Here is a 115,343-nt window from a genome sequence, read left to right on the forward strand (position 1 = left end):
AGGTACAATTCTGAGTATTCTAATTATTCGTACTCACCTGCAACTGCACAGTTTTATATTGGCAGCGACCGCATGTATAAATCGGAACCAGTTGTTGATGTTTACATTAAAGCGAACCTAAAACGTGCTAACTTATTTGTCAAATACGATTATGTTAACCAGGGATTATTTTCTCCGGGATACTATACCGTAAACCGTTACCCAATGCAGGATGCTTTAATAAAGTTCGGAGTAAGCTGGAATTTCTACGATTAATAAATGTTTTGGACATAAAAAAAGCGTCTTGATTTTAAAATCAAGACGCTTTTTGCTTAATGGTATTGCTTAGAAGGAATAACCTACAGAGAAACCTAACACACGGTTAGTTAATTTACCGTCACCAGATCTTGAATCTTTTGGTACCAGGTTAGATAAACCCAAACCATAATTTGCACCTACTAAAAAGCCAGAGTTGGTACGATACGCTAAACCAAAGTTAGCACCAAAGTCTGTTGAGCTATAGTCTTTATCTGTGCTGCTACCAAATTTTAAATCATCTTCATTTGTAACAGTTCCTGCAGCGTTACCGCCAGTAGTTACTGTTTCGTACTTATTTTTTCCAGAAATGTTGAATCCAACATATGGACCAGCTGAAATTTGGATGGCACCAGCATCACCTGTAGGGATTCTGAATACCGCATTAATTGGCACTTCAATAGCCATCAAATTTGCTTTACTTGAGGTGGTATTGGTAACGCCTGCAACAGTGGTTGTTTGCTCAAATTTAGCTCCCTTATTTTGAAGCGATACACCCGGCTGGATAAAGAAGTTATTTCCTACACCAAAATCTGCAAATGCTGTAACGTTAAATCCAACGTTGTTTTGCACATTATCGTTAAATTCTGAGCTACCGTTAAAATCGCTTGCACGGAATTTAGATAAGTTAACACCTGCTTTCAAACCAAATCTTGCGTCAGAACCAGTCATTGTTGATTGTGCGAATGCGCCTGTTGCTAATAATGCTATTGAGGCACTGAATAATAATTTTTTCATGATATTTTTTCTTTAGGTAAAGAATCTTGTTTAATGTTAATTACAAGCCCTGTTTCCAAAAGCTGTGCCAAAGTATCATGCCTGTTACAAAGAAGTGAGTTAAAGTATTGGTTTGCAGGGAGTTTTTAATGTTTTTGATAGCCTGTGGTTGTAACAAAAGACAATTTGAAAATTGGTTTGATGCTGTATAGATAACAGGAATATTCGCTTTTTGCCGACAGGTTTGCTTAAAAGATAATAGTAACGATTACGTTTTCTGTGGTTTCTTTTTTGCTGCCGGAAACAAGACATTGTTTAGTATTAATCTATAACCTGCAGAATTTGGATGCAGGTTTAAATCTGTTGGTGGATCACCAACCGCATGTTGATAATCTTCAGGATCATGACCGCCATAAAAAGTAAACTGGCCTTTACCAATTTCACCGTGTAGATAACGCACTTCTGCCGCCCCTTTATTTTCGCCTAAAACAGTAACGCTCGGTTTTACCACAGCTTTTTTGAACGCAGTTGTTTGCCCCATGAAACCTTTAATCACCTTATCGTGGTTTTGGGTAAGCATAGAGGGTACCAAATCCCATTTTGCTGAGAAATCGAACAAGGTAAAATAATCGTTCGATTGGTTGAGGTTTCGGGTTTGCGTGGCGTCGATGTCTGAGAACTCATAATTCATTGGGTTGTTATCCAATTTAAAGTTCTGGAAAGCCAGGCTTTTATTAAAGTCGAGTTTTGATTGGGCATTAGGATCGGCAGCATCCCCATCAAACATTTGCGCACAGATATCAACACCTTCCGCTGCCAAAGCAATATCGAAACTATCCGTTCCAGAACACATGGCAAACATAAAACCACCACCAGCACAATACTCTTTAATGTGTTTGGCTACTGATAACTTCATTTCGGAAACTTTCTTAAATCCAAGCCTTTTAGCAAGCGTTTCCTGGTTCTTCACGTCTTCCTGGTACCAGGTAGCATACCTAAAAGATGACCAGAAACGACCATACTGTCCGGTGAAATCTTCATGATGCAGGTGTAGCCAATCGTATTTGGTTAATTTATCCTGCAGAATGTCATCATCATAAATCACATCATAAGGAATTTCGGCATAAGTTAAAACCAGCGTAACGGCATCATCCCAGGGCAATTTGCTTTTAGGTGAGTAGACGGCAATTTTAGGCGTTTTCTCGAGTTTTACCATTTCCATATTCACCGATGGATCACTGATTTCATTAAGTAAGCTCACCACTTTTCCGTCAGCCATCACTTCATACGAAACTCCTCTTATTTTCAGTTCATCTTCGACTGTTTTATTGTATTTGATTAAAAAGCTGCCACCACGGTAATTTAATAACCAATCTACTTCTACCTGTTTGCTAATGGTCCAATAAGCAATTCCATAAGCCTTGAGGTGGTTTTTCTGGTCTTCATCCATGTAAATTAATAGGGAAGAGGCTTTTGCGCAAATGCTCGCGAACAAGCAAACAACCAAAATGAAATATTTTTTTTGAAGGACCATCATGAGATAAAACACTAAAATAACTTATTTAATACGTTAATGAAAATTTTAATGTTTTATGTGGTTAACAGGGCTAATGTTGATGGCAAAATCATCCTAAATAACTTAATTGAAATGAAAACGAATGGTTATCATGAGCATAGTTGAAGGACAACTGATTTTTCTTCGACTACCCTGCAATTGACGTTTTGTCATTCTGAACATCGTGAAGAATCTGCAAGCGATTAACAACTGCCTTCAAATACCCCCCCCCTTTTACAGTAAGATGCATAGTAAGTGATGGTGCTAATCGGCTAGAGATCCTTCGTTCCTCAGGATGACAACTACCTACGAATGTCATGCATAATGACTTTTATGAACTAAACTAACCCACAGATTGACAACATTTATGGTTTAGTTAATATAATTGCCTCCAAACCTTTTCTCGTAGATAAGGAGGAGCGAGGACAATAAACCCATCTAAGAATTACTGCAGACGTTTTTTAAACCCGACAGCAGCGGCAGCCCCCGATTTTTTCTATCGGGGCTATAGCGAATGGCGGGGCTGCAGGCCGCCAAGAATAACATGACCAATCATTTACTAAATATAAAAGATGTTGTATTAATACAAATTTGCTATTTTTGCCCTCTACTTTTAAAACATGAAGTTTTTTAAGTGATTAAAAATTAAATAAGTACCCACATTTGATATGAGTAAAGCAATAATAAAAACCGAAAAAGGTAATATGACTGTTGAGTTCTTTGAACAAGATGCTCCGAAAGCAGTTGCAAACTTTAAAAAATTAGCGAACGAAGGTTTCTACGATGGTGTAACTTTTCACCGCGTAATTCCTGATTTTATGGTTCAAACTGGTTGCCCAAATTCAAAAGATGGTGCAACAGGAATGCCAGGTACTGGTGGTCCGGGTTACAAAATTGACTGCGAGTTAACTGGTGAAAACCAATATCACGATCGTGGCGTTTTATCAATGGCACATGCAGGCCGTAACACTGGTGGTTCTCAGTTTTTTATCTGTCACAGCAGAACTAATACTGCTCACTTAGATCGTAACCACACAGTTTTTGGTAAAGCAGTTGAGAATGTTGATCTTGTGGATGATATCCGCCAGGGCGATAAAATTTTAGGAATTGAAATTATTGAAGGTTAAATTGCGTTGAGCGTTTGGCGATAGGCGAACTAAAGCTAACTCCAACCGCTAACCGCTTAACAAATACATTATGAATTTAAGAGGAATTGTTGCCGTATCTGGCAGACCAGGTTTATTTAAACTGGTTGGACAAAATAAAGTAGGTTACATTTTGGAGGGTTTAGATGCTCAAAAAACCAAAGTTGTAGCCAATATCACCAATACTAAACTGGCTTCGTTAGAAGATATTACGGTTTATGGTGAAGAGGAAGAAATTAAATTAGCAGACATTTTTGCTAAAATTTCGGAAAAAGGATCTACACCAGATTTGAAAAGTGATTTGCGTCCGTTTTTTTTAGAAGTGGCGCCAGGTCATGATCAGGAAAAAGTGTATGCTTCTGATATGAAGAAAATTGTTACCTGGTATAACCTGTTAAAAGATTTGCCTTTATTTACTGAAGAAACTCCTGAAACGCCAGGTTCTCCGGCTGAGGTTAAATTGGCAGAAGAAAAAGTTGCTGCTGATAAGAAAACAAAATCTACAGCTACAAAAGCAGCTGGAAGTGCTAAAGCCACAACTAAAACTTCAGCTCCTGCTAAAAAAGCAAACATGACAAGTAAAAAAGGCGTTTAAGCTTTTTACCATATTTCAAAAACACCAGGTTTATCGCCTGGTGTTTTTTTTATGCCTTTAAAAAAAGTAGTAAAGAATAGCTACAATAACTAAAGAAATGATGATGCTTATCCAAAGCATTTTATTATTGCCACTTTGGTTGCTTCTGTAACGGTATTGACGTTTATATTTATCTAACATGTTTTTTTATTTTATGATGATTTTGGAAAGCTAATTCCATATTGTTTTTTCGTATCCATCTTCCCTAATCCCTCTTCCGTACTAGCCGTGATGATAGGGTTCGCCTTTCAAAATACTAAATCCGCGGTACAACTGCTCTACAAAAAATAGCCTGATCATTTGATGTGAAAAGGTCATATCTGAGAGGGAAATTAATCCATTAGCTCTTTTATATATCGTTTCATCAAAGCCATAAGGGCCGCCAATAATAAAAATTAAATGTTGCACACTGCCAACCATTTGTTTGTTTAAATAATTGGAAAACTCAACAGATGAATATTTCTTCCCCTTTTCATCTAACAAAATAACAACATCGCCATTATTAATTTGTTTGTGCAGCAGTTCGGCCTCTTTTGCTTTCTGTTGTGCCTCACTTAAGTTTTTTACATTTTTTACATCAGGCAAAGGCAAAAAACTAAAGTTTATATAATGCTTTAACCTGTTGATGTATTTTTCTATACCTTCAATTAAATACTTATCCTCCGTTTTCCCGATGGCTATTAAAGTAATCTTCATTTAATATTTTCCTATCTTTAGAATTTTCCGCGAATCAAAGATAATGTTAAAAATACAAGCACAAATAATATCTGGCTACAGCCAAAAAATTAACGAGGTTACCAGTTTAATCAATCAAACCAAAAAATTGGTCGATCAGCTTTCTTTAGTGCGGATAGGACTGTTTTTAGCTGAGATTTTGTTTTTTGTGTTGCTGTTGAATTCAGCTGATGATAACAGTAGAACATTGATTCAGATTTTATTAATGATACCTGTGATTGGATTTGTATTTGTAGTGCGAAAACAAGCTAAACTTGATCGTGCAATCGAATATCAAAAACAATTACTTTGGGTTTACCAGAACGAGTGGAATCAACTGAACGCTCAGCCAAATGGTTACGATGATGGAAACCAGTTTGAATCAGAATCTCATCCTTACGCTTCTGATCTTGATATTTTCGGCAGGGCTTCATTGTTTGCGTTAATTAACAGGTGTTACACAAAAACAGGTAAAAAGCTGCTCGCAAATCGATTAGCAAACAAGTTAACTAAAGATGAAATTTTAGAACGGCAAGAGGCTGTTAAAGAAATACAGGGAAAAATTGCAGAAACATATGATTTTAGGGCCAACCTACACGGCCACGACATTGAAAAAATTGAACAAATAAAAACCCAGTTATACGGAAGCCTTGGTCAGCAACTTTTATTTGTACGTGGGCAATTTTTACGTTTTTACGTAGCCACTGCACCTTACCTAACTTTTGCATTGGTTCTGGCCGCAATTTTTATTGGTGGTTTGTTTAGTAATTTGCTAGGGCTTTTTGTGTTTATCCACCTGGGGATGAACATATTCCTCAATTCAAAAATTAATTTGGTTTTTTATAGCTTTGGTGGCGGCTCAGGTTTGTTAAACAGTTATAGCAGAGCCATAAAATGGACGGAAAACCATCAGTGGAAAAGCAGCTATATTCGCCGGTTGTTCACTTCAGAAATTCCTGTAAGTAAAGAAATCAGAACTTTATCCAAAGTGATTCAAAAATTCGATGCCAGGTTGAATTTAATCGTAGGCGGATTTTTAAACGGCTTGTTTCTGTGGGATTTGCAGTGTTGCATCAGCCTCGATAAATGGTATCAATCATCATCAAAAGATGTTATTACCGCACTAGATCATCTGGGTGATTTCGAAGAGCTTATTTCCTTCGCTACGTTAGCGCACAATTATCCCGAGTGGGTATTTCCGGAAATGGAAGATTTATTTAGTCTTAAAGGAACAGAAATAGGACATCCTTTAATTGCTGCTGATAAAAGAGTGAATAATGATTTTTACTTGGAACAGTCTCCTACGGTTGATATTGTTACCGGATCAAACATGGCCGGGAAAAGTACGTTTTTACGCACCCTTGGCATTAATATGGTTCTGGCCTATGCCGGAGCTCCAGTGAACGCAAAATCATTGCAACTCTCTGTTTTCTCGATTAATAGTTATATGAGAATTAAAGATTCACTGAACGAAAGTACTTCAACATTTAAGGCAGAGCTTGATCGTTTAAAAATGATTTTGAACAATATTGAGGAAGATAAAAATACTTTTGTATTGATAGATGAAATGTTACGCGGAACCAACAGCAGGGATAAATATTTAGGCTCTAAAGTTTTTGTAGAAAAACTGATTGCCGAAAAAACGCCGGCTTTGTTTGCTACACACGATTTGCAGTTGGCAGATCTCCAGCAAGATCATCCGCAAACTGTTCGCAATTTTCATTTTGATATTCAATTTACCAATGGTGAAATGAAATTTGATTATAAACTGAAACAGGGACCTTGCTCAACCTTTAATGCAGCAATTTTGTTGAAACAAATTGGTTTGAGTTTAACGTAATTTAGCGTAACAGGGTTACCGAACCGGTGTATTTTACTGTAGTATTATTTAAATGTGTACCAAAAATCACATAATAATATACGCCGGTTGGCAAATCGTTATTTTTAAAAGTTCCTTTCCAGTTGTCGAAAATGTTATCTGTAAAAAACACCTGGCTTCCATAGCGGTTGTAAATCTGAATTCTGTAGCGTTTTAAATTGGTAATGCCAACAACAAACTCATCATTTACGCCATCGCCATTTGGCGAAAATGCATTGGGTGTAAAAATGGAGGCTTCTTTTCTGATGATTAAATCGCCTTGCGTAATTGAATTTGAGCAGCCATTGTTTGAAAATGCAGTTAAAGTGATTTGAAATGTACCATCTGTTTGATACGTATGTATGGGGTTTTTTTCTGATGAAAGGGTTCCATCGCCAAAATTCCATTCGAAGTAATCGCCGTATTTAGAAGTATTAACGAAACTAACCGGAGCAGGTACCGAAAATTTAACATTGAATGATGGTTCAGTATAGAAACTTGCAATTGGAACATTCGCAATCGGAGGAATGGTGATCGTGGCAGGAGCTGAACTGCAGGTGCCTGAAGTGAGCACGATACGATATTCTCCTGCCTGATTAAAATTCGTAACTGGAATTTCGATACTGCTGGTTGTCGCGGTAAAATTATTTGGACCACTCCAGGCATAACTCATATTTCGTTGTTCTGGTACCGATAGCTTCATTACATCATTCAGGCAAAATGCAGGCTGGTTAATGGTGATTTCAGGGATTTCTGGTTTTATTTCGACTAAAATATCTTGTGTAAAAACTGAAGTACAACCATTATTGGTTTCGATGGTTAAGGTTACGGTTTTTAATCCGGGCGTTTCAAAAGTGATAAGCTTGCTGTCGTTTGCCGCGTCGAAATTCGCTTTTACTGATGGGCCAAAATCCCAGTTTATTTTGGTGTAGTTTTTTGATTCATTAACGAAAGAAAAACTTTGATTGGCTTCACATTTATTATTAATCACAACTGAAAAACCTGCCTCTGGTTTTAAGTCAACCGATAAAATGGCTAAAGAATTTTCCTGGCTAATACAATCGCCAACCTGAACAAATAATTTATAAATGCCAACATGCTCCGGACCAACATTTGGTATGGAAGGGTTCTGTTCAGCAGATGTAAAACCATTTGGGCCGCTCCAATGGTAGGTGGCCAGATTTAAGAAAGGTGTCGAAAATTGCAGAATATCTCCCTGGCAAAGGGTAACATCTGTGGCTGTTATTGCGGGTTTTTCTGGTGTTTTGGCTACGATAAAACTTTGGGTGGTAATTACACTGCAACCGTTTGTTGCCGTTGCTTCTAAAACCACCACTTTTTCGCCAGGTGTGCTGTACGTTATGGTGTAAGGACCAATTCCGTTAGCACTTGCTAAACTAGCGCCCTCACCAAACGACCATTTCAGTTCAGCATAATTGGCGGCAATAGCGTTGAATTCATAGGCCTGGCTATCTGTACAGGGATTTAATTTCTGTACAGCAATTTCAGCACTTGGACCAGCTAAATCTGCATCTCCGCCAAACTCTAAAGTAAACCCATTGTTTCCGCTGGAAAAGTTATCGATTAGGATCGCATAGGTATGGTTTTCTTCCAAATCTACATATTTCACAAAACCGTTCTGCCCGGCAGGGCAACCAGAAGCTTCGGTTAAATCCGTTTCGGTCATACTCAAACCGGTTTTGTAATAACTGGGTGTACAGGTAACGCCACTGCCTGCAGCACACCTGATTGCGTTTGATGCATTTACCATGCTGCAATTACCGTTTATGCCTAAATCATAAAATATCCAATCGATATCATTTGTGATAACCGTTGGGGTGATTACAAACGTAAAGGATCCGGCTTTGGATGCTTTGAACATATACCAGGCCGAATTTGATTCAGTACCTAAACAAGTGCCTGCCGATTCATTTCTGCTCGATCCGGTGCCCGTAACATTTAATTGCGTAAATGTTTCTTTTGAGCATAGAATGGAAACGGTACCACAATCTTGCCCAGGTTGCATGGGAGGGAAATAATTATCGAGGCATAATTTAAAAGTTCCGGTGTTATCATTTGCAGCACTTACCCGAACATAATAAACTTGTCCGGGCACCAAGGCGCCTTTGTAGAATGAGGTAACGTTACTCGAAGTTGTAGATGAACCAATCATCTCGCCGATGCCGGTTGCGCCTGGTTCAAAGGTATAAAGTGCTATTAGAGGATTAATTAATGTATTCGTGCTACTGGCATTCACCTGGCCGCTAACCGAAATATTAACATCATACTTGGTGGCCGTAAATTTAAACCAAACATCTTTCCCCGTCGCCATCCAACTCATAGGTTTGTTATACATATTGCTAGAAGTAGCTTCCGCATTGCTGTAGGCGGCATCTCCGCTGCAAAATGCAGTAGTGTTTGATATGTTAATTGCGTCAGCTAATTCATCGTTAACAGGAGCCGCAAAATTGGCCCAAAGTTTTGAGCAGAAAACGATGATTATCAAGAGAGTTAACGGTAAGCGCATAGGGTAAAACTATTAAAAAATGTTTTCATTTTAATCACTATATATTTAATGTTTTGTTAATATTAAAGTTGCAACTTAAGCCTCAGCAAAATTAATTATGATTAAAGCCAGCGATTTTGGACCTGAATTCCTTTGGGGTATTGCCACAGCCGCTCCACAAATTGAAGGGGCAGCAGATTTGTATGGGAAAGGTCCTTCTATTTGGGATACCTTTACAAATCGCAAAGGAAAAATTAAGAATAATCATAAACTTAACGTTGCTTGCGATTTTTACCATCGTTACCAGGAAGATATCGCATTGGTTAAAATCCTTGGCTTCAAGGTATTTCGGTTTTCTATATCCTGGTCGAGAATTTTGCCTTCAGGAAGGGGAGAAGTTAATCAGGAGGGAGTCCGGTTTTATCATCATATAATTGATGAATGTTTAACACAAGGTATTACTCCCTATATTACACTTTACCATTGGGATTTGCCGCAAGCTTTAGAGGATGAAGGCGGTTGGACAAGTTTTAGCATCAATGCGGCATTCAATTCCTTCGTAAGTATTTGTGCATTGGAATATGGCGATAAAGTTAAAAACTGGATTATATTAAACGAACCTTTTGGCTACACCTCTTTAGGTTATATGCTTGGTGTTCATGCACCCGGAAAAACCGGATTAAGCAATTTTTTTCCAGCTGTTTTACATACCGCTTTGGCCCAGGCTGAGGGGGGAAAAATTCTTCGTGCAGAAGTTAGCCAGGCCAATATCGGAACAACCTATTCCTGCTCAGAAATTATTCCTTATACACAAAGTGATAATGATATTTTAGCCGCTAAACGGGTTGATAGTTTAATGAATCGGTTATTTGTCGAGCCCGCCCAGGGTTTGGGTTTTCCGACAGCAGATTGGGATGTGCTGGAGAAATTTCAAATCGAATACGGAACCTGGCGATTAAATGAACGGATGAAGTTTGATTTTGACTTTATTGGGCTGCAAAACTATTTTCCGCTAACGGTTAAATTTAATGCCTTCATTCCGGTAATACAGGCCTGGGAAGTGAAAGCGAAAAGCAGAAAAAAACCACATACATCAATGGGTTGGGAAATTAATGCCAATAGCTTTTATAATATCATTAAACAATTTGCTGCTTATCCAAATGTTAAAAATATCATGATAACAGAAAATGGCGCTGCTTACCACGATAAACTGGTGAATGGAAGTGTTGTCGATGCAGAACGGATTGAATATTTCGAGCTGTATCTGGCTGCTTTATTGAAGGCAAAAAACGATGGTTTAAATATTACTGGCTACATGGCTTGGACGTTAATGGATAATTTTGAATGGGCAGAAGGTTTCAATGCCAGGTTCGGGTTGGTGCATACTGATTTTAAAACGCTGAAACGTACCATTAAATATTCTGGTTACTGGTGGCAGGAGTTTTTAAAGAATTAGGTTGTCTTTCCGCAGATTTTAGGGGATTGAATTTTTTTTTTTTTTAAGCATTTGCAATAGTTTGTCGCTTTTAAATATTTCCCGCAGATTTTCGCTGATCAGGTTCGCAGATTTAAGGGATTGAAGTTTTTGTTTTTTTAAGCATCTGGAATAGTTATCGCTTTTAATATTTCCCGCAAATTTTCGCTGATCAGGTTCGCAGATTTAAGGGAATTGAAGTTTTTATTCTTTTGAAAGGCATCTGCGAAGATCTGCGGTAATTATCATTTTAAATCTGCGGGAAATAATAAACAAAAAAAAACGTCTTGATAAAAACGTGATTTTGGACTTTTTATGTCATTAATTTGATTCATACTTATCTTCCATTATGTTTTTATAGTCGGCTTTGTTCCAGATTATGAAAATGTAACGGGAAACATTCGATCCTGAATTTGAGCCAACCCCAATTCTAATAGCATAATTTACTCCAGCATAATCGTTAAACGAATAACCATCCATTAAACCATAACTTATTTTTTTCATTCCATAACTAATAATTTTCGCTTTAATATTTTGGTAAAGTAATTTACTAAATGCTTGAAGCGTCACTCTATTATGAACAGTCTCACTATAATCTATATTTAGCCACGCAGTTGCTTTATCAGATTCAAATTGATCAACCCCTTTAGCCCAATTCATTTTTCCGTAATCATCATCCGTTTCTTGCTTGGACTCAATTAACTGCCAATTTTTGTCGATTAAGAGACTAGTAATAGTTCCAACGTCAGATTTCTGGATCTTCAATAAATCATCAAGGCTAATTTGAGCTAAAGATAATTTTGATGAGAGTATAAAACATAAAATGAGAATGTTGCGATACATTGGCAATTCTTAATTTTATAGAGGTTATATAATATAAAACAGAATAGATTTCTTTTAGTACAGAAACCTATTCTGCTAACGCAAATCTATTTTTTTGTTACGTTATTTAGTGGGACATAAAAACTAGTTGTAGATGGTGTATAGATCCCAAGAGTTATAAATCTTAATAACCCATCGACAAAAGTTATTTGACTCTTTGTAATGTAATCAGGAGTATCGCCTATAAATTTTTTAGCTTCATATCCATTATTTAACGGTACGAGACCTTCTATTAAGGCATGATTTTTTTTGCTATTGACTTTTACTACAGGTGAATCTGTTGTTAATGAGCCGTGAGCAATTTTTGCTGTATAGCAAGAGGATAGTAGTAGTGTTGCTGTAATACAGCTTAGTACGAAAATTTTTCTCATTTAAATTGTTTGCTTGATTAATAATCTGCGAAACTAAATAAACTGAAATATTTTTTTTTACGGGAACCCGTAGTTTTGTTTTATTTAGGACAAGCAACAAAAAATCCCGCCTTGATTTTACTCAAAACGGGATTTTTAATATGTAGAATCTAGACTTCCGACTAGAAACTCAAGACTAATTAAACTCCAGCTTTCGCAGCGGCTTCAGCTCTAATGATGTTTAACGCACCACCAGCTTTAAACCAGTCGATTTGCTGAGCATTGTAACTGTGGTTAACCGGGAATTGCTCTTGAGTACCATCCAAATGATGTAATACCAGTGTTAACGGTTTATCTGGAGCAAATTCTGTTAGGCCTAAAATATCAATGGTATCGCCTTCTAAAATCTTATCGTAATCATCTTTATCAGCAAAGGTTAAGCCCAACATACCTTGTTTTTTAAGGTTAGTTTCATGAATACGGGCAAAAGATTTCACCAATACCGCACGAACGCCTAGGTGACGAGGTTCCATCGCTGCGTGTTCACGAGATGAACCTTCACCGTAATTTTCGTCGCCGATCACGATTGAACCAAAACCAGCCGCTTTGTAATCACGTTGTGTTGCTGGAACAGGGCCGTATTCACCAGTCAGTTCATTCTTAACATTATCTGTTTTATCGTTGAAGTAATTTACTGCACCAATTAACATGTTGTTTGAAATGTTATCCAGGTGGCCACGGAATTTTAACCATGGGCCTGCCATAGAAATATGATCCGTTGTACATTTACCTTTCGCCTTTATTAAAAGTTTTAAGCCTTTTAAATCAGTGCCTTCCCAAGGTGTAAACGGGTCAAGAAGTTGCAAGCGGTGCGAGGTTGGAGAAACGAGAACTTCTACGTTCGAACCATCTTCTGCCGGTGCCTGATAACCTGCATCTTCTACAGCGAACCCTTTTGTAGGTAATTCGAAACCAGTTGGCGGATCTAACTTGATCTGCTCACCTTTATCGTTGGTTAACGTATCTGTTAATGGATTGAAACCTAAATCACCAGCAATGGCAATAGCTGCAACCATTTCCGGCGAAGCTACAAATGCAAAAGTATTGGGGTTACCGTCGGCACGTTTTGCAAAGTTCCTGTTAAAAGAGTGAACGATGGTATTTTTCTCTGCTTTTTCTGCGCCTGTTCTATCCCACATTCCAATACACGGTCCGCAGGCGTTTGTAAAGATGGTCGCATTTAAATCTTCAAAAGTTTTTAAATAACCATCACGATCTGCAGTGTAACGTACTTGTTCAGAGCCTGGGTTTATCCCAAATTCTGCTTTCGTTACCAAACCTTTCGAGATCGCCTGGTTTGCAATTGAAGCTGCTCTGGATAAATCTTCGTAAGAAGAGTTGGTACAAGAGCCAATTAAACCCCATTCAACTTTTAAAGGCCAGCCATTTTTCTCTGCTTCGACTTTCATTTGTGAAACCGGAGTAGCCAAATCTGGCGTAAAAGGACCATTTAAGTATGGTTCTAAGGTATCTAAATCAATTTCAATAACCTGATCGAAATAATTTTCTGGATCAGCATACACCTCAGCATCGCCAGTTAAATATTCTTTGATTTTATTGGCTTCATCAGCAACATCATTACGTCCTGTAGAACGTAAATAACGTTCCATGCTTTCGTCGTAACCAAATGTAGATGTTGTAGCACCGATTTCGGCACCCATATTACAAATGGTACCTTTCCCTGTACAGCTCAAATTAATTGCACCATCGCCAAAATATTCTACAATAGCACCAGTACCACCTTTTACGGTTAAAATACCGGCTACTTTTAAAATCACATCTTTAGCAGCAGTCCAGCCGTTTAACTTACCGGTTAATTTAACACCAATCAGTTTCGGGAATTTAAGTTCCCAAGGCAAACCTGCCATTACATCACAGGCATCAGCACCACCAACACCAATAGCAACCATACCCAAACCACCAGCATTCACGGTATGTGAATCGGTTCCAATCATTAATCCGCCAGGGAAAGCATAATTCTCTAAAACCACCTGGTGAATAATACCTGCTCCTGGTTTCCAGAAACCAATACCATATTTATTTGATACAGATGATAAGAAATCGAAAACCTCAGCGCTTTCTGTTTTAGCGTGAGGCAAATCTATTGAAGCGCCTTCTTTAGCTGTAATTAAGTGATCGCAATGTACAGTTGAAGGCACGGCCACCTGCGGGCGACCGGCCTGCATAAATTGCAAGAGTGCCATTTGAGCGGTTGCATCCTGCATTGCCACTCTATCTGGTGCGAAATCAACATAATCAGTTCCACGAGAGAACGATTTTTTAGGATCGCCATCCCATAAATGGGCGTATAATATTTTTTCCGATAATGTCAAAGGTCTACCAACAATTTTGCGGGCCGCATCTACACGCGGGCCGAAATTTGCGTAAACCTTTTTAATCATGTCTATGTCAAAAGCCATATTTTATATTTTAAATTATTGTCAACAACTATATGTTCTAAATTAAACAATTTTTAATACACTTATTTTCGAGATTTGTCAAATTGTGTTATTTAAAAACATTCTATGCAGTTTTGCATAACAAAAAAGCTACCTGGTTTTTCAGATAGCCTTTAGCTTTATTAACAATTTTTATGCTTTTTTGTTCTTATTGTTTTGTAGAAATTGGCGTAAACTTGGTTAAATTAATGCCTTCTACAGCCATTTTATATTCTTCAATATTTGGAATACGACCTAAGATGGCAGATAAAACAACAACTGGTGTAGAAGCCAGTAATGATTCTCCTTTTTTACCGTCTCTGTCTTCTACTACACGTCCCTGAAACAAGCGGGTAGAGGTTGCCATTACCGTATCTCCTTTAGCTGCTTTTTCCTGGTTACCCATACATAGGTTACATCCCGGACGCTCTAAATACATAATATTTTCATACTCTGTACGAGCAGTGCTTTTTGGTAATGCATCGCTAAATTCAAATCCAGAATATTTTTGTAAATATTCCCAGTCTCCTTCGGCCTTTAATTCATCAATGATGTTATAAGTTGGAGCAGCGACCACCAATGGTGCTTTAAATTCTACTTTACCAGTTTGATTCTCTATGTTTTTTAGCATCTGAGAAACAATTTTCAAATCATCTTTATGCACCATGCAAGAACCAACGAAACTTAGGTCTACTTTTTTATCACCACCATAGAAAGTTAAATCTCTGATCGTGTCATGTGTGTAACGTTTAGAAACGTCCACGTTGTTTACATCCGGATCGGCAATCATTGGCTCATTGATGATATCCAAGTCAATTATTACCTCAGCATAGTACTTAGCGTTCGTATCTGGCATTAAAGCTGGTTTGATACCCGTTTTAATTTCCTCAATACGTTTATTTGCTTTATTAATTAATCCCTGCAACACCTGGTTATGGTTGTCCATGCCCTTATCAATCATGATCTGGATACGACTTTTTGCAATTTCTAAAGACTCAATTAAGGTGTCATCCTGAGAAATACAAATAGATGCTTTTGCTTTCATCTCAGCAGTCCAGTCGGTAAAAGTAAAAGCTTGATCGGCTAATAGCGTACCAATGTGTACCTCAATGATCCGACCCTGGAATACGTTTTCGCCATCAAATTGTTGCAGCATTTGCAACTGTGTGGCATGTACCACATCACGGAAATCCATGTGCGGCTTCATTTCACCTTTAAAAGTTACTTTAACTGATTCAGGAATTGGCATCGCCGCCTCACCAGTTGCCAATGCCAAGGCAACCGTACCAGAATCTGCACCGAATGCTACACCTTTCGACATGCGTGTATGTGAGTCACCACCGATGATGATGGCCCATTCGTCGATGGTAATGTCGTTCAGCACTTTGTGAATTACATCCGTCATGGCGTGGTATTCTCCTTTAGGATCACGGGCTGTAATTACACCGAATTCATTCATAAACTTCATCAATTTAGGAATGTTGGCTTGCGCTTTTTTATCCCAAACAGATGCGGTATGGCAACCCGATTGATAAGCACCATCTACAATCGGAGAAATTACGGTCGCTGCCATGGCTTCTAATTCCTGCGCAGTCATTAAACCCGTGGTATCCTGAGAGCCTACAATGTTAACTTCTACGCGAACGTCAGAGCCGGCATGCAAAACTTTTCCTTGTGTTAAACCTACTGCATTTCTATTGAATATTTTTTCTGCAGCAGTAAGTCCTTGCCCTTCGATATATACTTCTTTAGCCGGAGCAAAAACGGTTGGTGCTTCTATATTTAAAATTTTAGCAGCAAATGTTTGAATTTTTTTACCAAACACAATGGCATAAGAACCGCCTGCTTTGATAAATTCCATTTTTTGCGGAGTCAGGGCTTTCGAAATATTAATCAGCTCCTGATCGCCATTGTATAATTTTTTAGTTCTGGTATTGATGGTTAATACCGTTCCTGTTGCTACCGAAAATACTTCTTCTAAAATAGGCTCATCGTTTTCATTACGGATTACATTTCCATTTTCATCAGTTTTCTTTACCCAGTTTTGAAGATCGATACCAATACCGCCAGTTACATCAACTGTTGTTAAAAAAATTGGAGAAATTCCATTTGTGCCACCAACAATAGGGGCGATATTCACAAAAGGAATATAGGGGCTGGATCTTTTTCCTGTCCATAAAGCAACGTTATTTACCCCCGACATGCGTGAAGAGCCTACACCCATCGTTCCTTTTTCAGCAACCAACATTACACTTTTATCTGGATGTTGTGCCTGTAAAGCTTTAATTTCCTCCTGAGCTTGTGGCGTGATCATACATTTACCATGCAATTCACGATCTGAGCGAGAGTGCGCCTGGTTACCTGGTGATAATAAATCCGTAGAAATATCGCCAATACCGGCTATATAGGTTACTACCTTAATTTCTTCCGCCACTTCAGGTAGCTTGGTAAAGAATTCGGCATTAGCGTAACTTTCTAAAATTTGTGTGGCAATTTCATTTCCATTATGGTAAGCTTCTTTCAAACGATCTGTATCCGCGTCGTATAAAAAAACCTGCGTTTTAAGAACTTCCGCTGCTTTTTTAGCTTTATCGCCGTTGTCAGCCAAAGCAATATCTAGCAACACTTTGATAGAAGGTCCACCCTTCATGTGTGATAACAATTCAAAAGCAAAATCAGGCGTAATTTCTGCTACTACAGCTTCGCCTAAAATAATCTCCTTTAAAAATTGTGCTTTTACAACTGCCGCACCTGTGGTACCTGGCAAGGTATTGTATATGAAAAAATTAACAGCTTCTTCTCTGTTAAAATTATTTACACTTTTAATTTGACTGATAATTTCGCTCGTTAATTCAGCTCCATCAATAGGTTTAGGGTGAAGACCTTGAGTTTTTCTGTCTTCAATCTCCAGGATATAATCGTTATAAATACTCATCTTAGCTATTTTACCCTCTTCATCATGAGCTTAGGTAATAAATACACATGCTTTTATGAAAAGAGTATGGTTTTGTACATTAATTTGTTTCAACTGGATAGGTAAAAACCCAGTTTTTTGGCTAAAGCAAAAATAGCAAAAAACAACCCTTAAAACCAATTTAGGCAGCCGATTACATAATTTAGAATTATTCTAAATTGTTAAAAAATGATTGCAACACCCTGTTTTAATATTTTGAATTCAGCAGATGCAAGAAAAAATCTTTACAGCAAAATTTAAACTTAATCTGCACATGTACCACTATCAATATTATAATAAAAGCCCAGGCTTTTAGCGCTGTAATTTCCTAAAGAATCAATACTAACTTTAAAAGGTTCGGTTTTAATGATGCATTTATGGTACTTTGCCAAATAGAAATCATAACCATTTTTAACTTTTTTATAGGAACTACCGATAGGGCGGCTGTAATCAACATTTAGGTCTTTTATATCCGCAATAAGTAATGCCTCTTCTAGTGAATTGATATTTCCGATGAATTTGATCAATTCTGTTTCGTTTGTGGCCAGTTTCAGACTATCATTTTCTAAATAGGCAATGTAATAATATCCCGTCCACATTTTGGTTTTGAAGCCAGATGATGGTTCATTAAACTTGTAATTTATTAGTTTTTCACGATCGCCCTTATCGGTGATGATTTCAGTTTTTCCATTAATTTTTCCTTGAAAATCTTTGCGGAAACACACCCAAAAATCATACTTCTTAGATGGATCGATTGCACATATTAAATCTTCTGTGTCAGACATTCCGCGTGGAATATGCTCAAAACTTTTATCCGGCTTTGTTTGACAGGATATGAAGCAAATTGAAATTAATAATAGCTGAAGTGATGTATTAATATATCCCATGAAATATTTTAATCAGGATGCAAGATGAGTTACTTTTTCATAACTGTTCGTAAACGAACAACATTGTTCAATTATGAACGATATAAATACGACCGGTTCCTGGAATACTGGTTAATTAGCTTGCCATGAGATATATTTTAATTGGCATAGCAATCGCTGAAATTAGAGCGATGAAAAAGTGAAACCCTTATCTGAAAAATATTTTAGAGCCCGCGGTAGTGCATATTCCAGTCGATCGAAGGCTTTCAGGCTATCATGAAAAACTACAATTGAACCATTTTCCGTATGTTTTATTACGTTTTGGTAGCATTTTTCTGGGGAAAGATTAATGTCGAAATCGCCGCTGAGCACATCCCACATCACGATCTGAAGTCCACAGTCGGGAGTAGGAAGTTTGGAGTCGCTTTGATTTAAGACTAAAGACTTAAGACTGCGTACTTGGGACTTTTTTATCCTCCCATAAGGTGGCCTGAAAAGATTAGTGCGTGTAAGTTGCTGGCACATTAAGGTATTTTTTATATAAGTCTCATCGTCGGTTTTCCATCCTTTTAGATGGTTAAAAGTATGGTTGCCGACCGCATGCCCATCGTTTAGCACGTTTGCGTAGACTTCGGGATGTTTTACAATATTATCGCCAATACAGAAAAAAGTGGCTTTTGCATTAAAGGCTTTTAAAGTTTTTAAAACAAAATCTGTAACATTGGGTATAGGTCCATCGTCAAAGGTCAAATAAATAACTTTTTCGATGCGGGATTTATTCCACAAAAGTGATGGATAATACCATTTTAGCAGAAGCGGCGATTTGATCAGGTACATTTACCACCAAAGTTAGTAAATGCCTGTACAGATTGAAATTATTAAAGTTGTTTATATAGATTTGAAACAAATTATGAAAATGTTTACCAAAAATAAGTTTATTACCGGATCTGCATTATTATTGGCATTGAACTTTAGCCAGAACATTAAGGCGCAAGAAGTGATTACCATCGAACAGGCTGTTGAAAATACTTTAAAGAATAATTTAAATATTAAACAGGCTGCATTTAGCGCCTCCATCAGTGAAGAAGATTTAAGACAATCAAAAAACGCTTTATTGCCAACCCTAAATGGAAGTATCAATCAATCTATGCAGTGGGGAAGGAGTCAACAAGTTTCTGGTTTATTCGAAAACACACAGAATTATAATTTAAATCCAAACCTGAATGCTAATGTGTTACTATTCGGTGGGGGAACAAGGGTAAACCAGATCAGACAGAATAAATTTTTGTTAGATGCAGGAAAGACCAATGTAGATAAAGTAAAAAATGATTTGATCCTTCAGGTGGTTACTGCTTATCTTCAGGTACTTAATAACCAAGATCAGGTAAAAGCGACACAGCAACAGTTAGAAGTTGCGAATTCGACTTTGAAACGTGAACAGGCATTGCTGGATGTTGGCAACAAAACACTGGCAGATATTTCGCAGGCAAAATCGCAGGCCGCAACTGCAGAGCTAAACTTAACTGATGCACAAAACCAGTTAACCATTTCCTATCTAACACTCGGTCAGTTGATGGAAATACAGCCACCAATGACATTTAAAGTTCAGCCACCTTTAGTAAACGAAATCGAAAATTTAAAAACAACATACGTTCCGAATGATATTTACAAGCAGGCTATGGAAGCATTTCCAGACATTAAATTGGCCTGGAATTACACCAAAGCCGCTGAAAAGGCAGTTGATGTAGCCAGAGGTAGTTATTTTCCGCAAATTACTTTCGGTGGTGGTTTAGGCTCTGCATATTATTACCAGTTTAATGCAAGTTCGCTTCGACCTAACGCTGCATTTGGTAATCAGTTAACAGATAACTTTGGACAATTTGTAAGTATGGGTATCCAGATTCCGATTTTTAACGGCTTTTCTACCAGATCAAACGTTAGAAGGGCAAAAATTACCTTATTACAACGCAAAACGGATGAGGCTTTAGCTAAAAACAATTTAATTAAAGTCATCAATCAAGCTGTAGCAGATTTAAATGCAGCAAAAAGCCGGTATAGTTCTACCCAAAATGCCTTTCAGGCACAGAAAGATGCTTTTTATGTGATCGATCAGCGTTATAATGTGGGGTTGGTAAACTCATTAGATTATAGCACCGCACAAACCAATAGAAACAGAGCGGAAATCGATTTTATTTTAGCCAAATACGATTTGATTTTCAGAGCGAAAGTAATTGACTACTACCTGGGGAAACAGATCACTTTTTAACATATCAGATAAGCGGAGAAAGAATTAACATTTCAACCGTCGAACATTACACTTAATACAAACAAACGAAATACATTAAACAATTATGAAACTGAAGCACATATTAATTACCATTGGTGTTATCGTCGCGATTTTAGTGGTACTAAAATTAACCGGAGTTATTGGTGGTGATAAAACCGAAAAAGTAACTACAGAAAAAGCATCAGATAAAACTGTTGTTGAAACAGTAACGGCAAGTGGTAAAATTCAGCCAGAAACCGAAGTTAAATTAAGTTCAGAAGTATCGGGTGAGGTTGTAGAATTGAAAGTAAAAGAAGGTGATATTGTTAAAGCCGGACAGTTGCTTTGTAAAGTTCGCCCTGATATCTTACAATCTGGTTACGAACGGTCGGTAGCAACCTACAACGCTCAAAAAGCAAGTGTAGCTTCGGCGCAACAGCAGCTGGTACAAAACCAGGCTAACTTTGTAAATGCAGATGCCACTTATAAACGTAACGTTGAGCTTTTTAACAAAAAAGTAATTTCTGCTTCAGAATTTGATGCTGCAAAAGCGGCATTTTTAACAGCCAAAGCAAATTTAGCCAGTGCAAAAGAAAATGTTACAGGTGCTAAATTTACCTTAGAGCAAACTGGTGCAAATGTTAAAGAGGCGGGTGCCAACTTAGCCAGAACAACCATTTACGCCCCTGCTGATGGTGTGGTTTCGAAATTATCAATCGAATTGGGCGACCGTATTTTAGGTACTTCGCAAATGGCTGGTACAGAAATTATGCGTATTTCTAATTTGGCCTCAATGGAAGTAAATGTTGATGTAAATGAAAACGATATTACCCGTGTAAAGGTTGGTGATAAAGCATCTATTGAAGTTGATGCTTTCTCTGATAAGAAATTTAGAGGTGTGGTAACCGAAATTGCAAGTTCTTCAACCGCTGTTGGAACAACAACCACCAGCTCTGTTGATCAGGTAACCAACTTCTCGGTAAAAATTAGAATTTCAGAAGAAATTGAGGGTAAACAGCAGTCTATCTTCCGCCCGGGTATGTCGGCAACTGTCGATATTGAAAGTGAAACAGTTAAAGGTTTGGCTGTTCCTATTCAGGCAGTATTTACCGAAAGTGGCAAAAGCGGCGATGCAGATAAAAACCAGGGGAATGAAGAAAATGCCAGCAAACAGAAATCGAAATTAACAGATAAAAAAGTTAAACAGTTTGTCTACAGCTTTGATGATAAAACCAAAAAAGTAAAGAAAGTTGAAGTAACAACAGGCATTCAAAATGATCAGTTTATTATTGTCAAATCTGGCGTAAAAGCTGGCCAGGAAATAGTAACAGGGCCATATTCTGCAATACAAAACAAGTTAAAAGATGGCATGATTGTAGAAAAAACGGCTAAAGACCAGTTATTTAGCAAAGACGGTAAAAAGTAGGTAGCAATTAAATCGCAAGAAATAGTAACTTGCGTAATGTTTTAGGGTGTAAGGTTTAGGTTTTATGGCAAATTGTCAAAACCCTAAACCTTACACCTTTTACCTTAAACCCTTTTTGATCAACATGGTACCTAAAATAGCAATGATAGGGGGCGGAAGCTGGGCGACTGCCATAATAAAAATGCTTTCAGATAATTTATCTGAAAAGGAAATTTTTTGGTGGATGCGCAATGAGGTAGCTATCGAACATATTAAGAAGTTTAAGCATAATCCACACTATTTAAGTTCAGTTGAAATAAAATTTACGGAAAAGAATATTTCTTCAGATATCAACGCTATTGTTAAAGAAGCCGATTTTATCATTTTAAACGTGCCGGCTGCTTTTTTAAAAGGTACCCTTTCCTCTATTACCAGTGCAGATTTGAAAGGTAAAAAAATCGTTTCTGCCATTAAAGGTATCGTTCCGGAAGATAATCTAATTATCGGAGAGTTTTTGCATGAAAAATACGCCATTCCTTACGAGGATATCTTGGTGGTTAGCGGCCCTTGCCATGCCGAAGAGGTGGCGCTAGAGAAACTATCTTATCTCACAATCGCTTGTACCAATATTAAAGCAGCAAATGTTTTCGCCTCTTTCTTAAATACCAGGTACATTAAAACCAACGTATCGGATGATATTTTTGGAACGGAATATGCTGCGGTGCTCAAAAATATTTATGCAGTAGCCAGCGGCATTTGCCATGGCATTGGCTATGGCGATAATTTTCAGGCCGTTTTAATCAGTAACGCCATTCGCGAAATCAAACGATTTGTAGATGCTGTTCATCCCATCAATCGCGATATTATGGAATCAGCATACCTGGGCGATTTATTGGTAACGGCCTACTCACAATTCAGTCGTAACCGTACTTTCGGAAACATGGTAGGCAAGGGTTATACCGTAAAATCAGCACAATTGGAAATGAATATGATTGCTGAAGGATATTATGCTGCGAAATGTATGCATATTAAGAACTCAGCTTATAACGTAGATATGCCCATCAGCAAGGCCGTTCATAATATTTTGTATGAAAACCGGTCGCCACAAATTGAGATGAAATTACTTGCAGAGCGGTTAAATTAATATTCGAAAAGCAATTTCAGTGTTTATCGGTTAATACAGTCCTTCTTTTCGCTAAATCCCCGATGAAAAATCGGGGGATACCGCTACAATAAGGTTTATTTAACAAGTTGCTGTACTGCTATTTAAAACAAATTGCCCAGGCAACTGTTGTTGATTAAAATAAAAGTATAGCTGTCATGAAAAAGAAATTTGCAATAGGTTTATTAACGCTCGCATTGTTTGGCGGTGTAACCTTAAGTGTTAATGCACAAGAGAAAAAAACAGAAGTTGGTAAAGCATTAGATCAAACTGGTAAAGCCATCGGTAAAGGCGCTAAATCAGTTGGTAATAAAACGGCTGAAGTTGCTGTAAAAGGAGGTTCAAAAGTTGCTGATAAAACCTGGAAAGGTAAAATGGCACCAGATGGTTCAAACGTTTACATCAACTCGAAAAATGAGAAATATTACGTGAATGCTAAGGGTGCAAAAATTTGGTTAAAACCTAGCCAGATTAAAAACAGACCAGAGCCTAAAAACTAATTTTAGCTTTGCATAAGTAGAAAAAGCAGCTCATGTGGGCTGCTTTTTCTGTTATTAAACTTTTACTGTGAAGCCTCAGATTAAAACTCGATTCGTGAAGCGATAAATTTAAACCATACATAAACGCAAAACATGGCTTGCGTGGAAACGACGTTTTGCTTTTCTTCTGCTAGCTATTTTAAACAATCGTTCCGTACAAGTCGAAATCTTCCGCTCTATCAATTTTAACGTTTACAAAACTTCCGTTGGCTGCATAACCTGTTGCTGCATCAATAAGTACTTCGTTGTCAACTTCTGGCGAATCAAATTCGGTTCTGCCAACAAAAAAATCACCTTCTTTTTTATCAATTAAAACCTTGAAAGTCTGGCCAACCTTTTCCTGGTTAATATCGAAAGAAATCCCTTGCTGAATTTCCATAATGTCGTCAACTCGTTGTTGTTTTACTTCTTCAGGAATATCATCGACCAAAGTATGTGCATGTGTTTTTTCTTCATGAGAATAAGTAAAGCAACCTAAACGGTCGAACTTGGTTTCGGCAACCCAGTCTTTCATTTCCTGAAAGTCATATTCAGTTTCGCCAGGGTAACCGCAAATTAATGTGGTACGCATGGCGATGTTTGGCACTTTATCCCTAATCTGGTTTACCAAATCAATCGTTTTCTGCTTCGTTGTACCACGGCGCATCGATTTTAGCATATTGTCGGTAATGTGCTGTAATGGCATATCCAGGTATTTGCAGATATTATCACGCTCATTCATTGCGTCTAAAATTTCCATCGGAAAACCACTTGGATAAGCATACTGTAAACGAATCCACTCAATTCCCGGAACATCAGATAAACGACGCATCAATTCATCAAGTTTACGAACGCCGTATAAATCTAAGCCGTAATAAGTTAAATCCTGAGCAATAAGAATCAGTTCCTTAGTGCCGTTTTTAGCTAAAATTTTTGCCTCGTTTACCAATTCTTCCATTGGTTTGCTCATGTGTTTCCCACGCATTAAAGGAATGGCACAAAACGAACATGGACGGTTACAACCCTCCGCAATTTTAAAATAAGCAAAGTGCGATGGCGTAGTTAACAAACGTTCGCCAATCAGCTCATGTTTATAGTTTGCACCTAACTCGTGTAAAATATTCTGTAAATCATTGGTGCCAAAAAAAGCATCAACATTTGTAATTTCTGATTCTAATTCTGGTTTGTAGCGTTCAGATAAACAACCTGTAACCACAACTTTTCCAATTTTACCCGCTTCTTTAAGCTCGCTAAATTGCAAAATCGTATCGATAGATTCCTGTTTAGCATTATCAATGAAACCGCAAGTGTTAATCACAACAATATCGTCCTTGCCCATTTTGTCTGCTTCGTGAACAACATTTAGGTTATTGCCACGTAACTGTCCCATCAATACTTCTGAATCGTATATGTTTTTTGAACAACCCAATGTAATCACATTGATTTTAGGTTGTTTAATTGTGCTTTTAATTTTTGCTATTTTGGTATTCATCTTTTACACTTGACCTTTACGTTTTTAAAGAATGTGTTAGGCGGTCGTCACCCTGAATTTATTTCAGGGTCTTTTTGATAAATAGATGCTGAAATAAATTCAGCATGACGATCTCATAAACTAATTGGTTGGATTACTTAAACAAACTACTCACAAACTCTTTCTTATCAAAAAGTTGTAAATCGCCTATTTTTTCTCCAACACCTATATATTTCACCGGGATTTTAAATTGATCTGAAATACCAATCACCACGCCACCTTTGGCTGTACCATCTAGTTTGGTAATCGCCAGGGCATTTACGTCGGTGGCTTCGGTAAATTGCTTGCATTGCTCGAAAGCATTCTGTCCTGTTGAGGCATCTAATACCAGCAAAATTTCGTGTGGCGCACCCGGAACAACCTTTTGCATCACTTGTTTAATTTTACCAAGTTCGTTCATTAAACCAATTTTGTTATGCAACCGGCCGGCAGTATCAATAATTACAACGTCTTCGCCATTGGCTACAGCCGATTGTAAAGTATCGAAAGCAACAGATGCCGGATCCGAACCCATTGGCTGCGCAACAACTCTCACATCTACACGCTGTCCCCAAAGTTTAATCTGATCAACAGCAGCAGCTCTAAATGTATCTGCAGCACCTAACACTACTTTTAAACCCGATTCTTTAAGTTTATGCGCCAGTTTGCCAATGGTTGTGGTTTTGCCAACGCCATTAACGCCCACAACCATTATTACATAAGGTTTATGATCGCCATACTCGAACTGACGGAAATCGTTGCTGTTATTTTCAGATAGCAGCAGTTGAATCTCATCCCTTAAAATAAAATTCAGCTCTGAAGTATTGAGATATTTGTCTTTAGAAACGCGTTCTTCAATGCGTTTAATGATTTTTAATGTGGTGCTCACACCTACATCAGAAGTTACCAAAACCTCTTCCAGGTTATCAAGTACTTCATCATCAACGGTTGATTTTCCTGCAACAGCTTTGGTGATTTTACTGAAAAAACCGTCTTTGGTTTTTTCTAAACCCTTATCAAGTGCTTCCTGAGCTTCAGGTGCAGTTTCTTTCTTTTTGAAAAAATCAAATAAGCCCATATCTAAATTTTATATAACAAAAAAAGCCCTCCCGGTTAAAACGGAACGGCCTTTAATATTTTCTGATTAAAAAATATTAACCTTATTTAGATGCGATAGCATCTTTTACGTGGTCGTTATGAACGATAAGTTCTTTGAATGAATAAGCACCAGTTTTAGGTGATTTAACCATTGTAATTACTTTCGAATATTCTTTACCTGTACCGGTTTTAAGGGTTGCAACTACTTTCTTTGCCATGTTCTTATAATTTTAATGATTGAATGATAGATTGATAGAATGCGGGTTAAAACACCCTAAACCTTCTACCGTTAAATCATCAATCTTATTTAATCTCTTTGTGTACTGTTACTTTTCTCAATACTGGGTTGAATTTTTTCAATTCTAAACGCTCAGTAGTGTTTTTACGGTTTTTCGTAGAAATATATCTAGACATACCTGGCATGCCACTTTCTTTGTGCTCAGTACATTCTAAAATAACCTGAACTCTGTTACCTTTTTTTGCCATTTTAATATTAATTGTAAACTGTTAATCTCAACAGTTAATGTTTTTACAAAAATCCTTTTTTTACAAAACGATTAATCGCTTCGCTAATACCCACTTTATTGATGGTTTTAATCGCTGAAGTAGAAACTTTCAACGTAATCCAACGGTCTTCTTCAGGGATATAAAATTTCTGAAGTTTCAAATTAGGATAAAATTTGCGTTTGGTTTTAACGTTCGAGTGTGATACGTTATTACCTTTCATTGCCATTTTTCCTGTTAAATCACAAACTCTTGACATGACTTGTAAATATAGTTGTTAAAATATCGTCGCTTAATTTTTTTAAGAGTGTGCAAATATCTGAATAATAATTTAAAAAGACAATAGTACCGTGTTTATTTTTTTAAATTTAGATTGATATCCCACTTCCTCAGTTCTAAAAGCTCAAAATCAAGGGTTTCACCGATGGTTACTATTTGCAAATATACGGGAAATTCGAGCTCGCTAAACGTATATAAACTTATATTTTTGTGGCCGATTCTCTTTTCATACCTTCATCTTTTTCCTTGAATATTTTTACAGCCGAAATTGTCGAAGGTTGCTATCCCCAGATTGTTTATTGCCTTGCAAATAATATGGTTTTAATCGCATTCGATTTGAGTCTATCAGCGCAAAACTGATTTTTACATAGACGATTTTGTTTTCGGATTTTTTGTTTTTACTAAAAAATGCAGCATCAATCTTCGCTGTTTGGCGAACAAGATGTATTGACTATTTTTATTAAGGTATCTGTAGATGTTCATCGTCTGATAAAACAAAAGAATTTGTAAGCAAAGGGCAGAAGATGATGGCGATAATTTTTCTCATCATTCAAAATTAAGATCGTTCGGCAGTTACAGATTTGTTTTCGCTTTAATGACCACAACGTTATTGATACAATTTGGATATTTAATTCCATCAATATTTATTTAAATTAGCCGCTACTAACAAAATATATATCCAGCACCATGCAAATCACATCTTTTAAGCAATACGAAGAAGATTATAAAAAAAGTATAGAAAACCCCGAGCAGTTTTGGGGAGAGGTTGCCCAGAGTTTTCATTGGCGCAAACCCTGGTTTAAAGTTTTATCATGGAATTTTAATGAGCCGGATATTAAATGGTTTGAAGGGGCAAAACTTAACATTACCGAAAATTGCCTTGATCGGCATCTGGAAAAAAATGGAGATAAACCTGCTATTATTTGGGAACCTAATAACCCTGAAGAAGAAAGTGTAACCCTGACTTATAAAATGTTGCATGAGCGGGTTTGTCGTTTTGCTAATGTGTTGAAACGCAATGGAGCCAAAAAAGGTGACCGCATATGCATCTATATGCCGATGGTTCCTGAATTGGCTATTGCTGTTTTAGCTTGTGCCAGAATTGGCGCAGTTCATTCTGTTATTTTTGGCGGATTTTCAGCAAAATCAATAGCCGACCGCATTAATGATTCTCAATGTAAACTTGTAATCACTGCCGATGGCGCCTACCGCGGCAATAAACAGATTCCGCTTAAAGATGTAATTGATGATGCTTTAATTGGCTGCCCGACAGTTGAAAAATGTATCGTTTTAACGCATGTGCGTACACCAGTTTCGATGCTAAAAGGCCGTGATGTTTGGTGGGAGGATGAAGTAAAACATGTGAATGATATCTGCGAAGCAGAAGAAATGGATGCGGAGGATATGCTTTTTATTCTTTACACTTCAGGCTCAACCGGCAAGCCTAAAGGCGTAGTACATACCTGCGGCGGATATATGGTTTATGCAGGTTATACTTTTACCAATGTATTTAATTATCAACCAGGTGAGGTTTATTTCTGTACTGCAGATATTGGCTGGATTACCGGTCATTCTTACATTGTTTACGGACCGCTTTCTCAGGGTGCTACTTCAGTGTTGTTCGAAGGCATTCCAACCTATCCCGATGCGTCGCGTTTTTGGGATATTGTAGAAAAGCATAAAGTAAATACACTTTATACAGCACCTACGGCCATACGTTCGTTGATGAGTTTTGGTGATGATCCTTTGAATGGAAAGGATTTGAGCAGCATTCGCGTATTGGGTTCGGTGGGAGAGCCGATTAACGAAGAAGCCTGGCATTGGTTCGATGAAAAAATCGGACACGGACAAGCCCCAATTGTTGATACCTGGTGGCAAACCGAAACCGGTGGCATTATGATTTCGCCCATTGCAACCGTAACGCCTACCAAACCAAGTTATGCCACTTTGCCATTGCCTGGTATTCAGCCAATTTTAGTAGACGAAAATGGAAAAGAAATTGAAGGAAATGGTGTAAGTGGAAACCTCTGTATCAAGTTTCCATGGCCAGGTATGTTGCGCACTACCTATGGAGACCATGAACGTTGTAAACAAACGTATTTTTCTACTTATGAAAACTTATATTTTACTGGCGATGGTTGCTTACGTGATGAAGATGGATACTATAGAATTACTGGTCGTGTAGATGATGTGTTGAATGTTTCCGGACATAGAATTGGAACTGCAGAAGTAGAAAATGCCATCAATATGCATGCAGGTGTGGTAGAAAGCGCTGTAGTTGGCTATCCGCATGATGTAAAAGGCCAAGGAATTTATGCTTTCGTGATCAATCCTGAAATGCATGGCGAAGCAGAATTAACCAAAAAAGATATTTTGCAAACGGTGACACGCGTAATTGGTGCAATTGCAAAACCCGATAAAATACTTTTCGTTGCAGGATTGCCAAAAACGCGTTCAGGTAAAATTATGCGTAGAATTTTAAGGAAAATTGCAGAAGGCGATACCTCAAATTTAGGTGATACCTCAACGCTATTAGACCCGGCTGTAGTGGAGCAGATTATCGAAGCTTCGAAAACTTTAAAATAAAATGCTTTAACAAAAAAAGCCGATCAATTGATCGGCTTTTTTTGTTGGATTTAACTTGATTAATACCCAGGGTTTTGCGTTAAATTTTTGTTCGCATCTAATTCTATCTGGGGAATAGGAAATACCAGATTATTGGCGTTCCACGGAATTGATCCGATATTGGTTTGCGTTCTTTTTGCATCATGTAGTGCAAAACCTTCAAAGGCGAGTTCAAGTTTGCGTTCATTTAGAATGTTTGCAAGTGTTGCATTCGTAGTGGTTAAGCCAGCCCGGCTTCTTACTACTGCTAAATCTTGTAAAGGTGTTCTACCTCCAATTGGTGCTGCAGGTGCTAAACGAACATTACATTCGGCCCTAATCAAATACATTTCGGCTAACCTGATAATGGAAACATTGCCATATGGATTCGCAAATTTTGAGGTGTACATATCTCCATCATCATAAAATGCATTTATCCGATCATCTGTTCCAACATAATTCGCATCGATCCAGGCTTGAGAGATTACAGCATCTCCACGACCTCCATAAGTAGATGAACCGTAAAATTCATTGTAACCATTAAATCCTGTTAAGGTGGTCACCTGAATAGAAAAAACATCTTCGGTAGTATTCGATCCGGCACTTGATCCCATAGGTGGGAAGGCAGCAACATAAGATGAGGTTAAGGAATAATTTCCCGAGGTAATTACCCTGTTCGCTGCCGCACCAGCTGCTGCATAGTTGCCCATCTGCAGGTACAATCTGGCCAGCATTCCTGCTGCTGCAGATTTGGTTGCAAAAAAGCCGTTTGTTGCAGGTAGCTTAGCTTCAGCATCCGTTAAGTCGGCAATAGCCTGGGCGTATACTGCAGCAACAGTTGCCCTGCTTACATAACTTTGATCAGTAACAGCAGTGGTTGGTGTTAACACAATGGGTACGCCGAGGTTTGTTGATGGTGATCCGTCGTTATATGCTTTGCCAAATAACCTAACCAGATCGAAATAAACTGATCCTCTGATAAATTTGGCTTCGCCCTCAACTTTGTTCTTCTTCGCTGCATCAACCTTATCAATTGCGGCCAAAACATTGTTAGCATCATTAATGGCGGTATAACCCGCTGCCCAAACATTGTTAACAAAAGTATTTGTTTTCAGTAATGATTTATTAATGGTTTGTGTAAGCTCCTCGTAAGTTCCGTACCATTCAATGGCATTGGTATTGGCCAGGAAATCTGCCATTAAAAAAGGTCTTCCGCCGTAAAGGTTTCGGCTTCCCAATGCCGAATATGATCCAACTAGGGCAACTTCTACATCTTTAGACGTAAGTAGTGCTTTACTTTGCTCAATGGTATCTACAGGAGAAATTTCAAGCGCTTTTTTACATGATGACGCTACTGATAGTAACGCTGATGCCAATAGAAATTTATATATATATGTCTTTTTCATGTCTGTTCGTCTTTAAATTATAAGCCAATGTTAATACCAAATGAAATTACGCGTGGCTGAGGTGCAGAATAGAAATCGACACCCTGGTTAATATTGGTTGATTGATAGTCGGCATTCACCTCCGGATCCCAACCTTTGTAACCCGTAATTGTTGCCAGGTTTTGCGCTGTAGCATATAATCTCAACTTACTTAACTTAATTTTAGTTAACACGGATGCCGGAAAAGTATAACCTAGCGTGAGCGTTTTTAAGCGCACAAAATTTCCACTCGATATATATCTGGTAGAATTTCCAATACCATTTCCGTAAAATAATCTGGGTTCAGGAACGGAAGTGATGTCTCCAGGTTTGTCCCAATAATCCATTTGATCAGCCGTTTGGTTATCATAACCGTTAGATGCATTTGCACTCATGTATTGGCCACCTGCATTAAATATTTTATTTCCGGCAACGCCTTGAAAAAACACACCCAAATCAAAGTTTTGATAAGAAAAGGTATTGTTAAAACCGAAGGTATATTTCGGATTAGGATTTCCGGCAAATATTCTTTGTGCCTGATTGATGTCCGTAGTTGTCGATCTGTTCAAGTTACCTGCAGCATCTGTGGTATTAAGGTAATACAAAGCATCTCCGTTAGCGGGGTTTACGCCTGCATATTCTGGCAGGTAAAACACGCCAATTGGTTGTCCGGCAATGGCTGCATTAATTTCATTGCTATTAAGCACCTGTCCGCCTAAATCGGTAATTTTATTATTGTTTATAGCTGCTGTAATGGCGGTTGACCATTTGAAAGCGCCAACAAAGTTTTCAGTATTAATTCCCAGTTCAAAACCAGTGTTTTTTAACTTACCAAGATTTTGTGTGATGGTGGCGAAACCAGTTGTTTGCGGGATAGGCACATCAAGCAATAAATCTGTTGTGTTCTTTTGATAGAAGTCAAAGGTACCTGTAACCCTATTCTTTAAAATACCGAAATCCAATCCTAAATCCAGTTGTTTGGTTTTTTCCCAGGTTAGATCAGGGTTGGCAATCCGCGATGGAATTTGGCCAGCTACACCGCCATAGGCTCCTGTGCCACTAAATAAACCTCTTGCAGAATAGTTCCCGATTTCCGCGTTACCTGTTAAACCATAACTGGCTCTCAACTTCAGTAAACTAATCGTTTCGCTACTTTTTAAGAAATCTTCTTCGGAAGCAATCCAGGCTACTGATCCGGCCGGGAAATATCCATATCTATGATTTTCTCCAAATCTGGAAGACCCATCTGCTCTTACGCTAAATCCCACCAGATAACGATCATTATATTTATAGTTTGCTCTAAAAAAATAGGAAAGAAAGCTAAAGGCACTTTCGTTACTGGTAGCGATTACCTTAGTTGCTGCCGAACCTAGTTTAATGTAAGCATCACTAGGAAAGTCTTGTCCTTCAATCGTACTGTATTTGGTAGTCGATTTTTGATAACTGGTTCCTAAAATAGCATCAAAAGTGCTCTTGCCTGCAGTTGTATTGTAGCTAAAGAAGTTATTGGTATTGGTGTTAATTACAAAAGTAGAAATATTCTGACCGTCGCCATTAGCAGTGCCTGTATTTCTGAACGTTAGCGATCCGTAATAACTTTCCTCATTCTGGTTCAGGTTATCGATAGAAAAATCAGTGCTGAATTTTAACCCTTTGGCCAGGTTTACGTTTGCAAATGCTTTCCCGATAGTACGGTAAACTGTTGCCTTGTAGGCCGCATTTTCAATTCCAATGAAAGGATTATAATAAACCGGGTAATTAGATGCAGCACCTGGAAGTGTTCCGCTAATTAAACCTGATCTTGGATCGATAAAAGGCGTAATAGGAGATAAGGCAACAGATTGTAGCGGGCTGGAAAATGCATTATCATTTGATAAACGATTGTTAATGCTATTTGAGAAATTCAGATTCACACCTACCTCAAGGAAATCTGTTACCTTATTGGTCAGGTTTAGCCTTCCGCTGTATCTCTTATAACTATTTCCTACAACAATACCCTTTTGATCGAGTGCTTGTCCGCCGATATAAAACTTCGTTTTTTCATTCCCACCGGTTAAGTTTAAGTCATACTGTTGGGTAATCGGGTTGTTTTGAAATGATTCCCTTTCCCAATTGGTATTCACTTTGTATGTTTGATAATCATTGTTTCCTGCAGAGTAACGGTTTAATCTGCCTTCAACAATTGTTGAGTAATCATCTAAACCTTCCTGAAGCGTGGCATAATCTCCATTAAGAAAATCCTGGTTTGCAGCACCGGCACCTGCTCTTCTGATAATTTGTACATATTGTTCAGCATTGAGGAATTCTCTGTGGTTAGATGGTGTACTGATGCCACCCAAAGCATTGAATTGGATAAGCGTTTTACCAATCTTACCCTGCTTAGTAGTTATCAATACCACACCATTAGATGCTCTTGCACCATAAATGGCAGAAGCTGATGCATCCTTTAATACCTCGATGGATTCAATGTCGTTCGTATTTAAATCAGCCAGAGCGCTGGTTGGTGCGGTGGTGCTGGAAAAGTCTCCGGAAGTAATGGGAATTCCATCTACAATATATAATGGCTCACTGCCAGCTGTAACTGAAGCTGCACCACGAACGCGAACCGTAATTCCCTGGCCGAGTTTTCCATTCTGGGCTGATATCTGTACACCAGCAGCCTTACCTTGTAAAGCTTGTTCAAAGCTCGTTACAGGCAGGTTTTCCAAATCTTTAGATTTTACTGAAGCCACTGAGCCGGTAACATCTCTTTTAATTTGTGTTCCGTAACCCACAACTACCACATCAGAAAGTGTGGTGTTTTCTTCTTCCAGGTTAGCATTTACCGTAGCGCCCGTGATGGAAACTTCTTTGGTTTTAAAACCAATAAAAGTAAATACCAAAGTTTTCGCGTCACCCGGAACGCTTAACTTAAAAGAACCTGTTGCATCTGTTTGGGTTCCGTTAGCTGGAGCCCCTTTTACATATACGCTTACACTTGGAATTGGCCCGGCCGTGCTAGATGTAACCCTTCCGGTGATAACCTTGTTTTGTGCGAAAGCAAGTGAAATCAATCCGAAAGATAAAATCATACTTAAGAGTAGTTTTTTCATCAAATTTTAGTTTTAGTTAATAAGGTTTTGGCTATTTAGGGAATGATATTTCAATTTAATAAAAAATACATATAAAACCTTTAAGAATAACTCGATTTAACAGTTTACATCGGCTGAGTAGCTTGGTTTAAAACAAAAAATGCGAAACGCTGTTAATAAGTTATATCAAATTGAGTATAAACATAAAATATATCAAAATGGATAAGTTAGAAATTAAAGGAAAGTGGAACGAAATAAAAGGGAAAGTTAAACAAGCTTATGCCGATTTAACTGATGACGATTTGAAGCATGAAGAGGGACAAGATGATGAGTTGTTAGGGAAACTTCAGCAAAAAACCGGTAAAGGAAGAGATGAACTGGTGAAGTGGATTAACTCACTGTAATTTTATCAATCACAATTGAAACAGGCGATCAAGAAATTGATCGCCTGTTTATTTTTATAGATGTGTTCATGAAAGATTTAGCTCAAAGATTTGTACAAAATCCAATACTTTCGCCTAAAGATTTAGTTCCAAGCAGGCCAGGTTTAGAAATTGCTTGTTTGCTTAATCCAGGCGTATTTACTTTTCAAAATAAAACCTGGTTACTTATTCGCGTAGCAGAAAGACCACAACAAAAAGAAGGCATTATCTCTTTTCCAATTTTAAAAGGAGATGGTATAGAAATTATCGAGATTATGGAAAATGATCCTGATTTGATTGCCGACGATCCTCGTGTAATTAATTACAAAGGAGCCGATTACCTAACTACACTTTCGCACTTACGTTTGGTTTGCAGTGATGATGGCATTAATTTTTACCAACCTGAAGGCTATCCGTTATTACAGGGTGAAGGCCCGGATGAAATTTTTGGAATTGAAGACTGCCGTGTGGCTTTAATTGATGGTACCTACTATTTAACCTTTACTGCCGTTTCAGCAGAGGGTGTTGGCGTAGGTATGCGGACAACTAAAGATTGGAAAACCTTCGAAAAACACGGAATGATTATTCCGCCACATAACAAAGATTGTGCTGTTTTCGAAGAGAAAATCAATGATAAATTTTACGCACTTCACCGACCAAGCAGTGTTGATTTAGGTGGCAATTACATTTGGCTTGCCGAATCGCCTGATGGTATCCACTGGGGAAATCATAAGTGCATTATTAAAACCCGAAAAAATAACTGGGATAGTAAACGTGTTGGTGCAGGTGCTGCCCCAATCAAAACCGAAAAAGGCTGGCTGGAGATTTATCACGGTGCCAATGCAGAACATCAATATTGTTTAGGTGCATTTTTAATGGATTTGAATGATCCATCGCAGGTGATTGCGCAAACGGATGAACCTATTATGAAACCAGCAGCTGAATATGAATTGAATGGCTTTTTCGGACAGGTCGTTTTCACAAATGGTCATGTTATTGATGGTAATCAACTCACCATTTATTATGGTGCTGCCGATGAATTTGTTTGTGCAGCAACCTTTTCCATTCAGGAGATTTTATTGCAATTAAGTTTATAAAATCCCCAAAAAATCCAGTGCGTCAAAACCTTTGTGAAATAAAAAAGCGTTCCGGGTTTTAAACCAAAACGCTTACTTTATTTTAAGCTTTAAGCTTTTTACTTTAAACTTTCTGCTTTCTTAGTATCCAAAAATCTGCTCTAAATTCAATTTAGTAACAGCGCCAAATTTAGCTAAATCAGCAAGGTTGATTTTTTTCTCTGAGGCCACAACACAATAGTTGTAAGGTTTACCAGAAATATTACCATTGTGGAATGATTTAACATCAGCAAAAGTTAATGGCTTTAACGCTGCATACTCGTCAATTCTCGAATCATGATCGAAACCTAATTTTTGATCAGCCAGGTAAGTATAGATGATGCCATCTTTAGTAATTCTTGTCGTTTCAATGCCGTTTAATGAATTACTTTTCGAAAGATCAAATGATTTATCAGACTCTGGTAATACCGTCAACAACTCATTCATTCCTGCTACAGCTTCGTTCATTTTATCAGCTTGCGTACCTACATATGCAATCATGGTATTTTCTTTTTCTTTGCTGTTTGGCGAAGAATAAACTGCAAAAGTAGAGTAGGCTAAAGCTTTAGATTCACGGATGGTTTGAAATACGATGGAACCCATACCACCACCAAAATAGTTATTAAATAAACCAATTTTTGCCGCATTTGCGGGATCATATAATCCAGAATTGCGTACCCAACGGATTTCAGCCTGAACCATATCGTAATCTGCAAAGTAAACTTTGTTCGAATCGGTTTTGGTATACACAAACTTTTTCATTGGTGCTGCAGGCGTAAACTCTTTACCCAATGCATGAACTTTGGTAATGTCAGCAGAAAATGCAGGTAACGTTTTCGGGCCAAAATATGTGATGGTGTGTTTGTAATTGGTTAGGTTATGCAACAAATAAATCAAATCAGAAGATTTCATGTTTTTGATTTCATCATTGGTTAATCCGTAATTGAAAGGATTATCCGATCCATATTGAGCATAACTCATCAAACCTCCTAAAATAGAAGCCTTATTTAATTTAGCATTTTCTCTCGATTTCAACAAACGGCCTTTTAAATCTTCCAAAGCTTTTTCATTTGGTTTGCAGTTTGCCAAAACATCTTCCAACAAAGCCACTGCTTTATCAAAATTCTCTTGTAAACCACTTAAAGAAACGGTTGTGATTTCTGTACCTACGTTAATGTTATAGTTGCATGCAAGGTTATAAAATGCTTTGCTAATGTCTTCCGCAGAATATTTATCCGTACTTAAAAAAGCTAAGTATTGCGAGGCATAAGGCAATAATTTATAATTGTAAGAACCCATGTCAAAACGGTAGCTCATGCGGAATATGCCATTTTCTGTATTCTGAACGGTAATTACATCAGCAATACCAGCGTTACCAAAATTCAAATCTTTTTGATAATCTAAAAACTTTGGTGCAATTGGTTTTACAGGAGAACTGATAATGGTTTTCGTGAAAGGAGAAACCTCGTTGGCATTTGTTTTTACCGCTGTGATGGTTGGTTTTTCAACTTTAATAATGCTTTTATCTTCACCTTTATGTTTTAAGATCGATACGTAATTATTGATGAAAAACTGATTGGCAAAATCTACAATTTCTTTTTTGGTCACCTTTGCCATCGCATCAGTTGCAGCTAAGGTTTTATCCCACTCAGTACCACGATTTTGAATAAAGGCATCCATGGTTGCGTTGGCACGAACATCATTGTTATCATAACCCTGAAGTTCTGCTAATTTAATATTGGCAACGGTTGCTTTTATTAAACTTTCGTCGAATTCACCTTTTTTAAGCAAATCAACTTGTTCTAATAATAATTTTTGTGCGTCTTCTAAACTTTGTCCCACTTTAGGTGATCCTGATAAAATAAAAATTCCGTAATCCTTCATTTGATTATAGCCCGCACCAGCTCTCAACATTTTTTGCTGTTTGTTGATGTTTATATCCATCAAACCAGCTTTTCCGTTCGAAAGGATGCTGCCAATTAGATCAAGCAATAAACTCTGACGGCTGTTTTGTGCAAAACCACGATAAGCCACATAAAGGCTTTCGGCACTTGGGCCATAAATATCAACTTTTTGGACCTGAGTTAATGGTTTTTCAGGTGCAGGGTTGTATAATGCCAATGGCTTTGAGGCCATATAAGAAAAATTCTTATCGATTTTTTTGATCAAATCATCGTAGTTAATATCACCCGACATAATTAGAGCCATATTATTTGGCACATAATACTTGTTGTAATATTTTCTGATTTCAACCAGTGATGGATTTTTTAAATGCTCAATGGTTCCAATGGTAGTTTGTTGACCGTAGTTATGTGTTGGAAATAATGAATAAAGCATTTTCTCATACATTTTACGTCCATCATTATCCATCCCGATGTTTTTCTCTTCATAAACAGCTTCTAATTCTGTATGAAAAATGCGGAAAACCGGAGCACGGAAGCGTTCAGCCTGAAGTGATAAAAATTTGTCAATTGCGTTTGATGGCAAATCTTCCTCATAAACAGTTTCTTCAACCGATGTATGGGCATTGGTAGAATTACTACCAATCGATTTCATCATTTTATCATATTCATTTGCAATTGAATATTCAGATGCTTCGCCAGAAACTTTATCAATCTCTTTATAAATTTCTTTACGCTTGGCTGGGTCGGTCGTTTTATTATAGGTTTCGTAAAGGGCCTCTATTTTATCTAATAAAGGTTTTTCTTTAGCGTAGTTTAAAGTTCCGAACTTATCAGTACCCTTAAACAAAAGGTGCTCTAAGTAATGGGCCAAACCCGTGTTGGTTCTTGGGTCGGTATTACTACCTGCCCTAACAGCCATTTTGTAAGTAATATTTGGCTCTTTGTTATTTTGCGATAAAATTACGGTCAATCCGTTTTTTAACGTATAGAAACGCGATTTTGTGGGGTCGTTGGTAACATACTTATAAGGGTAGCCACCAGAATTACCTGTTTTCCATTGGTACGCGGTTTGAGCTTTTACGCCTGAACTTGCAACAAGAAAACAAGCCAATGTAAATAGTTTGATTTTCATTTATTTGATTTTGGTTTATGATTTTTGATTGGAGCATTTGGTTACTGTAAACCAATTACAGCAGTCAGTTAATAAGTTATTTATCCAAATATATATGGTTTCAATCATGGAATGAAATGCTTTAAGAATTTTCTAACTAATCATGTAGTAATAAATGATTTTAGCATATAAAATTTAGCTTTATTGTGCCTTGATTTTATATTCTGTATTTTTACCGTCATGACAAAGCACAAGGCAAAACCAAATATTTTAGTGGTCAACGATGACGGAATTACTGCTAAAGGAATAAAAAACCTGATGGAAGTAATGCAGGAGATTGGTAATGTGGTTGTTGTGGCACCCGATAGTCCGCAAAGCGGGATGGGACATGCGATTACGATTGGTAAGCCAATCCGGTTTGATAAAGTTGACCTTTATAACGGCGTAGAAATGTACAAATGCAGCGGTACGCCTGTTGATTGTGTTAAACTCGGCGTAAATAAAATATTCAAAGGCAAAAAGCCTGATCTATGTGTATCTGGAATCAACCATGGATTAAATAATTCAATTAATGTTCTGTATTCTGGTACCATGTCGGCAGCGGTAGAAGGCGCTATTGAAAAAATTCCATCTATTGGTTTCTCAATGGATGATTTTGCTGCAGATGCGGATTTTAGTCACACCAAAAAATTCATTAAAGATATTTGCTTGCAGGTTTTGGAAAATGGCTTACCGGAAGGTGTTTTACTCAACGTGAATTTTCCGAAAGGTGATCAGTTGAAAGGCGTGAAAATTTGCCGCCAGGCCAATGCCAAATGGATGGAAGAATTTGAAGAACGTGTTGATCCTTACAAACGCCCGTATTATTGGTTAACCGGAGTTTTTGAGAATTTTGATAAAGGCGAAGATACCGATGTTTGGGCTTTAGAACATGGCTATGTTTCAGTTGTTCCGGTTCAGTTTGATTTAACAGCACACCACGCCATTCAAACTTTAAACGGTTGGAATTTTAAAGGTGGTGATCAATCGAAATCTGATCAGGGCAAAACGACCATTTCCGCACCTGACGGGATTAACCTGGGCTAGTTTAATCGATGAACGAAAAACTAAGAAAACTGAACGACTCAGTGTGGATCGGATTAGGTATCGGATTAATCATCCCGGCAATTTTATGCTCCATCGCCTGGTACATCATTCATCATGTCGCATCGCTGGCAAAAGCCGATTTATTATACATTGGCGGCATAGCGGTGAACGCTTATGTGATGCAGCATTTTTTTAAATACAATAAACTAAATATTGGCCGGGGAATTTTAGCTGCCACATTTTTGTGTGCTTTCATTTTCTTCGCTTATAAAGTTTTTTAATAATAGCGGTAGTCAAATATCAGTCTTGATACTTGATACTAAATACTCGATACTATAATGAAATACTACCTCGTAGCCGGAGAAGCATCAGGCGATTTACACGGTGCGAACTTAATGAAAGCGTTAAAGCTGGAAGATCCTGATCCCGTGTTCCGTTATTTCGGTGGCGATAAGATGCAGGCGGAAGGTGGTGAATTGGTAAAACACTATGCCGACATGGCTTTTATGGGTTTCACCGAGGTAGTGTTAAATTTAAGAACGATATTCAAAAATCTTAAAAAATGCAAAGAAGATATTTTAAGCTGGAAACCAGATGTGTTAATCCTGATCGATTTTCCTGGTTTCAATTTAAAAATTGCTGAATTTGCGAAAGCAAATAATATTAAAGTTTGCTATTACATCTCTCCAAAAATCTGGGCCTGGAACCAAAAGCGTGTGCTCAAAATCAAAAAGGTTGTTGATCATATGTTTTGCATCCTTCCATTTGAGGTAGATTTTTACAAGGAGTGGGGCATGGATGTAGATTATGTCGGAAACCCGCTTTTAGATGAGCAAGCAGCATTTTCACCCGACCCTCAATTCTTAACAAATCACAATTTAAGCGGTGAAAAAATTATAGCCTTATTGCCTGGCAGCAGAAAGCAGGAAATCGAGCGCTTGCTCCCCGTGATGTTAAGCATTACCGATCAGTTTCCAGGCTATCAATTCGCTATCGCTGCTGCGCCCACATTTGATCAGGCTTATTATCATCAATTTATCAAAGGCAAAAAGGTCACGCTTTTATTTAGTAATACTTACAATCTGCTTCATCACGCTCATGCTGCAGTAGTAGCTTCCGGTACGGCAACTTTAGAAACTGCTTTGTTCAAGGTTCCGCAAGTGGTGGTTTATCGTGGTGGAGCAATTTCTATTGCTATCGCAAGGATGTTGGTGAAAATTAAGTTTATTTCACTGGTCAATCTAATCGTAGATAAAAAAATTGTTACAGAGCTTATTCAGGAAGATTGTAATACCAAAAAATTAAGCGAAGAACTTCACGCAATAATTTCAGGTGAGGGGCGAAAAACCATGCTTGGCAACTACCAGGGTTTACTTTTGTTAATGGGAAAGCCGGGCGCATCTGAGAAAACTGCCAAATTAATTTACCAATATTCAGCGGGCAAATAATTTCTCCGGCAAAAACTTTTTAATTTTTTTCAAAACAAATAAGGCGTTACTGCGTTACTAAATCGTTTTGCGTAATTATATTTTCCCTAATTAATCCTTCACGTTCTCATTAATTAAGCGAATTATTAGATCGCACAGCGTAACTAATTATAAACTAAACTAATGAGTGCCAATGACAAACATTCTACTCAGGATTACGGGATTCCTATGCCTGTTCCTAATTTCGAGCCCCCAATTGTTTGCTAAATCAATGAAAGAAACCAGGAGTTTCAGTCATTATTATTTTCAGCAAGACACAACAAAAAGAGACACTACAAAAAAAGTTCCTGTTGCCAAACCTGCCGATTCGGTTAAAGTTCCGGTAAATCCGCTTGGTGGCGCAAGTCCTGTACCTGCCGCACCACCGAAAGATGGCCCTGCAACGGCTCCGGCTACTGCTGCTGGACAAAAAACCATAACCGGTGTGGTTTTAGATGAAAAAAAAATCGGACTGCCTGGTGTAGGAATTAAAATTCAGGGTAAAACAGGTGGTTCTGTTACCCAGGAAAATGGGCGTTTTAGTATCACCGTAACTGCTCCAACCGATGTTCTGGTTTTCAGTTACATTGGTTACCAAAGCAGATCGGTACCAGCTGGAAATGGTGCTGCACCATTAACCATCAATCTCGTTCCATCAGCTTCGCAAAAATTAGATGAAGTGGTGGTAGTTGGTTACGGTACGTTAAAAGCCAAAGAGGTAACATCAGCCATTGCAACGGTAGATACTTCTCAATTCAGGCAAAGCGGATCACGAAACCCGCTCGATTTATTGCAAGGTAAAGTAGCTGGTTTGCAGATTACGCGAACGGGCGGTTCAAACCCCAATTCTGGAGTCGGTATCCAGTTACGTGGCGTAACTTCGGTAACTGGTAGTCAAAGTCCCTTAATTGTAATTGATGGTATTCCCGGAGGAAATTTAGACCTTTTACAACAGGATGATATCGCTTCCTTCAGTGTTTTAAAGGATGGTTCTGGTGCAGCAATCTATGGAACCAGAGCCAATGCCGGTGTAATTTTAGTAACTACCAAGAAAGGTAAAGCTGGTCCTGCCCGTTTTGATTATTCGGGGTACCTGCGTAAAGAGTATCTATATCAGCGCCCAGACTTTTTAACCGTAGATGAGTTTAGAGAGAAAATCCGTAGCGGTCAGTTTGATCGTCAAGACTATGGTGCTTCACTCGATCCTTTTGATGATTTGGTTAATCACAGCAACTTAAGTCAAAACCATAACCTTTCAATGTCTGGCGGTTCAGAAAAAACAAGTTACAGAGCCAGTATCAACTACCGCGATTTGCAGGGTTTTGCAAAAAATAACCGCCGTACGGAATATGGTATCAGGTTAAACCTCAACTCTAAAGGATTAGATGATAAATTATTCACACAGGTAAACTTATCAACCAATTTTAATAAAGGCGATTTATTAGGTGGCGGTGGCTGGGAAAATCAGCTCACCAGAAATCCCACACAATCTTATTATAACCCAGATGGAAGCTGGTTCTTCGATCCAAACGCAACAAACGAAATTGCAAGGTTAGAGCAAGAAACCAATAAGCGCCAGCAACAAACCAGCTCAATTGATGCGAAAGCTGAATATGAAATCTTTAAAGGTTTCAAAGCTTCAGTTTTTGGAGCCGTTCAAAGAAACAGTTATGTTGATGGTTCGTACCGTTCGGTTTTTGGAGAGTATTCCTTAGAAAATGATATCTACAAAAACGGGGGTTATGCCGCCCGCTCTACGGTATTGGAACAAAATTTTAACGTTGAGCCAACCTTACAATATGCTACAACTCTTGGCGAAGACCATAGTTTAACCGCTATTGGTGGTTACAGTTATCGTTATGAAGTTAACGAAGGCTTTAATGCTGGCAACCTTGGTTTCTTAAACGATCAGTTCCAGGAAAATAATTTAAATGCCGGTAACCAATTGGCGGCTGGTAAGGCTTTTTTAGGAAGTTTTAAAAATGATAACACCTTAATCGCATTTTTTGGAAGGGTAAACTATACCTTCAAAAACAGGTATTATTTACAGGCAATTTTACGTAGAGAGGGTTCATCCCGTTTCGGTGCCAACAATAAATGGGCAAACTTCCCGGCAGTATCTGCAGGCTGGACTGTTACCGAAGAGAAATTCATGGAAAATGTAAAATGGGTAAATAACTTAAAGGTAAGGTTAGGTTATGGCGAAACGGGTAACTCCGGCATAGCCAACTATGCTTCACTGGTAACATTAGGAACAGGTGGGGTATATTTATATCCTGATGGACAGTACCGCGAAACTTATGGACCGAACAGCAATCCTAATCCTGATTTGAGATGGGAAAAGAAACAGGAAATTAACTTAGGTTTAGATTTTACCCTGTTTTCAAGCCGTTTATCCGGATCATTGGATTTATTTAAACGTGTAACGAAAGATTTATTAGATAGCTACGATTCACCTCAACCGCCATTTGTAAGATCATCTATTTACACCAACGTAGGTTCAATTTCGGCGAAAGGTATTGAGTTAGCCTTAAGTTACAAAGCGGTTGATGGAAAAGATTTCAAATACAATATTGATTTGGCCGCAAGTACCACCAGCAATAAATTAGATTCTTATTCAAATAGTGAGTACAGAAGAGATTATTTATCAACAGCGCCGATTGGTGGTTTTGGCGATTTGGGTAACTCTATTCGTATCTATGAAGGTGGTAAAATCGGCGATTTCTGGGGTAAACGTTTTGCGGGCTTCACAGGCGACGGTAAATGGTTATTCTTTAACCGAAACGGCCAACCAATCAGAAACGACCAGATTAATAACTCATTCTTTAGAGATCAAACCGATTTGGCGGTTATTGGAAATGCCATTCCAAAATATTACCTGTCGTTAACCAATAGCTTTAATTACAAGCAATTCGATCTGCGTCTTTTCTTAAGAGGTAAGTTCGATTATCAGATTCTGAATACAACCGCACTATCATACGGAAATAAAGTTTCTGGTACCAACCTTTTAAACTCTGCATTTGATAAGTATGCTCAAATCAATGATACTTACATGTATTCTGATTATTATATCGAGAATGGTAGTTTCTTAAAAATTGATGAGGTTACTTTCGGGTACACTTTCAAACTAAAGTCGAAAAACATCCGCAATTTAAGAGCGTACATTACAGGACAAAACCTGGCAACATTTACAAAATATACCGGTAACGATCCTGATTTTGTGAAAGATACAGGTTTAGGTCAACCAGCAGATGATGGCGTTTTGGGAGTAGATGGAAGAGGCCCATATCCAAGCACATCATCATTCTTATTAGGCGTAACCTTTGGATTTTAAACTGAATAACATGAAAACATTAAATAAAATATATACATCGTGTTTAGCAGCTATGTTGTTAATTACGGCAAATGGTTGTACAAAACTCGACGAGAATTTATACGACACCATTAGCAGCGAAAACTTCTATAAAAACAAAAACGAGATTATTTCAGCCGTATTAAGGCCTTATACACATGCCAATGCATGGGGTACTTCGTCTGGCCAGGATGGCTGGTGGCGTTTAGCTGAACTTTCTGCCGACCAATTGGCCTGGCCAACAAAAGGTAGGCATGGAGAAGATGGCGGTAAGTGGAAGCGCTTGCATTACCACACCTGGACGGTTGATGAAGGTGGGATAAACAATGCCTGGTCGTTAATGTATTGGGGTGTAGGTTTATGTAACGTGCCTATCGAGAACTTAGAAAAACGCGATGCTGCACAACTGGGCATTACCCAGCAAGAAAAAGATGCCTTTTTGGCTGAACTCAAGTTATTTAGAGCATATCATTATTTAAAACTAATGGATTTGTTCGGTAACATTCCTGTAGTTACAGTGGTTGGCGAACCTGCTAGGCCATCAACACTGAGCAGAACTGAGGTTTTTAATTTCATTGAAAAAGAAATTAAAGATAATATTGAAAAAGCGCCAAAATTATCAAAAGCCATGCTGGGTAGAATGAGCCAGGCTGGTGGATATGCAATGCTGGTTGAACTTTACTTAAATGCTCAGGCATGGACAGGAACAGCCCGGTGGGATGACTGTATTGCTGCTGCCGATAAGCTTATTACTAACCAGGCAGGCGGCATGAATGGTAACATGGCCTTAGATCCTAACATCACCGATCAGTTTAAACCAGATAACGATTTAAGTAAAGAAACCATCTTCTCCGTTGCTTACGAATTTCAAAGAGCAAATTTTCAGCCTGGTTTCCCTAGCGATTTTTACCACTTTAACCAACAGTTTATCTATGGCGGAAGTAGAAATGGTAATGACGGAATTGTGGTGATACCGGATAACTTTACGAAGTACAAAGATGCCGATTTACGAAAAAGAACCTGGTTGTTAGAAGGTAAAATGGTTCGTTTTGATAATGGTCAGGCTTTAATTGCTACCGGTGGAAATGAGTATGATGGTAAACAATTGGAGTTTGTTGATAACATCAGAAAGAACAAAACGGGTTCAACCGTATCAAACATGAGTGAAGGTGAAGAAAACAGTGGTGTTCGTTTCAACAAATATAAACTGGGTAACCAGGTGGCCAATGCAACCACACAACCAAGTACGGTTTATAACAATACCGATTGGAACATTTACCGCTTAACGTGGATTTACTTTGCCAAAGCAGAAGCTTTAATGCGTAAAAATGGCGGTACTGCAACAGCAGAAGCTGTTCAATTGATTAACGATTGTAAGGTAAGGGCTTTTGCTGCGGCAGATTGGCCGGCTAATCAGTATACGGTAGCGAGTTTAACACTCGATGAATTATTAGTTGAAAGAGGTCGTGAGTTTATTTTCGAAGGTTTCCGCCGCGATGATCTCATTCGTTTTGGAAAATTTGCAACCGGAAGCTGGTGGGATCATCAGCCAACCAATGCAAACAGACAGTTGTATCCAATACCTCAACAACAGATTGCATTAAATTCTAATTTAAAACAAAATCCTGGTTATTAACAGAGCAAGAAAGGGCACTTTTAAAGTGCCTTTCTTGTTTTAATCGATTGAAGTATTTAAAAACAACAAGTTATGTAAGCACTTCAGAACTAAATCGAGTATTTTTCAAAAATTATTAATCATTATACTTTATATTAGCAAAAATTCAAAAACGATTCGTTGAATGGTATCTTTTTGAAAAAGTAATAATTTTGAACGCCTAATAATGAAAACCCTTTCTATAAAAGATATTGCTGTTAAAGCTGGTGTCTCCATCACAACTGTTTCATTTATCATCAATGGTAAAGCAAAAGAAAAATCAATTAGTGAGGCTGTAATTAAGAAGGTAGAAAAAATTATCAAAGAAAGTGGTTATAAACCAAATCAGATTGCCAGAAGTTTAAGAACCGGAAATTCCAATATTATCGGTTTAATTATTGAAGATATTTCAAATTCATTTTTCTCCCGTATCGCTCGCTTAATAGAGGATAAAGCTTACAAAAAAGGGTATAAGATTATCTACTCCAGTACGGAGAACAATGTAGAAAAGGCAAAGGAACTGATCAATATGTTCAAATCGAGGAAGGTAGATGGTTACATCATCTCTCCAACCAAAGGCATTGAGGAAGATATTCAGATGCTGCTCTCAGATAATAAACCGGTTATTTTATTCGATAGGAATTTATCGGAGATGGATACCCATTATGTAGGTGCAGATCATTTTCAGGCTTCCTATCAATCCATTGAAAGCTTTATTAAAAAAGGCAAACGGAAAATTGCTTTGGTCACTACAGATATTGATGTAGAACAAATTATCGAACGTTTTGAAGGATACAAGAAAGCACTGGTAGATCAGGGAATTGCTTATAACGATGAACTGGTACTTAAAATACATTTCAATCAGGATGAAGCTGAAACCATCGAACAGATGAAATCATTATTCAGCACTAAAGATATTGATGCCGTACTTTTTGCAACCAACTATTTAGCCATCAGCGGGTTAAAAGCGCTAAAACAGCTCAATAAAAAAATAGGAGATGAGCTTTCGGTTATTGCTTATGATGATCATGAAGTTTTTGAACTCCACACGCCAAGCATCTCAGCTGTGCAGCAACCTTTAGAAGAGATTGCAGAAACTGTTATTCAGCTGATTTTAAACCAGCTTTCTTCTAAGAACAAACTAGAAAACCAAAAGGTTATTATTCCGGCAAAGCTAATCGAAAGATAATCATTATTTTATCGTCACATAAATGTTGCATTTTGGTGCTTTCAAAATGAGTTTTATTTCTTTAATATTGATCTAGTAAAACGTTTTACGCCAAACCGGCTTAACTAGTCGCTAACCAATATCAAACATTAATTTTTTTTCTTTCGTTACAAACTGGAAGATTTTTTATTGGTAAGATTAGTAAAACGTTTTAACGATTTTAACCAAATTCACCCTTTATGAGAAATCTTTACCTGTTAGTATGCTGCTACGTCCTACATTTTAGCGTTCAGGCGCAAGACAAAATTCCAGCATATCCTTTAATTGCACATGATACTTATTTGAGCATCTGGTCGTTTGGCGATGGACTTAATAATTCTGTTACTAAACACTGGACTGGAAAAGAACAATCGCTTTTAGGTGTAGTTAAAGTAGATGGCAAATTCTACAGGTTTTTAGGTGCTGAATCTAAAAATTACAAAACTCTTCTTCCAGCGGCTGATGAAACCAGTTATCAGGCCAGCTACCTGACCAAAAAAGCAGCTGATGGCTGGAATAATTTATCATTCGACGACAGTTCTTGGAAAAAGGATGATGCTCCGTTTGGGGATGATCAATCTGCAAAAACAAAATGGAATACCGATGAGATTTATTATCGCCGAAAATTCGACTTCCATTCCACCTCTTCGGCCAAAAAATATTTAAAGCTTAGTCATGATGATAATGTTACTGTTTATCTGAACGGTAAAACGATTTATCAGAAAGATGGCTGGGTACACGAATACATTTATATCCCGATAGAAAACAACCTTTTAAAAGAGGGTGAAAATCTGTTGGCGATCAATTGTAAAAATACAGCTGGCGGCAGGCACCTGGATGCTGGAATTATAGAAGAAATTCCTAATGGCTCACAGGTGTTGAAAGCCACTCAAACCAATGTTGCTGTTGAGGCAACCAACACCATTTACGATTTTAAATGTGGTGGCATAAACCTGAAGGTAATTTTTACTTCTCCATTATTATTAAACGACATCAAGTTAACGGCAAGGCCAATTAGTTACATCAGCTACGCGGCCAAATCTGCTGATGGTAAAGCGCATAAAGTTGATGTATACTTCAGTGCATCTTCTAACTTATCGGTTAATACACCTAATCAACCTGTTTCTGTTTGGAAAAATACCAATAACAACCTATCGATATTAAAAGCAGGCACCGTTGAACAACCTGTTCTGAAAAAGAAAAATGATGATTTAAGAATTGACTGGGGTTATATGTACGTTGTGGTGCCAACAAAATTTGGTGCAAAACAATACATCGGTAACCAAATTGACAATTTAAACAGTTTTAAATCGGCTAAATTTCCTCAGGGAAACCAAGCTTTAAATGTAAAAACACAAGACTTGAGTACAGTGATTCCTTTTGGTTCGGTGGGCTCAAAATCGGTCGAAAAATACGTCATGCTAGGATACGATGATTTAAAATCCATTGAGTATTTCGGCGATCAGTTATTGCCAATCTGGAGAACATCAGCGTCAAGTACTTTCGAAAATCAGCTTACACAGGCCAATAATGATTACGCGACTTTAAAAGCAAAAACAAAGGCTTTCGATGCAAAATTAGCAGCCGATGCCTTAAAAGCTGGTGGCAAAGAATATGCTGATTTATGCAAGTTTGCCTACCGCCAAAGTATTGCGGCACACAAAATTGTTTACGCACCAAATGGCGATATTTTATTCTTATCAAAAGAAAACTTTAGTGGTGGCTTTATCAACACGGTTGATGTAACCTATCCATCGGCTCCACAATATTTGCTGTATAATCCTGAGTTGTTAAAAGGCATGCTGAACGGAATATTCTACTACTCAGAAAGTGGAAAATGGAAGAAAGATTACCCTGCTCATGATATTGGTACCTATCCAGTTGCCAACGGACAAATTTATGGCGAAGACATGCCGGTGGAAGAAGCTGGTAACATGATCATTTTAGTTGGTGCGATTGCCAAAGCCGAAGGAAATGCGAGCTACGCGGAAAAGCACTGGAAGGAAATGTCTAGATGGGCAGCGTACTTATTGAAAGAAGGATTTGATCCGGTAAACCAATTGTGTACCGATGACTTTGCTGGTCATTTGGCTCGTAATGCAAACTTATCAGTTAAGGCAATTGTGGGTTTAGGTGTTTACGCCCAGTTGGCTCAGCAATTAGGCAAAACTGAAATCGCCACTAAATATAGAAGTGCGGCTTTGGATATGGTTAAAAACTGGCAGAAATTGGCCGATGCAGGAGATCATTATGCTTTAACCTTTAACGATAAAAACACCTGGAGCCAAAAATATAACCTCGTTTGGGATAAATTACTGAAGTTAAATTTATTCCCTAATGATGTTTACCGAAAAGAGATAAACTACTATTTAACCAAACAAAACACTTTCGGTTTACCACTTGATAGTCGCAAGGCTTACACCAAATCGGATTGGATTATGTGGACTGCAACGTTAACCGATAATCAACCGGAATTTCAAAAATTTATAAAACCTATTTACAAATATGCTGCAGAAACTACTGATAAAGTGCCCTTGAGTGATTGGCATGAAACCATATCAGGAAAAAAAGCAGGTTTCCAGGCCAGGAGCGTTGTTGGTGGATATTTCATCAAAATGCTGGCCGATAGCTGGGGAATTAAATAAGCCATAAAATACTAACCAACATATAAAAAGAACAAGCAAAAGAATAACTATATATCTGAAAAGATAACTAACCAAGTACAAAACCAACCATTATGAACAAAAAATTTACTAGGCTCATTAAGCTAAGGCTTATGACGAAGGAGAGCGCCTGCAAGTTAGGTGCACTTTCTCTGGCACTTGGATTAACATTTAATGCATCGGCGGGTGCAATAAATATTAATACTTCGCCAATGGCAACAAAGGAATTAAAGCGTCCTGTTGCCGACATTGTAATTAGAGGTATTATTAAAGACGAAACCGGAACACCAATTCCAGGGGCAAGCGTTAAAGTAAAGGGCTCTTTAGTAGTTGCCGCTACGGATATAAATGGTTCGTTTAGCATTAGTGTACCGTCAGAATCTTCAGTACTTGTTGTTTCATATGTAGGCTACGAGGCGAAAGAAGTAACTGTGGGTAACCAGAAAAATTTGAACATTCAATTGGCACCAAGTTCTAATTCACTGGAAGAGGTTGCGGTGGTAGGTTTTGGTACGCAGCGTAAAGTATCATTAATTGGCGCCCAGTCTACCATCGATTCGAAAGAACTTAAGATTCCAGTAGCCAGTGTTACCCAATCGCTAGCTGGTAGAATTGCAGGTGTAGTTGGTGTACAGCGTACGGGTGAACCAGGAAGAAGTGCAGCAGATATCTGGGTGCGTGGTATCTCTACCTTTGGTGGCGGCAGCAGCTCGCCACTGGTATTGGTGGATGGGGTTCAACGTAGTATTGCCAATATTGATCCTGAAGATATTGAATCATTTACGGTTTTAAAGGATGCGTCAGGAACAGCTGTATACGGTGCCCGCGGTGCAAATGGTGTAATCATTGTAAATACGAAGAGAGGTAAAGTTGGAAAACCATCAATCTTTTTCGATTATAATGAAGGCTTAAGCACATTTACACGCCATCCGGAAGCCTTAGATGGTATAACTTATATGAATCTTGCTAATGAAGCTTTAACAGGTCGCGGTCAGGCCGCAAAATATTCGCAGGATTATATCAATCGTACGGCTTCTGGTGTCGATCCATTGGTTTATCCAAATGTAAACTGGATGAACGAATTATTTAAAGACTATAGCCGTCTCCGTCGGGCCAATTTAAATGCTAGTGGTGGTGTAGATAATGCACAATACTATGTGTCATTAGCGTATTATAACGAGAAGGGTTTCTTAAAAACATCCGATTTAGCGTCTTATAATACAGATATGGACTATAAACGTTACAATTTTACCAGTAATTTGAATTTAAAACTTACCGGAACAACTAAACTAGATTTAGGCTTGCAGGGGTTTGTTTCTGCTGGTAACTATCCTGGGGAAACAACAGAATCGATTTTTGGTTCAGCCTTAGATGTATCTCCTGTTGAGTATCCAGTAATTTATCCAGGCGGATTGGTTCCCGGACGTTCTTCAAATGGTGGTTTCCGTAATCCTTATGCCGATTTAACTCGTCGTGGATACAGAACGGAGTATGGCAATCAGCTTTATAGTAATTTAAGAATTACCCAGGATTTAAAAATGCTTACTGAAGGATTATCTGCTTCCGTAATGGCAGCCTTTGATAATGCAAGTAATAATTCTATAAAACGCTCAAAACGCGAAAGCACGTTCTTTTTAAGAGATATTAATAACCCTTATAAAGCGGATGGATCATTGGATTTAATTCAGAGTTTTACCAGTTCACAAAATTACTTGTCTTATGAACCTTCAAGAGGCGGTAACCGTAAGTTTTATGCTGAGGGTTCAATTAATTATGATAGAGCATTTGGCAAACATCGTATTGGTGGTTTAGTTTTAGGTTATTCAGAAGATCGTACAGAACCTTTCGCCGCTAATTTTGCTTCATCAATTCCTTTCCGTCAGTTAGGATTAGCCGCTAGAGCGACCTATTCTTATAACGATCGTTATTTCGCTGAATTTAACTTAGGTTATAATGGCTCAGAATCTTTTGCGCCAAATAAACGTTTCGGTACTTTTCCAGCATTTGGTTTAGGATGGATTCCGTCGAATGAAAAATTCTGGGAAGGCATGAAAAACACTATATCGTTCTTGAAATTTAGATACTCTGATGGGGTTACCGGTATCGGTGATTTACCTGGTCGTCGTTTCGCGTATTTAACATTAGTATCCGATAATGGAGGAGCGCCAGATAATGTGCAAGGTTATCAGTTTGGACAAAACTTTGCAAATCCAGGTGGAATTAACGTTACCGATTACGGCGTTGATGCAAGTTGGGCTGAATCACGCAAGCAGGATTTGGGTATGGAGATTAGAACATTAAATGATAACCTTTATTTAATTGTCGATTTATTTAAAGAATATAGAACAGGAATCTTTTTTCAGCGAGCATCAATTCCAGGTTATATTGGTCTAACCAATCAGCCTTTCGGGAATTTAGGGGTGGTTGATAACCGCGGATTTGACGCTACGTTGGAATATAACGTTAAGTTGGGTCAGGTTGATGTTGGTTTCAGAGGAACATTTACTTACAACAAAGATAAAATTGTAGAAGATGATCGCCCGGCGCAACCTTACCCATGGATGAACCGTATCGGTAACAACGTTTTAGGAAGATATGGATATCTTGCCGAGAAATTGTTTGATACACAAGCAGAAATTGATGCCAGTGCAACTCCAGGATCAAAAGCATCAATCCGCCCCGGGGATATTAAGTATACCGATTTAAATGGTGATGGTTTAATTAATGATTATGATAAAACCTACATCGGTCGTGGGGATATTCCGAACAAAGTATATGGTTTTGGCCTAAATGTATCGTATAAAGGTTTTGCATTAAGCACTTTCTTTCAGGGCGTACACGGAGCCGATATTATGTTAGGTGGTTCAGGTATATTTCCATTTAATGGTGGCGGCGGCTTAAGTAATGCTTATACCATTGCAACAGATAGATGGACCCCATCTAATCCAAGCCAGGATGTATTTTATCCACGTTTAGCATACGGCGAAGCAGATAATACCAACAATACTTTGGAAAGTTCTTGGTGGGTTAAAGATGTAAATTTCTTGAGGCTTAAAACGGCGCAGCTAAGTTATAACTTACCAAAAAGCTTAACCGAAAAAGTTAAAATCAAAAATGCTGCGGTTTACTTAATTGGTACCAACTTATTTACTTTCAGCGATTGGAAACTTTGGGATCCGGAATTAAATACGGGAGGTAGAGCAAATGGTAACCGTTATCCACAAACAGCCACATTATCGTTAGGATTAAATCTTAAATTTTAAAGATTACAACAATGAAAAAAATATTATATATCACACTTGTAGCAGGTTTAACCTTTGCAACATCGTGTAAAAAAGGATTTCTGGATCAAGTACCTGATGATAGGTTGACACTTGATCAAACTTTTACAACCCGTCAAACAGCTGAGAAATTTCTGGCAAATATTTACAGTCAAATTCCTGATGAATTTGGTCAGCGTAACCCAAATACGGGGCGTAATGCCGGCGTTTGGACAGGCTCATCTGACGAAGCAGAATGGGTGTGGGGTTTCAACCAGTGTAATAACATTAATATTGGTAGCTGGGATGCCAACAGCGGTTTTGTAAACGACTACTGGAACAACTTTTACCGTGGTATTCGCTCTGCCAGTTTCTTTATCGCCAATATTGATAGGGTAACGCAGGACATTACACCACAATTGACTGTACAGTATAAAAATGAAGCCAGGGCACTTAGAGCCATGTATTATTTTTACCTGGCACGTATTTACGGACCAGTAGTCCTTTTAGGCGAAAGTGTAATTGAGCCTGATGCACCAACCGAAACATTAAGATTACCTCGTAGCAGCTTTGATGAGTGTATTAATTACATTGTAAGTGAGTTAGATGCAGCTGCAGCAAATCTGCCTGTTAATGCTTCGAGTAACGATAATTATGGTCGCATTACCAAAGGTATGGCTTTAAGTTATAAAGTTCAGGCATTGGTATTGGCCGCTAGCCCATTGTATAATGGTAATACTGACTTGGCTAACCTTAAGAACAAAGATGGTAAACAATTAATCAATCAAACTTTCGATGCTTCGAAATGGAAGAGAGCTTCGGATGCAGCTAAAGCATATATTACACAGTTTGTTCCGGGTACTTATAGTTTATTCAGAAAAAATAACGCTGCGGGTAATTTCGATCCATATTTGTCTTGTCGTGATTTATTTATTGATCGTTTCAACAATGAAATTATCATGACACGGGTTGAGTCTTCAATTGGATCTCGCCAATATGAAATGACTCCATATCATAATGGTTCAAACTCAGAGGTGCGGGGTTCGGCAGGTTTAGGTGCAACACAAAATCAGGTTGATGCATTTTTCACAGCTAATGGTCGTACCATTGATGATCCGGCTTCCGGTTATGTAAGAACGGGTTCTACAAACTTTCAGGCTCCGGGAAGTCCGATTGCAACAGATACCTATAACCAATGGGTTAACCGCGAGCCTCGTTTTTATGTAAATATTACCTATCACAACAGTGTGTGGTTAAACACCAGATTTGGCAATATTATTACTCAATTTAACAATAACGGAAATTCAGGCAAAGCTACTGGTGGTAATGATTATACCGTTACTGGTTATGCGGTAAGAAAAGCACAGGGTTTAGGAAACTGGAATGAAGGTAACCGTCCGGTTATTTTATACCGCGTTGGAAATTTATTCCTTGATTATGTTGAGGCTTTAAATGAATCTACGCCTGGTGATCCTGATATTTTAAATTATTTAAACCAAATCAGACAAAGAGCCGGTATCCCGCAATATGGAAGTGGCGCTGGTCAAATTCCAGCTCCGGCAGATCAGGCAGCAATGAGACAAGCCATCAGAAACGAGCGCCGATCAGAATTGGCTTTCGAAAACGTAAGGTATTTCGATACCAGAAGATGGAAAATAGCTGAAACTACTGATAACGGGCCAATTTATGGCTTAAATATCACTCAGAATTTGCCGGCTTTCTTCACCGTGATTCCTTTTGAAACGAGAACGTTTACAAAAAGACATTATTTATTCCCAATCCCTGCAAAAGACGTTAACTCGGATGATTTAATGGTGCAAAATCCAGGTTGGTAAACCAGCTTCTGGAATCAAATAACTAAAATCAGGTGGCGCTTACATTCATCTACTTATGTAAGTGCCGCCTTGATATTTTCTCAACCATAAGAACCACACATTATGGAAAACATCTCTGTACCTAAAAATCAGTACGCACTCAAAATATTGATTACTTTTTTCTGCCTTTTTTTAGTTCTTTCAATGAATTCTTGCAGTAAAAAAGGCACTGCAGAACCAACACCCTCACCGCCAACTTTACCGCCTACCGGTACTACAAGTTTTACTGCAGCCGAGGCCACAATCGCCCTCAATTCATTCAATAAAATTTATTACAGCACTGCCGATAAACTTTATTACAGTACCACCGAGCAGAAGGGGCTGGCTGCCATCTGGACACAGGCTATTTACTGGGATATTGTAATGAACGCTTATGAGCGGACCAAAGACCCCGCTTATTATAAAATGATTACAGATATGTATGATGGCGGTGCTAAACGCTACGATAATTATAACTGGGATAATTCTATTGAGTGGTTTATTTATGATGACATGATGTGGTGGGTAATGTCGCTCACCCGTGCTTATGAAATCACTAAAAATCAAGCTTACCTCGATAAAGCCAAATCTGGTTTTGCAAAAGTTTGGAGCGGTTCTTACGATCCGGTAAAAGGTGGCATGTTTTGGGATTTCAAACATAGCGGTAAAAATGCCTGTATCAATTACCCAACGGTAATTGCTGCCATGCGGTTATACAACGTTACGAAAGACGAAGCGTACCTAACCAAAGCCAAAGAAATTTACGCATGGTCTAGAGAGAACCTCTTCGATATTACAAAAGGAAGAGTAGCTGACCACAAGGTCGGAAACAATAATCCGGGTTTTGAAGATTATACCTACAACCAGGGCACAGCAATTGGTGCTGCGGTGATGTTGTATAAAAATACCAATACGCAAAGTTATTTAGACGATGCCAAAATTGCCGCAAACTACACCAAAAATACCATGAGCGATCCCAGCGGGATTTTACCGGCTGAAGGAGATTGGAATGAGCAAGGCGTGTTAAAGGCAATTTTTGCGCAATACTTAGCAGATTTAGCCAAAGCTTATCCGGCAGGTGATTATGCAAAATGGGCTGTCTTTAATGCCAATACCGCTTGGGGCAACCGCGATTTTGGTCGCGGCATTATGCACAGAAACTACAAAGTTCCATGCCCGACAGGAATTGTCCAATCGTATGAATCGAGTAGCGCTGTTGCATTTATGCAGCTCTTTGCTCCAACTAATTAGATGCAGTTATGAAAAATTTAAAGTTCTATGCATCAATTTCACTTTTGGCTTGGGGCTATATTCATCAAGGCAATGCCGATGCTCAGGTAAAATCGAAACAAAAAACTTCCTTTCAGGTTTCTGCACCCTGGAGTCCTGATTACGATGTTCGTTCGGATATTGCAATGGTGTATGGCATTAACGACGATGGCGGGAAGTTTGAAGAGCGGGTGAAAGGCTATCGTGATAAAGGCTATGAAGTTCAGTTCATGACGGGAATTGCCTGGGGACAATATAAAGATTACTTCCTGGGTGAATGGGATGGGAAAAATCATTTGGATGAAGGCCAGATGATGCGCAATGGCGAAACCATCTGGCATGGCAAAAATGTACCTTACATTGTTCCAACAGCTACGTTTCTTACTTACATGAAAACCCATGCAAAAAGAGCTATTGATGCTGGCGTAACCGCAATTTATCTCGAAGAGCCAGAATTTTGGGCCCGTGCAGGTTACAGTCAAACCTTTAAAGATGAGTGGCAAAAATATTATGGTTTCCCGTGGATGGCTCAGCATGAATCGCCTGAAGCCACTTATTTATCGTCAAAATTAAAATATCAGCTTTATTTCAATGCGCTTAAGGAAGTTTTTAGTTATGTAAAAACATATAGTGAAAGCAAGGGTAAAAGAGTGAAATGTTTTGTGCCAACACATTCGTTAATCAACTACTCCTCATGGCAAATTGTGAGTCCGGAAGCCAGTTTGGCTAATTTGGAAGGTATGGATGGATACATTGCCCAGGTGTGGACCGGAACATCGCGTGAGCCAATTTATTACAGAGGACTGGAAAAGGAACGTGTGTTCGAAAATGCCTTTTTAGAATATGGTTCAATGGTTTCAATGACCGCACCAACAGGCCGGAAAATTTACTTCTTAACAGATCCTATTGAAGACAGGTCCAGATCGTGGGATGATTATAAAGTAAACTATGAAGCCACTTTCACAGCAGAATTGTTATATCCGATGGTTGATAATTACGAGGTGATGCCATGGCCGAACCGCATTTACAGGGGAAAATTCCCGGTGGAGGGAATGAAAGAACGTCAACCGATTTCGCCGGCTTACGCCACGCAGATGCAGGTAATGGTTAATTCCTTAAATCAAATGCCTTTGTCAAAAAATACCTTAAACGGAAGTCATGGAATTGGTGTGCTGTTGTCAAACTCCATGATGTTTCAGCGTTTTCCAACCCATCAAGGATATGATGATCCACAACTATCAAACTTTTATGGGATGGCTATTCCCCTCTTGAAGCAAGGTATCCCGGTAGAAACCGTTCATATTGAAAATCTTGCCAATAAAAATACCTTAAAAGACATAAAGGTTTTGATCATGAGTTATGCAAACATGAAGCCTTTATCAGCTGATTTTCACCTCGAACTGGCTAAATGGGTAAAAAACGGGGGCGTATTGCTTTATTATGGGCGAGATAATGATCCTTTTCAAAATGTAAAAGAATGGTGGAACAGTAACGGCAATACTTTTAATGCACCATCTCAGCATTTGTTTGGATTGTTAAATGTTCCGCAAAGTGAAAGTGGTGGCATTTATGAGGTGGGTAAAGGTAAAGTTTACCTGGTTCGTAAAGATCCAAAAGAACTTATTTTAAAAGCCAACGGCGATGAAGATTTCATGGCCAACGTAAAACGGGCCTATGAAAATGATGCAAAAGCTGGAGAATTTATTGTAAAGAACAATTTCGTGTTAGAACGTGGGCCATTTATTATTGCAGCTGTTTTAGATGAAAGTTTGCATAAGGAGCCATTAACTTTAAAGGGAACTTTTATTGATTTATTTGATCCCGCACTTCCAGTTTTAAACACAAAAATTATCCAACCCAATACACAGGCTTACTTATTTGATGTCAATAAAGCTGAAAATAAAAATAAACCACAGGTTCTGGCAGCAGCGGCAAGGATAACCGACGAAGTTTCGAATAAGAAATCCTATCAGTTTTTGGCAAAGAGCCCATCGAAAACAAATAACATCATGCGCATTTTGTTAGCTGATAAACCCACAAAAATTACAGCCAGTACCGCAGGTAGAAATTTACCACTTACACAAAACAATTGGGACGAAAAATCGAAAACATTGTTGTTGGGTTTCGAAAATTTTAGCGAAGGGGTAAATGTTAACATCAGCTGGTAGAAAAAATAAATCGTCATCTCGATGAGCTTTTTGCGATGGAGAGATCTCATTAGAGGTTTTTTGGAATGAGATCTGTCCTCCATCAATGAAGGATTGACCTCGTTCGAGATGACCGGAAATGATGAGAATTGATCTCGTTCGAGATGACGAAACTTTGCTAGTCGCCATCTCGACTGAGCTTTTAGCGATGGAGAGATCTCATTAGAGGACTTTTTGGAATGAGATCTCTCCTCCATCAATGAAGGATTGATTTCGTTCGAGATGACGGAAAATGATGAGAGTTGATCTCGCTCGAAATGACGAAAGTGAACGGGACTGGCTTCGTAGATGAAGCCCACAATGAAATAAATTAAATAGTATTGAATAATCAAACACACAAATGAAACTTAAATTTTTACCCACCATTATAATTTGCCTTGCTGCCAAAGGGTTATTGGCTCAGGAAAAAGACTTGGTCAATTATGTAAATACGCTACAGGGAACAAATTCGAAGCATGAACTCACCAGGGGGAACACTTATCCCACTACGGCGCTGCCTTTTGGCATGCATACCTGGACACCCCAAACAGGCAGAAATGGAGATGGATGGAAATATCAGTATTTTAAAGACAAAATTAGAGGTTTTCAGCAGGCGCACCAGTGCAGTTCATGGAGCAGAGATTACGCGGTTTTTTCATTAATGCCAATAGTTGATCAATTGGTTGTTGATGAAAATCAACGCGAAACCAGGTTTAGTCATGCCAATGAAATTGCTAAACCTAATTACTACAAGGTTACCCTGGATAATCAAATTACCACTGAAATTTCGCCATCAGAACGTGGCGCACATTTACGATTTACTTATCCAAAAGGAAAGAAAAGCTTTTTAATTCTGGATGGATACACCCGTTTAAGCGGCGTTCAAATTTATCCGAAAGAAAATAAAATAACAGGTTATGTAAACAATGGCGAAGGTTTTAAAAAAGGCTGGAAGAGTTATTTCGTATTGAAATTTGATCAACCGATTAAAGCTTACGGAACCTGGGAAAACAGGAAAAATACCACTAATCCTGATTCCACTTTGGCCGATGGACTTGGTAAAGGTGTTTATATCGAATTTAAAGCCGGTACAAAAGTTCAGGTGAAAACGGCATCTTCTTATATCAGCATGGAACAGGCCGAATTAAATTTAAAATCAGAATTAGGAGCCGACCAAACGTTAGAACAAACTAAAGCTAAAGCTGCGGCAGTATGGAATAAATCTTTAGGAAAAATCGTGGTTGAAGGCGGAACCAAAGCCGACATGGAAACGTTTTACTCGTGTTTCTTCAGAGCCAGCCTATTCTCACGAAAATTTTACGAAATTGATGCGAATGGAAAACCACATTATTTTAGTCCGTATGATGGAACGGTTCATGCAGGTTACATGTACACGGATACCGGATTTTGGGACACCTTCAGGGCGCAGTTTCCATTGAATACTTTGGTTCAACCCGAGATGCACGGGCGTTATATGCAAGCAATGATTGAAGCCTATGAGCAATGCGGCTGGCTACCTTCATGGTCGTTTCCGAGCGAGGCTGGAAGTATGATCGGCAATCATGCCATTTCTCTTTTTGCGGATGCCTGGGCTAAGGGTTTGCGCACTTTCGATCCGAACAAAGCCTTGGAGGCTTACTTGCACGAAGCAACCAATAAAGGGCCTTGGGGTCCTGCAAATGGCCGTGATGGCTGGAGAGAATATTATCAGTTAGGTTATGTTCCCTATCCAAAATATCGCGAAGCAACAGCGAAAACTTTAGAATATGCTTACGATGATTTTTGCGGTTATCAGCTCGCAAAAATGACGGGCAATAAATTTTACATGGATATTTTCGAACGCCAGATGTATAACTATAAAAATGTCTACGATCCTGCAACCCGGTTTATGAGAGGGAAAGATTTAAATGGAAAGTGGGCACCAAATTTCGATCCGATAGAGTGGGGCGGACCCTTTACAGAAGGCAATGCCTGGCACTGGCAATGGTCGGTTTTTCAGGATACCAAAGGATTAATTAACATGATGGGGGGCAAGGAAAATTTTGTTGCTAAGTTAGATTCTGTATTTTCGCAGCCGAATAATGTGAAAGTGGGTACATACGGAGGTATGATTCACGAAATGACGGAAATGGTGATGGCCAATATGGGGCAATATGCGCATGGTAATCAACCGATTCAGCACATGGTTTATTTGTACAACTATGCCAACCAGCCATGGAAAGCGCAATTTCATGCCCGGGAGGTGATGAGCAAATTGTACAACGCAACCGAAAATGGGTATCCCGGAGATGAAGATCAGGGACAAACTTCTTCCTGGTTTGTATTAAGTGCGTTGGGTTTTTACAGCGTTACCCCCGGAACCGGAGAATACGTGTTTGGTAGCCCAATGTTTAAAAAAACTACCATTAACCTGGAAAACGGGAAAAAGTTTGTGATCGATGCTCCGGAAAATAATGCATCTAATGTGTATATCAAATCTGCCAGCTTAAATGGCAAATCGTATACACGCAATTTTATTACCCACCAAGATTTACTCAAGGGAGGAACATTAAAACTAGAAATGAGCAATAAACCTGCTTTGAATAAAGGTTTAACAGAAAGTGATAAGCCATTTTCGTTAACAAACTAGTTTAACGTTTTAGTAATGGATAGAAAAAATTATTTTTACAGAAATATTTAAAGAAAAGAATGGAAAAGCCTGTAGCATTAGGTGTAGATATTGGTGGCTCGCACATCACAGCCGCCTTGATAGATTTGGAGAAAAGAACGTTGATTGAAAACTCAATTAAGCGTAGCGCCGTAAATTCGCAGGAAAGTAAAGAGGTAATTTTAAACGCCTGGGTAGAGATTATTAACGATGCTTTTGATGGCTTGCCATTTGAATCGAGATTGATAGGCATTGCCATGCCTGGGCCATTCGATTATGAACTTGGTGTGTCCTTAATTAAAGATCAGGATAAATTCAAATCCTTGTACAAGGTTAACGTAAAAAACGAATTAGCAAAGCGATTAGATATTCCATCAGAAAATATCCATTTTATTAACGATGCAGCGGGCTTTTTGCAAGGTGAGGTTTTTGCTGGTGCTGCGAAAGGCAACGCAAATGTGTTGGGTTTAACATTGGGCACTGGTTTGGGTTCATCGCTCTGTATCAACCATAAAGCAACAGACGCTGCGCTCTGGAATTCATCCTTTTTAGATGGAATTGCTGAAGATTATTTGGCCACACGCTGGTTTGTGAAAAGATATTTCCAATTAAGCGGTAATAGTTTGGATGGGGTGAAAGAGTTGGTAATCGCTGCAAAAACCGATCATCTGGCTACACAGGTTTTCATGGAGTTCGGTTATAACCTTGCCCAATTTTTAATTCCAATTATCAATAAACATAAAATTGATACGGTAATTGTTGGTGGAAACATTGCGCAGGCATTTAATGAATTTTCGCCAGAACTTATCGCAACCTTAAAAGGCAACGACATCCACGCCGGAATTAAAATATCGGAATTGAAAGAACATGCCGCGTTAATTGGTGCGGCCAGCAGGTGTGATGTGAGTCTGATCTAAATCAATTACTTCGCTAAATTGAATTAAATGGGCGTCTTATCAAATGTTATTTCAATAAAAACCGTAAGTCGACCGGAAAAAATAGTCAGATCTCCCAAATTTTAGCTATTACATTCAATTATGGTGGCTAAAATTCTGTTTTTGATCCGTTTTTCTACTTGAAATAATAATTTTTTAATAATGTTAAAATAAATTTTTCTTTTGAAAAGTAAATCTCTATTATTGTTTAATAAAACGTTTTAGTTTTTTGAAGGAATCAAATCCTTCGCTTTGGAGTAAGGTGTCCGTCTTTTGGCCGATACTTTTTTTTAAGGCTAAAAGACTAAAACGTTTTAGTCCTATACCAAACTAATTATTACCGACAAACAAAACAATTAAACGAATTAATTTTCTTAATCATCTGTTATTCAAATCACAACCCAAACCAAAACAACTATGACCAAAACTCTACTCAACCAAAGCACATAAGGTGTTTTCTAAGTCAGCATGTATGACTTTTCAAACCTGAAGCACAGCGTTCAAGCCATTTAATTTTTTGAACGCGAATGCAAATCAATGTAAGCGCTAACCGGCTGTATCTTCTTGATGACTATTCATTCATGCATGGAAAATGCAAACTGAATACCACTAAACGGAAAATTTGAATATTCCGTGAGCGATGCTGCATGCCTGGTGACGGCACAACATTGAAAATTTATAACTAAACAACTATAACCAATTAATTTATGAATCTTTTAAAAATGACCAAAAGGACTTTTGGACTCTGCCTTGCCGTAGCATTATTGCTAGGTTGCGGTAAGGAAGAGTATCCGGCAGTAGACCTTTTTACCTGGAAAGCTAAGGTAGATGTTACCGCTAAAGGCAATCTAACCGTAAACATCGAAAATGGCGCCGGAGCCTCGGGCGGCGAAGGCTCTGCAAAAGTGATTGATAACGATTTCAACTCGAAATTTTTGATCAATCCTTATCAGTCTAATTTCTACATGCAGTTATCATTCCCTGCTCCACAGCAAGTGGCATCTTACACCCTAACTTCTGGTGGCGATGCTCCAGGTAGAGATCCAAGGGATTGGAAATTTAGTGGCTCAATGGATGGTACTACTTGGGTGGATTTAGATACCAGAACTGGCGAAACATTCTCAGGCCGTAACTTAACCAAAACCTATAGCTTTAAAAACCTTGTGCTGTACAATCACTACAGAATCAGCATTTCTGCGGTGAGCAGCGGCTCTTTATTCCAGTTATCTGAGTGGCGTTTAATTGAAGTGCCTGCAGAACAACAATAACCTGAACCATTTACACTAAGAAAAAATTATGATGAAAAAACTTACACATTTAACAGAGGGTAAGCTCAGGTTTAAAAATTGCGCATCTAAAGCTATTGCAGTTGCATTAGTAATTAGCGGCAGTTTTTATCATTCAGCAAACGCTTCTGCAATTAAAATAAACAGCTCGGTTTTGCTTTCACCGGCAAAGGCCGATATTATCATTCGGGGTATTGTTAAAGATGCCGCTGGTTTACCACTACCAGGTGCTGGTGTAAAGGTAAAAGGGGCTTCCATTAGTGCTGCCGCTGATGTTAATGGCGCATTTACCATTACCGTTCCTGATCAGAATACAGTTCTGATTATCACTTACGTAGGTTACGACACGCAAGAAATTACAGTGGGTACGCAAACTGTTTTGGATATTCGTTTAAAAGAAACCACCGGTTCCAACCTCGAAGAGGTGGCAATTGTGGGTTTTGGTACCCAAAAGAAAGAAAGTTTGGTTGGTGCCCAATCTTCTGTTAAAGCTTCCGAATTAAGACAACCGGTTTCCAGTATGAGTCAGTTATTGGCTGGTCGTATCCCAGGTGTAGTGAACGTATCCAGAAATGGTGAGCCTGGTCAAAACGGCTCAGATATTTTCATTCGTGGCGTATCTTCTCTAACTGCAAATGATAGGGGTCCGTTGGTAATTATTGATGGTGTTCCAAACCGTAACCTGAACGATATCAGCGTTTATGATGTAGAGAATTTTACTGTACTTAAAGATGCTGCTGCAACAGCAGTCTATGGTATTCGCGGTGCAAACGGTGTAATCTTAATCAACACCAAACAAGGAAAAATCGGTGCGCCACGTATCAATGTTGAATATTATGAAGGCATTAGTCGTTTCACCAAAAAGCCAGATTTAATTGATGGGGTGGATTATATGAACCTCGCCAACGAAGCCAGATATTCTGATTATTTAAGAAGTGGTGCAGCAGGAGCCTTTACTCCGGCGTATTCTATCGATGCAATTCAAAGAACTGCAGCAGGTACAGATCCGATTCTTTACCCGAATGTAGATTGGTTTGATGCCATTTACAATGATTTTGGTAGAAACAGATCTGCAACGGCAAATTTATCAGGCGGTGTAAGCAATGCGAAATATTATGTTTCATTAGGTTATTATGGTGAAGATGGTTTGTTTAAAACAGATGAAGCCGTAAATGATGCTGCTAAACAAAATTTTGAGCGTTATAACGTGAGTGCCAATTTAAATTGGGACATCACCGGAACAACAAAGTTAGATTTAGGGATTAAAGGAATTTTAGCACAAACAAGTTATCCAAGTAATTTATTGGCGCAAGATATCTTTAATCAGGCTTTTTTAATTAACCCAACCTCATTTCCAGTACTTTATCCAAATGGAAGTTTGCCAGGTATTAGTCCGCAAGCCGATCAGCGTAACCCCTATGGAGATGTAACCAGAAATGGATACCGTGTTGGTTACACAACGCAATTGTATTCAAACATCCGTTTAACGCAAGATTTAAAAGAACTTACGCCTGGTTTATCGGCAACTACGATGTTCTCTTTTGATGTAAACACCAACAGTTCGGTGAACAGAACAAGAAGAGAAAGTTTGTTTAGAATTAACCCTAACGATCCTTATATCGTACCGGGAAACCCAGCGTCGGGTTATAAATACGGACTGATCCTTCAGGGACAGGAATTTTTGAATTATGGCATTGGTAACGGTGGCGATAAAAAGATTTATTTAGAAGCTGCAGTGAACTACAACCGTACCTTTGGCAAACATGCGGTAACTGGTTTATTGTTATATAATCAAAATGACAATACCACTCCTTTTGCAGGTAACTTAACGCTTTCACTACCATATCGTTTGCAAGGTATCGCCAGTCGTGCCACTTATGCTTATGATGATAAATATTTCTTTGAGGCAAACGTGGGTTATAACGGTTCAGAAAACTTCGCACCAGATAAGCGTTACGGATTTTTTCCTGCCTTTGGTGTAGGATGGTTATTATCGAACGAGAAATTTTTCGAGCCTTTAAAAAATGCAATTCAAATGGTAAAATTCCGCTATTCTGATGGTATTGTTGGTAGTGGTGGCAGTGGTGGAGGATATGTGAATAACGAAAGTGAGCGTTTCTATTATTTAACGAAAGTTGGCGGCTCTCCAAGTTATACCTTTGGTCAAAATGGAAATATAACGCCAGGAGGCAATACTACAAACGGTGGTTTGGGCGTAACGGCTTATGGTGTAGATGTAACCTGGGCAGAAACCCGTAAACAGGATTTAGGTTTCGAATTAAAAACCCTTAATAACAACCTATCGTTAATTGTCGATTTCTTTCAAGAACGTAGAAAAAATCAGTTCATTACCAGAGGAACAGTGCCAAACTACATCGGTTTAGCAAATACACCAATTGGTAACTTAGGAATTGTAGAGAATAAAGGTATTGACGGTACCATTCAATACGATGCGCAGTTAAATAAAGACTGGGCGTTAAATTTAAGAGCGAATGTTACTTTCAATAAAGATAAGGTAATTGAAAACGATCAGGCACCACAAGCTTATCCGTGGATGGAGCAAAGAGGATTTAATGTATTGGCTGCTACCCGTGTAGGTTATATCGCTGAAAAATTATTCGATAGTCAGGCAGAAATTAACGCAAGTCCGACGCAGTTTGGTACATTAATGCCAGGTGATATCAAATACAAAGATTTAAACGGTGATGGAAAAATTGACTCATTTGATAGAACAATTATTGGAAGAGGCGATTTGCCAAGTACTACCTATGGTTTTGGATTCTCATTAACCTATAAAAATTTCGATTTTGGAATGTTCTTCCAGGGTCAGGACAATGCTGATATCCTGTTAAATATACCATCATTTGCAAATTCTGGTGGTTTAGGTAATATGTTAGCAGTTGCTGCTGATCGTTGGACACCAACCAACCCGCGTCAGGATGCGGTTTATCCTCGTTTATCTTACGGCGGAACAAACAGCAATAACTATCAGGCCAGTACCTGGTGGCTTCGCGACATCAGTTTCTTAAGATTGAAAAACGCAGATTTAGGTTACACCTTGAAAGAGGGCATTAAAAAATTGGGTATCAAACGCCTGAGGATTTATGGTATGGGTTACAACGTATTCACCATCAGTAAATTCAAACTTTGGGATCCAGAGCTCAATACAAACAATGGTACCCGATATCCATTAACCTCTAATTATTCTTTAGGCTTAACCGCTAATTTTTAACATTAACAGCATGAAAAAAATATTTATATATACAGTTGGAGCTTTACTGGTAGTTGGTAATTACAGCTGTAAGAAATTTTTGAATCAAGTGCCCGATGATCGGTTGACGTTCGAACAACAATATCAACGTAAAAGTACTGTAGATCAGGCTTTAGCTAACGTATATTCTACGCTACCTGATCAAAATCAAGATCGTTCGCCAAGTGCATTGGGAAACAGTGGCCCATGGACAGCTGCTTCCGATGAAGCTGATTATACTTTACCAAACTTTACCGAAAATATTAATACAGGTGCCTGGGATGCAACCAGCGGTCAGGTAAATTATCACTGGCAAAATTATTACCGCGGAATTCAGGCTGCAAGTACTTTTATGGCTAATATAACCAGGTGTACGGATTGTAACATTGGCGGAGTTGATATCGTAAACCGTTACTTCAATGAAGCCAGAGCCTTAAGAGCGATATACTACTATCATCTGATCAGACAATATGGTCCGGTTGTTTTATTGGGTAATGATCCGATTCAATCAGATGCACCTTTAGAGGTAATCAGTAAACCGCGTAACTCTATGGATGAGTGTGTTGATTATGTAGTAGCTGAGCTTACAGCAGCAGCGGCAGGACTACCGGCAACCCCACAGGCCAACGAAGATTATGGTCATATTACGGCATCAGTTGCTGATGCTTACAAAATTAAAACGTTGTTAACAGCTGCCCGTCCGTTATTTAATGGAAATACAGACTACGCTGGGTTAAGAAATCAAGATGGTAAACAATTAATTAGTCAAACGGCTAGTGCAGCTAAATGGACAAGATTGGCAACTGCAGCTAAAGCGTTTTTAGATAATCCTAATTATTCGAGCTATGCACTTTACAGTATCTCCACTACACCATCAGGATTGCCAAATACCGCATTTAACAGGGCTTTCATTGCTACAAGAGATGTTTTCTTAAATGGCTGGAATTCGGAAGTTATTTTCGGTAGAGGTGGTGATGTAACGCTTTACCAATATTCTTTGGCACCAAATCATAACGGTGCTTCGGGTGGTGATAAGGGTGGTTCATTTCTGTCACCTTCTCAACAACTGGTAGATGCATTTTTTACCGCTAATGGTTTACCAATTGAAAGCGATCCAACTTATACTGCTAATGGAATGTCGAGTTTTCAAGCGCCAGATCCAAATGATCAAAATGCAGCAAGATCAATCAGCAATATGTTTGTGAACCGTGAACCGCGTTTTTATGCTAACATTACTTACAGTGGTCGCAAATGGATCAATCCACAATCAAACATCATTACCGATTTTACCAATAGCGGTAACGCTGGTAAAGGTGCCATTGCCAATAATGACTACACTAAAACAGGATATACCTCAAGAAAGCACCTTACTGTGGCGGGCTGGACAACCGGCAGACCGATTTTTACAGTTATTCGATTGGCTGAAATTTACCTGGATTATATCGAAGCTTTGCAAGAAACAAATCCTTCCGATCCTGATATTTTGGTTTATTTAAACAGAATTCGTACCAGAGCAGGTATCGCACCTTATGGCAGTGGTGCAGGAGCAATCGCAGTTCCTGCAAATATGAGAGAGGCCATCCGCAGAGAAAGACGTGTGGAACTTGCTTTTGAGTGGGACCGCTATTTCTACACCAGAGAGTGGAAAATTGCTGAAACAACTGATACTCAAATCAGAGGTTTAAACATTACACAAAATTCACCAGGATTTTATACTCCTGTTGTTGTTGAAAACAGGGTTTTCCAAAAGAAACATTATTTGTGGCCGATACCAAATGGTGAGATACAAAAAGTACCCGTAATTGTTCAAAATACAGGTTGGTAAATCATATTATTTAAATAGCGCCGGGCCAAAATCCGGTGCTGTTATTTTAACCCTATACCTACACTATGAAAAACATTTTTGCTTCATCTATCCTTTTACTTTTTGCATTGCTTGCCTGCAATAGCAAAGACGAGCCCGTTGAAAGTGCGAAACCTGCTCCGCCATTAGTGGTGGCTGTAGATCCGCCTGGAGCGCCATCGAAAACATGGAAAGAACATTGGTTCGAACATAATCAATTATTAAATCGCATTTATTACGATACGAGTGTGGTTGTTTATTACGATGGTGAGGTAAAACAAACCATTGCCTGGCCACAAACTTATATGGCTGAAGCCTGGAACTATACGAAAAAAAATTACGGTAAATTCGGAGATGACAGTCGTTTGTTCGTGATTTACCATGCCGGCAAATATAGTGGCGGTCATCCGGGAACCTATTTAGATGGTGGGCACGATTTCAGAAACGTAACAGATTGTGGCAGCAACAGCCTGGATGCATGGGTTACTGGCGTAGAAAATGATATCGATTTATCTACACACGAAATTGGCCATATTGTTGAAGGAGCTTCGAAAGGTGTAAAGGAATCGCCAGCTTTCGATATCTGGCATGACAGCAAGTGGATGGAAATTTATCAGTATGATGTTTACCTTGGGTTAAACAGAACTGCCGATGCACAACGCTGGTATAATAAAATGATGACGGTTACTGATAGTTATCCAAAAGCAGGTACGCAGTGGTTTAAAAACTGGTTTCTTCCCATTTATGAAAACTATGGAAAAACAAAAGTTTTAAATGGTTTCTTCACCTTATTATCGCAACATTTCCCAAAACAAGCCATTCTTGTGCAGGGTAAAAGCTATCAGCAATATACCAGAAAAATGAACTTCGGAGAATTTATACATTTCTGGAGCGGCGCAGCGAAGGTGGATTTGGCACCGCTTGCATTAAGTGCGTTTGGCGCAAAAGATGAGAAAGGCGCAGACTGGGCACCAATGCTGGCCAAAGCGAAAACCGATTTTCCAGCGATTACCTACTAAATAAAACAATAACTATTAAAAATGATCTTGCGAATGCAGGCTCATTTATTTTGAAATCCATTATCATGATTAAAAAACTTTTTATGCTCCTTTTGCTTGTATCAATCGGTACTACGGCAATAGCACAAAGAAAACGCGATTTTACAATTACCATTGCCGATCCTTCGAATTTATTGGATGCGGAAACTAAAAGTCATTTAACTTTTGCCTTTAACGTTTTGTACCCTGGTTTTGCTTCGGCTGATGGTTACCGTACAAAAAGAGATGTAACCCTTGAAATTGCAAACAATGAAACCGAAACCATTAAAGCCAAAGCGGGTGAAATAAAGGTTAACAGTGACTGGATTAAAGGAAAATCGCTTAAGAAAATCAACACCGAATTTAAAGAGGCACTGACAAAAAGCTGGTCTTTTTACAGCACTAAAAAAAGCAAGGGTTACAGGCTTACCTTTATCAGTAAAGATCCACTTTTAGATCCCATTGTGAGACAAAATCTAATCGATACCTACTTTGAAATCTATCCAACCCTGGTTAAAAAATTCAACAAGAAATCAACTCATGATGTATTATTCGTAGTTGATACCGCTTACAAAGCGGTTGCCGAAGCCAGTGGAAGCCGCATTTTGTTTAGCGCCAATTATTTAAAAGCGCACCCGACAGATATTGATGTGGTTACACACGAAACGATGCATATTGTTCAGGGCTATGGTTATAGCGCTGGCCCGGTTTGGTTAACAGAAGGTATCGCTGATTATGTTCGTTACGAATATGGAGTAGACAACGTGGGTTCAAAATGGAGTTTGCCAGCTTTTAACAATAAGCAAAGTTACAAAAACAGCTATCGCATTACCGCCCGGTTTTTTGCCTGGTTAGAACAAAATGTTAAATCAGGCTTAGTTGCCAGTCTTGATGAACAGTTGAGGGCTCATCAGTATACCGAGCAATCATGGGTAAATTTAACCGGAAAAAATATCGATCAGCTTTGGGATGATTACAGTAAAAATCCCGATCAGGTTAAGTTAAAATACAGCGATAAAAAATCTAAGTAAATAAAGATATTGATTAAAAAAAAGTCTATTTTTTTCGATTGACGAGAAAGGAGGTCTGCTTATGCCAACAGGTATTTCGCAGACCTCCTTTCTTATTGCAACGGATTTGAATGCGCTTAAAATCTCCCGAACAAAAATGTTATAAAAATATTTTGAGGTTTACTAAAACGTTTTACATATTATATTTATTTTGCAGAACAATACGCTAACTAAATAAGCAAACCTGATCAAATGAAACAAAAAACATTTCTTTCCTTATTATTTATCTTCACTTGCGCAACGGTATTTAAATCCAATGCACAAGAAGTTATAAAGCGCAACGGCTACACACTTACTTTCGAGAGCAACTATTCAGCACTCGATCCGAAACTAAAACAGCGCCTTATCGAAACATTTTTCGTGGTTTATCCAAAACTGGCAAAAGAATATAATCCTAAAACTTTAAAATCTGTTAAGTTTTCTGTTGATACCGCTTACAAAGGTGTAGCGGCAACAGCGAATGGAAAAGTAACCTACAGTTCAATCTGGATGGACAAACACCCTGAAGATATCGATGTGGTGACACATGAAGTAATGCACATCGTTCAGGATTATGGCAACAGTGTTGGTCCGGGTTGGTTAACTGAAGGAATTGCAGATTATGCCCGTTACAAATTCGGAGTAGATAATGCCGGCGCCAAATGGACCCTGCCCGCACTAAAACCAGAACATACTTATAAAAACAGCTATAGAATTACGGCCCGTTTTTTTGCCTGGATTGAAAAACACGTGCAAGCTGGCACCATCAAAGCGGTAGATGCATCATTAAGAAACCATAGTTATCAACCAAAATTATGGACAACCTTAACAGGTAAAGATTTGGATGCACTTTGGGCAGAATATGTGAAAAATCCGGAACTTTAAAATCGTACAACCAAAACACATCAATAAGAATAACAAATGAAAAAATTATTTATCGCCCTGTTAAGCTTTGCGGCATCTGCAAGTTTTGCGCAAACAGTTGGCAAAATTTCCGATCCGGTAGACTGGATCAATCCATTAATGGGTACACAATCCAAACCTAGCTTATCAAATGGTAATACTTACCCAGCTATTGGTTTGCCTTGGGGAATGAACATGTGGACCCCACAAACTGGTAAAATGGGCGATGGTTGGGCGTATACCTATGATGCAGATAAAATTCGTGGATTCAAACAAACGCATCAGCCATCTCCGTGGATGAATGATTATGCTGCTTTCTCCATTATGCCGGTTACTGGTAAATTACGTTTTACCGATGATGAACGGGCAAGTTGGTTTAGCCATAAAGCCGAAGTTTCTAAACCATATTATTATAGTGTTTATTTAGCAGATGCTGATGTAACTACTGAAATTACACCGACAGAACGAGCTGCTCAATTTAGGTTTACTTTCCCGAAAACAGATAGTTCTTATGTAGTAGTAGATGCACTTAATAAAGGATCTTACATTAAAATTATCCCTGCCGAACGCAAAATTATAGGTTATACCACTAAATATGCCCGTGGACCACTGCCTAAGAATTTCAAAAATTACTTCGTTATCTATTTTAATAAAGATTTTAAACTGGCTAAAACCTGGAGCGGAAATAAACTTAAGGATAATGAACTGGAGCTGGAAAGCGATCATAGCGGTGCCATCATCGGGTTTAGTACCAAAAAAGGTGAGCAGGTTACGGCTAAAGTTGCTTCATCCTTTATCAGTTTTGAACAGGCAGATTTGAACTTGAAAAGAGAGCTGGCCAATGATGGCTTCGATGCTACGAAAGCTAAAGGAAGAGCAATCTGGAACAAAACGTTGAGCAAAATTGCCGTAGAGGGTGGTTCTATTGATCAGATGCGTACATTTTACTCATGCCTGTACCGCACCTTATTTTTCCCTAATAAATTATACGAGTTAGATGCAAACAATAAAGTTGTTCACTGGAGCCCTTACAATGGAAAAATTTTACCAGGGTATATGTTCGCTGGAACAGGTTTCTGGGATACTTTCAGGGCATTATACCCTTTCTTAAACTTGGTTTATCCATCCATTAACAAAGAAATGCAGGAAGGTTTAATTAACGATTACAAAGAGGGTGGATGGTTGCCTGAATGGAGTAGCCCGGGTTATGCGAATATTATGGTCGGCAATAACTCTGCATCTGTAGTTTCTGATGCTTATATTAAAGGTTTGCGTGGTTACGATATCCAGACTTTATGGGAAGCTCTTAAACATGGCGCTAACAATGAAGGCCCTATGGAAGCCGTTGGACGTGATGGTGTAAAGTATTACAATGAATTGGGTTATGTGCCTTTCGATGTAAAGAAAAACGAAAACGCAGCTAAAACGTTGGAATATTCTTATGATGATTTCACAATTTATCAATTGGGTAGAGCGCTAAATAAACCAGCTTCTGAAATTGATATTTACAAGAAAAGAGCCATGAACTACAAAAACCTTTTTGATCCGGCTTCTGGATTGATGAGAGGTAAAAACCAGGATGGCACTTTCCAAAGTCCGTTCAGCCCGTTTAAGTGGGGTGGCGCATTTACCGAAGGCAACAGCTGGCACTACACCTGGTCGGTTTTTCAGGATGTTGATGGTTTAGCCAAATTAATGGGCGGTCATGATAAATTTGTAACCAAACTAGATTCTGTTTTCTCTATGCCTCCGGTATTTGATGAAAGCGCTTATGGTGGTGTCATTCACGAAATCCGTGAGATGCAAATTGCAAACATGGGTCAGTATGCACATGGAAACCAACCGATTCAGCACATGATTTATCTGTACAATTATGGTGGTGCGCCTTATAAAACACAGTATTGGGTTCGCGAAACCATGAACAGAATGTATAAAGCTACTCCAGATGGTTACTGCGGTGATGAAGATAACGGACAGACATCTGCCTGGTATGTTTTCTCTGCGATGGGATTTTACCCGGTAACACCTGCTGTTGATCAGTATGTATTGGGTGCGCCTTTATTCAAAAAGGTAACCTTAACCTTAGAGAATGGTAAGCAAGTTATAATTAATGCAGCAGCAAATAGCGATAGCAACCGTTATGTACAATCATTGCAAATGAATGGTAAGGCTTACAGTAAAAACTGGATCAGCCATAGTGGCTTACAAAAAGGAGCAGTGTTTAACTTTAACATGTCGGCAACGCCGAATAAAGAGAGAGGTTCAAACCCAGCTGATTTTCCTTATTCATTATCAACAGAGAAATAAAAAAAAATCGGACTGAAGTTTGCTACCTACAGTCCGATTTTACCCCAAAAATAAGATCGAAAAAGAAATGGGGATTCCACATTATCGCAGAATCCCCATCATCTAAATTAACGCTCTCAATTATATAAACGTTGTAAAATGAAATTATTGCACAGCTGCAATAATTTTTTTGTTTTTAAGGTTTTATGTTTTGTTTTCATTGCGAGGCACGAAGCAATCTCAACAGGCTATTTCATGTCCAAAGATTTCTTCCCGAAATTTCGGGGCCGAAATGATGACCTATGATTTTTTTCTATTCCGTCATTGCGAGGCACGAAGCAATCTTAATGCGACTCATCAATTGTTTAGTTTGAATTTAACTAAGAGGGTCGTCACCCTGAATTTATTTCAGGGTCTTAATTGCTGTTCTGGAAGTATGCAAAGATAATTTGCTATTCCATGTCCAAAGATTTCCTCCCGAAATTTCAAGACCGAAATGACGACTTATGATGTTTTCCTGCTTCCGTCATTGCGAGGCACGAAGCAATCTTAATGCGACTCATCAATTGTTTAGTTTGAATTTAACTAAGAGGGTCGTCACCCTGAATTTATTTCAGGGTCTAATAGCAGGTTGGGAAAGTATGCGAAGATTAATTGGCTATTCCATGTACAAAGATTTCTTCCCGAAATTTCGGGACCGAAATGACGACTTATGTTGTTTCCAGCCTCCTCGTCATTGCGAGGTACGAAGCAATCTTAATGCAACTCATCAATTGTTTTGTTTGAATTTTACTGAGAGGGCCGTCACCCTGAATTTATTTCAGGGTCTAATAGCGGGTTGGGAAAGTATGCGAAGATTAATTGGCTATTCCATGTACAAAGATTTCTTCCCGAAATTTCGGGACCGAAATGACGACTTATGACGTTTTCCTGCTTCCGTCATTGCGAGGTACGAAGCAATCTCAATAGGCAAATTATTGCCTGCGCTTGTTTATAACGAGTGCAATAATAGCAAAGCGATTCCATTACAGTTAAAATATGGTAAAATGCGATAAGCTATTTCACCCTCGTTAGCAACGAACTTGGGCGGAGTTCAGCCTAAATAATCTGCTAAATCTGCGGATTTTATCATTTTAAATCTGCGGGAAAATTTCTCTATTTTTAACTCATGGAAACAACACACCAGGATGCTGAAAAAATCGCTGCGGCAAAAGCTGCGGTAAAGTTGGTGAAAGATGGCGATATTGTGGGTTTAGGAACCGGTTCAACAGCTACCTTTGCCATACAGGAACTTGGTATCATGGTAAAAAACGGGTTAAAAATCAAAGCTGCTGCAAGTTCTATTCATACCGAAAAGCTCGCAAAATCTCTAAGTATTGAAGTTCTTCCATTGGGAGAATTGTCTTCCATAGACATTAGTATTGATGGCGCTGATGAGTTTACCGAATCGTTAGATTTAATTAAAGGTGGAGGCGGAGCGTTGTTCCGTGAAAAGATCATGGCTTCACTAAGCAAAACTTCAATTATTGTAACCGATGCTTCGAAAAAGGTAAAAAAATTAGGCGCTTTTACTGTTCCGGTTGAAGTTGTGCCACTGGCATATCAATATGTATTCGATCAAATTGCTAAACTAGGCGCTAAAGGAAAAAAGCGAATCAAAAACAATCAGGTCTTTATTACCGATAATGGTAATTATGTTATTGATGCGGATTTTGGATTGATTGATGATCCTGCCAAACTTGCTTCGGCACTTAACCAAATTGACGGTTTGCTGGCTCACGGCATTTTTATCAACCTGACTTCTAAAGTAATAATGAGTACCGGAGATCAAATTATGGTATTCGAGTAATTTTTACCGATAAATTCAATCCTGCCAAAGGAATACAAAAATTTTAACCGACGATTTTATTTCACTTACCGACGTTTTAAAGTTATTCGGGGAAAATCCATTTCGTAGCTGCTGTTTCCGTGATACATTTGAATCATAAAACAAAACGGTTATGGAAACTTTCATCAAAAAAAATCAGGCAGACAAACAATTAGGTTTAGGAATTTTAATTGTTGCAATCGGTTCAGTATTCTTACTTAGAAACGCTGGTCTCGATATCCCACGTTGGATTTTAAGCTGGCACACCATTATGTTAGGCGCTGGTTTATGGATGGGTTACCGTAAAAATTTTCAGGGCAGTGGCTGGTTGGCTTTAACCATTATTGGTGCAATTTTTACGCTGAAACACATCGTTATATTCGATTTTGAAATCTCGAAAATAACTGGCGCTTTAGCATTTATCGCCCTTGGTTTATATCTGATGTTAAGACCAGAAAAAAAGATCAATTTTCAAACTCCTCAGCAAGAAAAGAAAGCAGATTTCTCGGATTTAAATCCTTAAAAATTCTTAACTCCATCATATATCAAAAGGGACATGATTAAAAAATGTCCCTTTTTTTATGGGCAAACTTTAAAACAGTCAGTAAAAAAGAAACGGGGATTCCGCCATTATCGGCAGCATCCCCGTCATCTAAATTAACGCTCTCACATACATAAACGCTGAGATCTGAAAATATTGTACGGAGTGATAATTTTTTTTCAAAAAAACTTAAGCCTGTAAAACCGGAACTTCTTTATGGTACTTGTTTCGGTACTCAATAGGCGTTAAACCTGTTATCTTTTTAAATACGTCTCTAAACGATTTATTGTCGGTATAACCCACATCAAACATCACTTCGTTAATATTTTTACGGCTCGATTCGAAACTTCTTTTCGCCGCTTCAATTTTAACACGCTGAATGTATTCTATCACCGTATTTTTTGTAGCACTTTTAAACCGGCGTTCAAAACTCCGCCTACCTAAGGCCAGCATGTCTGCCAGTTGATCAACGGTTAATTTCTCCTGGTAATTTCCATCAATAAATTCCTGTACCTTTTTAATTTTCTCGTCTTCGTGGCCTTTCTGGCCTTGAAACATCATAAATGCCAGCTGACTTTCCCGGTCAATATCAATGGCGAAATATTTTGCGGCTAAAATTGCGGTATCTCTGTCTGTATATTTCTCTACCAGGTATAACAATAAATTCCAATAAGAATTTGCACCACCGCTCGAATAAATTCCCTGCGATTCGGTGATGATACTTCCATCAACCAAATCAACATTCGGAAACATTTCTCTAAACTGATTGGCGAATAACCAATGGGTAGAACATTTTTTTCCGTCAAGCAGGCCAGTGGATGCCAGCAAAAATGCGCCCATACACAAAGAAGCTACTTCCGAACCTCTGGAATGGTGTTTAATAATCCATGGCAACAATTCCTGATTTAGCTGCAACGCACAGTTCATATTTCCACTTATGGCCGGTATAAAAATTAAGTCCGTGTGATCAATATCTTCCAGAAGTTTATCTGCATGGACAGAAAACACACTATTGTTCAGGCGTACTTCTTTGGTTGCCGCCACCAGTTCAACCTTAAAAAGCGGCGGTTTTCCTGAAGCCTGCAAGAATTCATTTACTGCCGTAAATAAATATCGAGGATCGGCAATGGCTTCGATTACTGCAGTTTGAGGAACTAAAATGGATATATGTTTCATCACTTATAATTTGGTTATGATTCGGATGTTTTAACTTAAACAAATATAATCATGAGGCTTGTCGGAAACAACCCCATCAATTGTCGTTTCTGCATATTTCTATTCCCAATGCTAGCAGGTAGGTTTGTATAACTTAACAAATTGTACTATGGAAATATTTAATCTGGCAAACGATATTAAGGTAGTTTATGTTCAGGCAGACTCATTTCCAAATGGGATCATGGCCGCACATCAAAAACTGCATAGCCTTGTTCCTGATATCAAACACCGGAGAGTTTTCGGCATCAGCAGACCAGATGGTGCGGGTATTATTTACAAAGCTGCAGCAGAGCTAAAAGAAGCCGATAGGTTTGATCATTCTGGTTTGCAAATCTTTACAATCAAAAAGGGTGAATATCTGGCCGAATTAATCACAGATTTTATGAATGATGTTCCACAAATTGGTAACACATTCCAGAAACTGATCAGGCAGCCAGATATCGACCCAGAGGGATATTGTTTGGAAGAATACATCAATGAAAAAGATGTGCGTTGTATGGTGGGGATTAAAAGAGGGCAATAAATTGGCGAATATAAATTCATATTTAACCTTTAATGGCAATTGTAAAGAAGCCATGCACTTTTACCAGGACTGTTTAGGTGGAGAGTTAACCCTGCAAAGTATTGGTGAATCTGCAATGGCGGGCGATATGCCACAAATTATGGCCGATAAAATACTGCATGCTGTGCTCGTAGTAAACGACATTGTAATCATGGGAACAGATCTGGTTGATGAGGGTGGTTGGATAAGTGGTAATACTGTTGCTTTGATGTTAAATTGTGATACAGCGCTTGAAACAAAAGTGTGTTACGAAAAACTGGCCAGGGGTGGAAAAGCCAGTCATCCCTTGCAAGAAACCTTTTGGGGATCATTATTTGGCAATTTAGTCGACCGCTATGGTAACAACTGGCTAATTAATTACGATAAAAAATTTTTATAAAATGAAATCAATCAAAACCTGGTATTGGGTGGCTACCATAATTTTCGCCCTGTTAATGTTAATGGACGGCTTTGGAGGCATTACCCAGCAAGAAGCCGGAAAGGAAGTGTTTAGGCATTTGGGTTATCCGGTGTATTTGCTCACCATTTGCGGGGTGGCAAAAATTTTAGGTGCCATTGCCATTTTGCAGAATTCTTTTAAAGTAATTAAGGAATGGGCTTATGCAGGTTTCGCCATTAATTTTATTGGTGCTTTTGCCTCAAGAGCTTTGGTTGGCGATGAAATAACTTTGCTTATACCACCGGTTATCGCCTTAATGATCATGTTTATTCCATACACCTTATGGAAAAAGTTCGAAAATGTTAAAAATAGTTAAAACTAATTTGCTAGTTGACTTATAGCTTGTTAGAAGGCAAATATTCTTAACTTTGATACTTGTGAATTAACCAAACATGACACAAGATTTATGATGAAGAGAAGTATCTTATTTGTAATTGCCTTACTATTTACCACCACAGCATTTTCTCAAAATGTTATCCAGCTATTTAATAGTGCAAACGATTTTTTTAAAGTATTGCAGGAAGAAAAATTTGCTGATGCCCATGCTTTTTTTGATGATACCCTAAAATCGAAGCTTAGCGAAGATAATTTGAAAAAACTCTGGTTTGATCTCGGTACGAAATATGGCAAAGCTGAAACTTTTGATGCGATTCAAAGCCGAGCACAGGGTGAGTTTTTTGCCGTTACTGTTGAAGGTAAGTTTGCCAATGGTGAGCAGAATTTCATTTTAGGCTTTAATAAGTTGCAAAAGATAGTGGGCATTTTTCTGGCTCCGCCAAAAAGTACGGTCGCCTATGCAAAACCTGTTTATGCAGATACCAATTTATATAGCGAAAAGCAGATTTACATCGGCCCGGCAGGAAAACAGCTTGCCGCCGTTGTTACGGTTCCTAAAAATGTGAAGAACTTTCCAATGGTGGTCTTCGTTCATGGCTCTGGCCCGGGCGATATGGATGAAAGCGTAGGGGCGAATAAACCTTTTAAAGATTTGGCCGGTGGTTTAGCCTCAAAAGGAATCGGTTCTATCCGTTATGTGAAAAGAACATTGATTTATCCGAACGAATTCTCGAAACCTTATACCGTTAAAGAAGAGGTACTTGATGATGCAGCTGCTGCAATTGCATCGGCAAAAACGGTAGCAGGTGCTAATCCAAAAGCAGTATATATTTTCGGGCACAGTTTAGGCGGCATGCTCGCTCCAAAAATTGCGTCAACTGCTCCGGATGTGGCAGGGATTGTTGTTGCAGCGGCTCCGGCCCGGAAAATGAGCGATGTGATTACCGATCAGAATAAGTATATGTTCGATTTATCTAAAGATACCACTGCAGAAAACAAAAAATTCCTGAACGATGCAATCCTCCAAATAAATAAAAGCAGGATTACACAACTGGGAACAACCATTAAGCCAGACTCGGTGATACTCGGTTTGCCGGCAAAATACTGGGCTGATTTAAATGCTTATAACCAGGTTACTGCCGCTAAAAACTTAACCAAAAAGATTTATGTGCTGCAAGGTGGCAACGATTTCCAGGTTGGCAAAACAGATTTCGACTTATGGAATACCGCATTGGCGAAGAAGAAAAATGTAACCCTGAAGTTTTATCCCGATTTGAATCATTTGCTGAGTCCGCAAACCGAAAAAGGAACAATGGGCCAATACCAAACGCCGGTAAGTGTTTCCGAGGTGCTGGTTAACGATCTGGCGGTATGGATAAAGGGGAAATAAGATAGTTTTCGAAATCGAGCCCTGGCCAAAGCCCAGGGCTTTTTTTTGTCCTAATGTCATTAGATTTCCTATCTTTAATTAACTAAACAAAAAATGACAACGCTATATTCAGAGCAAGATAGATTCAATTCTTTGGTTGAAGCATCACCAATGCCTACAGCTATTTATAAAGGAGAAGAAATGATCATCAGTGCAGCTAACCGGGCCATGCTTGATTTATGGGGCAAAACTGATGTTGTTATTGGTAAACCACTTATCGAAGGTATTCCAGAACTAAAAGATCAACCATTTTTAGGAATATTAAATGAGGTTTTCACTACAGGAGAAACCTATCATACCAAAGAATCGCCTGCAGATTTAGTAGTTGATGGCCAGCTGCAAACCTTTTATTTTACGTTTACCTATAAGCCACTAAAAAATGAGGCTGGTGATACTTTTGCCATTATAAATACTGCTGCTCACTTAACAGAACTGGTTGCGGCGAGAAAGCAAATTGCTGATACACAAGAGCGTTTAACTTTTGCATTAATTTCAGCTGATATCGGAACCTGGGATTTAGATCCCATTCATAATACCGTTAACTGGGATGCCCGTTGCAGAGAGTTATTTGGTTTTGCCCGCGATGGTGAGATACGATACGAAGATGTGTTGAGTTGTATCCATCCAGATGATGTGCAACTGGTAAATGCAGCGGTGCTTAAAGCGATCGATCCTAACGATGAAGGACAGTACGATATCAAATACAGAACGCTGAGCAAAGCCGAACAGCTATTACGTTGGGTTCATTGCAAAGGAAAAGCTTACTTTAACGCAGAGGGCATTGCCTACCGTTTTGCCGGAATTGCACAGGATATTACCCATGAAATTGCTGCCGACAGGCGTGAACAGCAGTTGCTTACGTTGATTGATAATAATGCTGATCATATGACAGTTGCAGATATGCAGGGGAATGTGATTTATATGAATAAAGCATCGCGGCTAATGCTCGGTGTGGATTTGACAGCTGACGTTACTCAACTTAGCGCAAGAGATTTTTATACCGCTGAAGAACTCTATCGGGTTCAAAATCATATCATTCAGAAAATTGATAAGGTGAAAGGTTGGCAGGGGAATATTAGCCTCGTGAATTTTAAAACCAAGGAAACTATCCCGTGTAGGGTAAGTTATTTATTGATAGAAGATCCGGCGACGGGTGAAATTATCGGCCGAGGAGCAACCGCCAGAGATTTAAGGCCTGAACTTAAGGCAAAGGCTGAGCTGGAAAAACTGGCTTCGATTGTAGGGAGCAGCGAAGATTTTTGCAACTATTGCGATACGAACGGAAATACGGTTTACATCAATCCTTCAGGCAGGGCTTTAATTGGCATCAGTGAAGAAAATATTCCAAAAAGCAATCTTTTTGATTACCACAGCGACTCATCAAACGAAAAAATAAAACATGAAATTTTACCACTCCTGTTTTCTAAAGGACGTTGGTCAGGTGAGTTAGAATTGCTCCATCAGGAAACTAAAGAGATTATTCCCATTCATAAACAGTTGTATATGATTAGGGAGGAGATTACAAATTTACCGGTTGCCATTGCCGGAATAGCCAGAGATTTACGACCAGAGTTAAACATCAGAAAAATTCTGGCTGATAAAAACCTGGCCTTGCAGCGGGTAGTTGATGAGCTTGAATTTTTAGCCAATACTGTACCATCAGTGGTATGGACCAGTAAGCCCGATGGCAACCTGGATTATATTAACCAGCGATGGTTTGATCAAACAGCAAAGAGTGATGAAGAAACCCTTGGCCGCCGGTGGATGGAAAGTGTTCACCCGGATGACGTGTTATTAGCTACAAAGGCTTGGGAAGTTTCTCTACAAACTGGCTTACCTTATGAAATTGAATTCAGGTGTTTAGATAAATTCGGAAACTACCGCTGGTATTTGGTAAGGGCCATGGCACTGAAAGATGCTGATGGCAATATTGTTAAATGGTATGGAACCAATAATGATGTACACCATCAAAAAGAACTCGAAAAACAAAAAGATAACTTCTTAGGCATTGCCAGCCATGAATTAAAAACACCTGTTACCAGTTTAAAAGCTTATGCGCAGGTAATGGAATCGATGTTTAAACGTTCCGGTGATTTCAAAAACGCGGATCTTCTTGGTAAAATGAACAAACAGGTAGATCGGTTAACCAACCTGATCAGTGATTTACTCGATGTAACGAAAATTAATTCTGGCCGCCTGCAATTTAACAATGCCGAATTTGATTTCAACGAAATGGTAGAAGAGGTGATTGAAGACGTACAAAGAACTTCGTTTAAACACATCATAAAAAAGGAACTGAACTTTAACCGAACAATTTTTGGCGATCGCGACCGAATTTGCCAGGTGGTAACCAATTTGTTAACCAACGCGGTGAAATATTCGCCCGACGCAAACGAGGTGGTGATTTATACAGAAGATGACCACGATACCGTTAAAGTATGTGTACAGGATTATGGTATCGGAATCAGTCCTGAGTTGCAGGATCATGTTTTCGAACAATTTTATCGGGTAAGCGGAAACAAAGAGCACACCTTTCCAGGCTTAGGTTTAGGTCTTTATATTTCTTCAGAAATCGTGAAACGCCTCGGCGGCAAAATCTGGGTAAATTCGGTACAGGGAAAAGGTTCTACTTTTGGATTTAATATTCCGGTGATTAGGGAATAAGCAGATCGGATTGCTTTTACAATCATTAGGAATAATTAATACAAACAATTCGAAATATAAGAGGTTTAAGTTTTAGATAAACGTAATACTATTCTTATCATGGCGAAGCAAAAAATAACATTAAAAGGGATTTGGGGCGTATTAAAAGCAGCCTTCACAGGATTCAGTGATCATAAAGTGACAAAATTGAGTGGCTCGCTCGCATACTATACGGTGTTTTCTATGGCACCGCTTTTAGTGGTAATCATCTCGTTATGCGGCATATTTTTAGGAAGAGAAATTGCAGAAGGAAAGGTTTATGATCAGCTAGTGGGTTTTTTAGGCCGCGAATCAGCAACCTCGCTACAGGAATTAATCAAAAATGCATATCTCGATAATAAGGGAACGATGGCATTAGTCATCGGTATAGTTACTTTGTTAATTGGTTCGACGACTATCTTTGGTGATATTCAGGATTCAATTAATACGATTTGGGGTTTGAAACCAAAACCAAAACATGGCTGGGTTAAGATGCTGCAAAACCGTTTTCTATCTTTTTCAGTAATTATTAGTTTAGGGTTTGTATTGCTGGTTTCGCTTGCAGTAACTTCTGTTTTAGATGCCTTCAGCGATAGATTACAGGCAAGGTTTGCTGATGTTTCGTTTTACGTTTTTTACGTGGTTAATCTGATTGTTACCCTAAGTGTCATCACATTGATTTTTGGAGTGATTTTCAAGGTCTTGCCAGATGCAATTATCAAGTGGAAAGATGTACTGGCTGGTGCTGTAGTTACAGCTGTTTTATTTATGATCGGGAAGTTTGCCATTTCGGTTTACATCGGAAAAAGTGATGTGGGCGGCACATATGGAGCCACAGGTTCACTGGTTGTGGTGCTGCTGTGGACCTACTATTCGTCTATTATTCTTTATTTCGGTGCGGAGTTTACAAAGGCCTATGCCATTGCTTATGGATCGGAGATTTATCCTGCCCACTATGCTGTTACTACAAAAGAAGTAGAGGTTGAGTCTACCCGGAAATCTATTCAGGATAATCATCCGGAGATTATCGAACAGGTTAAGAAAGAAGAGGAGAAGTAAACTTTTCGCAATTGAGAAGTCTGATAGGTGTTTCGGTTGGTGTGGACACCAACCGATAGATTGATCGCTCGTCATTTCGAAATGAGCTTTTCGCGATTGAGAAATCTGATTAGGAATGTGAGATTGCCACAGCCAAAGAAAAATTGGCTTCGCAATGACGGACTTAGGATTTGTTCTACTGGTTGGTGTCCTCACCAACCAGCTTAGGTGTTTCAGTTAGTGCGAACACCAAATAAATAATTAACGAAAAATTTCTAAACTCCCCAGGCTGTTATTACCAATCTTCTCTGTCCGCCACGATTCCGGTGTTCGCAAAGGTAAATGCCTTGCCAGGTTCCGAGTGCCAACCTGCCATTGCGGATAGGAACGCTTACCGAACTACCCAATAGTGCAGCCTTCAAGTGCGCCGGCATATCATCCGATCCTTCGTAATCATGTTCGTACTCCGGGTCATTTTCCCGAACGGTCTTATTAAAAAACATTTCAAAGTCTACACGAACTGTTGGATCAGCATTTTCATTGATGGTTAATGATGCCGAAGTATGCTGAATAAATACCTGACAAATGCCGGCTTTCATTTCCCTGATCTCAGGTAAAGCATTTTCCACTTCATCGGTAATGATGTGAAAACCTCTTTTTCGTTCGCTAAGCGATAATGTCTGCTGATAAATGTTCATGTTCAAAATTACTTAACAATCCAGCCAACTTGTGCATGCTCATTGCTGATTAATTGATAATTATTAAAGTTGCCCAAAACGCTAACGGTTTCTCCAGCCGTTAAATTCAGTTTAACAGCAGCCAGACTATCTGGTTGATTAAAAACTTTCTGTTGCAACACTTTTACCTTTAATTGCTGCAAAGGCTTAGTGGTTTGCACCACATCATTGCTGCTAATGAAGCCGGTATTGCCATCTGGTAACTCAGCTTTATAGAAATTTCCTGTAGCGGAACTAACATTCACTATTGTACCTGCTGTGAGACTGGAAATGGGCGTAGATTTATTTTGAGGTAAAGCATATAAATTTACCTTGCCTGCTGTTCTTAGCGTTTTATTTAAGTTGGAAACTGAGGCATTAATTTTACCTGGCGTTTTGGTAACCGGATCAATAAAAGGTAAAGGGTTAATTGCTCCACCAGATGTGTAAATTCCAAAATGAAGATGCGTTGGCGTGTTCCTGGCATTTCCGGTATTTCCCATCAAACCTACCGTATCGCCAACTTTTACATCCTGCCCTTCGGTTGCAATTTGCTCATCTAAGTGCGCATAATAAAGCGTATAATCTTTTCCGCTTGGCCTTAACCAAACCACCTTCCCACCTAAGTTATTTTCATTCACCCGGGTAATGGTTCCTGCAGCACTTGCTAAAACCGGACTTCTAAAGCCTCCAAAAATATCTACACCTTCATGTTTTCGGGCGTTATTATCCCTTCCATCACCCCAATAACTGCCAATACTTTTACTTTTCGATTGTGTAGGAAAGGCAAGTGATGGTCCTGAAACAATTTCTAAAGTGTATTCAACGCTCTGCAGCAATTCTGGCTGTATCCTGATCAGGTAATTTCCTGTCACCTCAATTTCGTATTGAATGGGATTATTCAATGTATCTGCAGATGCAATGCGCTTAGGGTTATTTACATCATTCAGCTCCCATAAATCTAAATAAAGTGCGCTAGTGGTAGGTTTCTTTATTAAACTTACGGTTATTTTTTGCCCTTTTGTAGCTGAAAAACGATAGGCGGCAGCAGGAATTTTAACTGCATCGAAATAACCAGTTTCCCGATAGGGGATGTTAATGTTCAGTGCCTTTTGCAGGCTATTTGATGAGGCAGTGATCCAGGCAGATCCCATCGTTGTTTTATCCAGTCCTGCCGATTCGAGTTTTCTGCGGTATTGCTCATGCGGACTAGCGGCCTTAAATAGGTTAACTGTTCCTGATTTACAGGAAATGATGGTTATTGAACTTAAAAAGATCAAAAAAGATAAAAATCGTAGCTGCATATTCAGGGAATGTATAGTAAGGGAACAATTATTTGGATCACAAGTTTTTAAAGCCTATACTGATCTATTAAGTGATAGTGGATTTCATTTAGTCATATTTTTTACATGCCTTAAAATGCAATCATCATGCCTTAGGACTGGGATAGGAATGCCATAGGGGTGGAATAGATTTAGGCACAATCAACTTAAAGAACACCTTTTATTTCATTTCTGGTGTCTGGTTATACCCTACGGGTAGGCATAAGAAGGCAAAAGGTTAACAAAGGGAACAAAATGGTTAGCCAAGTGGAAGGTTTTTCGGAACAAAGCGTAAACAGCTGTTCGCTAAGTTATCGTTTATTCAAACTGTCAAAAACGGCTGCGGTAACCAGGCCTCCAATTAAATACCAGGCTACGGTAAGCACTTTCGTTTTATCGGTTTTGGTTACCGGTTCATCGTCCAGTCCCATTTGATCGGGTAGTTTAATGGCGCCTAGTCCAGCGGTTAAACCTGCAACGGCACCTTTAAGGTAAATGTTTTTACTTCCGGCCATGCCAATTGCACTGTAATAAATGCCATTGCTAATAACATCGCCCGCTAAAGTGGCCGCATATAAATTATTTCCCTTTGGTGGTTCTAAATTGAGGCTGTTCATGGAGCGGGTAAGTGCCTCTTCGCCTAATAAATCAACCCGTGGTGCATCAGCATCAAATCTGCGCACTGTTTCATGTAATATATTTAAGGCAGCTGCACCAGCAAAGCCCGCCAAAATTGCTTTTAAAATTTTCATCTGTATAATTTTTTTATTGATGATGGTTTATTTTTTTATAGTGTCCCTCACAAGCTCGGTTTAAAGGTGATTAAGCTCCGCCTATCGCATTTAGAGATCAGATTTATTCATCCCACTCTGTGGAACAAAAAATTATGACGTTTTCCTATTTATAAAAGCAGAGAAGAGGTTGAATTGTTTTGAGAGTAATGCGTAATGATAAGTCCTCGAGCTTTTTAATGAAAAAATAAGTCAAAAAGGTTTGTAATAAAGACAAATAATAGCCTAAACCTGCCAAATATTACCTCAAACCCTACGAATTGTAATCGCTTAAGTTTTGCTAATTAAAAGATCAATAAATTCGTAAAGATGCTTTGTGTAGAAGCCAAAATATTGATCCTATATGATGAAATTTCAAAAATACCTGATCCTTTCTGTTGTGGTCTGCTTCAGTTCCTGCATGGCGCAATCAAAGAAAGACCTGCTCGAGAAAATTGACGATGATATAAATGGTTTGAAAACCATTATCAAAATTAGCGAAACCAGGATTATGATTTCGGCGGCAACTACAGAGCCGTTTTCTGCAGATAAACAAAGTAATTTTGAATCAGACAATACCAAAAAAGTTAGCGACAGTGTGTTGAATAAGTTTTTTACAAACCGTAGTGTGAACAATAGTTTGCTATACCCATACAATATTATTGCTTTAGATAAGGATGAATATGACTTGCTGGAATTGATGGGAGAAGAAAGTAGCTATTTTATGCATAATGCTGATATGGAGCCTGTTTACACTCCTCAAAAATTTGTTTTTTTAGATGGTACAGAAACAAATAAAGGTTTTTTAACCCGTGATAGCATCGCGAAAAAGCATACAAAAATTGAAAAAGATAAGGGCGAAGATTATGAATTTGTGGATGAAGAAGGAATGAATGAATTGGAAAAGTACATCTGGAAAGCCAGTAGTTTTAATGATAACATTGCAGTGCTGTCACCTAAACCAATTAAAAGCATTCAATTTAAAATTAGTCTTCCATTGGCCAGTAAAACTTTGTACAAGGTTAGTGTGGCCAGCCCAGAAGTTAAAACACCTTACGGAATTATCCGCTTAGATACCATTGTGGGTAATCAGGTGCATTGTAGCTTGCCTGATGTTGAAAACGATCGCGATATTAAAATACAGGCTTATTACAAAGATGGCAGGGTTTTGTCTCAGAAGGGAAGTAGCAGCAACACTGAAATTACACCGGCGAAAAAAAAGCTTTACGAAGATTATATCAAAATACTAGATAAGGCAAAAGAGCAGGTGAAGGCTGATGCAATAAAAACTGAAAAAGATCTTGAAAAATGGCTAAAATCAAATGCCCCCGCCGCTTTAGCTGATGTTGATAAAGGTAATCGCAAAAAGGTTATTTACACCTTTGCCGGTCCGGTAAGTAGTGTCGGTTTTTCAGTTAGCGACAGCCTGCCACAGATGAGAAATTTCAATGCCACTTACAATTTAGATTATGATGAGAAAGATGGCGGATACTTTCTGGCGATGGATTTTGCTAAAGAAAAAGCCGGGTTTATCAATAAGGAAGGTAAGTGGGTTATACAGCCGCAGTTTAATAAGCATTTCCGCAAACTGAATCAATATTTTTACTGGGACCAATATGATAACGTTGATAATACTTATCGGATCAATTATAAAAGCCAGAAAGTGGAGAAAGTCCCTTATAAAATTGATGAATCACAAGTTTATGATGGCAAATATGTAAAGATTGAACCTCGTGTAAATGGAGATAACGGTGTGGTGAATGCCATTACAGGGCAAATTGTATTGCCGATGGAGTACGATAATGTAAAGTTTAAAAATGGCAAATATTGGTGGGTAGTTAAAAATGGTAAGGAAGGTATTTTTGATCGAAATTTTAAAGTCGTTTTGCCCTTAAAATATGATGATATTGATGTGGAGGGCGATTATTTTAAGGTGAAAGAAAATGATCAGGTGAATATTTTCGATGCAGGTGGAAAAAATCTCACCCAAAACAGGTATACAAATATCGAAGGAACATTTCACGATGGTTTACTGCTGATCCGCAGGATGCAAGATAAAAATAAACATGTTGTAAGTGGCTATGTTTATGTAGATAAGCTGAATCAGGTAAAAATAAACGCAACGGCAAAGGGATACGAAGATCCTGAACCTTTTAGCGAAGGTTTGGCACTCGTGGAAAACGCCAAAGGAGATAAAGGATTTATTAATACCGCAGGTAATCTGGCCATTCCGTTTAAATTTAAGTATGCCTATAGTTTTTACCCAACCTCAAAGTTGGCACTGGTTCAGTTGCAAAATGAATCGTATGCTTTGATTAATAAAAAGGGGGTGGTTGTAAAAGAACTATATGGCGAGTATTATGATCAGGATTATGATGAGGACACCAACTCCTGGAAGATAAAAGTGAAAGGCGGCGTGGTTTACAATGAGTTTGGAAAAGAGCTAAAAGGTGCTGATAAATACTAATTTAGGCTAAAATATTCAGAGATAAAGCAATGAAAAGAGCATTAAGGATGATCACCATTTTTTTAACCATAATCAGCGCAAAGGTTAATGCCCAACCTTACACTTTGCAGTCTGTTGGTTTAAACAAACCTTTTTCACTCGAAATTTATTTTGGTAATCAGGGCAAGGGCGCCTTCGTTAAATATCACGGCCAAACGGAAATCATCGCCTTGCGGATGAAAAGTTACGGGGCAGATACCAGCGGACGAAGAGATGGGCAGCCTGATAAAGAAACATACCTTTGGGATGAGGTGCTAAATGGTAAAGTAAACGGTACTTATGGCTTTTGCCATGATATCAGTACAGTAAAAAATGCCTGGTATATCCGTAAAAAAGATGGCAAGAAGTTCAACCTTCAGCATATTGAAAGTAAAGGGGCAAAGGGCAACGATCAATATGTTTTGCATGGAGCAATGATTAGTTTCAATCATACCGAAAATAATAAATTGAAAATTCAATATCCTGATGGGAAGAATTTAGCAACCACCTTACCAGATTTTGATTCGCCTAACGCAGTCAAACAAAGCAGCATCGCCGATTATAATTTTGATGGTTTCGATGATATCGCTTTCTCTATTCCCGATGCCGGAATGGGTGTTTACCGGGAATTTAGCATCTGGTTGTACAATCCTGCTTCGAAACGGTTTGATAGGTTAGCTGATCCCAATTACGCCAAAGCAAAATGTAGCTGTTTGTGTGATGTCAAACTAGATGCTAAAAATAAGTTACTGTATACTTCTTGCAGGGGCGGGGCCAGGTGGTGGCAGGATGTATATCGGTACACATCAGCAAATAAACTGTTATGGATCCGCTCAAAGGAAATGAATAATTAAATGGAGAGAAACATGAGGCTCAAAGAAAATATCAAAAAATTATTATTAATCACCACTGCGGTATTAGCGGTATTAACGGTTTCAGCACAAAAGAAAGTGGTGAAGAAAAAGATTAAACCGGTTAAGATATATGTTGTACCGCCGCCACCGATTGTCAAAAAAGTAGACGAACCTGCTCCGCCATCAATTGCAATTTTTGAAAGTAAAGCTGTCGGAAATCCTGCTCCACCAATGATATCTGTTTCGCCACAAGAAGCTAAATACGAACGGGAGAAAATATGTACAGATTGTGATACTTTGGTTCTGGAAGCCGGAAAACCCCACATTGTGATTTATGATGTGAAATGGATGTCGGACCGGGAAAGCAGAACTTACCGGAAACAACCTACAGAGGTTGATTTGAGAACGGATTATTACGGCATGCGTGGCCTGATTAAACGAGAATGGGATGAATTACAATCAAATTTTCCATCAAGCGATATTAATTACCATCACGTTTACCGCAATACTTACATTAAAGTGCCAAATGTTGGTAAACAGGATTTAAGCCTGCTCGACCGCCAGGAACGCCACGAGGGGTTTTTGTTTTGGAATGGTAAACCTGAAGCTAAAATTCTGCAAGGCAGCAAAATGGCTCAGCTTACCGAACAGATTGCAAAGGCTAGGGGTGTGGCTAAAACCTCATCGTATTACGCCAGCTTTAAACAAGATAGTTTAACTGTTGAGAAACTGATGCAAACCACGCAAGCCGACGAAAATATTCAACCAAATATGAACGCTTTTTTACAAGATCAGATTTTGCGAGAATACATATTGCCGTTTCAGTTTATGGATTTAAAAAATGTAAGCAGCATTACTTTACAGCCCAATGGAAAAGAACAATTCACTTTTAAGTTTAATACATTGGGGCAACTGGTAGAATATATAGACGGTAGGGAGGAACACCTCATCATTGCTTATCAAAATAACTTGCCTTTTACCATTTCGGAGAAAGGAACTGTCAAAAAATACTTCTATTACCAGGGCAACACTGTATCGGTAAAAGATCCTTACCAACTTAAAAGTTATAAGTTAATCGGAAAAGTGTTTTTTGATTCAATCCGCTACGCCACCGAAAAAAAGGATTATGAGGAGTTACAAATCAAATCTCGTGGTGTTTATCAGATTGCAAAGCAGAATGGGCAAACCTGTTTGGAATATTCCTCTTCAGATGATCGTTTGGCCTCTACCATGTGTTACAGCAATAACCAATATACTTTACCATTAACCATAACCGAAACCTTTGGCGGCGACCAGCAAACCAGAACTTTTAGCACCAATGAAAACGGTGCATTACAGATGGAAAATGTAAATCAATACAAAAGTTCAAAAAGGGTTTACACACTGGAAAATGGAATTATTAAAGCCTTTTATAGTACTCAAAAAAGAGGTGAAAGTGATTATGCAGCACCCAATGCCGTTCAGGTAAGTTATACTTTTTTCAAATAGATTTTCATTCAACAGGAGATGAAGAAAATGTGGATAGCGATCGGAGTAATTTCAATCATTGGACTTGGAATCTATTTTTTGTTTCCAATTGATAAACTAATTGTAGAGCGCAACAGCGAACCTTTACCGGCCAAATATGCTGCTTTTCAGGAAATCAATGAGGAATATAAATCGAGTGTTTTTGAAGTGAGTTTGGTTGCCCGGGTGGTAGTTTCGAGCGCTGCTTCTCCTAATCCCATTCGAATTTTCCAATCTGTAAATGATCAGTTAATTATTGATTGCGATGCCAAGGTTGATGAGGAAACTAAACATGATAACAGCTATTATAAACTTGATACAACCGGAAAGGTTACCGACTCCATCTACATTGCTTACAATGGTTATTGGGGTAACTTTGTAGGCGGTTTTATTGTTTACACGAATGATAAAGGTGCCTACTACAACACCTGGCCGCTCAATGGCGATACTACCCGGCATGAAGTGGTTCAGCTGAATGCTGATTTGAGCTGGGATGCTGATCGCGTGGAGGCAAAAATTAAAGCGATAAAATCAGGTGCTAAATATTATTTTTTCAGCTCACTATCGAATGACAACGTCTGGTATCGTCAATGTTATTTTTACGCAGATCAAAAATGGCAGTTGCTGTGGCAAAAAATGCCAGGTTATGTAAATGTGCCCGATGAAGAGGGACCGTTTCGATACCGTAAAGACATTTTTAGAACTGGCGAAGTAAGTTTTGAAATTCCTAAAGATGTGAAACTGTTGCATTTTCATCCTGAAGAAAAAATGAAATATTCCCATATTATTGGCGGCGGAGATGGTGGCTTCAGCGTTTACAATTGGCGTGGAAAGGGTTTTTTCGAAACCACTGTTGCAGGTAAAAATTTTGAATTTATGGTTTCAAAACTGGTAGTTGAAAAGGAAAAACATAACGGTTACCAGCCGAGTTTGTTTACTGTTGAGGAGCCAGGCGCTGCAACCGATCTTTACAAACCTGCTTTTTACCATTCATCAAAGGGTTTTTCATTTTATTCGCCGAATGCGAAGAAATTATTTTTGATTAAATTAAAGAATTAACTAATCTGATCTGAAAAGCGAGTCGCGTTGCTGAAGTACAGACTTTCCTGGCCATCGTCATCCTTTGCGGATGCGGAGATTTTAATGTATTTAGCAATTGCATTAATATTCCCACCTATGTGGAAATAACGATTTGTTCAAAAGCAATGGTGATTTAACCGCGTTGATAAACAACCATGTCATAATTCGTATTTAACATTCTCTTCTGCGTTACAGATTTTTTGTAGCTGTTTTTCGCAGTAATGTCTTTCACCAGCTCGGCCATAAAATGATGATTATTAAACGGCTGGATATGAAATAATACTTCATTTGATTGACCATAGATGGTTAATGTATTTAAACGCTGTGCATTTAAGGCTATGGCATTAATCTGATCATAATTAATTACCAGATCGGGTTGATTTTTCCGGTTCACCAATACATATTTATCATTTGTGGTCAGATTAATTTTCGGGTAAATAAACTTCATCAGGAAGAAAATAGGAGCGATGCATAAGAAACCAACCAGAAAACCCAAGCCTTTGCTGCTGCCAAAATTGTTTACGGCATCTGCAAGACCTAAAAATCCTCCAAAAACGAAAGATAAAATGATCACAATTAATGCTACGTAGGCCAGGGCAAACCCAATTCCTTTGCCCGCATTTACTTCGAGGTAGTTATAAGTTTTCATCGATTTAAATTTTAAATAAATATAAGCCTCTTGTGTGAGAAATATTGCCGGAATTATTATTCGCCAATATTGGGTTATTATCCCCATTGGTTGCTTAATTATTCGAAGAATATGTTGTTCCCGGCGCCAAGATAACCTGTATTTATACGAAGTTCATTTGTCGGCGAAACAGCCCTAACTTCTCTGTGCTAAGGCTTCCATTTTCAATAGTGTTAACAGATCTGGAGCCTATTACAGTTTCCAGCTTTGTAGATGTTGTGCTGTAATTTTTTGGGCAATGAATCATTAGCCGAAGCGGTAAAGCCAACCGCAGTGCAAATCAATGCAAAGCATAGTTTTTTCATGATTTTTTGTTTTAAGTAAATGGTTAATAATTTTTAGAAATCAGAGGATGGTTTCTTGTTTCTGATTTGAATTTGAGGAGAAAAAGAAGAGTGAAAGAGGGCCAATCTATAATTGATCAGTGGCAACTGATATTCGTTTGTTTAATCGTTATTTCTGAAAAGTTAGCGATAGGAAAGATGTCAAATTGCAAATAAGCATTCATCTCGTACGGATATAGATTGAAAAGCAGCGAATGTTTAACTGATTTCTTGATGGAAGCTTTCTATTTATATATTTAAAGAATATTTATAGATTTTTACCTAAGCTCATCTCTCATTAATGATTTTCAATGCCAGAACCGTATGTATATTTAGTTCCATTTTGGGCATGCTTTTGATTTCTGCTTGCCAGAATAAAAATGGCTCTAAAAAAACTGCCGAATCAGCTACGCAAAACTCAGGGGTAAAAAAAGATTACATGTCGCTCATTATTTCTTTTGATACTTTATCATCAGTTAAGGTTAAAAAAAACATTTTTAAAGAGGATAGTTTATTAAACCTTTCGGCAGATAAAGCAACACAGCCCTACCACCATTACTTCAAAGCCAGAAAATACAGCCTGGAGAAAAAGCGTGATAGTGCATTGCTTGAATATGAAAAAATAACACCTTCAAAAGCTAACGACGAACTTGCACTTTTAAAAACCTTCGGAATGCTTACCCAGAAAATGGGCAACGGATCGATGGTCGAATCTGCCTTAACCGGTCAGATATTTGCCGCTATAAAATCAGCAGAAAGTGTAAATAGCCGCTTTACCTATCGTTTTTATGATTTGCTGGCGCAAGCTTATTTTCAAAATCATAACGAAAAAAAATCATTAAAATATGCGGCCATCTACTTTGAAAGTCACCCCTTTAATTTTCACCCGGTAATAAAGCAACGTTATTTCGATATCTCTTTTCTATTGGCATCGAGGTTAAATGATTTTAAAAAGATGGCTTATTATAACAATCAAGCCCGTTTATTGGCGAAGCAAATTGGCGATAGTTTGGCGCTTGCCCGTACTTACGATAATGAGGCACAGCTATACAGTCAAAAGGGTGAGCCGGCAAAGGCATTGGTTTCGAGCAAAACCTATTTCAATTATTTAAAGAAAACAGATAATTTAAACGACATCGCCTTTAATAATCTGGCCACTACATTTATCCGGAATAATCAGCCAGATTCTGCAATTCGCTATTATAAAGAGGGCATTGCATTTGAGAAACGTGATGTATCCGGGAAGCAAAAAGAAGTGCATTATGAGGGATTAATTGATGCCTATAAAATGAAAGGCGATTATGCCCGGGCTTTGGAAGCAGCCCAGGCTGCTCATAAAATAGTGCTTAAAAACAATGAAGCCATTGAAGCCGTAAAGGTTGCAGAAATGAGCGAGCAATACGAAACTGAAAAGAAAGATCGGAATATTGCAGAATTGAAAGGGCGTAATAAGCTAAATGAAACCATTATTCAGCAACAGCGCTCATCAATGTTCCTTATTGTATTGATTTTTTTGGGCGTCATTTCTTTTTTCTTCATTTTTTATCGTCAGCAACGCCTAAAAGAGAAGAACAAACTGTTAAAATCTGACAATCAGCGCCTGATTATGGAACAGAAAATGCTCCAGGCGCAGTTAAACCCACACTTTATTTTTAATGCCATCGCCAACTTGCAAAGTATTGTTGCCTCGGGGCATATTGATGAGTCGGTACGTTATCTTAAATCGTTTTCTGGTTTGTTAAGAGGTATTCTGGAGCAGAACAGGAAAGATTTTATCGAAATAGCAGAAGAAGTTACCTCCCTAAATAATTATATCCAATTACAACAAATGCGCTATGCGGGTGTTTTCGATTATCAGATTGATGTTGATCAGCAACTTGATTTAAATGAAACCTTCATTCCACCAATGTTGATCCAGCCTTTTGTAGAAAACGCGATTGAACATGGATTTAGGAATATTGCCTATAAAGGTTTGCTTTTAATTTCTTTTAAAATAAAAGACGATATGTTGTTAATTGAAGTGGATGACAATGGCAGCGGGTTAGTACATAACACTAAAGATCAGCACAAAAAGCAATCATTGGCACAAATTATCTTAAAGGAACGTTTTGACTTATTGTTCAAATCAAACAATCAACATGCTGAGTTTACGATTAAAGATAAAAAAGCACTTGGCTGTAGAGGTGTTTGTGTTGAAATAACCATTCCAATTATTAACGACTAAATCAGATTGATATGAAACTTTATATACTGGAGGATGAGATCCGCATTTTGCAGCATATCCTGCAAATCGTAAAAAAAATAGAGTACCTGGAAGTGGTAGGCTTTGCTGCGGAGATCGCTGTTGCCGGAAAAGAAATTCCGGCGTTAAAGCCAGATATTATTTTAGCCGATATCCGGTTAAAGGATGGCGATAGCTTCAATTTGTTCGATGAACTGGGGGTTTCCGATTTTCAGGTTATTTTTCTTACGGCTTATGATCAGTACGCCATTCAGGCGCTTAATTTGGGTGCTTTTGGGTATTTGCTTAAACCTATTGATGAGGTTTCACTAACCACAACACTTAACAAATGTTACCACCACCGGGAACATGAAAGCTTTGGGCAGCAACAACTGGCTATTGCGAAAGAACATTATCTGGCACAGGGTGTAAGCGCAAGTAAACGTATTGCTTTAAAAAGTGTAGAATATATTGAGGTTGTGGCCATTGAAGATATTATGTTTTGCAAAAGCGATAAAGGCTATACCAGTTTTTATTTGAACGATGGGCGTGAAATTGTAGTTTCGAAAGGATTAAAAGAATACGAAAGTTTGCTTACGCCTTTTGGCTTTCTACGATGCCATCAATCTTATTTGGTGAATTTTAAATATGTAAAAAAATACTACAGGGAAGGTTACCTGCAGATGGAAAATAAAGCCAATATTTTGGTTTCGAGCAGGAAAAAAGAAGAGGTTTTGAGGTATCTGGAAAATATTGCCTAGCCCTCGATCAATAATATGAATGATGAAAATTGGACTGGCCGTTTATTGATCAGGAAAGTTGCATTATTTATTGCCGTTGTCATGTTGTATATCATGATTCTTGGTGGTAAATCAACGCAATGGGTTTGGGATTAATTTATGCTTTTTAGCGCTCGCCGTTATTGGTGTTTTGTTTCCAGGCATCGCCGCTTCACTTTCCAGAAAAGTTACGGAGCAAATTTTGTAATATGTACCCTCTTTTTATGATGTTACTCTTGCTATTCGCAATTCTGGGTAGAGGATACATGGGTTTGATGTTTCTTTAAACGTAGAAGAGGCTGTATTATAAATCAATTTATTCTTAAAACTTTGTCACGTTGAGCTTCCTGAGAAATCGGGACAGATCGTTGAAATGCCTTTTAAAGCAATTTCTACAATTCCTTCGTCAGGCATAGGATGACATTTCTATTTATGATACAGCCTCTTCAGTTTTCACGCTTTAATTTAGGTTTCTTTTTCTTTGAGGATTTTAAAAACCAAAACCACCACCTCCAACCGGATCCTGAATTTTACTTTTCCTAAAATCTTTCATCGATTGAGGTTCTTTATCTTCCAGAATTTTAAAATCGACCACACCTGTTTTCTTTGCCCATTCGAAATATTTAACAGATAGTTTGCTAACCAGCTCGTGATTTTTGGCCGCTACATTTTGTGTTTCCCCCCGATCATCTTCAAGGTTATAAAGTTCCCAGGCATAACTTGGCCAATGCGATACCAGTTTCCATTTGCCTAACCTGGCAGCCCGGTTTCCTGCACGTTCCCAAAATAGCGGCTCTCCACGTTTAACGGTATCTTGTTTCTCAAATAAAACAGGCAACAAACTTTTTCCTGGAAGAGCGTTTGGCGTAACCTGGTTAAATTTTTTCGGATAAGTAGCGCCTGCTAATTCATAAAAAGTCGGCGCTAAATCGATAATGTGCCCGATACCTTTTCTAATTTGGCCGGCTTTGATTTTTGATGGAAACCATGCGATGAAAGGCGAACTGATTCCACCTTCGTACATGTGATCTTTAAAAGCTAAAAATGGAGTGTTTGATGCGTACGACCAGTTTTTGCTTTGCGATTCGTAAGAACCAATGGTACCAACAGGACCGGTATTTCGGGTAGCACCATTATGCCATTTAATCATTTCTTCGGCAGGCGCACCATTGTCTGAAATAAAAATAATCAATGTATTTTCATCCGCACCACTTTTTTTTAATTGATCGAGCACCTTACCAATTCCCTGGTCCATTCGATCGACCATAGCAGAAAACACTTCCATTTTTGTTGCCCATTGATGGCGTTGATCGTAGGAAAGCCTGCTCCAGTCGTATATGTCATCATCTTTAACAGAAAGTACGGTCTTTTTATCAACAATGCCCAAATCTTTCTGCTTTTCAAAACGTGTTTTTCTCAATTCATCCCAGCCCTTATCGTACTTGCCTTTATATTTCGCAATATCTTCCGGTAAGGCATGCAATGGCCAATGCGGTGCTGTATAGGCCAGGTAAAGGAAAAATGGCTTATCTTTTTTTGTTTCCTCATCGATGTATTTTACGGCCTGCTCGGTTACTACATCAGTTTGATAAAATTTGCCAGCTTCCAAAGGATACGGTTTTCCATCCTGGAAGTAGGGTTGTTTTTTGCCACCATTATAATCGCCCTGATCAAAATAGCTGCCATTATTGGCCATTAAACTTCTATCAAAACCACGTTGCCAAGGCAAACTTTGTCCTTTGCCGGAAACATGCCATTTGCCCGAGAGCAAGGTAGTGTATCCATTGCCTTTGAGTACTTCGGCCAAAGTTAATGACTCGTTGTTCAAGTAGCCCTGATAGGCAGGTAGCCCTAAATCATTTGCGAAATAACCTACTCCGGCTTTGTGCTGATATTGCCCGGTAAGTATGGAGGCCCGGGTTGGAGCACAGATGGAATTATTATAAAATTCCTTTAATCTGATGCCTTGGTTGGCTAGTCTATCCAGGTTGGGTGTCTGGATTTCAGAGCCGTAAGCACCTAAATCCGAATAACCTAAATCATCGGCTAAAATGAGGATGATATTTGGACGTTGCTTCTTTTGCGCATCTGCTGTGAAGGAATTTAAAGCCGTCAAAGCAAGCAATATTAAAAATGATTTTTTCATCTCAATTGGTTTATTGATTAATTTCTTCTTTCTCTTGTTGCGGGTGTTTGTCCGGTTCTGGCAGGCTGCGCCAATGTTTTCGGTCTTAATATTTCGTATTCGACAACATCATTCCTTTTCGCCCATTCATCATACTTTGCTTTAAGTTTTGCCACAATTTCCGGGTTTTTGGCAGCGAGATCATTGTTTTCAGCTCTGTCTTTTTCAATATCGTACAGTTCATATTTACCTTCATTTGAAGCGATAGCAACCAATTTCCATTTGCCATCACGTATGGCTTTGTTGCCTCCGCGTTCCCACGCCAGGGGTTGCGCCCTTTGAATTTCATTAGCCGTTCCGGTTAATATGGGCAATAAACTTTGGCCTGCAAGCGGATTGGTTTTTACACCATTGAAATCTGTAGGATATTTGGCCCCTGCGAATTCGTAGAAAGTTGGTGCTAAATCGATAATATGACCGGTTCCCTTTTTAATGGTTCCGGCTTTAATTTTTGCAGGATACCAGGCGATGAAGGGGGCGCTGATCCCACCTTCGTAAGGTGTCGCCTTATAATTTCGAAGAGGAGAATTACCCGTTTGCGACCAGTTACTGTTTTGTATTTCATAAGAACCCGGAGCCCCAACAGTTTCAGTGGTGCGTTGGGTATATGGTCGGGTTCCGTTTCCGCCTTGCGCACCGTTATCAGAAATGAATACGATTAGCGTGTTATCATCCTTTTTAAGTTCCTTTAATTTCGAACGAAGTTTGCCAATGCTTTGGTCAACATGATCAATCATGGCTGCAAATACAGCTTGGCGAAGTTGCCAATATTGCTGCTCATCATAAGTCAGTTTATCCCACGGTTTCACCAGCTGATCATGTTCTGCAATTTTTTGATCAGCAGAAATTACGCCAGCTTTAATTGCATTTTGATGTCGTTGTTTGCGCAATGAATCCCAGCCAATTTTGTAGGTCTCTTTATATTTTTCGATATCGGCAGGCAAAGCTTGTAATGGCCAATGCGGAGCATTAAAAGCCAGGTATAAGAAAAATGGTTTCTTCTCTTTGTCTTGATCCGCAATAAATTCCAATGCATTATTGGTAATCTCATCTGTTAGGTATTTACCAGGCTCAATGTAAACTGGCTTATTGTTTTTAATTAAAGGAACAGTTGGTTTATCCTGATTACCGATTTCGTAATAGTTGCTGGCGCCACCAATAAAACCAAAGAATTTATCAAAACCACGTTGATTTGGCCATTGGTCTTGATCATCGCCAACATGCCATTTTCCCGACATTAGCGTGGAATAACCACCATTTTTTAATACTTCGGCCAGTGTTAAACTTTCTTTATTCAGAAAACCCTGATAGGCCGGTAAACCCAAATTTACGTTGAAATAACCTACACCTGCTTTGTGTTGGTATTGTCCGGTTAATACCGATGCCCGTGTTGGTGCACAAATGGAATTGTTGTAAAATTCCTTAAGTTTTAATCCGCCCTGTGCAAGTTCATTTAGGTTGGGCGTTTGAATTTCGTTTGCACCGTAAGGGCCTGTATCAGAAAACCCAAGATCATCGACTAAAATGAGGATGATATTCGGCTTTTTTTGTTGTTGCGCAAAGCCTGTAAACAAAGTTAAGCCAAGGCCTAAGGTTAATACCGTAGTTTTTAAAGCTGCATTTTTAGTTGGTAATTTCATCTTTTAGTATTGAGGTTTCCATTAATTAATAGCCAACCCAATCTGGGTGCTGTTTCAATTTTGGGTTCAGGTTAATTTCTCGTACGGGCGTTGGGAAGTGGAGATGGCGTTTGGCAGCCAGTGTTTTTCCGGCAGCTTTCAGCGTTGCGATATAATAATCAGCGCCTCGTCTGACCAAATCGAACCACCGTTGGTATTCGTAAACCAGTTCTTTCCTGCGTTCCTGGAATACTGCATCTCTAAAATCATTTTCATTCAGTAGTGGAGAAACATTGGCAAGTTTTGCAATTCGGGCTCTTTGGCGAACCAAATCAATAGCCGCATAAGCTTCAGCGTTCGGACCACGATTCACTTCATTTAAAGCTTCGGCATAAATTAATAACACCTCGGCGTAGCGAATAATGGGTGTGTTTTTAGAAGACTGGCCTTGATTTCCCACCACAGCAGGATCGTAATATTTATTAAATTGCGGTGCGAAAGAATAGAGTTTACCATCTACCGGACTAACCAATTGCGTTACAAATGTCACCGCTTTACGGGTATCTTCATTGGCATAGCTGGCAAATAATCCACCGGCGGTATGCAATGCGTCTGCATAATCGCCGTTAATTCCAGGTACATCTGCAGAGGCTGATCGACTTGCTAAACTATTTCCCTGATAACCAGAGTTGCCTTGAAATTGCGCTGAAAAAATATGTTCCCTACCGTTTTTGGTGGCCACATTAAATACATCGGCAAAATTATCGAAAAGGCTGTACCATTTGCTATCAATTACCTCTTTGCTTTTTGCAGCAGCATTTGCCCAATCTTTTTGTGTGAGGTATACTTTTGATAACAGACTTTTTGCACTTCCCGCAGTTGCCCTGCCAAGATCCTTAGCTGCCTGCTGTACTGGTGTTGGCAATGCTTCAGCATCCTTTAAATCTTTTATTATCTGAGCATAAATATCTGCTTCGGGAGATTTAGCTATATATAAACTTTCGTCATCCAGGCTTATAGTCTCTTTCAAGATTAGTGGAACATCGCCAAACCATCTAACCAAATTAAAATAATGTAATGCCCTTAAAAATTTGGCTTCATTAATTAATTGTGCTCTGGCTTGAATACTGATATTTTCGGCACTAATTAATGCGATTTTATCAATGGCGATGTTTGATACATTTATGGCATCGTAACTCTGTTTCCAAAGTTGCTCCATCCTGTCGTTAGAGGAGTCGTGAGTTAAACCAGAAATTGCTCTTACATGTGCATTTCTGGCCCGTGGCCCAGCTTCGTAATCATCTGTAGCCATTTCCACACCAATTTGGAAAAGTCCGTTGTATAGCGATTGCCCGCTATCGTAGAGTTTTCTGTAAGCTGCAGTTACGGCTGCAGTAGCCTGAGATTCATTTTGATAAAACTGATTGGTTACCAGTAACGATTCTGGTTTTTCATCGAGTTTACTGCAGCTTGAAAGAGTGAGCAAGCCGAATGCGAACGCAGATAATAGTATTTTATTTTTTTTCATGTCTAAACAGGTTATAAAGTGATTTTTACACCAGCATAAATGGCTCTGGACACAGGGTAAATTCCTGAATCAGTGCCGGGCGAAACATTGCTTCCAGAAGTAATTTCTGGGTCAAAGCCTGTATATTTTGTCCAGGTAAGAAGATTCTGACCGCTGAGATAAAAATAAATGTTGTTGATTTTGGCTTTTTGGGTAAATGCCTTTGGTAAGGTGTAGCCTAAATTCACGTTTTTCAACCTTAAAAATGATCCATCTTCAATAAACCGATCAGAAAAAACAGGGGCAGGATCTAGTTTCGCTCTCGGTATTGTTTGACTTGGATTAGTTGGTGTCCATCGTTCTAAAGCAGATGCCGAGGCATTTTGTTGACCAGTGAAAAGCTCTAACGTTTGTTTGTTGGCATTCAGAATTTGGTTGCCGTATGCGCCTTGTACAAATATAGAGAGATCAATTCCACGCCATTCAAAAGTATTGGTAATACCGAAAATAAAGTCTGGTTGTGCGTTGCCGATAATGGTTCTGTCTACCGCGGTTGTAAAAGTGCCATCACCATTTAAATCTTTATATAAGCGATCTCCCGCTTTTGGCACTGCGCTTCCTGTATATTTTCCTTTGGTACTTTCTTCGCCGAGTTGTAGAATGCCATCAGTAGCCGTTCCATAAAAGCTGCCTAAAGGTTCACCAACGCGGATAATGTAGTTGCCGGTGATATACGATGTTGCGCCATTACCAATCGTTAACACTTTATTTCTATTCACCGAGAAGTTGAGGTTGGTATTCCAGATCAAGCCATCAGTTAGATTTCTAGTGTTTAACCCAATCTCGAAACCTTTGTTGCTTACAGATCCAAAGTTTTGCAATACCGATGCTTGTCCTGTTGTCCACGGTAGTTCCACGTTTAACAGTAAATCGGTTGTTTTTTTATAGTAACCATCCAGTGTAAGTTGGATACGGTTATTAAATAAGCCAACATCCAAACCTGTATTGTATTGGTAGGTGGTTTCCCAGCTTAGTTTATCATTCGCAATTCTGTTTGGGGCAAAGCCAGTTAAAATATTACCACCGATGATGTAGGTATAGGTGCCGAGTGTGGCGAGCGACTGGTATTCACCAATTTCAAGATTACCAGTGGTTCCGAAACTTGCCCTGAGTTTTAAATCGCTAATGGTTTTTAACAAAGGTTCAAAAAATTCCTCACTGCTCAGTTTCCACGATAAAGCCGCAGAGGGGAAATAGCCCCATTTATTTCCAGCGCCAAATCTTGAAGAACCATCAGAACGGATGCTTGCTGTTAAGAAATATTTTCGATCGTAATTGTAATTCACTCGCCCTAAGTAGGAGTGGAGTATCCATTGAGCGGCATCAGAAGCAGGGCGAACTAAAGTTGAGCCACTTTGAAGTGAGTTATAATTCAAATCATCCAGTACAAATCGTTGTGCGCCAGCATTAAATTCTTCTACCCGGTATTCTTGTTGGGTAAAACCCGCCAATAAATCAAAATTATGTTTGCCAATTGATTTGTTGTAAGTAACGGTATTTTCATTTAACCAGGAATAAGAATTTAGCGCACCTCTGGCGGCCGTTCCACCTGTTAAACTGCCTTCATAAATATTACTCGGGATGTAACTTTTTTCAATTCCATTGGAGACATCGGTGCCTACGAGCACCTTTACATTTAAACCTGGAATAATGGTATATTCGGCAAATGCCGTTCCCAATAAACGATTGGTTGTCGATTTATTAATTTGTTCATTAAGCGATGCAATAGGATTGGCGAAAATGTTTTCAAAAGGATTTCTTAATACATAGCTTCCATTTGGTTGATAAACACTTGCTGTTGCAGGCATAATCAATAAGCCATTAATGATGCCCGATGGTGCGAGGTTTGCATCAGATTTGCTGAAATTTAAACTTGCACTCACCTTAAGTTTTTCAAATGGATTGGCATCAACATTTGCCCTAAAACTCAACCGGCTGAAATCGGTATTTTTTACAATTCCATCTTGTTTAAAATAGTTGCCGGAAAGTAAATACCTCGTTTTAGCACTTCCACCGCTAATGGATAAATTGTGGTTTTGGGCATTTGCCGATCGAAAAGCTTCATCTTGCCAGTCTGTTCCAGCACCGAGATTATCTATTTGCGCCTGCGATAGATATTGAAAACGACCATTTGCAGGCGTCGCATCGAATAACACATCATTTCTTAAAACGGCAAATTCCCTGGCGTTTAATAAATTTATTTTTTTGCGAAGAGATTGAACGCCAAAACTGCCTTCGTAACTAATGCTGCTGCGGTCGGCTTTTCCCTTTTTTGTGGTTACAATGACCACCCCATTTGCGCCACGAGATCCATAAATTGCTGTTGCAGATGCATCTTTCAAAATGTCAATGGTTTCAATATCTGAAGGATTGATACTTGAAAGTGGATTTACTAAAGCACCACTTACTACACCTGAAGTACTTGCACTATTGTAAATTGGAAAACCATCAATGACATATAAAGGCTCATTTCCACCTTGAATGGAACTTCCTCCGCGGATACGAATACTTACGCCGCCACCAGGCTGGCCCGAGGTTTGGGTAACCTGAACACCTGCTGCCGCACCTTTTAGTGCCTGATCCAATGAAGAAACAGGTTGTTTCAATGCCGTTTGTGAAATGGTTGAAATTGATCCTGTTAAATCACTTTTCTTTTGTGTTCCATATCCAACAACCACCAGATCATTCAGGTTATTGGCAGTTTCTTCCAACTGAATATCGAGGTATTTGCCTGTCGCAATTATTTCTAATTTTTTAAAGCCAACATAACTGATTTGAAGTGTGTAGGGGAATTTTTGGCCAGTAACAAAATTAAATCTACCCTGATCATCGGTTATTACCTCGTGTGTGGTACCCACAATGTGAACAATAGCGCCCGGAATTGGCTGTTTGTCTTTGGCATCTAAAACGCGGCCAGTCAAGGTAGAATTTACTAATGGTTGCGTTTTAATTTGAGCCTGAACATGAGTGAGATACAGACTGAAAACCAGTAAACTAAAAGCAACTTTAGTTGTCTTTTTAAATCTGTGCCCTAGCTTTTGTAAACTATTTTGTAGCACAGATTGAAAGGTCATCACAACCTTTTCATTTATTTGCATATCTTTAATGGGTTTATTTTATCGGTTGGAACAGGCGCCAACGCCAATTGAATGCCTGTTTCATTAATTTGAACCTGAGAGGGATGCACTGCATTCCTCTTTTTTTATTGATTGTTTTGTAAGTTTTTTTTCGTTTGTCCTCCTTTTTAAATCTATTTATCGGCAACACATCTAAAACCAAGGTGTTCCATACTGCTATCTTCTGTTGTTTTCATTCTTCGGGCTACACGATAGCCTGAACAATAACTGTCATTGCACAAAAATGAGCCGCCTCTTACCACGTGTTTCACTGCGTAAGGTTCATCAGGATCATTTGACGTGACAGGGCCTTTTGGATTGTTTACGCCATTTGGATCATTTATAGTGTTGTAGTAATTGCTGTCGTAAAGATCAGAACACCATTCCCAAACGTTTCCCGCCATATCATATAATCCGTATCCATTGGGTGTAAATGATTTTACCGGAGCGCTGAGGTAAAAACGGTCAGTTAAAGTATTTTTATAAGGAAAACTTCCCTGCCAGCTATTTGCTTTAGGCTTTCCGCTGTTCACAGATTCGTTTCCCCAAGGATAAATATTGTTTTTCAAGCCGCCTCGAGCCGCCCATTCCCACTCAGCTTCGGTGGGTAGTCTTTTTCCGGCCCATTTGCAGTAAGCCAAAGCATCCTCAAAGGAAATATGAACTACCGGATAATTTTCTTTACCATTTAAATTACTTTTTGGGCCATTTGGATGTTTCCAGTCAGCGCCTGCTTGCCAGGTCCACCATTGGGTATAATTATTCAAATCAACCTGGGCCTTAGCAGGCTTAAAAACCAGCGATGCCGCAACTAGAACACTATCCGGTGGTTTCGGCGTTCCGGGTGGAACCTGATGCTTCAGTTGTTCCCAATCTGGTTTTCTTTCGGCAGTAGTTTTATATTTAGTAGCGGCTATGAAAGCAGCAAATTGCTTGTTTGTTACTTCGGTTTGATCAATCCAGAAACCTTTTACCTTTACACGGTGCTTTGGAAATTCATCTGCTGAGGCTTGTTTGTTATCTCCACCCATTTGAAAGTCGCCATCTGGAATCCAAACCATGTTTTTATGATCTGCTGTGGCAGCATTCCCCTCTGCAGATGAATTTGAAGCAGGTTTAAATCGCGAAGGAATATTCGAATCACAGCAAATAGCTACTTTCTTGTCGAACTCGTTTTTTGTGTTCAACGTGGCTTTCGCATCCTGCTTTTGCTTACAAGCAATCAGCGATGAAAACATAACTATGCCTAAGTATAATTTTTTCAATTTGAAAAATTTGATGTTCAGAGAAAACAAAACTGGTAAAATCAATTTAATTGATTTTAGCTGAGTGGGCGTTAATTAGCGATATTAATCGTTACAACAACAACACATCACCTGCATTTGCGTAGAAAAATTTTGGATATTTTTCACATCATTAGGATAGCAGATACTCGTATGGGTTGGCATGACTTTGTTTTTTGTTAGGGTTATCGTCAGCAAATGTAAAAATAATTTTAATAAATACAATTAAATCTATAGGATTAGTAGATTATTTCTTATAAACTAAATTTTAATGTCTATTTCAACTTAAATGCTTTTTTCAGTCTGTATAAATTCACTCGGTGTTTTGCCAAAATGTTTCTTAAACTCCAGGCTAAAATATTTTCGATCGTTAAAACCTACAGCGTATGCTACCTCAGCGATATTTCCAGCATGTTGTTTGAGCAATTGAGCAGCCCGTTTTATCCGTAATGATTTGATGAAGTCGTTTACCGAAAGATCAGTAAGCGCCCTGATTTTTTTGTAAAGCACAGGCTGGCTCATGCCAATTTCTGCCGATAGGGTAGGCACATCAAATTCAGGATCAGAGATATGATTTTCGATAATTTGCATAATCTTCGCCAGAAAACCCTCTTCCGTTTTGTTGATGACCAGATTGGTAGGCTCAAGCGTAATCACCTTGGCAAATTTATGCCTGATGGTTTCCCTTGCTTTTAGTGTATTTTTGATATTCAGTTCCAACATCTTCAAGTTAAAAGGCTTCATGAGGTAAGCATCGGCACCGTTTTCAAAACCATTAATTTGATGAACATAAGCTGACCTTGCAGTTAACAAAATCACGGGGATATGGCTCGTTCTTTCGTCGGTTTTTACTTTGCGGCAAAATTCAAGACCATCCATCACGGGCATCATCACATCGCTGATAATCAAATCGGGAATAAGTTCAATGGCACTTTCCAAGCCATCCATTCCGTTTTTACTTTCGTGAATGTGGTAATCAGCTGCTAAAGCTTTTTTGATAAAGGTTCGTACTTCATCGTTATCCTCTACGAGCAAAATGTGATGTTTTTTGTTTTCTGAATATGTTGGCAATGTCTCTGTTAGCTGAGCTGCCGTTTCTGTTAAATTGTAAGTGATGGTGTCATCGGAATAAACATGATCGGCAATAAAATCTGAAGCGTTAAAATGCGCTTTTCCGATTTTTAAATTGACGCTGAAACAAGTGTAGCCATTTTGATCAACCTTTGCTGGTGAACTTTGAAATGCGATTTTACCTTGGTGTAACTCGACAATGCTTTTTGAAAAAGATAACCCTAAACCTGTGCCAACAGTGGTATTGGCATTCGCCTGATAGAAGTTATTGAATAAGTTATTTTGGTTTTCTAATGGAATTCCCTTCCCATTATCACAGATTTTAATGGTTGCCAAATCGTTGTTTTGGGTAATTTCCAAACTGATTTTTCCGCCATTTGGCGTAAATTTAAAAGCATTTGAAAGTAAGTTGAATAACACCTTTTCCATTTGAACTTGATCAAAATACAATTCCAGCTGGCTTGTTTCCGATTGAAAATTATAGTCTATTTGCTTAGAGATTGCCATGTTCTGGAAAGCCATGAAAATCTCCTTTGAAAATTTTACAATATCGCCAGGGCTAACATGAAGGGCCATTTTGCCGCTTTCTGCTTTTCTGAAATCGAGTAGTTCAGTTACCAGATTCATCAAACGATCCGCATTATTTTTAATGGGCTGCAAGTCTCGGTTTAATGTGGGGTTGTCTTTTGCGTTTTCGATTAATTGCTCCAAAGGACCGACTATCAAAGTTAATGGCGTACGGATTTCGTGAGAGATATTGGTGAAGAACTCCAGTTTGTGCTCATTCACTTCTTTTTCCTTTTTAAGTAATGCCCTGATTAATATATATCGGGCAAGCACGAACAGCACAGCGGCAAGCACTCCAAAATAAAACAAATATGCCCACCATGTTCGGTAAAAAGGAGGATTTACGATGATGGTTATTTTTTCGGTATTGGCACTTAAAACGCCATCGTTGTTGATTCCTTTTACTAAGAAAGTATAGTTGCCGGCAGGTAAGTTGGTGTAAGTTGCTGTTGGGGTGCTTACCTCATTCCAGTTTTTTTCAAATCCATCTAATTTATAAGCATACCTGTTTTTTTCAGGTTTAATAAAGTTTAATAGTGCAAAACTTAAACTAAATGTATTCTGGTCACTATCGAAAATCAGTTTATCTTTCAGGCTTATATTTTCATTCAGTAAACCATCGCTATCATTTATGCTAACAGTTTTATTGTTCAGTTTTAGCTCGGTGATGATTACTTTAGACGCTTTATCGTTGCTTTGAATATTATCAGGAAAGAAGCTGATCAAACCATTGTATCCGCCAAAAAATAATTCGCCGCTGCTGCTTTTGAAAAAGGCATTTGCGTTAAATTCGTTGCCCGGCAAACCATCAGCCACGGTATAATTTTTAAATGTTTTTTTCTGCCGGTTAAACATGGAAAGTCCGTTGGCGGTGCTGATCCAAAGGTTTTGCTGATCATCTTCTACAATACCCAAAACGTTATCGTGTGGTAAACCATTTTTTGTGGTATATGCTTTAATTGAACTGTTCTTCTGGTCGTATAACAATAATCCGCTGTTATAGGTGCCGATAAAAATCTCGTTAGTTTTGGTTTTTGATATGCAGTTTACATAGTAATTAAGTGCATGATTTGATTCACGATCAAGTGCGGTGTAGAACTTATTGCCATTTTCATCGTAAATCAAAAAGCCATTTGTGGTACCAAAATAGGTCTTGGAGCCGCTCATCATTAAAGCTTTAACCTTGGCCGAATTGGGGATGGAAACCGGAAGCTTAAAGTCTTTAAATTCTGTTTTCTCCGGATTGGAAATTTTAATGCCATTCCGCTGCGTGGCGACAATTAAACGGTGCGATTGATTTTCAACGATGGCGCTGATTTCATCGGGTACATCTTCATTTCGATTACTGAAATTAAAGTTTTTGAAACGCTCAGTTTTTGGATCGTAAACATTTAAGCCACCGGAATGCGTTCCGATATATAGTTTTCCATCGCTGGCAAAATAGACCGTTTTAACCAGATTCGACTTTAATGCATTGGCGTTTCCGGTATTTTGATAGGCGATAAATTTTTGAGTGACTTTGTTATAAAGATTTACGCCGCCACCTTCGGTCCCAATCCATAAATTTTTTTTATCGTCTTCTGCAAAACCACTGATTACATTATTATTGATGCTGGAATTGCTCCGGCTTCTATTGTGAACGGTAAAAGCAGTAGTGTACGGATAATTGATGTTGATGCCGCCAAAGTAAGTGCCCACCCATATCGAACCATTTTTATCCTTGTACAATTTGTGTACGGAGTTTTGGTTCAGGCTTTTATTATTGTCTGGATCGAACTGCAAATTTCGGAACGTAAATTTTTGGGTATCCATAATGCTAATCCCATTCAATGTCCCAATCCACAACTTACCGGCATCATCTACCACCATGTTCCGAATCGTATTGCTTACAATTGTATTTTTATCCGTTGCTGAAGAGGAAAAATGCTTGAATTTCTCTGTTGAAGGATCAAATAAATTCAACCCGTTGCTTTGTGTGCTTACCCAAATTTTACCGTTTTTATCTTCCGTGATGTTCGATATATAATTCGCACTGATGTTTCCTGGCTTTCCGTTGTTTTGAAAAACAGTGGTTTGATACTGGCCGTTAATCAGCCTCATTTTAAGTAGTCCGTTTGATGTACCTACCCAAATGTTTCCCTGCTGATCTTCCTTAACTGATCTTACGTTATGAAAAGGGCCATCGCCATTTTTGTTATTGAAAAATTTTGTGATGTTTGATAGCCGACCATCTTTCAGAAGATTCAATCCATTCAGGGTTCCAATCCAAATATTTCCCTTCCTGTCTTCAGTGAAACAATTGATTACATGGCTGCTCAAACCTTTTGGATTTTTAGGCTGGCTTACAATACGTTTGAAAGCATCACTTTTTTCATCATAAATATTTAAGCCAACGCTGGTTCCGATCCACAGGTTTTTTTTAGAATCGGAAAACAAAGAGGTTACATAATTATTGGAAAGGGAAGTACTATCGGTTTCTGAATATTGGTAGATTTTAATATGATGGCCATCATAGCGGTTTAAGCCATATCGGGTACCAAACCACATCAAACCATTTTTATCCTGGGTGATGGAAAGCACTGAGGTTTGCGATAATCCTTTCTCTACGCCCAGGTGATCAAATAAGATGGGTTGCTGTGATTTTGCAGAAAATGTTATTCCCAAAAATAAGATTGCCGATAGCAAGTTTTTAAAGGAATTAAGCAACATAGGGAATAATTGGTTAATTTGGTTGTGACACCTTAAAAGTATGGTTTAAAAGCGTTTTTGCCAAATTTTTAGAAAATTACCCCTATTTATTTAGAAAATTATACCCCTCAAAAATGGCTTTAAACCTATGTTTGTTCAAAGCAACGGGCGCTACCGAAACTGGGTTGCGCCAAAGCAAAAAATAACCAATATAAACTATTAATTATGAATAAACTCTACAATCAGCGGAAGGAGAAGGTGCGTAAGCATTTGCTTTATTATTCAAAACTGGTGTTAGCAATTGTGATTTTTTTAACGGGCAATTTAACTGCTTTTGCACAAAGTAAGAGCGTGGTTGGTGTGGTTACAGATGAGACCAATCAAACGGTTCCGGGCGTTTCCATTTCAGTTAAGGGAACCAAAACAACCACACAAACTGATGCAAACGGACGCTTCAAAATTCAGGTATTAAGTAGCGATCAGCTCGTATTTAATTATGTGGGTTATGCCTCGCAAACGATAGCGGTTGGAAACAGAACGACTATTAATGTTTCTTTAAAATCGGCGGTTACGGGTTTAAGCGATGTGGTGGTGGTAGGTTATGGAACCACTAAACGTGCCGATTTAACTGGTGCGATTGGTTCGGTAAACATGAAAGATCTGGAACAGGCACCCGTAAAATCTTTCGATCAGGCATTGGCTGGTCGTGTGGCCGGGGTTCAGGTTTCAACTAATGATGGTCAGCCGGGTGCGACCGCAAATATTGTGATCCGCGGTGCGGGATCAATTTCTCAGGATAATTCGCCACTGTATGTTATTGATGGTTTTCCATCAGAAAATGCCAATGCAAATTCCATCAATCCATCAGATATTGAAAGCATTGATGTTTTAAAAGATGCTTCAGCCACGGCGATTTACGGCGCCCGCGGATCAAACGGTGTGGTACTCATAACCACTAAAAAAGGCAAGGCTGGCAAACCTCAACTTACCTATAACGCCTATTACGGTTTCCAAAAGGCACCCGAAAAAATTCCGGTAATGGGGCCGTACGAATATGTAAAATACCTTCGCGATTTGGATCAGGCCATTGCCGATTCTACTTATCTTAAAGGCGGAACTACACTTGACGATTATCGAAATGTTCAGGGTTTGGATATGCAGGATTATGTATATCAAACCGGTCAGAACCAAAACCATGATATAGCTTTAAGAGGAGGAAACGATAAAACAACTTATTCCATTTCCGGGAATTTTAACGACCAGAAAGGAATTATCATCTACAGTGGTTTCAAGCGTTACCAGGGGAGATTTGTATTGGATCAGCAGGTAAACGATAAACTTAAAGCAGGGATCAACGTGAACTATGCGTACAGCGAAAGTTTCGGTACGCCAATTTCTGCCACCAATTTTTATGCCTCATCGGTGCTATTGTATTCGGTTTGGGGTTATCGCCCTACCAATGCCTTATCAGGAAAAGATGCCAATTCTGATTTATTGGGTGGCTTGTACGATCCAGCGAATGAAGGGAATTCGGCACAAGATTACCGCGTAAACCCACTGATCAGTTTATCTAACCAACAAACAAAATATAAAACGACCAACCTTGCTGCCAATGGTTATGCAGAATATGCTTTTACGCCGAAGCTGAAGTTGAGAATTGCCGGAGGGATTAACAATAACGTAAACGAAACCAACATCTTCAATAATTCCCAAACACAATCTGGCAGTAAATGGAATTCATCAGGGCCAAATGGTACCATTGCCAGCAGTCCGGTTTTTAACTGGTTAAGTGATAATACCATCACCTACAAAAATACTTTCAATAAAAATCATAACCTTACGGTTTTGGGTGGCTATTCTGCACAGCGAAATAAAAGTTCGTTCCGCTCTATCTATGCCACGCAAGTTGCCAATGAAAGCTTGGGGCTTGATGCGCTCGACCTTGTTCCGGCAGCAAATACGGTCATTTCTGTAAACAGTTCCCGCTGGACTTTAATGTCGTTTTTAGGAAGAGTAAATTACGATTTTAAAGGTAAATATCTACTTACAGCGAGTTTCAGGGCCGATGGATCATCAAAATTTTCGCCAGCTAACCGTTGGGGTTATTTTCCTTCGGCAAGCGCAGGTTGGAGGTTTAGTCAGGAAAATTTCCTAAAAGATCAGAAATGGTTGTCGGATGCCAAATTGCGTATTGGTTATGGAGAATCAGGAAATAACCGTGTAAGCGATTTTGCTTATCTGCCTCAATTAAATTTAGCCAATACCCAGTACTGGTATTCGTTTAATGGCAAACCGGTAGCCATTGGTTCAGTGATTACCGCTGCCGGAAATTATGATTTAAAATGGGAAACCAATGTACAGACGAATTTAGGATTAGACCTCAGTTTCCTTAAAAACCGTTTGGGTTTAACCGTTGATGTTTACAAACGCACCACAGAAGATTTATTGCTGAATGCAAATTTACCCTTCGCAAATGGTGTTCAAAGCGGAACAGGCTTTAAAAACATCGGAAGTTTAGAAAACAGGGGATTGGAAATTACCTTGAACAGCACCAATATCGCCACGAAGAACTTCCGCTGGAGCAGTAATTTTAACATCAGCTTTAACAAAAATAAAATCCTCGAATTAACAGAAGGGCAGAATTCATTGCTTTCCGGTTCAGGAACTTTCTTCGATACCAGTTTTAGAGGATTATCTCCATACATTTCGGTAAAAGGGCGCTCAGTAGGTGAGATGTATGGTTTAATTTTCGATGGTATTTATCAGTACAGCGATTTCGACAGAATGCCAAACGGCACTTATGCACTTAAGCCAAATATTCCGAATAATGGTGCTGCGGTTCAGCCGGGAGATATCAAATACAAAGATTTAAATGGCGATTTAACCATTAACGCAAATGATTACACCATTATCGGTCGGGGTTTGCCCATCCACACAGGTGGTTTTAGCAATAACTTCAGCTACAAAAACTGGCATCTAGGTGTTTTCCTACAATGGAGTTATGGCAATAATATCATCAATGCCAACCGTTATGTTTTTGAAGGTGGAATTGTAAGGAACTTCACCCTTAATCAATATGCAACTTACGAGAACCGCTGGACACCAACCAATCCGAGCAACGAATTGTACAAAGCAGGGCGTTTTGTGAATCCCAATTATTCATCCAGAGTAGTGGAAGATGGTTCGTATTTAAGATTAAAAACTGTTCAGTTGGGTTACAACTTCAGCAGCAAGCTGGTGAAGAGTATTGGCATGTCGAGATTACGATTAAACGCCTCGGCGCAAAATTTACTCACTTTTACCAATTATTCAGGCTTAGATCCCGAAGCTTCTGCCCGTCCGGGTAACTTAACGCCAGGTTTCGATTACGGCACTTACCCGCAATCATTCACCGTAACTTTTGGTTTAAACGCAACATTTTAATCATCATTAAAAGATAAGACAATGAAAAACAAATATATTTTGGCTTTTTTATTCGTGATGGGATTATCTTCATCATGCAAAAAGTTTCTGGATACCGAACCAACGGATTTTTACTCACCTGTTAATTTTTACAGCACAGCTGATCAGCTTCAAATTGCTTTGAATGGCGTTTACAGCACCATGATGTTGGAGCGCATGTACGGGCAGGTGCATCACTTTAATTTTGTAAGTACTACTGATGAAATGTTACCCGATCGGGCAACGAGCAATGAAACCCGTGGATTGTATTATACGTATGACGCAGGGCATTCTTATGTTCAGGATTGCTGGCAATATCCTTACATCGCCATTAATAATGCAAATGTGCTGATTGACAACATTAATAAACCCAGCATGGATGAAAAACAGCGGGGTTACATTAAAGGACAAGCACTATTCTTAAGAGCCTACAATTACTTTCTGTTAACCATCCAGTTTGGTGAAGTTCCTTTGGTATTGCATCAGCCAGGCATTGCCGAAGTTAATATTCCGGCAGCTACCCAGCCGGCTATTTATAACCAAATTGTTGCCGATTTAAAAGAAGCAGAAACCTTGTTGCAAGGTCGTACTTCGGCAAGTTTAGGTTACAATGATCAGGTTACCATTACAGCCGTACAAGCCATGTTGGCTAGGGTGTATTTGTACTGGGCAGGTTATCCGGTTAACGATACCAATAAATATGCTGATGCCATAACTTATGCAGATAAGGTTATTGCTTCTGGTCAGCATGCCCTAAACCCAGATTATAAACAGGTTTTCATCAATCTTTTTCAGGATCGGTATGATTTGAAAGAAGATATTTTGGAGTGGGGTTCTGCAGGTGCTGCGGCTGGCGTAACCAACAAAACCGGAAATGATATC

General features: G+C 38.7%; 77 protein-coding genes (2 of these 77 running past the window's edge). 48 read left to right on the forward strand and 29 right to left on the reverse strand.

The window, feature by feature from the left end; genetic code table 11:
- Positions 1-255 carry the 3' portion of a putative porin gene (locus R2Q70_RS14010; protein ID WP_316808192.1) on the forward strand. It extends 1,743 nt beyond the left edge of the window, so only the last 255 of its 1,998 coding nucleotides appear in the window; the start codon falls outside the window, past its left edge; it ends in the stop codon at positions 253-255.
- Positions 256-324: 69 nt separating this feature from the next.
- Here the strand turns inward: R2Q70_RS14010 and R2Q70_RS14015 are convergent, their stop codons facing one another.
- Together R2Q70_RS14015 and R2Q70_RS14020 are read right to left on the reverse strand one after the other, a co-directional pair.
- Positions 325-1,032: a porin family protein gene (locus R2Q70_RS14015; RefSeq protein ID WP_316808193.1), complete on the reverse strand. Its 708-nt coding sequence runs from the start codon at positions 1,030-1,032 to the stop codon at positions 325-327.
- A 247-nt stretch (positions 1,033-1,279) separates the two neighbouring features.
- The gene (locus tag R2Q70_RS14020; protein ID WP_316808194.1) at positions 1,280-2,461 is read right to left on the reverse strand and encodes an asparagine synthetase B; all 1,182 of its coding nucleotides are present in this window, start codon (positions 2,459-2,461) and stop codon (positions 1,280-1,282) included.
- Between the two features lie 773 nt (positions 2,462-3,234).
- Between R2Q70_RS14020 and R2Q70_RS14025 the strand changes: the two genes are divergently transcribed.
- Together R2Q70_RS14025 and R2Q70_RS14030 are read left to right on the forward strand one after the other, a co-directional pair.
- Complete coding sequence (locus R2Q70_RS14025) at positions 3,235-3,693, forward strand: peptidylprolyl isomerase (protein WP_316808195.1); 459 nt, start codon at positions 3,235-3,237, stop codon at positions 3,691-3,693.
- A 70-nt stretch (positions 3,694-3,763) separates the two neighbouring features.
- On the forward strand, positions 3,764-4,306 hold the full coding sequence (locus R2Q70_RS14030; RefSeq protein ID WP_316808196.1) for a DUF5606 domain-containing protein: 543 nt from the start codon (positions 3,764-3,766) through the stop codon (positions 4,304-4,306).
- Between the two features lie 261 nt (positions 4,307-4,567).
- Here R2Q70_RS14030 and rlmH read toward each other — a convergent pair whose 3' ends face one another.
- Entirely contained in the window at positions 4,568-5,041 is a 474-nt protein-coding gene (rlmH, locus tag R2Q70_RS14035; protein ID WP_316808197.1) for a 23S rRNA (pseudouridine(1915)-N(3))-methyltransferase RlmH, read from the reverse strand.
- 43 nt (positions 5,042-5,084) lie between these two features.
- On the opposite strand from rlmH, the gene R2Q70_RS14040 reads away from it, so the two are divergent.
- Complete coding sequence (locus tag R2Q70_RS14040; RefSeq protein WP_316808198.1) at positions 5,085-6,899, forward strand: MutS-related protein; 1,815 nt, start codon at positions 5,085-5,087, stop codon at positions 6,897-6,899.
- A gap of 1 nt (position 6,900) precedes the next feature.
- Here the strand turns inward: R2Q70_RS14040 and R2Q70_RS14045 are convergent, their stop codons facing one another.
- Positions 6,901-9,423: a PKD domain-containing protein gene (locus R2Q70_RS14045; RefSeq protein WP_316808199.1), complete on the reverse strand. Its 2,523-nt coding sequence runs from the start codon at positions 9,421-9,423 to the stop codon at positions 6,901-6,903.
- Positions 9,424-9,541: 118 nt separating this feature from the next.
- On the opposite strand from R2Q70_RS14045, the gene R2Q70_RS14050 reads away from it, so the two are divergent.
- Positions 9,542-10,879: a GH1 family beta-glucosidase gene (locus tag R2Q70_RS14050; RefSeq protein ID WP_316808200.1), complete on the forward strand. Its 1,338-nt coding sequence runs from the start codon at positions 9,542-9,544 to the stop codon at positions 10,877-10,879.
- A gap of 339 nt (positions 10,880-11,218) precedes the next feature.
- Here the strand turns inward: R2Q70_RS14050 and R2Q70_RS14055 are convergent, their stop codons facing one another.
- The 6 genes from R2Q70_RS14055 to R2Q70_RS14080 form a co-directional block, all read right to left on the reverse strand.
- Positions 11,219-11,740 (reverse strand): hypothetical protein, encoded by a 522-nt coding sequence (locus tag R2Q70_RS14055; RefSeq protein WP_316808201.1) that lies wholly within the window; start codon positions 11,738-11,740, stop codon positions 11,219-11,221.
- A gap of 86 nt (positions 11,741-11,826) precedes the next feature.
- Positions 11,827-12,150, reverse strand: coding sequence for a Bor family protein (locus tag R2Q70_RS14060; protein WP_316808202.1), 324 nt, complete (start codon positions 12,148-12,150; stop codon positions 11,827-11,829).
- A gap of 179 nt (positions 12,151-12,329) precedes the next feature.
- Entirely contained in the window at positions 12,330-14,609 is a 2,280-nt protein-coding gene (locus tag R2Q70_RS14065) for an aconitate hydratase (RefSeq protein WP_316808203.1), read from the reverse strand.
- A 187-nt stretch (positions 14,610-14,796) separates the two neighbouring features.
- Positions 14,797-17,562 (reverse strand): bifunctional aconitate hydratase 2/2-methylisocitrate dehydratase, encoded by a 2,766-nt coding sequence (locus tag R2Q70_RS14070; RefSeq protein ID WP_316808204.1) that lies wholly within the window; start codon positions 17,560-17,562, stop codon positions 14,797-14,799.
- Positions 17,563-17,843: 281 nt separating this feature from the next.
- Positions 17,844-18,365, reverse strand: a complete 522-nt coding sequence (locus tag R2Q70_RS14075) for a hypothetical protein (protein ID WP_316808205.1) — start codon at positions 18,363-18,365, stop codon at positions 17,844-17,846.
- 264 nt (positions 18,366-18,629) lie between these two features.
- Complete coding sequence (locus tag R2Q70_RS14080) at positions 18,630-19,283, reverse strand: polysaccharide deacetylase family protein (protein ID WP_316808206.1); 654 nt, start codon at positions 19,281-19,283, stop codon at positions 18,630-18,632.
- Between the two features lie 19 nt (positions 19,284-19,302).
- Between R2Q70_RS14080 and R2Q70_RS14085 the strand changes: the two genes are divergently transcribed.
- The 4 genes from R2Q70_RS14085 to R2Q70_RS14100 all read left to right on the forward strand — a co-directional run bounded on the left by R2Q70_RS14085 (position 19,303) and on the right by R2Q70_RS14100 (position 23,779).
- Positions 19,303-20,712 (forward strand): TolC family protein, encoded by a 1,410-nt coding sequence (locus tag R2Q70_RS14085; protein WP_316808207.1) that lies wholly within the window; start codon positions 19,303-19,305, stop codon positions 20,710-20,712.
- An 85-nt stretch (positions 20,713-20,797) separates the two neighbouring features.
- Entirely contained in the window at positions 20,798-22,138 is a 1,341-nt protein-coding gene (locus R2Q70_RS14090) for an efflux RND transporter periplasmic adaptor subunit (protein ID WP_316808208.1), read from the forward strand.
- Between the two features lie 124 nt (positions 22,139-22,262).
- Positions 22,263-23,261 carry an NAD(P)H-dependent glycerol-3-phosphate dehydrogenase gene (locus R2Q70_RS14095; protein WP_316808209.1) on the forward strand — a complete coding sequence of 333 codons (999 nt, stop codon included), beginning with the start codon at positions 22,263-22,265 and terminating at the stop codon, positions 23,259-23,261.
- A 176-nt stretch (positions 23,262-23,437) separates the two neighbouring features.
- Positions 23,438-23,779: a hypothetical protein gene (locus R2Q70_RS14100; RefSeq protein ID WP_116169561.1), complete on the forward strand. Its 342-nt coding sequence runs from the start codon at positions 23,438-23,440 to the stop codon at positions 23,777-23,779.
- Positions 23,780-23,957: 178 nt separating this feature from the next.
- Here the strand turns inward: R2Q70_RS14100 and rimO are convergent, their stop codons facing one another.
- The 5 genes from rimO to rpmB all read right to left on the reverse strand — a co-directional run bounded on the left by rimO (position 23,958) and on the right by rpmB (position 27,168).
- The gene (rimO, locus tag R2Q70_RS14105) at positions 23,958-25,289 is read right to left on the reverse strand and encodes a 30S ribosomal protein S12 methylthiotransferase RimO (protein WP_316808210.1); all 1,332 of its coding nucleotides are present in this window, start codon (positions 25,287-25,289) and stop codon (positions 23,958-23,960) included.
- Between the two features lie 133 nt (positions 25,290-25,422).
- Positions 25,423-26,385: a signal recognition particle-docking protein FtsY gene (gene ftsY / locus R2Q70_RS14110; protein WP_010599809.1), complete on the reverse strand. Its 963-nt coding sequence runs from the start codon at positions 26,383-26,385 to the stop codon at positions 25,423-25,425.
- Positions 26,386-26,467: 82 nt separating this feature from the next.
- Complete coding sequence (locus tag R2Q70_RS14115; RefSeq protein ID WP_010599808.1) at positions 26,468-26,623, reverse strand: DUF4295 domain-containing protein; 156 nt, start codon at positions 26,621-26,623, stop codon at positions 26,468-26,470.
- Between the two features lie 85 nt (positions 26,624-26,708).
- Positions 26,709-26,891, reverse strand: coding sequence for a 50S ribosomal protein L33 (gene rpmG, locus R2Q70_RS14120; protein ID WP_010599807.1), 183 nt, complete (start codon positions 26,889-26,891; stop codon positions 26,709-26,711).
- Between the two features lie 43 nt (positions 26,892-26,934).
- Positions 26,935-27,168, reverse strand: coding sequence for a 50S ribosomal protein L28 (gene rpmB / locus R2Q70_RS14125; RefSeq protein WP_010599806.1), 234 nt, complete (start codon positions 27,166-27,168; stop codon positions 26,935-26,937).
- A 707-nt stretch (positions 27,169-27,875) separates the two neighbouring features.
- Between rpmB and acs the strand changes: the two genes are divergently transcribed.
- A complete protein-coding gene (gene acs / locus R2Q70_RS14130) occupies positions 27,876-29,774 on the forward strand; it encodes an acetate--CoA ligase (protein ID WP_316808211.1) in 1,899 nt (632 codons plus the stop codon).
- Positions 29,775-29,833: 59 nt separating this feature from the next.
- Here the strand turns inward: acs and R2Q70_RS14135 are convergent, their stop codons facing one another.
- Together R2Q70_RS14135 and R2Q70_RS14140 are read right to left on the reverse strand one after the other, a co-directional pair.
- The gene (locus tag R2Q70_RS14135; protein WP_316808212.1) at positions 29,834-31,198 is read right to left on the reverse strand and encodes a RagB/SusD family nutrient uptake outer membrane protein; all 1,365 of its coding nucleotides are present in this window, start codon (positions 31,196-31,198) and stop codon (positions 29,834-29,836) included.
- A gap of 17 nt (positions 31,199-31,215) precedes the next feature.
- Positions 31,216-34,308 carry a TonB-dependent receptor gene (locus R2Q70_RS14140; protein ID WP_316808213.1) on the reverse strand — a complete coding sequence of 1,031 codons (3,093 nt, stop codon included), beginning with the start codon at positions 34,306-34,308 and terminating at the stop codon, positions 31,216-31,218.
- Between the two features lie 197 nt (positions 34,309-34,505).
- On the opposite strand from R2Q70_RS14140, the gene R2Q70_RS14145 reads away from it, so the two are divergent.
- Together R2Q70_RS14145 and R2Q70_RS14150 are read left to right on the forward strand one after the other, a co-directional pair.
- On the forward strand, positions 34,506-34,691 hold the full coding sequence (locus R2Q70_RS14145) for a CsbD family protein (protein WP_090884810.1): 186 nt from the start codon (positions 34,506-34,508) through the stop codon (positions 34,689-34,691).
- A gap of 68 nt (positions 34,692-34,759) precedes the next feature.
- Positions 34,760-35,806, forward strand: a complete 1,047-nt coding sequence (locus R2Q70_RS14150) for a glycoside hydrolase family 130 protein (protein WP_316808214.1) — start codon at positions 34,760-34,762, stop codon at positions 35,804-35,806.
- A 120-nt stretch (positions 35,807-35,926) separates the two neighbouring features.
- Here R2Q70_RS14150 and R2Q70_RS14155 read toward each other — a convergent pair whose 3' ends face one another.
- Positions 35,927-38,860 (reverse strand): M16 family metallopeptidase, encoded by a 2,934-nt coding sequence (locus R2Q70_RS14155; protein WP_316808215.1) that lies wholly within the window; start codon positions 38,858-38,860, stop codon positions 35,927-35,929.
- A 219-nt stretch (positions 38,861-39,079) separates the two neighbouring features.
- On the opposite strand from R2Q70_RS14155, the gene surE reads away from it, so the two are divergent.
- The 22 genes from surE (at position 39,080) to R2Q70_RS14265 (ending at position 76,461) form a co-directional block, all read left to right on the forward strand.
- Positions 39,080-39,925 carry a 5'/3'-nucleotidase SurE gene (surE, locus tag R2Q70_RS14160; RefSeq protein ID WP_316808216.1) on the forward strand — a complete coding sequence of 282 codons (846 nt, stop codon included), beginning with the start codon at positions 39,080-39,082 and terminating at the stop codon, positions 39,923-39,925.
- Positions 39,926-39,933: 8 nt separating this feature from the next.
- On the forward strand, positions 39,934-40,206 hold the full coding sequence (locus R2Q70_RS14165; protein WP_316808217.1) for a stationary phase survival protein SurE: 273 nt from the start codon (positions 39,934-39,936) through the stop codon (positions 40,204-40,206).
- Between the two features lie 57 nt (positions 40,207-40,263).
- Positions 40,264-41,373: a lipid-A-disaccharide synthase gene (gene lpxB, locus R2Q70_RS14170; RefSeq protein WP_316808218.1), complete on the forward strand. Its 1,110-nt coding sequence runs from the start codon at positions 40,264-40,266 to the stop codon at positions 41,371-41,373.
- A gap of 250 nt (positions 41,374-41,623) precedes the next feature.
- A complete protein-coding gene (locus R2Q70_RS14175; RefSeq protein ID WP_316808219.1) occupies positions 41,624-44,725 on the forward strand; it encodes a SusC/RagA family TonB-linked outer membrane protein in 3,102 nt (1,033 codons plus the stop codon).
- 10 nt (positions 44,726-44,735) lie between these two features.
- Positions 44,736-46,379: a RagB/SusD family nutrient uptake outer membrane protein gene (locus R2Q70_RS14180; protein ID WP_316808220.1), complete on the forward strand. Its 1,644-nt coding sequence runs from the start codon at positions 44,736-44,738 to the stop codon at positions 46,377-46,379.
- Between the two features lie 205 nt (positions 46,380-46,584).
- Positions 46,585-47,586, forward strand: a complete 1,002-nt coding sequence (locus R2Q70_RS14185) for a LacI family DNA-binding transcriptional regulator (protein WP_316808221.1) — start codon at positions 46,585-46,587, stop codon at positions 47,584-47,586.
- 218 nt (positions 47,587-47,804) lie between these two features.
- Positions 47,805-50,249, forward strand: coding sequence for a glutaminase family protein (locus R2Q70_RS14190; RefSeq protein WP_316808222.1), 2,445 nt, complete (start codon positions 47,805-47,807; stop codon positions 50,247-50,249).
- A 92-nt stretch (positions 50,250-50,341) separates the two neighbouring features.
- A complete protein-coding gene (locus R2Q70_RS14195) occupies positions 50,342-53,530 on the forward strand; it encodes a TonB-dependent receptor (RefSeq protein WP_316808223.1) in 3,189 nt (1,062 codons plus the stop codon).
- Positions 53,531-53,541: 11 nt separating this feature from the next.
- Entirely contained in the window at positions 53,542-55,362 is a 1,821-nt protein-coding gene (locus tag R2Q70_RS14200) for a RagB/SusD family nutrient uptake outer membrane protein (protein WP_316808224.1), read from the forward strand.
- Positions 55,363-55,464: 102 nt separating this feature from the next.
- Complete coding sequence (locus R2Q70_RS14205; protein WP_316808225.1) at positions 55,465-56,631, forward strand: glycoside hydrolase family 76 protein; 1,167 nt, start codon at positions 55,465-55,467, stop codon at positions 56,629-56,631.
- Positions 56,632-56,639: 8 nt separating this feature from the next.
- Positions 56,640-58,817 carry a hypothetical protein gene (locus R2Q70_RS14210; protein ID WP_316808226.1) on the forward strand — a complete coding sequence of 726 codons (2,178 nt, stop codon included), beginning with the start codon at positions 56,640-56,642 and terminating at the stop codon, positions 58,815-58,817.
- A 379-nt stretch (positions 58,818-59,196) separates the two neighbouring features.
- Positions 59,197-61,464: a GH92 family glycosyl hydrolase gene (locus tag R2Q70_RS14215; RefSeq protein WP_316808227.1), complete on the forward strand. Its 2,268-nt coding sequence runs from the start codon at positions 59,197-59,199 to the stop codon at positions 61,462-61,464.
- Between the two features lie 59 nt (positions 61,465-61,523).
- On the forward strand, positions 61,524-62,399 hold the full coding sequence (locus tag R2Q70_RS14220; RefSeq protein ID WP_316808228.1) for an ROK family protein: 876 nt from the start codon (positions 61,524-61,526) through the stop codon (positions 62,397-62,399).
- A 740-nt stretch (positions 62,400-63,139) separates the two neighbouring features.
- On the forward strand, positions 63,140-63,685 hold the full coding sequence (locus R2Q70_RS14225) for a discoidin domain-containing protein (RefSeq protein ID WP_316808229.1): 546 nt from the start codon (positions 63,140-63,142) through the stop codon (positions 63,683-63,685).
- Between the two features lie 28 nt (positions 63,686-63,713).
- On the forward strand, positions 63,714-66,935 hold the full coding sequence (locus tag R2Q70_RS14230) for a TonB-dependent receptor (protein WP_316808230.1): 3,222 nt from the start codon (positions 63,714-63,716) through the stop codon (positions 66,933-66,935).
- Between the two features lie 10 nt (positions 66,936-66,945).
- Positions 66,946-68,778 carry a RagB/SusD family nutrient uptake outer membrane protein gene (locus R2Q70_RS14235; protein WP_316808231.1) on the forward strand — a complete coding sequence of 611 codons (1,833 nt, stop codon included), beginning with the start codon at positions 66,946-66,948 and terminating at the stop codon, positions 68,776-68,778.
- Positions 68,779-68,843: 65 nt separating this feature from the next.
- Positions 68,844-69,815, forward strand: coding sequence for a hypothetical protein (locus tag R2Q70_RS14240; RefSeq protein ID WP_316808232.1), 972 nt, complete (start codon positions 68,844-68,846; stop codon positions 69,813-69,815).
- 65 nt (positions 69,816-69,880) lie between these two features.
- Positions 69,881-70,864, forward strand: a complete 984-nt coding sequence (locus R2Q70_RS14245) for a basic secretory protein-like protein (RefSeq protein WP_316808233.1) — start codon at positions 69,881-69,883, stop codon at positions 70,862-70,864.
- A gap of 231 nt (positions 70,865-71,095) precedes the next feature.
- The gene (locus tag R2Q70_RS14250) at positions 71,096-71,767 is read left to right on the forward strand and encodes a basic secretory protein-like protein (RefSeq protein WP_316808234.1); all 672 of its coding nucleotides are present in this window, start codon (positions 71,096-71,098) and stop codon (positions 71,765-71,767) included.
- Positions 71,768-71,803: 36 nt separating this feature from the next.
- The gene (locus R2Q70_RS14255) at positions 71,804-74,092 is read left to right on the forward strand and encodes a GH92 family glycosyl hydrolase (protein WP_316808235.1); all 2,289 of its coding nucleotides are present in this window, start codon (positions 71,804-71,806) and stop codon (positions 74,090-74,092) included.
- Positions 74,093-75,239: 1,147 nt separating this feature from the next.
- Complete coding sequence (gene rpiA / locus R2Q70_RS14260; RefSeq protein WP_316808236.1) at positions 75,240-75,920, forward strand: ribose-5-phosphate isomerase RpiA; 681 nt, start codon at positions 75,240-75,242, stop codon at positions 75,918-75,920.
- 151 nt (positions 75,921-76,071) lie between these two features.
- Positions 76,072-76,461, forward strand: coding sequence for a LiaF transmembrane domain-containing protein (locus R2Q70_RS14265; RefSeq protein WP_316808237.1), 390 nt, complete (start codon positions 76,072-76,074; stop codon positions 76,459-76,461).
- A 207-nt stretch (positions 76,462-76,668) separates the two neighbouring features.
- On the opposite strand, the gene R2Q70_RS14270 is transcribed toward R2Q70_RS14265, so the two are convergent.
- Complete coding sequence (locus R2Q70_RS14270; RefSeq protein WP_316808238.1) at positions 76,669-77,655, reverse strand: GlxA family transcriptional regulator; 987 nt, start codon at positions 77,653-77,655, stop codon at positions 76,669-76,671.
- A 148-nt stretch (positions 77,656-77,803) separates the two neighbouring features.
- Between R2Q70_RS14270 and R2Q70_RS14275 the strand changes: the two genes are divergently transcribed.
- The 6 genes from R2Q70_RS14275 to R2Q70_RS14300 all read left to right on the forward strand — a co-directional run bounded on the left by R2Q70_RS14275 (position 77,804) and on the right by R2Q70_RS14300 (position 84,201).
- Positions 77,804-78,217: a transcriptional regulator gene (locus R2Q70_RS14275; protein WP_316808239.1), complete on the forward strand. Its 414-nt coding sequence runs from the start codon at positions 77,804-77,806 to the stop codon at positions 78,215-78,217.
- Positions 78,171-78,635 (forward strand): VOC family protein, encoded by a 465-nt coding sequence (locus R2Q70_RS14280; RefSeq protein WP_316808240.1) that lies wholly within the window; start codon positions 78,171-78,173, stop codon positions 78,633-78,635. The genes R2Q70_RS14275 and R2Q70_RS14280 overlap by 47 nt, the downstream gene beginning before the upstream one ends.
- A 1-nt stretch (position 78,636) precedes the next feature.
- Positions 78,637-79,011, forward strand: coding sequence for a DoxX family protein (locus tag R2Q70_RS14285; RefSeq protein WP_316808241.1), 375 nt, complete (start codon positions 78,637-78,639; stop codon positions 79,009-79,011).
- Positions 79,012-79,101: 90 nt separating this feature from the next.
- Complete coding sequence (locus tag R2Q70_RS14290; RefSeq protein ID WP_316808242.1) at positions 79,102-80,421, forward strand: alpha/beta fold hydrolase; 1,320 nt, start codon at positions 79,102-79,104, stop codon at positions 80,419-80,421.
- 93 nt (positions 80,422-80,514) lie between these two features.
- A complete protein-coding gene (locus R2Q70_RS14295) occupies positions 80,515-83,124 on the forward strand; it encodes a PAS domain-containing protein (protein ID WP_316808243.1) in 2,610 nt (869 codons plus the stop codon).
- A gap of 99 nt (positions 83,125-83,223) precedes the next feature.
- Positions 83,224-84,201, forward strand: coding sequence for a YihY/virulence factor BrkB family protein (locus tag R2Q70_RS14300; protein ID WP_316808244.1), 978 nt, complete (start codon positions 83,224-83,226; stop codon positions 84,199-84,201).
- 254 nt (positions 84,202-84,455) lie between these two features.
- On the opposite strand, the gene R2Q70_RS14305 is transcribed toward R2Q70_RS14300, so the two are convergent.
- The 3 genes from R2Q70_RS14305 to R2Q70_RS14315 form a co-directional block, all read right to left on the reverse strand.
- Positions 84,456-84,878: a secondary thiamine-phosphate synthase enzyme YjbQ gene (locus R2Q70_RS14305; RefSeq protein ID WP_316808245.1), complete on the reverse strand. Its 423-nt coding sequence runs from the start codon at positions 84,876-84,878 to the stop codon at positions 84,456-84,458.
- Between the two features lie 8 nt (positions 84,879-84,886).
- Positions 84,887-86,200: a M23 family metallopeptidase gene (locus R2Q70_RS14310; protein WP_316808246.1), complete on the reverse strand. Its 1,314-nt coding sequence runs from the start codon at positions 86,198-86,200 to the stop codon at positions 84,887-84,889.
- Between the two features lie 329 nt (positions 86,201-86,529).
- Positions 86,530-86,970 carry a hypothetical protein gene (locus R2Q70_RS14315; protein WP_316808247.1) on the reverse strand — a complete coding sequence of 147 codons (441 nt, stop codon included), beginning with the start codon at positions 86,968-86,970 and terminating at the stop codon, positions 86,530-86,532.
- A 382-nt stretch (positions 86,971-87,352) separates the two neighbouring features.
- On the opposite strand from R2Q70_RS14315, the gene R2Q70_RS14320 reads away from it, so the two are divergent.
- Genes R2Q70_RS14320 through R2Q70_RS14335 form a run of 4 tightly spaced genes read left to right on the forward strand, consistent with a single transcriptional unit; the run spans position 87,353 to position 92,892 of the window.
- Entirely contained in the window at positions 87,353-89,455 is a 2,103-nt protein-coding gene (locus tag R2Q70_RS14320) for a WG repeat-containing protein (protein ID WP_316808248.1), read from the forward strand.
- 29 nt (positions 89,456-89,484) lie between these two features.
- The gene (locus R2Q70_RS14325) at positions 89,485-90,327 is read left to right on the forward strand and encodes an XAC2610-related protein (protein WP_316808249.1); all 843 of its coding nucleotides are present in this window, start codon (positions 89,485-89,487) and stop codon (positions 90,325-90,327) included.
- Positions 90,328-90,339: 12 nt separating this feature from the next.
- A complete protein-coding gene (locus R2Q70_RS14330; RefSeq protein WP_316808250.1) occupies positions 90,340-91,815 on the forward strand; it encodes a hypothetical protein in 1,476 nt (491 codons plus the stop codon).
- 27 nt (positions 91,816-91,842) lie between these two features.
- Positions 91,843-92,892, forward strand: coding sequence for a hypothetical protein (locus tag R2Q70_RS14335; RefSeq protein ID WP_316808251.1), 1,050 nt, complete (start codon positions 91,843-91,845; stop codon positions 92,890-92,892).
- Between the two features lie 154 nt (positions 92,893-93,046).
- On the opposite strand, the gene R2Q70_RS14340 is transcribed toward R2Q70_RS14335, so the two are convergent.
- A complete protein-coding gene (locus R2Q70_RS14340) occupies positions 93,047-93,562 on the reverse strand; it encodes a hypothetical protein (RefSeq protein WP_316808252.1) in 516 nt (171 codons plus the stop codon).
- Between the two features lie 663 nt (positions 93,563-94,225).
- Here R2Q70_RS14340 and R2Q70_RS14345 point away from each other — a divergent pair.
- Positions 94,226-96,148 (forward strand): histidine kinase, encoded by a 1,923-nt coding sequence (locus tag R2Q70_RS14345; protein WP_316808253.1) that lies wholly within the window; start codon positions 94,226-94,228, stop codon positions 96,146-96,148.
- An 11-nt stretch (positions 96,149-96,159) separates the two neighbouring features.
- The gene (locus R2Q70_RS14350; RefSeq protein ID WP_316808254.1) at positions 96,160-96,906 is read left to right on the forward strand and encodes a LytTR family DNA-binding domain-containing protein; all 747 of its coding nucleotides are present in this window, start codon (positions 96,160-96,162) and stop codon (positions 96,904-96,906) included.
- A 508-nt stretch (positions 96,907-97,414) separates the two neighbouring features.
- Here the strand turns inward: R2Q70_RS14350 and R2Q70_RS14355 are convergent.
- The 6 genes from R2Q70_RS14355 to R2Q70_RS14380 all read right to left on the reverse strand — a co-directional run bounded on the left by R2Q70_RS14355 (position 97,415) and on the right by R2Q70_RS14380 (position 111,041).
- On the reverse strand, positions 97,415-99,070 hold the full coding sequence (locus tag R2Q70_RS14355; protein ID WP_316808255.1) for an arylsulfatase: 1,656 nt from the start codon (positions 99,068-99,070) through the stop codon (positions 97,415-97,417).
- 17 nt (positions 99,071-99,087) lie between these two features.
- Positions 99,088-100,749 (reverse strand): arylsulfatase, encoded by a 1,662-nt coding sequence (locus tag R2Q70_RS14360; protein ID WP_316808256.1) that lies wholly within the window; start codon positions 100,747-100,749, stop codon positions 99,088-99,090.
- Between the two features lie 25 nt (positions 100,750-100,774).
- Positions 100,775-102,256, reverse strand: coding sequence for a RagB/SusD family nutrient uptake outer membrane protein (locus tag R2Q70_RS14365; protein ID WP_316808257.1), 1,482 nt, complete (start codon positions 102,254-102,256; stop codon positions 100,775-100,777).
- An 11-nt stretch (positions 102,257-102,267) separates the two neighbouring features.
- Positions 102,268-105,393, reverse strand: a complete 3,126-nt coding sequence (locus tag R2Q70_RS14370) for a TonB-dependent receptor (protein WP_316808258.1) — start codon at positions 105,391-105,393, stop codon at positions 102,268-102,270.
- 152 nt (positions 105,394-105,545) lie between these two features.
- Positions 105,546-106,676 carry a formylglycine-generating enzyme family protein gene (locus R2Q70_RS14375; RefSeq protein ID WP_316808259.1) on the reverse strand — a complete coding sequence of 377 codons (1,131 nt, stop codon included), beginning with the start codon at positions 106,674-106,676 and terminating at the stop codon, positions 105,546-105,548.
- Between the two features lie 303 nt (positions 106,677-106,979).
- Entirely contained in the window at positions 106,980-111,041 is a 4,062-nt protein-coding gene (locus tag R2Q70_RS14380) for a two-component regulator propeller domain-containing protein (protein ID WP_316808260.1), read from the reverse strand.
- Between the two features lie 204 nt (positions 111,042-111,245).
- Here R2Q70_RS14380 and R2Q70_RS14385 point away from each other — a divergent pair, with 204 nt between their 5' ends.
- Positions 111,246-114,443: a TonB-dependent receptor gene (locus tag R2Q70_RS14385; protein WP_316808261.1), complete on the forward strand. Its 3,198-nt coding sequence runs from the start codon at positions 111,246-111,248 to the stop codon at positions 114,441-114,443.
- A 21-nt stretch (positions 114,444-114,464) separates the two neighbouring features.
- Positions 114,465-115,343, forward strand: partial view of a RagB/SusD family nutrient uptake outer membrane protein gene (locus R2Q70_RS14390; protein ID WP_316808262.1) — the 5' portion only. It continues 1,026 nt past the right edge of the window; the window shows 879 of its 1,905 coding nt (coding positions 1-879); its start codon is at positions 114,465-114,467; the stop codon falls past the right edge of the window.

It is taken from the genome of Pedobacter agri, assembly GCF_032678665.1.
Classification (GTDB): domain Bacteria; phylum Bacteroidota; class Bacteroidia; order Sphingobacteriales; family Sphingobacteriaceae; genus Pedobacter; species Pedobacter agri_A.

Bases quoted from the DNA above. Each gene is read 5' to 3' on its own strand.
- R2Q70_RS14015 (WP_316808193.1), bottom strand. From the start codon at position 1,032: ATGAAAAAATTATTATTCAGTGCCTCAATAGCATTATTAGCAACAGGC.
- R2Q70_RS14020 (WP_316808194.1), bottom strand. From the start codon at position 2,461: ATGGATGAAGACCAGAAAAACCACCTCAAGGCTTATGGAATTGCTTAT.
- R2Q70_RS14025 (WP_316808195.1), top strand. From the start codon at position 3,235: ATGAGTAAAGCAATAATAAAAACCGAAAAAGGTAATATGACTGTTGAG.
- R2Q70_RS14030 (WP_316808196.1), top strand. From the start codon at position 3,764: ATGAATTTAAGAGGAATTGTTGCCGTATCTGGCAGACCAGGTTTATTT.
- rlmH (WP_316808197.1), bottom strand. From the start codon at position 5,041: ATGAAGATTACTTTAATAGCCATCGGGAAAACGGAGGATAAGTATTTA.
- R2Q70_RS14040 (WP_316808198.1), top strand. From the start codon at position 5,085: ATGTTAAAAATACAAGCACAAATAATATCTGGCTACAGCCAAAAAATT.
- R2Q70_RS14050 (WP_316808200.1), top strand. From the start codon at position 9,542: ATGATTAAAGCCAGCGATTTTGGACCTGAATTCCTTTGGGGTATTGCC.
- R2Q70_RS14055 (WP_316808201.1), bottom strand. From the start codon at position 11,740: ATGTATCGCAACATTCTCATTTTATGTTTTATACTCTCATCAAAATTA.
- R2Q70_RS14060 (WP_316808202.1), bottom strand. From the start codon at position 12,150: ATGAGAAAAATTTTCGTACTAAGCTGTATTACAGCAACACTACTACTA.
- R2Q70_RS14065 (WP_316808203.1), bottom strand. From the start codon at position 14,609: ATGGCTTTTGACATAGACATGATTAAAAAGGTTTACGCAAATTTCGGC.
- R2Q70_RS14070 (WP_316808204.1), bottom strand. From the start codon at position 17,562: ATGAGTATTTATAACGATTATATCCTGGAGATTGAAGACAGAAAAACT.
- R2Q70_RS14075 (WP_316808205.1), bottom strand. From the start codon at position 18,365: ATGTCTGACACAGAAGATTTAATATGTGCAATCGATCCATCTAAGAAG.
- R2Q70_RS14080 (WP_316808206.1), bottom strand. From the start codon at position 19,283: ATGTACCTGATCAAATCGCCGCTTCTGCTAAAATGGTATTATCCATCA.
- R2Q70_RS14085 (WP_316808207.1), top strand. From the start codon at position 19,303: ATGCCTGTACAGATTGAAATTATTAAAGTTGTTTATATAGATTTGAAA.
- R2Q70_RS14090 (WP_316808208.1), top strand. From the start codon at position 20,798: ATGAAACTGAAGCACATATTAATTACCATTGGTGTTATCGTCGCGATT.
- R2Q70_RS14095 (WP_316808209.1), top strand. From the start codon at position 22,263: ATGGTACCTAAAATAGCAATGATAGGGGGCGGAAGCTGGGCGACTGCC.
- R2Q70_RS14100 (WP_116169561.1), top strand. From the start codon at position 23,438: ATGAAAAAGAAATTTGCAATAGGTTTATTAACGCTCGCATTGTTTGGC.
- rimO (WP_316808210.1), bottom strand. From the start codon at position 25,289: ATGAATACCAAAATAGCAAAAATTAAAAGCACAATTAAACAACCTAAA.
- ftsY (WP_010599809.1), bottom strand. From the start codon at position 26,385: ATGGGCTTATTTGATTTTTTCAAAAAGAAAGAAACTGCACCTGAAGCT.
- R2Q70_RS14115 (WP_010599808.1), bottom strand. From the start codon at position 26,623: ATGGCAAAGAAAGTAGTTGCAACCCTTAAAACCGGTACAGGTAAAGAA.
- rpmG (WP_010599807.1), bottom strand. From the start codon at position 26,891: ATGGCAAAAAAAGGTAACAGAGTTCAGGTTATTTTAGAATGTACTGAG.
- rpmB (WP_010599806.1), bottom strand. From the start codon at position 27,168: ATGTCAAGAGTTTGTGATTTAACAGGAAAAATGGCAATGAAAGGTAAT.
- acs (WP_316808211.1), top strand. From the start codon at position 27,876: ATGCAAATCACATCTTTTAAGCAATACGAAGAAGATTATAAAAAAAGT.
- R2Q70_RS14135 (WP_316808212.1), bottom strand. From the start codon at position 31,198: ATGAAAAAGACATATATATATAAATTTCTATTGGCATCAGCGTTACTA.
- R2Q70_RS14140 (WP_316808213.1), bottom strand. From the start codon at position 34,308: ATGAAAAAACTACTCTTAAGTATGATTTTATCTTTCGGATTGATTTCA.
- R2Q70_RS14145 (WP_090884810.1), top strand. From the start codon at position 34,506: ATGGATAAGTTAGAAATTAAAGGAAAGTGGAACGAAATAAAAGGGAAA.
- R2Q70_RS14150 (WP_316808214.1), top strand. From the start codon at position 34,760: ATGAAAGATTTAGCTCAAAGATTTGTACAAAATCCAATACTTTCGCCT.
- R2Q70_RS14155 (WP_316808215.1), bottom strand. From the start codon at position 38,860: ATGAAAATCAAACTATTTACATTGGCTTGTTTTCTTGTTGCAAGTTCA.
- surE (WP_316808216.1), top strand. From the start codon at position 39,080: ATGACAAAGCACAAGGCAAAACCAAATATTTTAGTGGTCAACGATGAC.
- R2Q70_RS14165 (WP_316808217.1), top strand. From the start codon at position 39,934: ATGAACGAAAAACTAAGAAAACTGAACGACTCAGTGTGGATCGGATTA.
- lpxB (WP_316808218.1), top strand. From the start codon at position 40,264: ATGAAATACTACCTCGTAGCCGGAGAAGCATCAGGCGATTTACACGGT.
- R2Q70_RS14175 (WP_316808219.1), top strand. From the start codon at position 41,624: ATGAAAGAAACCAGGAGTTTCAGTCATTATTATTTTCAGCAAGACACA.
- R2Q70_RS14180 (WP_316808220.1), top strand. From the start codon at position 44,736: ATGAAAACATTAAATAAAATATATACATCGTGTTTAGCAGCTATGTTG.
- R2Q70_RS14185 (WP_316808221.1), top strand. From the start codon at position 46,585: ATGAAAACCCTTTCTATAAAAGATATTGCTGTTAAAGCTGGTGTCTCC.
- R2Q70_RS14190 (WP_316808222.1), top strand. From the start codon at position 47,805: ATGAGAAATCTTTACCTGTTAGTATGCTGCTACGTCCTACATTTTAGC.
- R2Q70_RS14195 (WP_316808223.1), top strand. From the start codon at position 50,342: ATGAACAAAAAATTTACTAGGCTCATTAAGCTAAGGCTTATGACGAAG.
- R2Q70_RS14200 (WP_316808224.1), top strand. From the start codon at position 53,542: ATGAAAAAAATATTATATATCACACTTGTAGCAGGTTTAACCTTTGCA.
- R2Q70_RS14205 (WP_316808225.1), top strand. From the start codon at position 55,465: ATGGAAAACATCTCTGTACCTAAAAATCAGTACGCACTCAAAATATTG.
- R2Q70_RS14210 (WP_316808226.1), top strand. From the start codon at position 56,640: ATGAAAAATTTAAAGTTCTATGCATCAATTTCACTTTTGGCTTGGGGC.
- R2Q70_RS14215 (WP_316808227.1), top strand. From the start codon at position 59,197: ATGAAACTTAAATTTTTACCCACCATTATAATTTGCCTTGCTGCCAAA.
- R2Q70_RS14220 (WP_316808228.1), top strand. From the start codon at position 61,524: ATGGAAAAGCCTGTAGCATTAGGTGTAGATATTGGTGGCTCGCACATC.
- R2Q70_RS14225 (WP_316808229.1), top strand. From the start codon at position 63,140: ATGACCAAAAGGACTTTTGGACTCTGCCTTGCCGTAGCATTATTGCTA.
- R2Q70_RS14230 (WP_316808230.1), top strand. From the start codon at position 63,714: ATGATGAAAAAACTTACACATTTAACAGAGGGTAAGCTCAGGTTTAAA.
- R2Q70_RS14235 (WP_316808231.1), top strand. From the start codon at position 66,946: ATGAAAAAAATATTTATATATACAGTTGGAGCTTTACTGGTAGTTGGT.
- R2Q70_RS14240 (WP_316808232.1), top strand. From the start codon at position 68,844: ATGAAAAACATTTTTGCTTCATCTATCCTTTTACTTTTTGCATTGCTT.
- R2Q70_RS14245 (WP_316808233.1), top strand. From the start codon at position 69,881: ATGATTAAAAAACTTTTTATGCTCCTTTTGCTTGTATCAATCGGTACT.
- R2Q70_RS14250 (WP_316808234.1), top strand. From the start codon at position 71,096: ATGAAACAAAAAACATTTCTTTCCTTATTATTTATCTTCACTTGCGCA.
- R2Q70_RS14255 (WP_316808235.1), top strand. From the start codon at position 71,804: ATGAAAAAATTATTTATCGCCCTGTTAAGCTTTGCGGCATCTGCAAGT.
- rpiA (WP_316808236.1), top strand. From the start codon at position 75,240: ATGGAAACAACACACCAGGATGCTGAAAAAATCGCTGCGGCAAAAGCT.
- R2Q70_RS14265 (WP_316808237.1), top strand. From the start codon at position 76,072: ATGGAAACTTTCATCAAAAAAAATCAGGCAGACAAACAATTAGGTTTA.
- R2Q70_RS14270 (WP_316808238.1), bottom strand. From the start codon at position 77,655: ATGAAACATATATCCATTTTAGTTCCTCAAACTGCAGTAATCGAAGCC.
- R2Q70_RS14275 (WP_316808239.1), top strand. From the start codon at position 77,804: ATGGAAATATTTAATCTGGCAAACGATATTAAGGTAGTTTATGTTCAG.
- R2Q70_RS14280 (WP_316808240.1), top strand. From the start codon at position 78,171: ATGAAAAAGATGTGCGTTGTATGGTGGGGATTAAAAGAGGGCAATAAA.
- R2Q70_RS14285 (WP_316808241.1), top strand. From the start codon at position 78,637: ATGAAATCAATCAAAACCTGGTATTGGGTGGCTACCATAATTTTCGCC.
- R2Q70_RS14290 (WP_316808242.1), top strand. From the start codon at position 79,102: ATGATGAAGAGAAGTATCTTATTTGTAATTGCCTTACTATTTACCACC.
- R2Q70_RS14295 (WP_316808243.1), top strand. From the start codon at position 80,515: ATGACAACGCTATATTCAGAGCAAGATAGATTCAATTCTTTGGTTGAA.
- R2Q70_RS14300 (WP_316808244.1), top strand. From the start codon at position 83,224: ATGGCGAAGCAAAAAATAACATTAAAAGGGATTTGGGGCGTATTAAAA.
- R2Q70_RS14305 (WP_316808245.1), bottom strand. From the start codon at position 84,878: ATGAACATTTATCAGCAGACATTATCGCTTAGCGAACGAAAAAGAGGT.
- R2Q70_RS14310 (WP_316808246.1), bottom strand. From the start codon at position 86,200: ATGCAGCTACGATTTTTATCTTTTTTGATCTTTTTAAGTTCAATAACC.
- R2Q70_RS14315 (WP_316808247.1), bottom strand. From the start codon at position 86,970: ATGAAAATTTTAAAAGCAATTTTGGCGGGCTTTGCTGGTGCAGCTGCC.
- R2Q70_RS14320 (WP_316808248.1), top strand. From the start codon at position 87,353: ATGATGAAATTTCAAAAATACCTGATCCTTTCTGTTGTGGTCTGCTTC.
- R2Q70_RS14325 (WP_316808249.1), top strand. From the start codon at position 89,485: ATGAAAAGAGCATTAAGGATGATCACCATTTTTTTAACCATAATCAGC.
- R2Q70_RS14330 (WP_316808250.1), top strand. From the start codon at position 90,340: ATGAGGCTCAAAGAAAATATCAAAAAATTATTATTAATCACCACTGCG.
- R2Q70_RS14335 (WP_316808251.1), top strand. From the start codon at position 91,843: ATGTGGATAGCGATCGGAGTAATTTCAATCATTGGACTTGGAATCTAT.
- R2Q70_RS14340 (WP_316808252.1), bottom strand. From the start codon at position 93,562: ATGAAAACTTATAACTACCTCGAAGTAAATGCGGGCAAAGGAATTGGG.
- R2Q70_RS14345 (WP_316808253.1), top strand. From the start codon at position 94,226: ATGATTTTCAATGCCAGAACCGTATGTATATTTAGTTCCATTTTGGGC.
- R2Q70_RS14350 (WP_316808254.1), top strand. From the start codon at position 96,160: ATGAAACTTTATATACTGGAGGATGAGATCCGCATTTTGCAGCATATC.
- R2Q70_RS14355 (WP_316808255.1), bottom strand. From the start codon at position 99,070: ATGAAAAAATCATTTTTAATATTGCTTGCTTTGACGGCTTTAAATTCC.
- R2Q70_RS14360 (WP_316808256.1), bottom strand. From the start codon at position 100,749: ATGAAATTACCAACTAAAAATGCAGCTTTAAAAACTACGGTATTAACC.
- R2Q70_RS14365 (WP_316808257.1), bottom strand. From the start codon at position 102,256: ATGAAAAAAAATAAAATACTATTATCTGCGTTCGCATTCGGCTTGCTC.
- R2Q70_RS14370 (WP_316808258.1), bottom strand. From the start codon at position 105,393: ATGCAAATAAATGAAAAGGTTGTGATGACCTTTCAATCTGTGCTACAA.
- R2Q70_RS14380 (WP_316808260.1), bottom strand. From the start codon at position 111,041: ATGTTGCTTAATTCCTTTAAAAACTTGCTATCGGCAATCTTATTTTTG.
- R2Q70_RS14385 (WP_316808261.1), top strand. From the start codon at position 111,246: ATGAATAAACTCTACAATCAGCGGAAGGAGAAGGTGCGTAAGCATTTG.